The organism is Micrococcus sp. M4NT (assembly GCF_033790745.1).
In the GTDB taxonomy this organism is placed as follows: domain Bacteria; phylum Actinomycetota; class Actinomycetes; order Actinomycetales; family Micrococcaceae; genus Micrococcus.
The window spans coordinates 1-114,123 of the sequence record NZ_JAMYEH010000006.1 but is presented as its reverse complement, the minus strand read 5'-3'; the positions used below and the strand labels follow the sequence as shown (position 1 = coordinate 114,123).

The following is a 114,123-nucleotide window of genomic DNA, read 5'->3' as shown; positions in this document are numbered from 1 at the left end:
GAGCAGAGCGGGATGGAGGCGGAGGTGGTCGGCGTGACCGAGGCCGTCGCCTCGGGCTCGGGTGCCGGGCCGGTGCCCTCCCGCGCCGTCGAGGACCGCCTGCACGAGATCCAGACCGCGGGGCTGCCCGAGGAGCAGCGCGACACCTACTTCTCCGCCACGGTGACGGTGGAGGGCATGCCCGAGAACGAGGCGGCCGTGCAGGCGGCCCTCGCGGAGCAGGGCTACTCCGCCCAGACCCTCGAGGACCAGCTCGGCGTGATCCGAGGGATCATCGACGCGGTGACGTGGGTGCTCAACGGCTTCGCCCTGATCGCCCTGCTGGCGGCCAGCTTCGGCATCATCAACACCCTCCTCATGGCGGTGCAGGAGCGCACCCGGGAGATCGGTCTCATGAAGGCCCTCGGCATGACGGGCGGCCGGATCTTCGGGCTCTTCACCCTGGAGGCCGTGATGATCGGCCTGCTGGGGTCGCTGATCGGCATCGGGCTGGGCGTGGCCGTGGGCCTGACCGCGAACGCGCTGCTCACGCAGGGCGCCCTGAGCGGGGTCACCGGCTTGGTGCTGTACGCCGTCGAGCCGCTCTCCCTGCTGCTGATCGCCCTGCTGATCCTGGCGATCGCGTTCCTGGCCGGCACCCTTCCCGCCGCCCGGGCCGCCCGCAAGGACCCCATCGAGGCACTGCGCTACGAGTGAGCGGCCCCGCCCACGCCTGAGTCCACCATCCCCTGAGAGGAACCGACATGACGACCACCCCTCCCCAGAACCCGAGCCCCTACGGTGAGCCCGACCCGATCGACCGGCCCCAGTACTCCACTCCGGGCCAGTACCCCGCCGCAGGCCAGTACCCCGCGCCCAGCCAGGACCCCGCACCGGGCACGGCCCCCGGCTCGCGGTACGGCACCCAGCCGTACGCACCGATGGGCCAGGGCGGTGTCCTCCCCGAGCCTCGCCGGCACCGCACCCTGCTGACCCTCACCCTGGCGTCCGCGGCGCTGTGGCTGCTCGCGAACGTCCCCCCGCTCTTCGGACTCGACGACATGATGCGCGTGGTCCGCGAGTCCGTCTCGGCCGAGGGCGGCGTTCCGCCGGAGGACGTCGACAGGTTCGAGGCCTTCTTCCGGGCCTCGTTCATCGGCGGCGTCGTGGTGGCCCTGCTGATCGGCCTCGCCGTGTACGCCCTCGTGTACTTCGGCCTTCGGGCCGTGAAGAACTGGGCGCGGATCGTGGGCATCGTCGCCGCGATCCTGGGCACGCTCGGCGCCCTCGCCGGACTCCTCAGCTTCACCACGTTCCCCGGCCTCGCGGGCGTGATCGCGTCCCTGGCCAGCCTCGGCCTCCTGGTCGTGAACATCCTGTGGCTGGTGAACGCGTTCAGTGGCGAGGAGGCCGCCTACACCCGGCAGGGCCGCCCCGCCGGCGCCTGACCTCGGCGCTCGACCGTCGCGGACCCTCCACCCTCGCCCGCGCGTTCCGTGAGCGCATCCGGCTCCGCCGCGACGCACGGTGCTCAGCGGACCCCGGCCGACCGAAACGACTCCCGCACCGGAGGGGGAATCCCTGAACAGTCCCCCTCCTGTGCGGGAGTTGTCGCATCCGGGGGAGGATGGGGACATGCACGCGCACCCCTCTGACTCCTCGCCCGCGGGCGCCGACCCGGCGCCCGAGACGTCCCTCGACGCCGCCGCCGTCCACGACCGCGTGGTCCGCCGCCCGATCCGTCGCCTTCAGTTCCTGACGCTCGTGACGGGGGTGCTCAGCGCCGCCGCCACGGCGGGCGTGCTCGCCCTCCAGTCGGTCTCGGGCTACGCCCGCGCGGTGCTCGAGGCGCGTTCGTGGGGTGCGGTGGCGGTGACGGACGCCGACGTCGCCTCCTTCCTCACCCCGCCGGGGCTGCTGCCGGCCGCCGTCGTGGGGATCCTGGCGGTCACCGCGCTCCTGGTGTGGGGCGCGGCGCGCCTGATCGGCGCCACCCGCTGGGTCGGCACGGTGCTCGTGGGGATCGGCCTGCTCACCGCGGCCTTCTGGATGGTCGACGGCGGCCGCATGGTCGCCGCCGGAGGGGCGGGGCCTCTCGTGCTCGCGTCGGTGGTGGCCATGCTCATCGCGTGCGCGGCGTGGCTGTTCATCACGCATCTGCGCTCCACCCGCGACGCCTTCGACGGCTGAGCCGCGACGTCGTGGACGCAGAACGGCGGCCCGTCTCCCCGCGTGGGAAGACGGGCCGCCGTCGTCGTGGCGAGGCCCGGGAGCCCGGGCCTGAGCGGATCAGAAGGAGCGCGCCAGGATGGCGTTCTTGACCTCGGCGATCGCCTGGGTCACCTGGATGCCGCGCGGGCACGCGTCGGTGCAGTTGAAGGTCGTGCGGCAGCGCCACACGCCCTCCTTGTCGTTGAGGATCTCCAGGCGCATGTCGCCGGCGTCGTCGCGCGAGTCGAAGATGAACCGGTGCGCGTTCACGATGGCGGCCGGGCCGAAGTACTGGCCGTCCGTCCAGAACACGGGGCAGGACGAGGTGCACGCGGCGCACAGGATGCACTTGGTGGTGTCGTCGTAGATCGCCCGGTCGGCCTGGGACTGGTAGCGCTCCTGGGTGGGCTCGTGGCCCTTGGCCACGAGGAACGGCATGACCTCGCGGTAGGACTGGAAGAACGGCTCCATGTCCACGATCAGGTCCTTCTCCACCGGCAGGCCCTTGATGGGCTCCACCAGGATGGGCTTGGACAGGTCGAGGTCCTTCAGCAGGGTCTTGCAGGCCAGGCGGTTGCGGCCGTTGATGCGCATGGCATCGGAGCCGCACACGCCGTGGGCGCAGGAGCGACGGAAGGACAGCGTGCCGTCCAGGTCCCACTTCACCTTGTGCAGGGCGTCCAACACGCGGTCGGTGCCGTACATGGTCAGGCGCCACTCGTCCCAGTAGGACTCCTCGGAGGTGTCCGGCAGGAAGCGGCGGACCTTCAGGACAATGTCGAACGACTCGATCTCGCCGACGCCGCCCGAGGTCTTCTGCTCGGTCGGCTCGGCGACCTCGACGGTCTGCTCGGCCACGGGGGTCTCGGTCTCGTGTGCTGCGTGGCTCATCAGTACTTACGCTCCATCGGCTGGTAACGGGTCACGACGACGGGCTTCGTCTCGAAGCGGATGCCCTTGACGCCCTCCATCTCCGCGGTCTCGTCACGGTAGATCATGGTGTGCGCCATGAAGTTGGCGTCGTCGCGGTCGGGGTAGTCCTCGCGGTAGTGGCCGCCGCGGGACTCCTTGCGGCCCAGGGCCGCGAGGGTCATGGCCTCGGCGATGTCGAGCAGGTAGCCGAGCTCCATGCCCTCGAGCAGGTCGAGGTTGAAGCGCTGGCCCTTGTCCTGCACCGACACGTTCTCGTAGCGGCCGCGCAGCTCCTCGATCTTGGCCAGGGCGCGGCGGATGGAGTCCTCGTCGCGGAACACCTGCATGTCCGCGTCCATGGACTCCTGCAGCTCGGCGCGGATGTCCGCGACGCGCTCGCTGCCCGTGGCCGAGCGCAGGCTCTCGATGTGCTGGCGGGTCGGTGCCTCGCCGTTCTCCGGGAGCTCCACCCAGTCGGCGGTCGCCGCGTACTCGGCGGCGAAGATGCCGGCACGGCGGCCGAAGACGTTGATGTCCAGCAGCGAGTTGGTGCCCAGGCGGTTGGAGCCGTGCACGGACACGCAGGCCACCTCGCCGGCGGCGTACAGGCCCGGCACCACGGTGTCGTTGTCCTGCAGGACCTCGGCCTTGATGTTCGTGGGCATGCCGCCCATGAAGTAGTGGCATGTGGGGAACACCGGCACCGGCTCCGTGTAGGGCTCGACGCCCAGGTAGGTGCGGGCGAACTCGGTGATGTCCGGGAGCTTCTCGTCGATGTGAGCGGGCTCCAGGTGCGTCAGGTCGAGCAGCACGTAGTCCTTGTTCGGACCGGCGCCGCGGCCCTGGCGGACCTCCTCGGCCATGGAGCGCGCCACGATGTCGCGCGGCGCGAGGTCCTTGATGGTGGGGGCGTAGCGCTCCATGAAGCGCTCGCCGTCCGCGTTGCGCAGGATGCCGCCCTCGCCGCGGGCCGCCTCCGAGAGGAGGATGCCCAGGCCGGCCAGGCCGGTCGGGTGGAACTGCACGAACTCCATGTCCTCCAGCGGCAGGCCGGAGCGGTACGCGATGGCCATGCCGTCGCCCGTGAGGGTGTGGGCGTTGGAGGTGGTCTTGTACACCTTGCCGGCGCCGCCGGTGGCGAACACCACGGACTTGGCCTGGAAGGTGTGCAGCTCGCCGGTGGCCAGCTCGTAGGCCACGACGCCGGCCACGCGCTTCTGCGTGAACGGGGTGCCGTCGGCGCGGGTCGCGTCCTCGTCCACCATGAGCAGGTCGAGCACGTAGAACTCGTTGTAGAACTCCACGTTGTGCTTGACGCAGTTCTGGTAGAGCGTCTGGAGGATCATGTGGCCGGTGCGGTCCGCGGCGTAGCACGCGCGGCGCACGGGCGCCTTGCCGTGGTCACGGGTGTGGCCGCCGAAGCGGCGCTGGTCGATCTTGCCCTCGGGGGTGCGGTTGAAGGGCAGGCCCATCTTCTCCAGGTCGAGCACCGCGTCGATGGCCTCCTTGGCCATGACCTCGGCGGCGTCCTGGTCCACCAGGTAGTCGCCGCCCTTCACGGTGTCGAACGTGTGCCACTCCCAGTTGTCCTCCTCGACGTTGGCGAGGGCCGCGCACATACCGCCCTGGGCCGCGCCGGTGTGGGAGCGGGTGGGGTAGATCTTGGTGAGGACGGCCGTGCGGGCGCGCTGGCCGGACTCGATCGCGGCACGCATTCCCGCGCCGCCTGCGCCGACGATCACCACGTCGTACTTGTGTACCTGCATTCAGGTTTCTCTCTCTCGGTGTCTTGCGGGCGCGGTGGCCGGGGGGTCACGCCGCGCGAGCGGGGGAGGCGGATCCGGTGGGGATCAGCGGCAGATGGCGGGGGAGCGCTCCATGAGAGCGCCGGAGGCGTCCACCATGCAGGCGTCGAACGTGAAGATCACGAGGGTGCCCAGGATGATGATCGCGGCGGTGGCGATGTACAGGATCAGCGACAGCCAGAAGCGGACGCGGTCGCGCTCGGCGTAGTCGTTGATGATGGTGCGCATGCCGTTGGCGCCGTGCAGCATGGCCAGCCACAGGAGGGCCAGGTCCCAGAACTGCCACAGCGGGTGCGCCCACTTGCCGGCCACGAAGCCGAAGTCGATCCCGGAGATGCCGTCTCCCACCATGAGGTTGGTGAAGAGGTGCGTGAAGAGCAGGACCACGAGGATCACGCCGGACACGCGCATGAAGAGCCACGCGAGCATCTCGAAGTTGCCCTTGCCGCCCTTGGAGCGGGTGTACTTGGGGTCCAGCTTGCCCGAGCGGGGGGCCGCGAGGGGGGTCTCAGCGGTGGTGCTCATGATCAGTGACCTCCCAGAGCCAGGCCGAAGTGGCGGATGCAGAAGCCGAGGACCAGGACGGCCCAGACGGCCAGGACGATCCACAGCAGGGTCTTGTGGTGGCGCGTGCCGCCCTTCCAGAAGTCCACGGCGATGATGCGCAGGCCGTTGAGGGCGTGGAAGAGGATCGCGGCCACGAGGCCGGCCTCGCCGAGTGCGAAGTACCAGGTCTTGTATGCGCCGATGACGACGTCGTAGGCCTCGGGGGAGACCCGGACCATGGACGTGTCCAGGACGTGGACGAGCAGGTAGAAGAAGATGACGACGCCGGTGACGCGGTGGCCCACCCAGGACCACATGCCGCCGTGGCCCCGATACAGGGTTCCGCGGCCGCTCTGAGCCGGGGCCTGCGCAGTGGCGCTAGACACGGTTGATACCTCCAGGGGGAATGCACGATCCCTGGCCTGGGCAGGGTTCTGCCGGGGCGCGGGACGTGTGCGAGTGGATTCCTCCGACCAGGGTAGACCCTCGGGGGCCCGCCGCGCGTGCGGGCGCCGCCACTGTGACGCGTCCCGTCGGGCCCGCGGAGCCCGCCCCGGCGGCGCACCCCGCGGGCGCGCCCGGCGCCGCCGCGCCCGCGGGGCCGATTGGTGCCCCCTGGGGCGGTTTCGTACCCTGAGCCGGTGAGCACCGACCGAAACCCCGCCGCCGCGCCCTCGGACGCCGAGGCCCCCGCCCTGGCCCGCTTCCACGCCGTGATCCCCGCGGGAGGCGTGGGCACCCGCCTGTGGCCCCTCTCGCGGGCAGCGGCGCCGAAGTTCCTCCACGACCTCACCGGCTCGGGCCAGACCCTGATCCGCGCCACGTGGGACCGCCTCGCGCCGCTGGCCGCCGGGATGATGGTGGTGACCGGAGAGGCGCACCAGGACGCCGTGTGCCACCAGCTCCCGGCCCTGCAGGACGGAGACCTGGTGCTCGAGCCCTCGCCCAAGGACTCCGCCGCCGCGATCGGGCTTGCCGCGGCCATCCTCTCCCTGCGCGATCCGGACACGATCATGGGCTCCTTCGCCGCGGACCAGGTGATCGGCCCCGTGGAGGTGTTCCAGGACGCCGTGCGCCAGGCCGTGGCCACCGCCGCCACAGGGCGGATCGTCACCATCGGCATCACCCCCTCGCACGCCGCCACCGGCTTCGGCTACATCCGCCAGGGGCGCGCGCTGAAGGTGCCCGGCGCCCCGGACGCGCACGACGTCGCGGCCTTCGTGGAGAAGCCGGACCAGAAGGTGGCGGAGCGCTACGTGAAGTCCGGCCGCTACCTGTGGAACGCGGGCATGTTCGTGGCCCCGGTCGGCCTCATGCTCGAGCACCTCGAGGCGAACGAGCCGGAGCTGCACGCGGGACTCATGGAGATCGCCCACGCGTGGGCGACGGGCCGGCGTGACGAGGTCATGCAGCGGGTGTGGCCCACGCTCAAGAAGACCGCGATCGACTACGCGGTGGCCGAGCCTGCCGCCACGGCCGGTGACGTGGCCGTCATCCCCGGCTCCTTCACGTGGGACGACGTGGGCGACTTCGCCGCGATCGCCCGCCTGAACCCGGTGAAGGACGCCTCCGGCATCACCGTCATCGGGGACACCCCCCGGGTGTACTCGGACGACGCGTCCGGCGTGGTGGTCACGGACACGAAGCGCGTGATCGCGCTCATCGGCATCGAGGACGTCGTGATCGTGGACACCGAGGACGCCCTCCTGGTGACCACCACGGCCCACGCGCAGGACGTGAAGAAGGCCGTGGAGTCGCTCAAGGCCACCGGCGCCGACGACGTCCTCTGACGGCGGGCCCTGACGCGGGGCCCGGGGACGCCGGCGGTCACCGGGCGGGGACGTCCGCCCGCGCTGCGGGTAGGGTCCTGCCCCATGAGCACCTCCGACTCCGTCCTCCGCGACGCCCGCGCGCCCGCGGCCGTGCCGTCCGTGGCCGCGGTCGTCCGTGACCTCGAGGACGTGGCGGTGGCCGTGCGCCGCGAGCTGCACCGCCACCCCGAGCTCTCCTTCGAGGAGTACCGCACCACGGACCTGATCGTGGAGACGCTCGCGGACTACGGACTGAACCCCGTGCGCCTCGAGGGGACGGGCCTCTACATGGACGTCGGCGAGGGGCCGATCGTGCTGGCGCTGCGCGCGGACATCGACGCGCTGCCGGTGGAGGAGGAGACGGGGCTGCCCTACGTCTCGGTCAAGGACGGGGTGGCCCACGCGTGCGGCCACGACGTGCACACCGCCGTCATGCTCGGCACGGCCCTGTCCCTCGCCCGCATCCTGCGCGGCTCCACGCCCGACCCGCGGCTGCGCGCCGCCGCCGAGCGGGTGCGGGGCCGGGTGCGCATCATCTTCCAGCCCGCCGAGGAGCGCCTGCCCGGCGGCTCGCTCTCCGTGATCCGCCAGGGCGTGCTCGAGGGCGTGCCGCGCATCCTCGCGGCCCACTGCGACCCTCACGTCGACGTCGGCACGATCGGCACGCGCATCGGCGCCATCACCTCGGCCGCGGACACCATCCGCATCACGCTCACCGGACGCGGCGGCCACACCTCCCGCCCGCACCTGACCGAGGACATGGTGTTCGCGCTCTCGCAGATCGCGATCAACGTGCCCGCCGTGCTCTCGCGCCGCATCGACGTGCGCTCCGCCGTCTCCGTGGTGTGGGGCCAGATCGCCGCCGGCAGCGCGCCGAACGCGATCGACAACACCGGCTACCTCGCGGGCACCATGCGCTGCCTCGACGCGGACGTGTGGGAGGAGGCGGGCGAGCTCCTCGACGAGGTGGTCACGCAGGTGGCCGCCCCCTACGGCGTGGACGTGGGCCTCGAGCACATCCGCGGCGTGCCGCCCGTGCACAACGCGGAGGCGGAGACGGCCCTGATCGAGCACGCGGCGCGCCGCGAGCTCGGCCCCCGTGCCATCCAGCTCACCCCACAGTCCATGGGCGGCGAGGACTTCGCGTGGATGACGCAGACGGTGCCCGGCTCCATGCTGCGCCTGGGCACCCGCACCCCGGGCGGCATCACGTACGACCTGCACCGCGGCGACTACGTCCCGGATGAGCGGGCCATCGGCGTGGGCATGCGGGTCTTCGCGGCGGCCGCGCTCGAGGCGCTGACCGGGGGGGAGACCCTCTGACCTGGACCCCGCCCGAGGGTCCGGGGCACGGCGTGCGGACACTGAGAGAACATTGGGTAAACTCACGCGCATCGAGCGCGCGGGCGCTCGCCGTGCCCCGCACCGGCCCGTCCGCCGCCGCCGTCGCAGGCCTCCCCGGAGGTCCGCTCTCATCGCATCGCGCCTTCCGAAAGAGGACCCCATGGGCATCGTCTCCGCCTCGTCCGACCGCCGCCGTCTCCTGATCCCCGCCGCCGTGCTCGGCTCCAGCCTCCTGCTGGCCGGCTGCGGCGCCCCGCCGGAGGAGTCCTCCTCCTCCGCCGCCGGCTCGACCGGTGCCTCCGCCGAGGCCGCCGCCGGCTCGGACAACAAGGACTACAAGGCCTGCATCGTCTCGGACGAGGGCGGCTTCGACGACCGCTCCTTCAACCAGTCCTCCTACGAGGGCCTCAAGGCTGCCGAGGACCAGTACGGCATCGAGATCGCCGAGGCCGAGTCCAACGACGCGAGCCAGTTCAGCCCCAACCTGACCTCCATGGTCAACCAGGACTGCGACGCCGTCTTCGGTGTGGGCTTCATGCTGGGCAAGGCCATCCTGCCCGTGGCCGAGCAGAACCCCGACGCGCACTTCTACGGCGTGGACGTGACCGACGGCGACTTCACGGACAACGTGCAGAAGCTGACCTACGACACGGCGCAGGCCGCCTTCCTGGCCGGCTACCTCGCGGCCGCCACCACCGAGACCGGCACCGTGGCCACCTACGGCGGCGTGGAGCTGCCCACCGTGACCATCTTCATGGACGGCTTCGCCCGCGGCGTGGCGCACTACAACGAGGCCAAGGGCGAGGACGTGAAGGTCCTCGGCTGGAACCCCGATGCCAAGACCGGTTCCTTCATCGGCAACTTCTCCAACCAGGACGCCGGCAAGACCAACACGGCCAACTTCATCAACGAGGGCGCGGACATCGTCATGCCGGTGGCCGGCCCCGTGGGCCTGGGCACCCTGGACGCCGTGACCGAGGCCAACGACGGCGGCAAGGACGTCAAGGTGATCTGGGTGGACTCGGACGGCTACGAGTCCACCGAGGACGGCGAGGTCATCCTCTCCTCCGTGGTGAAGAACATGGGCCAGTCCGTCACCGACGTGATCGGTCAGGACCTCAAGGGCGAGTTCTCCTCGGACCCGTACGTGGGCACCCTGGAGAACGGGGGCGTCGAGCTGGCCCCGTTCCACGACTTCGAGGAGTCCGTCCCCCAGGAGCTCAAGGACGAGCTGAAGGCGCTCCAGGAGCAGATCGTCTCGGGCGAGCTGAAGGTCGGCTCGGAGTACTCCCCGGCGTCCTGACCGGCAGCCGCACCGGCCGCGGGGCCGGCCCGGACCCGTTCCGGGCCGGCCCCGCGCCGTGCGGGGCCCGTCCCCGGGCACTGACCAGCACGAGTGAGACCAGAATGACGGAAGGCCACCGATGAGGCTCGAACTGCGCGGGATCACCAAGCGCTTCGGCACCTTCGCCGCGAACGAGGACGTGAACCTGACCGTGGAGTCGGCGCGGGTGCACACCCTCCTCGGTGAGAACGGCGCAGGCAAGTCCACCCTGATGAACGTCCTGTTCGGCCTCTACGAGCCGACCGAGGGCGAGATCCTCCTGGACGGGGAGCCCGTCCGCTTCTCAGGGCCCGGCGAGGCCATGCGCGCCGGCATCGGCATGGTGCACCAGCACTTCATGCTGGTGCCCGTGTTCACGGTGGCGGAGAACGTGGCGCTCGGCGACGAGCACACCCGCGCTCTTGGGGTGCTGGACCTCGAGTCCACGCGCCGCCGCATCCGCGAGATCTCCGCCCAGTACGGGTTCGACGTGGACCCGGACGCCGTGGTCGAGGACCTGCCCGTGGGCGTGCAGCAGCGCGTGGAGATCATCAAGGCCCTGGTCCGCGACGCCCGCATCCTCATCCTCGACGAGCCCACCGCGGTGCTCACCCCGCAGGAGACCGACGAGCTGCTGGGCATCATCCGCCAGCTGCGCGCGGACGGCACGGCGATCGTGTTCATCTCCCACAAGCTGCGCGAGGTCAAGGCCGTCTCGGACGACATCACGGTGCTGCGCCGCGGCCGCGTGGTCGGCACCGCAGACCCCACGGCCGAGGCCTCCGAGCTGGCCGCGCTCATGGTGGGCCGCGACGTCGTCCTCGAGCGCCAGAAGACCCCCGCCACCCTGGGCGAGGAGACCTTCCGGTTGCGGGACCTCTCCGTGGTCTCACCCACCGGCCAGGTGCTGCTGGACTCCGTGTCCTTCGGCATCCGCCAGGGCGAGGTGCTCGCCGTGGCGGGCGTGCAGGGCAACGGCCAGACGGAGCTCACCGAGGCCATCATGGGCCTGGTCAAGGCCACCGGCTCCGTCACCCTGGACGGCGCGGAGCTGATCGGCCGCTCCACCCGGAGGATCATCCGCTCGGGTGTCGGCTTCGTGCCGGAGGACCGCTCCACGGACGGCCTCGTCGGCTCGTTCTCCGTGGCCGAGAACATGGTCCTGAACCGCTACGACGTGGCCCCGGCCGGCAACGCCCTGCAGATGCGCCCCTCCGCGGTGCGCCGGTTCGCCGAGACCCGCGTGGCCCGGTTCGACGTCCGCACCCAGGGCGTGGACCTGCCCGTCTCCTCGCTCTCGGGCGGCAACCAGCAGAAGGTCGTCATGGCCCGCGAGCTCGTGGACGGGCTGCGCCTGTTCATCGCCTCCCAGCCGACGCGCGGCGTGGACGTGGGCTCGATCGAGTTCCTCCACGACCGGATCATCGCCGAGCGTGACTCGGGCACCCCGGTGCTCATCGTCTCCACCGAGCTGGACGAGGTCCTCGAGCTCGCCGACCGGATCGCCGTGATGTACCACGGCCGGATCGTGGGCATCGTGCCCGGGGACACCTCGCGCGAGACGCTCGGCCTCATGATGGCCGGCCAGACCCCCGACGCCGTCGCCCCGGTCGCCACCGCACCCGCGGGCGCATCTACCGCCGCCCCCGCCCGCCCCACCTCGGAAGGAGAGCGCCCGTGAGCACCGCCGCACCGCTCAAGCCCGCGGCCGCGCCCGGCGCCGGCCGGCCCGCCCCCGCGGAGTCCGACTCCGCCCTGCGCCGGATCCTCTCCGGCAACGGCACCGTCACCGTCCTGGCAATCCTGCTGTCCCTGCTGGTCTCCGGCCTGCTGATCATCGCCGTGGACGAGGACGTCCAGGAGGCCCTCGGCTACTTCCTCGCCCGCCCGGGCGACCTGCTCGGCGCCGCCTGGACCGCGTTCTCGGAGGCCTTCGCGGCCCTGTTCCGCGGCGCGATCTTCAACTACGAGGCCTCCACGCTCCGCGGCATGCTCTACCCGCTGACGGAGACGCTGACGGTGGCCACGCCGCTGATCATCATCTCCCTGGGCATCGCGATCGCCTTCCGCGCGGGCCTGTTCAACATCGGCGGCCAGGGCCAGTTCGTCTTCGGCGCCATGTTCGCCACGTGGTTCGGCGTCCACCTGCAGCTGCCCTTCGGCGTGCACCTGCTCCTGGTGCTGATCATGGGCGCGCTCGGCGGCCTCCTGTGGGGCACCGTGGTGGGCGTGCTCAAGGCGCTCACCGGCGCCCACGAGGTGATCCTCACGATCATGCTCAACTACGTGGCCGTGAACCTGCTGGCCTACCTGCTCAACACCCCGGTGCTGCGCGCCCCCGGCAGCACGAACCCGATCTCGGAGTCGCTGCCGGCCACGGCCATGTTCCCGCGGATGTTCGGCGACGGCTTCCGCCTGCACTGGGGCTTCGTGGTGGCGCTGCTGGCCACCGCCTTCGCGTGGTGGCTCATGCAGCGCTCCACCCTCGGCTTCCGCCTGCGCGCCGTGGGCGCCAACCCGGACGCCGCCCGCACCGCGGGCATCTCCGTCAAGGGCTCCTACGTGGCCGCCATGGCGATCTCCGGAGCCCTGGCCGGCCTGGCGGGCATGACGCACGTCTCCGGCACCGAGGGCAGCCTGAACGGCTCCGTGGCCGGATCCTTCGGCTTCGACGCGATCACCGTGGCGCTGCTGGGCCGGTCCAACCCGGTGGGCGTGCTCTTCGCCGGCCTGCTGTTCGGCGCTCTGCGCGCGGGCGGCGTGACCATGCAGTCCGAGACCGGCGTGCCGATCGACATCGTGCTCGTGGTCCAGTCGTTCATCGTGCTGCTGATCGCCGCCCCGCCGCTGGTGCGCACGATCTTCCGCCTGCCCGCCCCGGGTGCGGCCCGCGCCCGCCGCACCGCCGACCCCGTGACCCAGCCGGCCGTCGCCGGCGCCGCCGTCACCGGGGCCTCGGGTCAGGCCGCCGTCCCCGCCGAGTCGGTACAGGAGGCCGCCGCCGGCGCCTCCGCCGCGCCGACCCCCGCCGCCCAGCGTTCATCCGAGAAGGAGGGGCAGGACCGATGAGCACCGCCGTCACCGCCCATGAGACGCCGACCGTCCGCCCCGAGGCGGCCGAGCCGGAGCAGGTCGTGGTCCGCCACTGGACCGTCCCGATCGTCCTGAGCCTGTTCGCGCTGCTCTCCCTCGGGCTGTTCGCCGTGGGCGCGCCGTCCGAGACCGCCACCTTCCGCATCTCCGCGCCCGGGGACGCCGTCGCCCTGCCGGACCTCTCCGCAGACCCCGTGCTGTGGGGCTGGCTGCTCACCGGCCTGCTGATCGCGCTGGCGGCCCTGAGCTGGCTGACCATGCGTCGCACCGGCCGTGTGCCGGGGTGGGTCGCGGGGCTGTTCGCCCTGGCCTTCGTCGCCGCGTTCCTGATCTGGGTGATCGGCTCGGCGGACAACAGCACCGTGTTCCTCACCGGCCTCGTGGCGGGCTCCTTCGCGCTCGCCGTGCCGCTGATCTTCGGTTCGATGGCCGGCATCCTGGCCGAACGCTCCGGCGTGGTGAACATCGCGATCGAGGGCCAGCTGCTCTCCGGCGCGTTCACCGCCGCCGTGGTGGGCTCGCTCACCGGGTCCGTGTGGGCGGGCCTGGCCGCCGCCGTCGTCTCCGGCGTGCTGGTCTCCTGGCTGCTGGCCGTGTTCTCCATCAAGTACCTGGTGAACCAGGTGATCGTCGGCGTGGTGCTCAACGTGCTCGTGGCCGGCCTGACCAACTTCCTGTTCTCCACGGTGCTCACCGGCAGCGCCGGGATGAACCGGCCGCCGCACTTCGAGAACATCCGCATCCCCGTCCTCGCGGACATCCCCGTCCTGGGCCCGATCCTCTTCAACCAGACGATCCTGGGCTACGGGATGTACGCGATCGTCGTGGTGCTGTGGTTCGCCCTGTTCCGCACCCGCTGGGGGCTACGCGTGCGCGCCGTGGGCGAGCACCCCAAGGCCGCGGACACCGTGGGCATCGACGTGAACCGCACCCGCTACCTCGCCGTCATGCTCGGCGGCGCGGTGGCCGGCATGGGCGGCGCGTTCTTCACCCTGGTGGCCTCGTCCTCGTTCTCGAAGGAGATGACGGCGGGCCAGGGCTTCATCGCCCTCGCCGCGGTGATCTTCGGCCGCTGGAACCCGATCGGCGCGTTCTTCGCGGCGCTGCTCTTCGGCTTCGCCACCAACATGCAGTACGTCCTGGCGATCCTGGGCACCCCGGTGCCCAGCCAGTTCATGGCGATGCTGCCGTACCTGGTCACGGTGTTCGCCGTGGCCGGCCTGGTGGGCCGTTCACGGGGACCGGCCGCCTCCGGCGTCCCGTACGTGAAGGAGTAGCCGTGGCGGACGGGCAGGAAACGACGACGGCGCACGCGGTGGACTGGGAGCGCCTGCGGGCGGCGGCGCTCGCCGCCACGGAGCACGCCTACGTGCCCTACTCGGGGTTCCGGGTGGGCGCCGCCGCCCTCACCGAGGACGGCCGGCTGGTCTCGGGCTGCAACATCGAGAACGCGTCCTACGGGCTGACGCTGTGCGCCGAGTGCGCGCTGCTGGGGGACCTGCGCATGAGCGGGGGCGGCCGGCTGGCCGCGTTCGTGTGCGTGGACGGCCACGGCGTGCTGACCATGCCCTGCGGACGCTGCCGGCAGCTGCTCTTCGAGTTCCGCGCCCCGGGCATGGTGCTGCTGACCGCGGCGGGGGAGCGCAGCATGGAGCAGGTGCTGCCGGACGCGTTCGGTCCCGCGGACCTGGAGCGGGCGGACCGTCCCTGACGGGAGGCGGATCGGCACGTGGGCTCGCTAGAGTCGGTGGCTGACCGCCCCCCACCTCTTGAGGAGAGCCCCATGACCGCGCAGCCGCAGGCCGAGCCGTTCGACGCCATCGAGGTCATCCACGCCAAGCGGGACGGCCACGCGCTGACCCGCGAGCAGATCGACTGGGTGGTGGACGCCTACACGCGTGACGTCGTGGCGGACGAGCAGATGTCCGCCCTCACCATGGCGATCTTCCTCAACGGCATGGAGCGTCGGGAGATCGCAGAGTGGACCGCCGCCATGATCGCGTCGGGCGAGCGCATGGACTTCGCGGGGCTCACCACGCCGGAGGGTCGCCCCCTGGCCACCACGGACAAGCACTCCACGGGCGGCGTGGGGGACAAGATCACGCTGCCGCTGGCCCCGCTCGTGGCCTCCTACGGCGTGGCCGTCCCGCAGCTCTCCGGCCGCGGCCTCGGCCACACGGGCGGCACGCTGGACAAGCTCGAGTCCATCCCCGGCTGGCGTGCGGACCTCTCCAACCAGGAGATGATGCGGCAGCTGAGCGAGGTGGGCGCCGTCATCTGTGCCGCCGGCGCCGGCCTGGCGCCCGCGGACAAGCGCCTCTATGCCCTGCGCGACGTCACCGGCACGGTGGAGGCCATCCCGCTGATCGCCTCCTCCATCATGTCCAAGAAGATCGCCGAGGGCACCGGCACGCTCGTGCTCGACGTGAAGTGCGGCTCCGGCGCCTTCATGAAGAACGATGAGGACGCTCGCGAGCTGGCCCGCACCATGGTGGACCTCGGCCGCGACGCCGGGGTGAACACCACCGCGCTGCTCACCGACATGTCCGTGCCGCTCGGCCTGACCGCGGGCAACGCCCTCGAGGTGCGTGAGTCGGTGGAGGTGCTCGCCGGCGGCGGCCCCGCCGACGTCGTGGAGCTGACCGTGGAGCTCGCCCGCGCGATGCTCGCCGGCGCGGGCGTCACCGGCGTGGACCCCGCGGAGAACCTCCGCAACGGCCGCGCGATGGACGTCTGGACCCGCATGATCGAGGCGCAGGGCGGAGACCCGCGCGCGCAGCTCCCGACGGCGGCGCACACGGAGGCCGTGACCGCGGAGACGGACGGCGTGCTCACCGAGCTCGACGCGATGGCCGTGGGCCTGGCGGCGTGGCGCCTCGGCGCGGGCCGCGAGCGTCAGGGCCAGCCGGTCCAGGCGGGCGCGGGCGTCGAGCTGCACGCCCGCCCGGGCGACCGCGTGGCGAAGGGCCAGACGCTCATGACCCTGCACACCGACACCCCGGAGCGCTTCGAGCGCGCGAAGGCGGCGCTCGCCGGCGGCTGGGCCGTGGCCGAGGCGGACGAGGCGGCTGCCGCCGCGCTGCGGGAGCGCTCGGTGATCCTGGACCGGATCGGCTGAGGACGTCCGTGCTGGCCTGGCTCGAGGACACCATCCGGGAGGCGGCGGCGCAGTGGTGGGTCCTCCCGCTCACCGCGGCGCTGTGCCTGCTGGACGGCGTCGTGCCGGTCTTCCCCTCCGAGTCCGTGATCGTGGCCCTCGCCTCGATCGTGCACGACGGCCATCCGTTCTCCCTCGGGGCCCTCTGGGCGGCCGGCTTCCTCGGGGCGTTCCTCGGTGACCTCGCCGCCTACCTGATCGGGCGCTCGGTCGGGGTGGAGCGCTGGCGCTGGATGCGCACCGCGCGGATCCAGGCGAGCGTGGCCGTCGCGCGTCATCACCTCACGGACCACGGGGCGCTCATGCTCTTCACCGCCCGGTTCATCCCGGGCGGCCGGGTGGCCGTGAACCTCACCGCGGGGGCGGTCCGGTACCCGTTCTGGCGGTTCGGCCTGTTGGACGTGTTCTCCACCATGGCGTGGTCCGCGTACTCCATCCTGATCGCGCGGCTGACGGCCGGCTGGCTGCACAACGCGGTGCTGCAGATCCTGCTCTCCGTGGCGGTCGCCGGGGCCGTGGGACTCCTGGTGGACCGGGCCGTGAAGGCCGTGCTGCGCCGCCGCCTCGCGCGGGATGCCGGGGGCCTCACCCCGCAGGAGCACGAGGCCCTGGGCTGACTCGCTCCCTGTCGTAGAGTGAGGCCGTGAACACCGCCACGCAGACCCCGGACTCCGCCGCCCCCTCGCCCCTGCAGATCGACCTGGCCGCGTTGCCCAAGGTCTGCCTGCACGACCACCTCGACGGCGGCCTGCGCGTGGCCACCGTGCTCGAGCTCGCCCGCGAGGCGGGCACGGACGTCCCGGCCGAGAACGAGGACGCCCTCGCCGCGTGGATCGCCTCCCACGCCAACGGGGAGTCCCTCGAGAAGTACCTCGAGGTGTTCGCCCTGACCACGTCCGTGATGCAGACCCGCGAGCAGCTGCGCCGCGTGGCCCGCGAGTTCGTGGAGGACCTCGTGGAGGACGGCGTGGTCTACGCGGAGATCCGCTGGGCCCCGGAGCAGCATCTGACCGCCGGCCTGAGCCTGGACGAGGCCGTCGAGGCCGTGCAGGCGGGCCTCGAGGAGGCCGTGGACGCCGCCGACGAGGCCGGCCACCTGATCCGCGTGGGCCAGCTCCTCACGGCCATGCGCCACGCCGACCGCGCCCAGGAGATCGCCGAGCTCGCCGTCCGCCACCGCGAGAAGGGCGTGGTGGGCTTCGACATCGCCGGCGCCGAGGCCGGCTTCCCGCCCTCCCGCTTCGCCGAGACCTTCACCTGGCTCGCCGAGCAGCACCTGCCCGTCACGGTGCACGCCGGCGAGGGCGACGGACTGGCCTCCGTCCAGGACGCGCTCGTGCACGGCCGCGCCCTGCGCCTGGGCCACGGCGTGCGGATCGCCGACGACATCTCGGTGGAGTACGGCGCCGTGGACGAGGACGGCGAGCGCCTGCCCGAGGACACCGGGATCGTGGACCTCGGCCCCACGGCCGCGTGGGTGCGCGACCGCCAGATCGCCCTCGAGGTCTGCCCCTCCTCGAACCTGCAGACCGGGGCGGTCGCCGCCGCCGAGGGCATCGTGGGCCACCCGATCGACCTGCTCATGCAGCTCGGCTTCCGCGTCACCGTGAACACGGACAACCGCCTGGTCTCGGACGTCTCCCTCACGGACGAGCTGTACCTGCTGGCCGAGACCTTCGCGTACTCCCTGGCCCAGCTGCTGGACCTGCAGCTCAACGCCGCCGAGGCCGCCTTCCTGCCCGTGGACGAGCGGGAGGACCTCGCCGAGATCCTCGTGGCCGGCTGGGGCGAGGCCATCTCCGGCGGCGCCTCCGACGCCGCGCTCGAGGAGCTCGCGTCGGACGACGACGCCGAGGACGCCTGATCCGCGCGGGCGGGGCCACCCATGAGTGAGGCGGTCGACCGTCTGGTCGGGGTGGTCGAGGCGCTGCGCGACCACTGCCCCTGGACGGCCGCGCTCACCCACGCCGACCTCACGGAGCACCTCGTGGAGGAGGCGTACGAGGCGGTCGCCGAGATCGAGTCCCGCGACGCCGCGTCCTGGGCGGACACGGCGGCGCGGCGCGCGGACGGCTCCTACGCGGCGCTGGCCGGGGAGATGGGCGACGTCCTCTTCCAGGTGGTCCTGCACGCGGCGGTCTCGCGTGCGCCGGGGGCGCCGACGGCGGCGGCCGGCTTCCGCCTCGACGACGCCGCGGACACGCTCGCGGCCAAGATGATCCGCCGCAACCCCCTCGTGCTCACCCCCGAGGGCGGCCTGCGTTCGGCCGAGGAGCGGGCCGCCGTGACGCCCGAGGCCGTCGAGCTGGCGTGGGAGCGGGTCAAGGCCGCCGAGCGCGCCGCTGCCGCCCGCGCCGCCTCGAGCCTCCGCGACGACGGGGAGAGCGGTGCGGGCGCGAGCAGTGCCGGCGACGCCGCCGTCTCCTTCGGCGACATCCCCGACCGGCTCCCCGCGCTGGCTGCCGCCGCGATGATCGCCGACCGTGCCGCCCGGCAGCCCGAGGACCCGCTCCGGAGGCACGCGCCGCTCGCCCCGGCCGAGCACGCGGGCGCCGACGTCGCCGACGTCGCTGGCTGGGCGGACGAGGCCGAACTCGGCCGCGAGCTGTTCGCCCTGGTGCGTCGTGCCCGCGCCGCCGGCCTGGACCCCGAGCGGGCCCTGCGCGCCCTCACCGTCCGCGTGCGCGCGGGGGAGTGGGACGCGCTCAGCGCCGCCCCCGACGCCGGCTGACCGAGCGCCCGTCACGCGGTCCTTGGCGCGGGGCACGCCGGTAGGCTGAGGACGTGCCCGCCGATGCGCACGCTTCGACTCGATTGAAGGAGACCCGTTCCATGGCCCTGATCGACGCCATCCACGCCCGCGAGATCCTCGACTCCCGCGGCAACCCCACCGTCGAGGTGGAGGTGCTGCTCACCGACGGCTCCCTCGGCCGCGCCGCCGTCCCCTCGGGCGCCTCGACGGGCGAGTTCGAGGCCGTCGAGCGCCGCGACGGGGACAAGGACCGCTACCTCGGCAAGGGCGTCCGGGACGCCGTCGCCGCCGTGGGCGAGCTCGCGGAGGAGCTCGAGGGCGAGTTCGCGGCGGACCAGCGCGCCGTGGACCGCCTCATGCTGGACATGGACGGCACGGAGAACAAGGGCAAGCTCGGCGCCAACGCGGTGCTCGGCGTCTCCATGGCCGTGGCCGTGGCCGCCGCGCAGTCCGCGGACCTGCCGCTCTACAAGTACCTGGGCGGCCCGAACGCCCACGTGCTGCCCGTGCCCATGATGAACATCCTCAACGGCGGCGCCCACGCGGATTCCAACGTGGACATCCAGGAGTTCATGATCGCCCCGATCGGTGCGCCCTCCTTCGCGGAGGCCCTGCGCTGGGGCGCCGAGGTCTACCACGAGCTCAAGAAGGTGCTCCAGGAGAAGGGACTGTCCACCGGCCTGGGCGACGAGGGCGGCTTCGCCCCCTCGCTGGAGTCCAACCGCGCCGCCCTGGACCTGATCGGCGAGGCCGTGGGCCGCGCCGGCTACACCCTCGGCACGGACATCGCCCTCGCGCTGGACGTGGCCTCCTCCGAGTTCTTCGAGAACGGCTCCTACACCTTCGAGGGCCAGCAGCGCTCCGCGGAGGACATGGCCGCCTACTACGGCGAGCTCGTGGACAACTACCCGATCGTCTCCATCGAGGACCCGCTCGACGAGGACGACTGGGAGGGCTGGAAGCACCTCACCGAGCAGCTCGGCGAGCGCGTGCAGCTCGTGGGCGACGACCTCTTCGTCACCAACGTGGAGCGCCTGCAGCGCGGCATCGACGAGCGCTCGGCCAACGCCCTGCTGGTGAAGGTCAACCAGATCGGCTCGCTCACCGAGACCTTCGACGCGATCGCCCTGGCTCAGCGCCACATGTTCCGCTGCATGATCTCGCACCGCTCGGGCGAGACCGAGGACACCTTCATCGCGGACCTCGCCGTGGCCACCAACGCCGGCCAGATCAAGACCGGCGCCCCGGCCCGCTCGGACCGCGTGGCCAAGTACAACCAGCTGCTGCGCATCGAGGAGGACCTGGGCGACGCCGCCGTGTACGCCGGCCGCTCCGCGTTCCCGCGCCACCAGGGCTGACCCGCTCCGCCCGCCGAGACGGCCGCGCCCCGCACCGGGGCGCGGCCGTCGCCGTCCCTCCTCCCAGGCGGGCCGACTACCCTGGAGGCGTCCCCGCGACCGCACCGCACCGGTCCCGCGATCCCCGAAGGAGGCCGCGCATGAGCCCTCGCCGCCCCCGCGTTCCCCGGGTGGACCCCGCGCTCGCGCCGCAGGATCCCGATGCCGCCGCACCCCGCGCGACGCCGGATCCGACCCCGGCCGCCGAGCCCACCCGGCAGGCCCGCCCCGAGCCCACCCGGCAGGCCCGCCCCGGGCCGGTCACGCTGCAGGTGGTGACCACCGGCCCCGCGGAGGAAGAGGCGGACGTCGAGGAGTCGGCGCCGTCCTCATCAGTCCCGGCCACGGCGGACGAGGCACCGCCGCGGGCACCGCGTCGCGCGGCGCAGGCCGGTGCGGTCAGCCAGGCCGCCCGTCGTCGTGCTCCGCTGCCCGAGCCGGTCCCCGCCCGCCAGATCACGGGCCGCTCCCTCCTCGTGGTGGCCGCGCTCCTCGTGGCCGCCGTGCTGCTGGCCCCCACCCTGCGCGTGTTCCTGAACCAGCAGCTGGAGATCTCCGCCACGCGAGCGGACATCGCCGAGCGCAAGGAGGAGCAGGCCCGGTACGAGGAGCGCATCCGCCGGTGGGACGACCCCGCCTACGTGGCGCAGCAGGCCCGGGACCGCCTGGACCTCGTGATGCCGGGAGAGACCCTCTACACCGTCTCCGGCCTGCCCGAGGAGGGCGCCGCGCCGGCGGAGGACGAGGATCAGCCCGCTCCCACCGACGCCGTGAACGCCCGCCTGCCGTGGGCCGAGGGCCTGTGGGACTCGGTGGTCCGCTCCGCCACGGAGTGACCGTCCGCCGCCCGGCCCGCCCCCGCCATCCACTCTCGAAGGACGCCATGACCGACACCTCCCGCCCCGCCGCCTCCGACGCCGCGTCCCGCGCCGTCACCGACGAGGACCGCGACACGCTCTCGCTGCAGCTCGGCCGCCCCGTGCGCGACGTGGTGGAGATCGGCGCGCGCTGCGTGTGCGGCAACCCGCTCGTGGCCACCACGGCCCCGCGGCTGTCCAACGGCATCCCATTCCCCACCACCTTCTACCTGACGCACCCCGTGCTGACCGCGGCGGTCTCGCGCCTCGAGGCGGACGGGGAGATGGCACGCATGAACGAGAGGCTCGCCACGGACCGTGAGCTCGCCGCCGCGCACCGCGCCGCGCACGAGGCCTACCTCGCCGAGCGGGCCCGCGTGGGCGCCGACGCCGGCACGGGCGAGGTCCCGGAGATCGACGGGATCTCGGCCGGCGGCATGCCGGAGCGCGTGAAGTGCCTGCACGTGCTCGTGGGCCACGCGCTCGCGGCGGGGCCCGGCGTGAACCGCCTGGGCGACGAGGCGCTCGCGCTCGTGGCCGAGTGGTGGACCCCGGACTCCTGCGCGTGCGAGGGCGCGTGGGACGCCGACGCCGCCGTGCCCACCCGCGACCTCTCCCGCCACGTGAAGCACCTGGAGCGCGTGGCGGAGCTGGAGCGGATCACCGTGGCCGGCGTCGACTGCGGGACCAACTCGATCCGCCTGCTCATCTCCCGTCCCGCGGAGGGCGCGGACGGCGCCGCCGCCCCGCTCGCCGACGTCGTGCGCGAGATGCGCGTGGTGCGCCTGGGGGAGGGTGTGGACGCGACCGGCGCGTTCGCCGAGGCCGCCCTCGAGCGCACGTTCGCCGCGGTGGACGAGTACGCCCGCCTGGTCCAGCGCCACCACGCCGGCCGTGTGCGCTTCGTGGCCACCTCCGCCAGCCGCGACGTCTCCAACCGGGCCGCGTTCGTGGCCGGGGTGGCCGAGCGCCTGGGGATGGAGCCCGAGGTGGTCTCGGGCGAGGAGGAGGCGCGGCTCTCCTTCTCCGGCGCGGTCTCCGCCGTGGACGTCGCGGGACTCGGCGCGGAGGACCTGATCCTCGTGGTGGACCTCGGCGGCGGCTCCACCGAGTTCGTGGTGGGCACCGCGGACGGCGCGGTGGTGGACGCCGTGAGCACGGACATGGGCTGCGTGCGCTTCACCGAGCGCTTCCTGCACTCGGACCCGCCGTCGGCGGACGAGGTGGCGGCGGCGCGGGCCGCCGTCGGGGAGATCCTCGACGACGTCGCCGCCCGCCTGCCGCTCGAGCGCGTCGCCCGCGTGGTCGGCGTGGCGGGGACCGTGACCACCGTGACCGCGGAGGCCCTCGGCCTCGAGGAGTACGACGCCGAGCGGATCCACGGCACGCACCTCCCCGTGGAGCGCTTCCGCGCGGCCGCCGAGGCCCTGCTGGCGGCCTCGAGGTCCCAGCGTGCCGAGCGCGGCTTCCTGCATCCGGGACGAACGGACGTGATCGGCGCCGGCTCCCTCATCTGGGCCCAGCTGCTCGAGCGCGTCGCAGCGGTCTCCGGCGTGGCGGAGGCGTGGGCGAGCGAGCACGACATCCTCGACGGGATCGTGCTGTCCCTGCGCTCCTGAAGGGGCCCCGAGGGGCTGAGCCGGCGGCCGGGCTGGGCGTAGGATGGGCACCATGTCACTCACCCCTGAGCTCTCTCCCCAGCCGCGCCTGCTGATCGTCGGCGGCGGCTATGCCGGCTTCCACATCGCCAAGGCCCTGCAGACGAAGGTGAAGGATCGGGGTGGCGTCGTCACCCTGGTGGACCCCCTGCCCTACATGCAGTACCAGCCCTTCCTGCCCGAGATCGTGGGCGGCCACATCGAGGGCCGCCACGCCGTGGTGGACCACCAGACCCACCTCAAGGACACCGAGGTCGTCCGCGGCACCGTCGTGAAGGTGGAGCACGCCCGCAAGGTCGCCACCGTGCGCGGCGAGGACGGCGCCGAGTTCGAGCTCCCCTACCAGGACGTCGTCATGACGGCCGGCGCCACCACGCGCGTCTTCCCGATCCCGGGCCTGGGCGAGAACGGCATCGGCCTGAAGACCGTGGAGGAGGCCGTCGCGCTGCGCAACCAGATCCTGGAGCGCCTCGACGCCGCGTCCCTGTCCACCGACGCCGAGGAGCGCCGACGGGCCCTGACCTTCGTGGTGGTCGGCGGCGGCTTCGCCGGCATCGAGACGGTGGCGGAGATGGAGAACGTCATCCGCACCGCCGTGGAGCGCAACGAGCGTCTCTCCCAGTCCGAGGTCCGCATCGTCCTCGTCGAGGCCATGGGCCGCATCATGCCCGAGGTCTCCGAGGACCAGGCCGAGAACGTGGTGAAGCACCTGCAGGACCGCGGCATCGAGGTCCTCCTGAACACCTCGCTGGGCGATGCGACCGGCCGCGTCATGACGCTGACCGACATGAAGAGCGAGGACAAGGCCGTCAAGGAGAAGTTCCCGGCGGACACCCTCGTGTGGACCGCGGGCGTGGCCGCCAACGGCGTGGCCAAGCAGACCGACTTCCCCGTGGAGCAGCGCGGCCGCATCGAGGTCACCCCCACCCTCCAGGTGAAGGACGGCGAGTCCGGCGTGCTCGAGGGCGCGTGGGGCTGCGGCGACGTGTGCGCCGTGCCCGACCTCACCGGCTCCGGCCCCGGCGGCTTCTGCGTGCCGAACGCCCAGCACGCCGTGCGCCAGGCCAAGCAGCTGGCCGCCAACTACATGGCCGTCCGCCACGGCGAGGGCGAGGTCGCGGAGTACGTGCACAAGTCCCTCGGCGCCGTCGCCGGCCTCGGCTTCCTCAAGGGCGTCGGCAACCCGATGGGCCTGAAGATCAACGGCGTGCCGGCCTGGCTCGCCCACCGCGGCTACCACATCTACGCCATGCCCACCCTGGAGCGCCGCTTCCGCATCGCCTCGGGCTGGATCGCCGAGACCCTCTTCGGCCGTGACACCACCTCCGTGAGCGGCCAGGACACCCCGTTCAACGCCTTCCGCGCGGCGGCCGGCGTCGAGCTGGAGCCCGTCCGCTTCGAGCAGCGCGAGCGGGACACGGCCCAGGCCGAGCCCGCGATCTGATCCTGCCGACCCGCGGCGGCCCCGTCCGAGGAATCGGGCGGGGCCGCTGCTCGTCCGCGGTGTGCGGGGCCCGCCCCGCCGCCGCCCCCGTGGCCCAACTGGCAGAGGCGGCCGACTTAAAATCGGTGTGTTGCGGGTTCGAGTCCCGCCGGGGGCACCAGGGGTGCCGCGCGCTCGGTGCGCCGGCAGGCCCGCCCAGCGCAGGCCCAGGAACTGCGCCCACCGTGAACAGCCGACGGGCGCATGCGGGGGATCGCCGTCGCCCGGAGACGTCCGTGGAGCATCCCGATAGACTGGAGCGGATCCTCCGGAGCATGCGCGGCGTCCCCCCGGCGTCCGCGTGACCGGGCCGACCATGACCCAAGGAGCACGCCGTGGCCAACCCGGTGATGAACTCACAGAACTTCCAGCAGCAGATGCATGCCGGCCAGCAGCAGCCGGGGTGGTACCAGGGCGGCACGCAGAGCGCCCAGGCCACCTACGGCCAGCCGCCGTCGCCCTACGGCCAGGCCCAGGCGTTCGGCGCCGGCCAGGCCGCCCAGCAGCACGCGCACCAGCAGAGCATGGAGGACGCGTTCCGCGGCCCCGCCGCCGGTGCCGAGCACACGGGCCGCATGACCTACAACGACATCATCGGCAAGACCGGCCTCATGCTGATCCTCGTGATCGTGGGCGCGGCGGTCGGCTGGGCCCTGCCCGCGCTCATGGCGATCGGCGCGATCGTGGGCCTCGTCCTCGGCCTGGTCAACTCGTTCAAGAAGAACCCCTCGCCGGCCCTGATCATGCTCTACGCGCTCGCCGAGGGCCTGTTCATCGGCGGCATCTCGCGGGTGTTCGAGAGCAGCTACCCGGGCATCGTGGTGCAGGCCGTGCTCGGCACGTTCTCCGTGTTCGCCGTGATGCTCGCGCTCTACACCTCGGGCAAGTTCCGCCCCACGCCGAAGATGACCAAGATCGTCATGGCCGCCATGCTCGGCTACCTCCTCTTCTCCCTGATCAACATGGTCCTGACCTGGACCGGCGTGCTCGAGGGCTTCGGCATGCGTGAGGGCCCCCTCGGCCTGCTGATCGGCGCCGTGGCCGTGCTCCTCGCCGCGTACTCCCTCACCATGGACTTCGAGATGGGTGCGGAGGGCGTGAAGGCCGGAGCTCCGCAGAAGTACTCCTGGACCGTGGCCTTCGGCCTGACGGTCACGCTCGTGTGGCTGTACGTGGAGATCCTTCGCCTCCTGGCGATCTTCCGCAACAACGACTGACCCGGCGCCGGGCGGCCTCCCGCCCCCCGCCGGCACCCGCAGGCCGCCCCGTCCCTCACCGGACGGGGTGGCCTGCGTGCTGAACGCGTAGATTGGGCCTGATCGCCCCGTCCCCTCACTGCTCAGGAGCTCGTGTGACCCCCTCTGAGACGCCTCCGGCCGCCTTCGGCGCGGCCGCGGCCGGCGGCACCCAGTACCGCCTCGAGCGGGTGGGCGCCGAGGCCGTCGTCGTCGGCCTGGCCGGCGCGCTGCGCACGTACCGCGTGCACGGGGTGGACCTCACGGAGCCCTACGGCGAGGACGTGATCCCGCCCGCCGGCAACGGCATCCAGATGAGCCCGTGGCCCAACCGCGTGGCCGCCGGCCGCTGGAGCCTGGGCGGGGTCGAGCAGCAGCTGGACATCACCGAGCCGGCCCGCGGCCACGCGATCCACGGGCTGCTGCGGAACACGCAGTTCGTGCCCGAGCAGGTCTCCGCGCACGAGGTGCGCCTGCGCGCGGAGGTCCACCCGCAGCACGGCTGGCCCTTCCGCCTCACGCACCGCGTCGCGTACGCGCTCGGCGACGACGGCGCCCTCACGGTCACCATGGAGCTGGAGAACCACGCGGCCGCCGCCGCGCCCGTCGCGTTCGGAGCGCACCCCTACCTGCGCGTCGGGGACGTGCCCACCCAGGACCTCACGCTCACCGTCCCCGCCGCGGCCTGGATCCGCACGGGAGAGGACCTGATCCCCGTGGAGACCCTGTCCGTGGAGGGCACGGACCGCGACTTCCGCGCCGGACGCGCCGTGGGCACGGCCGGCCTCGACGTCGGCCTCACGCAGCTGCGGGCCGACGACGACGGACGCCACCGCCAGACCCTCCGCGCCCCGGACGGCCGGTCCGTGACCCTGTGGACCGATCCGGCCTTCGCCTGGACCCACGTGTTCGTGACCGACCGGCTCCCGGGCCGGGAGACCGCCCTCGCCGTGGAGCCGCTCACGGCCCCCGCGGACGCCCTGAACTCAGGTGAGGGCCTGCACCGCCTCGCCCCCGGCGCCCGCTGGTCCGCCCAGTGGGGGCTCATCCCGTCCATCGCACCCGAGGAGACCGACGCATGAGCTCCACGCTCTCCGCGCAGACCAAGATCAACAAGGACGTGCCCTACGGGCTGACGGTGGCCGCGGCGTGGTCGTGGCGCATCGTGGCGATCATCGTGGGCCTCGCCGTCGTGTGGCACCTGGCGAGCTTCGTCAGCCTGATCATCATCCCGCTGCTCGTGGCCGCCCTGCTCGCCACGCTGCTCGCCCCGGTCTACGAGGCACTGCGCAAGGGCGGGGTCACCAAGGTCTTCGCGTCGCTCCTGTGCGTGCTGCTGCTGATCCTCGTGGTGGTCGGGCTCGCCGCGCTGGCGGGCCAGCAGGTCGTCCAGGGGTTCGCCGACCTGAGCGAGAGGCTCGGCCAGGCCGTGGACGGCGCCGTCGCCTGGCTGGGCACCATGGGCGTGAACACGCAGATCAGCTCGGAGAGCCTGGACAGCATGTGGCAGACGATCCGGGACCACTCGGGCGCGGTCATGGACAGCGCGCTGAGCTTCGGCACCACCGCGGCCAACATCGGCACCGGCGTCTTCATCGCCCTGTTCACCCTGATCTTCTTCCTCTACGACGGCGACCGCATCTGGCGCTTCCTGCTGCTCTTCGTGCCCAAGGCGCACCGCCACACCGCCGACCGCGCGGGCCGCTCCGGCTGGCGCTCCCTCGGCTCCTACGTGCGCGTGCAGATCCTGGTGGCCTTCATCGACGCCGTGGGCATCGGCCTGGGCGCGCTGCTCCTCGGGGTGCCGCTGCCCATTCCGCTCGCGGTGCTCGTCTTCCTGGCCTCCTTCATCCCCATGGTCGGCGCCGTGGTCAGCGGCGGCCTGGCCGTGCTCCTGGCCCTCATGGCCAACGGGCCGGTCAACGCGCTGCTCATGCTCGGCGTGGTCATCCTCGTGCAGCAGCTGGAGTCGAACGTCCTCCAGCCGCTCGTGATGGGCAAGGCGGTCGCGCTGCATCCGCTCGCCGTCTTCCTGGCCGTGGCCACCGGCTCCACCGTGATGGGCCTCGTGGGCGCCGTCTTCTCCGTGCCGCTGCTCGCGTTCGTGAACTCGTTCATCCGAGGGCTCAGCGTCGAGGAGCCGGAGTCCCTCACCTCCCGTTCCGACGCACACCTCGACCCGGCAGCGTCCGTGGACGCCGCGGGATCGCACAGGCACGTCCCCGACGACCACCAGGACCCCGCCCTGGCCTCCCAGGAGGAGGCCGCCACGCACACGGACCGCGCGTGAGCGCCGCACAGGGAGAAGGGGACGTCGGCCACGTGGCCGGATCCGACGTCGGGGTGCGCTGGGTGCGCCCCGCGCCGCGGGACCCCGCGGCCGATCCGGGCCGTGCCCTGCCCGTGACCCTGGCCGACGTCGAGCGGGCCCGGGAGGTGCTCGCCGACGTCGCCGAGGTGACCCCGCTGCAGCACGCGCGTCCGCTCAGCCGGGAGGCGGGCACCCCGGTGCACCTCAAATGCGAGAACCTGCAGCGCGCAGGATCGTTCAAGGTGCGCGGTGCATACGTGCGCATGGCCGCGCTCTCCCCCGAGGAGCGGGCGCGCGGCGTGGTGGCCGCCTCCGCCGGCAACCACGCGCAGGGCGTGGCCTCGGCGGCGGCGCGGCTCGGCATCCGTGCGCGGATCGTGATGCCGCGCGGCGTCGCCCTGCCGAAGCTGCAGGCCACGCGGGAGCACGGCGCCGAGGTCGTGCTGCACGGGTCCACCGTGGACGAGGCGCTCGCGGAGGCCCAGCGGCACGCCGACGAGACGGGCGCGGTGTTCATCCACCCGTTCGACAGCGCCGACGTGGTGGCCGGCCAGGGGACCGTGGGCCTCGAGATCCTGGATGCCCTGCCCGAGGTGGACACCGTCATCGTGGGCATCGGCGGCGGCGGGCTGATCTCCGGCGTCGCCGTCGCGGTGAAGGAGAGGGCCCGCCTCTCCGGGCGCGAGGTCCGCGTGGTGGGGGTGCAGGCGGCGGGCGCGGCGGCCTATCCGCCCTCGCTCGCCGAGGGCCGCGCGCAGGCCCTCGAGCACACCTCCACCATCGCGGACGGGATCGCGGTGGGCCGGCCCGGCGCCGTGCCGTTCGCGATCGTCTCCGCGCTCGTGGACGCAGTGGTCACCGTGACCGACGACGAGATCGCCGCGGCCCTCGTGCACCTGCTGGAGCGCTCCAAGCTCGTGGTGGAGCCGGCGGGCGCGGTGGGGGTGGCGGCGCTGCTCTCCGGGCGCGTCGCGGACCTGGGCTTCGAGCTCGGCACCACCGCGGTGGTGCTCTCCGGCGGGAACATCGACCCCATGCTGCTGCTGAAGTCCATCCAGTCCGGCCTCTCGGCCGCGGGCCGCTACATGACCGTGCGGATCCCGCTGCGGGACCGGCCGGGCGAGCTCGCGACGATCTCCCGGATCATCGCGGAGGAGGAGGCCAACGTGGTGCGCGTGGACCACACGCGCGTGGGCCCGCAGCTCTCCCTGGGCGGGGTGCACATCACGATCGACATGGAGACGCGCGGCCACGAGCACTCCCTCGCGGTGCTCGAGGCGCTGCGGTCCGCCGGCTACAGCCCTCGGCAGCACCTCTGAGAGGCGCCGCCCGGCGCGTCAGTCGGACGTGACCCCGGCCGCGGTGGCCGCGATCGCGCCGCCCCGCCCGGCCACCGCCGCCCGCACGGCCTGCACCAGCAGGTCGGAGCGGGTGAGGGCCTCGATGCGGCGGGTGAACTCGCGGCGGTCGTAGCGCTCGTGCGCGCCGGGCAGCAGGCGGCGGGCGAGGTTGAGGTGCTGGAGGATTCCGAGGAGCAGGACGTCCTCGGCGGTGGGATCGGCCTCGTCCAGCACGACGGCGGTGAGGTGGGACGTGAGGCCGTCCTTGACGGAGGTGGTCACCGGGACGTGGCGGGTGGTGAGGAAGGCCTTGTGCTCCTCGAGCTCCCCGGTCTCCACGAGGTGCGCCGCCACGGGCTTGAGCGCCGCCGGCCTGCCCTTGGCGACCACCGCGGACACCTTCTTGCCGGAGAGCGCGTCCACGCCCGGGAGCAGCCCGTCCAGCACGGGGTCGCCCGCCGTGCCGCCGGCCACCACCCACAGCCGGGCGGACGCCACGGGGGCGTCCTCCACCCGCACCATGCCGGCCTCGCGCAGGTCCGCGAGCGCGGCGGCGGACAGGGCGATCCCGTGGTGGGCAGGGGATTCGGAGCGGCCCTCGGCGCGGGTGAGGAGCAGGTGGGTCTTCTCTGCGGTGAGCATGGCCACAGCGTAGCAACGCCGGGGCACGCGCGACGGCGGCCGGAGATGTGCTCGAGCTCCTTGGACAGGCGATCGAACGCCTCCTGGGTCAGCCACGGGGCGTCGGACTGGTTCGTCGTCATGCTGGCCGCCTTTCTCGTCGTCATGGGGATGGGTGGGCGCGGTCGGCGCGGACGGGGGTCCGGGGCCGGCCTGCGCCCACATGCGAAGAACCCCGCCGTCCAGGTGACCGCGGGATCCTCCGGGAGGGATCCGCAGGCGCCTGCCTGACCGGCGGGGCGGGAAACTCGGGCCAGTCTACGTCAGCGGCGGGCGTCACACCAAGGTCCACGGGTGCGCGGCGGGAGGACGGTGATCGTCCGACGGCCGGCCGGGGGCGCGTCAGGGACTGGTCAGGGGCGCGTCAGACGGCGCGGCACGTGTCCACGACCCCGGTCACGCCCCGGCCGACCGTGCGGACGTCCACGGTGTAGGACCAGGTGGAGTCGGAGGGCCTCGTCCGCTCGTCGGCGGGGAGCGATGCGGGCCGCACGGTGCGGAAGCCCACCGGGGCGGCCTGGGCGTCCATCACCACGATGTCGCACTCGGCGGTGACGTCCTCCGGGACGCTCACCTGGAACGTGACGCGCGCGAGGGAGTCGTCCACGATCTCGTAGCCGATCTCCTTGGACTCGATCCGCCCCACCGAGACGTTCAGGCCGATCACGATCGCCAGGGCCACGGCGGAGAGGAACGCGACGACACCCAGGGCGATCCAGGCGCGGCGGCGGCCCGGGCGCGACTGGTCCGTCCCGTAGCGGTTGGCTAGGGTGGGCTCCTGCGCGTGAGCGGCGTGCGGGGTGGCGGAGGACATCGCCGCCCAGCCTATCCTGCACGGTCCGTGCGGCGCCGCTGAGCCGCTCCCCTGCACCCCCTCCGCCCCGTCGAAAGCGAGCCACCGACCGTGAACGCGCAGCCCTCCGCCACCACCGATCCGGCCGCGCGGGTGCCGGCCTCGCAGGGTCTGCGCCTCATGGCCGTGCACGCCCACCCGGACGACGAGTCCTCGAAGGGCGCGGCCATGATGGCCGCCTACGTGGAGGCCGGCGCCGAGGTGATGGTGGTGACCTGCACGGGCGGCGAGGCCGGCGACCTGCTGAACCCGCAGTACGAGGACGCCGTGCGCACGGACCGGGACATCGCCGCGGTGCGCCGGGACGAGATGGCCGAGGCCGTGGCCGCGCTCGGCATCCGGCACGAGTGGCTGGGCTTCCTCGACTCCGGCCTGCCCGAGGGCGACCCGCTGCCGGCCCTGCCGTCGAACTGCTTCGCCGTGACGCCGCTGCGCATCGCCGCCGCCCCGCTGGTGTCCCTCGTGCGGAGCTTCCGGCCGCACGTGCTGATCGCGTACGACGAGGAGGGCGGCTACCCGCACCCGGACCACATCCAGGCGCACCACGTGACGGTCGAGGCCTACCGCGCCGCCGGCGATCCGGCGGCGTACCCCGAGACCGGCCCCGCGTGGGAGGTCTCGAAGCTGTACTACGACCGCGCGTTCAACCCGGAGAAGTACCGCACGCTCCACGAGGCGTTCGTGGCGGCCGGGGACGAGTCCCCCTTCGGCCAGCGGATGTCCTTCTACGCACAGATGGAGGCCATGCGGGAGGTGCTGCGTCGTCGGGAGGCCGGGGAGGACGTCCCGGACCCGGAGCACGTGCCCGCGTGGGTGATGCCGGACCACCCCGTGACCACGCAGGTCCCCGTGGCCGACTACCTCGAGCACCGGGACGCCGCCCTGCGCGCGCACCGTACCCAGGTGGACCCGGACGGCCCGTTCTTCGCCGCCCCGAACGAGATGCTGCGGGCCGCGTGGCCGTGGGAGGACTATTGCCTCGTGGACTCCCGCGTGCCCACGCAGCTGCCGGAGGACGACGTCTTCGCCGGGCTGCGCTGAGCCGGCCGGCCGGCCGGTAGAGTGGGCGGTCGTGATCACCCTGTCTGGCCTGTCCCTCGCCCTCTCCGCCGCCGCGGTGGCCGCGAGCACGGCGCCCCTGCCGGCCGCGCCCGAGCCCACCCTGCGTCCCGGCCTCGAGGAGGCGGACGTGACCCCGGGCATCGAGGGGTTCCTGTTCACCGCCCTCATGGTGGCCATGGCCGTCATCGTGCTGCGGCTCATGGTCCGCTCCGTGCGCCGCGTGCAGCAGCGCTCCCCGCAGGCCGAGGCCATGCTCGTGGACCGGCACCAGCGGCACCTCCCGGAGGAGGTCCGGGAGGGCGGCGAGCACCTGGACGCCAACGCCGAGGACCGCCTCGAGCGCCTCCGCGCCAAGTACCCCGGCTACCTCGCCGAGCCCACCCCGGAGCCGAAGGCGCCGGACACCGGACGCCCCTGACCCGCGCGTCGTCCCCCAGGACGAGGGAGCCGCCGTCGCCGCTCAGCGCGCGGCCAGGACCACCATCATGATGGCCACGAAGTGGCACACGAACCCGCCCACCGTGAACACGTGAAAGAGCTCGTGGAAGCCGAACCACTCACGGTGGATCGTGGGCGCCTTCAGGGCGTAGAACACGGCCCCCACGATGTACGCCGCGCCGCCGGCGCACACGAGGACGGCGGCGGGCACGCTCGCGGCGAAGAAGTCGCCGATGAACAGCAGCGCCGCCAGGCCCAGGAGCACGTACACGGGCGTGTACAGCCAGCGCGGCGCGTCCGTCCACACGACGCGGAACGCGACGCCGGCCACCGCGCCCACCCACACGAGCGTGAGCAGCAGCCGGGCCGTGTCCGGCGGCAGCATCGCCAGCGCGAGCGGCGTGTACGTCCCGGAGATCACGAGCATGATGTTCGTGTGGTCCAGCCGCTTGAGCACGCGGGAGACCGTCTCGTTCCACTGGATGAGGTGGTAGGTGGCCGAGACGCCGAACAGCAGCAGCCCGGTGATCACGTAGACCACGCACGCGGCGCGCAGGTGCGGCGGCGCCAGGGCGATCAGCACGATGCCCGCCACGAGCACGAGCGGGGCCATCACCGCGTGCACCCAGCCGCGCAGCCGCGGCTTGTACAGGGGGTGCTCGGGGTCGCGGACCCGTTCGATCCGCCAGCGCGGGGGTCGGGGCCGGGTGGTGGCGTCCGTGCGGGGCGTCGCGTCGTCCATGCCCTCCATCTTCCTCCTCTGCCGGTGGTGCCGCCTCCAGGGACCTCCGAGGCGGACGCACGTATCCTGAGACCTCCGGAACCTGCCGCCCGGCCCCTCGGCCGGCCGTGAAAGCGAGGTGCGCCGTGCGCCAGCCCGACGTCTTCTACCGCCTGTACGAGCGGCGACTGGCCCGCGGCCTGGACGCGGAGCGCCTCCCGCACCACGTGGGCGTGCTCGTGGACGGCAACCGCCGCTGGGCCCGCGCGTTCGGCGCCACCACGCAGGAGGGGCATCAGGCCGGTGCGGAACGGATCCTGGACTTCATCGGGTGGTGCGACGACGTCGGGGTGCCCGTGGTGACCCTGTACATGCTCTCCACCGAGAACCTCAGCCGCCCCGAGGAGGAGCTCGCGCCCCTGCTGGAGATCATCATGGCCACCGCCGAGCGCCTCGCCGAGCCGACCGAGGGCCGGCGGCCCGTGCGCGTGCAGCCCGTGGGCGCCGTAGACCTGCTCCCGCCCGGCATGGCCCGGCGGCTGCGCGCCCTCGCGGAGCGCACGCAGGGGCACGACGGGGTGCACGTGAACGTGGCGGTGGGCTACGGGGGCCGGCTCGAGATCGTGGACGCGGTGCGCGAGCTGCTGCGCGAGGCCGACGCCGAGGGCCGCTCTGCCGCGGACGTGGCCGCCGAGCTGACGGTGGACAAGATCTCCTCGCGCCTCTACACCCGCGGCCAGCCGGACCCGGACCTGGTGATCCGCACGTCCGGGGAGCAGCGGCTCTCCGGCTTCCTCACGTGGCAGTCCGCGTATTCGGAGTTCTACTTCTGCGAGGCCATGTGGCCCGCGTTCCGCCGCGTGGACTTCCTGCGCGCCCTGCGCGACTACGGCTCGCGGCAGCGTCGCTTCGGCGCCTGAGGCGCGGCGCATCGGCCACGGTGCTGGGCACCGGACCGCTGTGCTGGGCACAGTACCGCTGTGCCGGTCACCGCACCGCTGTGCTGGGCGCAGTACTGCCAAGTAAGCGGCGACCTACTTGGCAGTACTGCGCCCAGCGGGCGGGGGTGCTGCCTCAGAACCAGCGCTGCTCCGGGGCGGAGGCGAGGGCGGCGTCGTCGCGGGAGGCACGCCGCTCCAGGGCGCGGGCGGCGCGGTCCCGGCGGCCCCACCACAGCGCCAGCAGCACCCCGACGACGGCGCCGGCCAGGTGCCCCGTCCAGGACAGGCCCGGCTGAGGCAGCAGGCCGAGGAGCGAGGAGCCCAGGTGGGTGACCGCCACGACCACGGAGACCACGACGGCCAGGGCGCGCCGGGCCACGATGCCGTAGACGAGCAGGAACGCGATGAGCGCGTAGACGATGCCCGAGGCGCCGATGTGCACTCCCGGCGTGCCGATGAGCCAGGTGAGCAGGCCCGAGCCGAGCCACGAGGCGGCCAGGAGCGCGACCGGGCGGCGGGAGACGAGCGCGGCCACCGGGCCGAGGACGATCAGCGCCGTGGTGTTGCCGATCAGGTGGCCCCAGCCGGCATGGAGGATCGGGGAGAAGAGCACGCCGTCCAGGCCCGCCAGGTGGCGCGGGATCAGCCCGGCGCCGGGGATGATCAGGCGGCCGCCCACGATCAGCACGAGCTGGGCGATCCACATGAGGACGATCAGCACGGCGGTGGGGGCGGCGGCGCGCAGCAGGCCGGCACTGGCGCGGTCGGCGCGGGAGGCGAGGCCGGCGCCGCGGGAGGACTCGGGGGATGCGAGGGGGCCGGGGGTGCTGCGCATGGGGGCTCCTGACGGAGGACGGGGCGGGCTGGGCCCCAGTCTAGGAAGCCGACCTGGCCGGTGCCCGGATTCTTCATCCAGGGTTCACCCTCGGCGTCGCCCGCGTTCCCCGCGCGGACCTAGCGTGAGCCGCAGGCGGGCGCCGCCCGCCCTTCACCCCGGCACAGGAGGCACGCAGCATGGAGCAGCAGGCGCAGACCGCGGAGACGGGCACCCGGAGCCCGCGGGGGGACAGGGCGAGCGTGGGGGAGCGCTCCTACGTGGTGGACACCTCGGTGCTCCTCTCGGATCCGCGGGCGCTGCTGCGCTTCGCCGAGCACGAGGTGATCCTGCCGCTCGTGGTGATCTCCGAGCTCGAGGCCAAGCGCGCCGATCCGGACCTGGGCTACTTCGCGCGCACTGCGCTGCGCATCCTCGACGACCTGCGCACGCGCCACGGCGCCCTGGACCGCGACGTCCCGCTCACGCCCGAGGGCGGGACCCTGCGGGTTGAGCTGAACCACGTCTCCACGGACGTCCTGCCGTTCGGCATCCGCGGGACGGACAACGACTCGCGCATCCTCGCCGTCGCGAAGGCCTTCGCGGACGAGGGGCGGGAGGTGACCGTGGTGTCCAAGGACCTGCCGATGCGCGTGAAGGCTGCGGCCATGGGCCTGTCCGCGGACGAGTACCGCCATGAGCTCGTGCGGGACTCGGGCTGGCGCGGCACCGTGGCCCTGCCGCTGGACGAGGAGCGGCTCGACACGCTGTACGAGGAGGGCGTGGTCTCCCTCGAGGGCGTGCCGCTCGCGGACCTGCGCGGCACGGGTGTGGAGGAGCGCCCGGGGCAGGAGCAGCCGGGCGCCGAGAGCCTCCCGGTGAACACGGGGCTGGTGCTCTCCTCGACGCGCGGCTCCGCACTCGCCCGCGTGGTCGACGGCGGCCGGGCGCGCCTGGTGCGCGGGGACAAGGACGTGTTCGGACTGCACGGCCGCTCGGCGGAGCAGCGCCTGGCCATCGACCTGCTGATGGACTCCAGCGTCGGTATCGTCTCGCTGGGTGGCCGCGCGGGCACGGGCAAGTCGGCCCTCGCGCTGTGCGCGGGCCTGGAGGCCGTCATGGAGCGCCGGGAGCACCGCAAGGTCGTGGTGTTCCGGCCGCTGTACGCCGTGGGCGGCCAGGAGCTCGGCTACCTGCCCGGCGGAGAGGGCGAGAAGATGGGCCCGTGGGCGCAGGCGGTGTTCGACACCCTCTCCGCGCTCGTCTCCCCGTCCGTGATCGATGAGGTGACGGACCGCGGGATGCTCGAGATCCTGCCGCTCACCCACATCCGCGGCCGTTCCCTGCACGACGCGTGGGTGATCGTGGACGAGGCGCAGTCATTGGAGCGCAACGTGCTGCTGACCGTGCTGAGCCGCATGGGCAGGAACTCCAAGGTGGTGCTCACCCACGACGTCGGCCAGCGGGACAACCTGCGCGTGGGCCGGCACGATGGGATCGCGGCCGTGGTGGAGACCCTGAAGGGGCACCCGCTGTTCGGGCACGTCACCCTCACCCGATCCGAGCGCTCGCCGATCGCGGCGCTGGTGACCGAGCTGCTCGAGGAGGAGCGCTGAGCGGGAGGCCGCGCCGGAGATGACAGAGGGGCCGCTGCACAAGGCAGCGGCCCCAACGGCGGGGGTGCTCGGCCCCGCGGAGGGGGGATTGGGGACCGAGGAAGCCCGCCACCATGGCCCCTCAAAAACGGGATCGGGGCCATGGAGTCTCAGGAATGATCCGACCCTGGGGCCTGACCATCACTGAACTGTAGCCCCACTCTTGCGGCGGACGCAACGTTGTGTTCCGTATGTGAGAGAGCTGACGGTGGGCCGGGAGAAGTGGGGCGCATCGGGATCCGCGGCCTGTGGATGAGCGGGCGCGCGCCAGGGAGACGGCCCTACGCTGGGCCGGGGAGGGGGGTGGTCCGCATGGGCTGGTGGGCGTGGGCGGTGGCTGCCGGGCACATCACGACGGCGGCGGTGTGGGTGCTGGCCGTCGCGTGGTTCGCGCTGTGCTGCGCGGTGCTCGTGCGGACGGACCTGCGGGAGCACCGGCTGCCGAATCGCTGGACCCTGCGGCTCGCGCTGGGCGGGCTCGTGGGGATGGCCGGGGGAGCGGCACTCGCGGGACGGTGGGACCTCGTGGCGGGCGGCATGCTCGGCGGGCTCGGCTACGCCGTGGCGATGTTCGTGCTGCATCTGCTCAGCGGAGGCGGCCTCGGCATGGGCGACGTGAAGCTCGCCGCGGGCCTGGGCCTCTACACGGGCGTGGCCGGCGGGCCGGCTGCCGTGGTGGCGGCCGGCGTCGGGGCGATCCTGCTGGGCGGGCTCACAGCGCTCGTGCTGGTGGCGCTGCGGCGGGCGAGCCGGTCCACTGCGCTGCCGTTCGGGCCGGCGATGGTGGTGGCGGCCGTCGGGGTGCTGGTGATGGTCCGCTGAGAGTCCTGACGACGTCCAGGGGGCGCGGCTCAGACTGGCGCCCGGGTCGTCGTTGTCAGCACCGTTCCGGGCGGGAGTCGAGGACGATCGGGGTGCGCCGGCAGTCGCCGGACGTCGTGGTCGGTCACGGTGGGTCCTTGAGAGACTCTTCGGCGCGGCCACCACAGATTCCAGAGTCGCCGACACCCCGACGCACAGCGAAGGCCACCTCCCGCTGGGAGATGGCCTTCGTCGTCGTGGGTCAGGGCAGCGGCGCTCAGCCGCCCGGGAGGATCACTCCGGGTGCGTCATGGACATGGTGTCCAGGGCCTTGTCGAGCTGCTCCTCGGTGACCTCTCCGCGCTCCACGTAGCCGAGGTCCACCACGGCCTCGCGCACGGTCATCTTGTTCTTCACCGAGTGCTTGGCGATCGCGGCGGCGGCCTCGTAGCCGATCACCTTGTTCAGCGGGGTGACGATGGACGGGGAGGCGCCGGCCAGGAAGGTGCAGCGCTCCTCGTTGGCCTCGAGGCCGTCGATCATCTTGTCCGCCATCACGCGGGCGGTGTTGGCCAGCAGGCGGATGGACTCGAGCAGGTTGGCGGCCATCACGGGGATGCCCACGTTCAGCTCGAACGCGCCGTTGGTGGAGGAGAGGGCGATCGTGGTGTCGTTGCCGATCACCTGGGCGCACACCATGATGGCGGCCTCGCAGATCACGGGGTTGACCTTGCCCGGCATGATCGAGGAGCCCGGCTGCAGGTCCGGGATCGCGATCTCGCCGAGGCCGGTGTTGGGGCCGGAGCCCATCCAGCGCAGGTCGTTGTTGATCTTCATGATCGAGTAGGCGATGTTGCGCAGCTGGCCGGAGGCCTCGATCAGGCCGTCGCGGTTGGCCTGCGCCTCGAAGTGGTCGCGGGCCTCGGTGATCGGCAGGCCGGTCTCCTCGGCGAGCAGCTCGATCACGCGGGCGGAGAAGCCCTTCGGGGTGTTGATGCCGGTGCCGACGGCGGTGCCGCCGAGGGGCACCTCGGCCACACGGGGCAGGGAGGCGTCGATGCGCTCGATGCCGTAGCGCACCTGGGCGGCGTAGCCGCCGAACTCCTGGCCCAGGGTCACCGGGGTCGCGTCCATGAGGTGGGTGCGGCCGGACTTCACGATGCCGGAGAACGCCTCGGCCTTCTTCTCCAGCGAGGCGGCCAGGTGGTCCAGGGCCGGCTTCAGGTCGTTGATCAGCGCGCCGGTCACGGCCACGTGCACGGAGGTGGGGAACACGTCGTTGGAGGACTGCGAGGCGTTCACGTGGTCGTTCGGGTGGACGGTCTCCTCGGAGCCGGCCGCCTGGAGCGACTGCGTGGCGAGGTTCGCGAGCACCTCGTTGGTGTTCATGTTCGAGGAGGTGCCGGAGCCGGTCTGGAACACGTCGATCGGGTACTGGTCGTCGTGCTCGCCGGCGATCACCTCGTCCGCGGCGGCCACGATCGCGTCCGCGCGCTCCTGGGAGATGATCCCGAGCTCGGCGTTCGCCTTCGCGGCGGCCTTCTTGATCTGGGCCAGCGCGTGGATGTGGGCGGGCTCGAGGGTCTTGCCGGAGATCGGGAAGTTCTCCACGGCGCGCTGCGTCTGGGCGCTGTAGAGCGCGTCGACCGGGACCTTCACCTCGCCCATGGTGTCGTGCTCGATGCGGAACTGCGGCTCACTGTTCTGTGCGGTCATGCCGCCATCCTAGTTCTCGGGCCCCACCGCGCACCGTCTTTCGCATTCGCTCGGGAAACCGTCGTCTCGCCGTCACGACGGCGACGGGGAGACGACGATCTCCCGAACGGAAGTGCCGGGGCTCAGACCTCGAGGTCGCCGAGCACGCGGCCGGGCTGCGCGGTGCCCTCGGCCAGCGAGTAGGTCAGGCCGACGACGGCGGCGCGCCCGTCCCGGACGGCGCGGTACAGGGAGCGCGAGCTCTCCACGAGGCGGTCGCAGGTCTGGTCCACGTGCTCCGCGACCGTGCCGTCCACGTCCGTCACGCCGGCGCGCTGCGCGGCGAACACGGACGGGGTGATGCGCTCCACGAGCGAGCGGATGAAGCCGGCCGGCATCGTCCCGGTCTCGTAGGCCTCGACGGCGGCGGTCACCGCGCCGCACGAGTCGTGGCCGAGCACCACCACGAGCGGGATGTCCAGGACGTCCACGGCGTACTCGAGCGTGCCGAGCACGGCGTCGTCGATGACCTGGCCCGCCGTGCGGATGACGAACACGTCGCCGAGGCCCACGTCGAAGATGATCTCCGCGGCGAGGCGGGAGTCGGAGCAGCCGAAGATCGCCGCGATGGGCTCCTGCCCGGCGGTCAGGTGGGAGCGGCGCTCGGCGTCCTGGTTGGGATGGCCGGGGTCGCCCTCCACGAACCGGCGGTTGCCCTCCTGCAGGAGGCGCCAGGCCTCGGCCGGGGTGTGCGGGCGCCGGGCCATCGGGGCCGCGGCGGCGGTGGGCTTCTGGGGGGTGGTCATCGGATCTCCTTTGCGACGGCGCGGGCCAGGTCTTCCAGGACCTCGCGTCCGCCGGTGGTGGTCAGCACCACGATGCTGCCGTCCACCTCGGCCACGAAGTGCTGCTCGGCGGACTCCTTGGGCTCCATGTGCTGCCACGTGATCCCGTCCACGTCCACGGACTCCTCGGCCGGGGCGGTGCCCACGCGGAGCGCGAGCCAGGTGGCGTCGGCGTCCGCGGTCTGCCGCAGCCCGGCGAACACGGTGTCCGTCACCACCCAGCCGACGTCCCACGTCTGCAGCCCGTCCATCGGCTGCAGTCGGGCGTAGTTGGCGTACCAGGGCTCCGGGACCTCGGGGGCCAGGGCCGGGAGGGCGCCGTCGTCGTGAGGGACCGTGGCGGCGGCCTCCGCCACGTCCACCCGGTCCCCGGGAGCGCGCGGCGCGGGGTTCGGGTTGAGCGCGACCACCACGAGCACGAGGGCGAGGGTGGCGAGCACCGACAGCAGCATGCCGATCCACGGCTGGTTGGCCCGCTGCGCCTGCTTGGCGGTCAGGACGGGGCGGGGCGCCGGCGCGGCCGGTGCGGTCTCGGGTGCGGGGGAGCTCACCCGAGGCATTCTGCCACTCCCGCCGTAGGATGACGGGGAGGGCAGAGCCGCCCACACGCCAGTCCGCAGCGACGGCGCACCGCGAGAAGGATCGGAGACACGATGACGAACGCGTCCTCGGAGAAGACCGGCTACGAGAACCATGTCCCGGACCGCAACCTGGCGATGGAGCTGGTGCGCGTGACGGAGGCGGCCGCCATCGCCGCGAGCCCGTGGGTGGGCTACGGCGACAAGAACAAGGCCGACGGTGCCGCCGTCGACGCCATGCGCTCCTTCATGGACACCGTGGCGATGGACGGCACCGTGGTGATCGGCGAGGGCGAGAAGGACGAGGCCCCGATGCTGTTCAACGGGGAGAGGGTCGGCGACGGCGCCGGCGCCCCCGTGGACGTGGCCGTGGACCCGATCGACGGCACCCGCCTCACCGCGATGGGCTACAACAACGCCCTCTCCGTGTTCGCCGTGGCCGAGCGCGGCACCATGTTCGACCCCTCCGCCGTGTTCTACATGGACAAGCTCGTGGTGGGCCCCGAGGCCGCCGACTTCGTGGACATGCGCCTGCCCGTGAAGCAGAACGTGAACCTCGTGGCCAAGGCCCTCGGCAAGCCCGTCTCCCAGGTGACCGTGTGCGTGCTGGACCGCCCGCGCCACGAGGGCCTCGTGAAGGAGATCCGCGCGGCCGGCGCCCGCGTGAAGTTCATCCTCGACGGCGACGTGGCCGGCGCGATCGCCGCGGCCCGCCCGGACACCGGCGTGGACATGATGATGGGCATCGGCGGCACCCCGGAGGGCATCGTCACCGCGTGCGCCATCAAGGCCACCGGCGGCGTGATCCAGGGCCGCCTGGCCCCCGTGGACGAGGCCGAGCGCCAGAAGGCCCTCGACGCCGGCCTGGACCTGGACGCCGTGCTCACCACGGACGAGCTCGTCACCTCGGACCACTGCTACTTCGCCGCCACCGGCATCACCGACGGCGACCTGCTGCGCGGCGTGCGCTTCGTGAACGGCCGCGTGCAGACCCAGTCGATCGTGATGCGCTCGAAGTCCGGCACCGTCCGCACCGTGGACGCCGAGCACGACGTCAAGAAGTGGGCCAAGTGGCTCGAGGAGCGTTGAGCCGCTGACCCCCACCCCCTGCCTTTTCCCTAGCGAAAGTGCTCAGTGGCGGGGCAGGCCCGCCGCGTGGACGGTCGCCGGGGCGCCGTCCGCGCTCGCGACGACGAGTGGGCCGCCCGCCGTCTCCGCGGCAGGCAGGAACACGGCCTCGCCCGGACCGAGCACGACCTCCTGCCCGGCGAGGGCGAGCCGGGCCCGCCCCCGGGTGACCACCGCGAGGCCCGGGCCGGAGAGCGTCAGCGCGCGGTCGCCGTCGTCGTCGAGGGTGGCCTGCAGCAGCTCGAACTCCTCGAACGGCGGCCGGTACGCCACCACGGAGTCCGCCACGCGCTCGGGCTCGGTGTAGGGCACGGGCAGCGCCTCGAACGCCACCACGCGCCGCAGCTCCGGGATGTCCACGTGCTTGACGGTCAGCCCCCCGCGCAGCACGTTGTCCGACGCCGCCATGACCTCCACGCCCAGCCCGTGCAGGTAGGCGTGCACGTTGCCGGCCGGCAGGTGCACCGCCTGGCCGGGGGCCAGGTCCACGCGGTTGAGCAGCACGGCCACGAGCACGCCCGGGTCGTCGGGGTGGTGCCGGGCCAGCTCCACGGCCGTGGCCAGCGCCGGATCCTGCAGGATCAGCTGCTCCGCGCCCTGCAGCGCCTCCACGGCCTGGGCCACGGCGCCGGGGGCGGACCACGCGGACTCGCCGTCGAGCAGCGCGCAGAACGTCCCCTCCAGATCGCCCGTGGCGAGCGCCTGGCTCATGCGGGCGGCGGCGACGGCGGCCACGGACGTCTGCCCGTCCGCGTACTCGGTGAGGGTCTGGGCGAGCCGCTCGAAGCTCAGGGAGGACTCCTCGGTGGGGCGGAAGCCGCACAGGGCGGAGAACTCCGTGAGGGCCACGAGCATCTCGGGCTTGTGGTTGTCGTCCTTGTAGTTGCGGTGCGGCGCGTCGCGCGGCACGTCCGCGGCCTCCTCGGCGGCGAACCCGGCGCGGGCCTGCTCGAGCGTGGGGTGGGCCTGGATGGAGAGCGGCTGCCCCGCCGCGAGCAGCTTCACGAGGTACGGCAGCCGCCCGCCGGGGGCCGCGGCTCCCAGCATGGCCTCGGGGTCCGCGGCCACGAGCTCGTCGAGGCCCACGCGCCGCCCGTCTCCCATCGGAACGCCGCACGGGGCGCCGGGGTGGGCGCCGAGCCACAGCTCCGCCTCCGGCTCACCGGTGGGCTCGCGGCCCTGCAGACCGGCCAGCAGGGTGGTGGAGCCCCACGCGTAGTCACGGATGATCGGCTCGAGGACATGCATGCCCTCCAGCTTAGGCGAGGGGCCTCGGGGCAGGCGGCTCAGGCCGGCGCGCACAGTCCGTTGGTCGAGGACACCAGGTTCAGCACGTCCTCCTGCCCGGCGTCCTCGGCCCGCATGAGGTCCTCGGCGGTGTAGGGCTGCCCGTCGGGCCGGGTGGGGGCCGCGGGCCAGGTCCTCGGGTCGTCCTTGTCCACGCCGTCCTCCTCCGCGGCGGCCTGGGACAGCACGGCGAGCAGCGGCAGCGGGCTCACGCCCGCCTCGCCCGTCCTGCCCGCCTCGCCCGTCCTGCCCGACGACGACGCGTTCTCCGACGACGCGTCCGAGGAGGAGCCCGTCCCGGCGAGCGCCTCGTCCACGCGGCGGTGGACCTCGTCGTAGTCGGGGTAGGTGGTGAAGTGGTCCTCGGCGGTGCCGAAGTCCGGGGGGCCGATGGTCAGGCGCTCCATCTCCTGGCCGCGGGAGCGCTCGGCCAGGTCCACGAACGTGCCGAGCTGGCTCTGCGGCAGGTTGGTGGTGACCACCTGCTGGCCCGCCTTCAGGATCTCCTCGAAGCGGGTGAGCACGGTGGCCGGGGTGAACTGCTGCAGCATGGCGGCCTGCATGCACTGCTGGCGACGGATGCGCGCGTAGTCCGAGGACCAGTGCCGCGAGCGTGCGAAGGCGAGAGCGTCCTCGCCGTTGAAGTGGTGCTCGCCCGGGGCCCACCACACGTTGCCCCACTCGCCGTCCGGGCGCTGTCCGCGGTGGGTGACGTACCCGCCGGAGACCACGTCCACGCCGCCCATGGCGTCGATCAGCTGGGCGAAGCCGCCCATGTCCATGAGTGCGTACCCGGTGATCTCCAGCCCGAGGATGCCGCCGGCGGCGTCCATCATGGCCTCCGCTCCGGGGTCGGCGGCCCCCGGGTAGAGGTCGGCGTGCTTCTTGGTGACGTCCATGTAGAGGGCGTTGAGGATGCAGTCGTCGCCGCAGGAGAAGCCGTCCGGGTACGCCTGCCACAGCGGCGAGTCCTGCGTGAAGGGCGCGTTCTGCAGGTTCCGGGGCAGGGAGAGCATCACCATCCGGCCGGTGCGCGCGTCCACGGAGGCCACGTGCATGGAGTCGGGCCGCAGCCCGGTGCGTCCCTCGCCGGCGTCGCCGCCCATCACGAGGATGTTGTAGCGGCCGTCGGCCTGGGCCACCGCCGGCCCGTCCCCGAACACCTGGCCGAGCGTGCTCCGGCCCGCGTTCATGGCCCAGCCGCCGTAGAGCAGCCCGCCGGTGGTGAGGAGCAGGGCGAGGATCGTGGACGCGGCGGTGAGGTTGCGCGCCCCGGGGGCGAGGAGGTTCACGCGGATCAGGCGGAAGGTGTCCACCCACAGCACGCCCCAGCCCACGGCCAGCGCGACCAGCAGTGCGGAGAGCGCCAGCAGCACGGTGTCCTGAGCCAGGAGGTTCAGCAGGACGCCGCGGGCCGTCAGCCACAGCACGAGCCCCACGATCAGCACCGCCCACACGGCCATGGTCACGCGCAGCGCGAGGCGGCCGAGCCGGCGGCTGCCCGCCACCACCTGCGCGCCGCCGGGAACGAGGGCGGTGAGCGCCAGCAGGATGGCCCCGCGGCGGGTGCGCTCGGTGGGCGTGGCGGCGCGGGGGTCGCGGACGGGGTCCCGCACGGGATCCAGGCGGTCGGCGGCGGCGATGCTGCCCATCAGCGCTCGGCGGCCATCCGGTCTCGCAGGCGGGAGCCCTTGGCCTGGGCCTGGGCGTTGAGGCCGGCGGCGTGCGCCACCAGGGCGTCCCGCAGGCGGGCGGCCTCCGCGCCCTCGCCCGCGGCGAGGATGCGGGCGGCCAGCAGGCCGGCGTTCGCGGCGCCGTCCACGGAGACGGTGGCCACGGGCACGCCGGAGGGCATCTGCACGATCGAGAGCAGCGAGTCCATCCCGTCCAGGCTCTTGAGCTTCACGGGCACGCCGATCACGGGCAGCGGGGTGACGGCGGCCAGCATGCCGGGCAGGTGCGCGGCGCCGCCGGCGCCGGCCACGATCACGCGGATGCCGCGCTCGTGGGCGCGCGCCCCGAACTCGACCATCTCGCGGGGCATGCGGTGCGCGGAGACCACGCCCACCTCGACGGGCACGCCCAGCTCGCGCAGGGCCTCGGCGGCCGCGCTCATCACGGGCCAGTCGGAGTCCGAGCCCATCACGACGGCGACGACGGGCGCCTCGTCCTGCAGCGGCTGGGTCAGGGGCGCGTCGGCCTGGGTCTCGGGTGCGCTCACGGGCGGGCCTCCGGGGTGTCGGACGCGGTGGCGTCGGGGGTGGTCGGGCGGGCGGACGACGACGGCGCCGCCTCCGCGCCGTCGCGCAGGATCGCCGCGGCGGACTCAGCCTCGGCGACGACGTCGGCGAGGGCCTCACCGGGCGCGGCGACCACGTTCACGTGGCCCACCTTGCGGCCCGGCGAGACGTCCTTGCCGTAGGTGTGGACCTTGGCCGCGGGGTGGGCCGCCATGGCCTCGGCGAAGCCGGCGTAGAGGTCCTCGCGCGCGCCGCCCAGGATGTTCTTCATCACCACGGTGCCGCGCGGGGCGGTCTCGCCCAGCGGCAGGCCGAGCACGGCGCGCACGTGCTGCTCGAACTGCCCGGTGACGGCGCCGTCCATGGACCAGTGCCCCGAGTTGTGGGGGCGCATCGCGAGCTCGTTCACCTGGAAGCCCGGGCCCACGCCGGGGGTCTCGAACAGCTCGACGGCCAGCATGCCGGTCACGCCGAGCTCCTCGGCGATCCGCGCGGCGGCGGCGCTCGCGGCCGCGGCCACGGCGGGGTCGAGGTCCGGCGCGGGGGCGATCACCAGGTCGCACACGCCGGCGGTCTGCACGGACTCCACCACGGGGTAGGCGGCGGCCTCGCCGGAGGGCGTGCGCGCCACCTGGACGGAGAGCTCGCGGGCGAAGGGCACGAGGGCCTCGGCCAGCAGGGGCGTGATGTCGGCCGCGAGCCACGTGCCCAGCGTGCCGTCCGCCGCGGACGCGCGGGCGTCGTCGGCGTCGTCCAGCGTGAGGACGCCCTTGCCGTCGTAGCCGCCGCGGGGGGTCTTCAGGATCATGGGCCAGCCGTGCTCGTCGCCGAACGCCACCACGTCCTCGAGCGTGTCCACCGCGGCCCACGCGGGGTTGGGCAGGCCCAGCCGCTCGACCGCCTCGCGCATCAGCAGCTTGTCCTGCGCGTACTGGAGCGCGTCCGGGCCGGGGTGCACGGCGACGTCGAGGGACTCCAGCGCGCGCAGGTGCTCGGTGGGCACGTGCTCGTGGTCGAAGGTGAGGACGTCCACGGTGGAGGCGAACGCGCGCAGCGTGGCCAGGTCCGTGTGGTCGCCCACCTCATGCGGGGCCACCTGGGCCGCAGAGGAGTCCTCCGCCTCCGCGAGGACGCGGAAGGGCACGCCCAGCTCCGCGGCCGGGGCCGCCATCATGCGCGCCAACTGGCCGCCGCCGATCACTCCGAGTCGAGGAAAAGTCACCTCGCCAGGGTAGTCCGGCGGTCTGGGAAGTCCGTCACTGATCTCTGTGAACCCGCCCACGCGCCCCGCCCGCCGCGCGTCGTCGCCCACACCCGGGGCTACAGTGTTCCCAGCCGTCCGGGGGGTCCGCTCTGCGCTCCCCCCTCTCGTCCCTTCCCCCATCCGAACGAGGTGCCCCCGCCCATGAACGATCTCTGGCAGCGCTTCACGGGGCTCGTCTCGATGCTCTGGCGCGAAGTCGCCAAGTTCGGCACCGTGGGCGCGCTGGCCTTCGTGATCGACTCCGCCGTGTTCTGGTGGCTCATGACCGGCCCCATGGAGGGCTCCAACGTCAAGGCGAAGATCTGGGCCGGCGTGGTGGCCACCCTCTTCAGCTGGGTGGCCAACCGCTACTGGACCTTCCGCCACAAGCGCCAGGCCAACGTGGTCCGCGAGCTCGTCATGTTCCTCGTGATGAACGCGATCGGCCTGGGCATCCAGGCCGGCTGCGTGTTCATCGCGCAGTACCTCATGGGCGTCACCGACCCCACGGGCCTGTTCATCGCCGGCAACGTGATCGGCCTCTTCTTCGGCACGACGTTCCGGTACTTCGCCTACCGATTCTGGGTGTTCAAGGACGAGCTGGACGCCGAGCCGGGCTACGAGGGGGACATCGCCCTCCTCACGGGCCAGCTGCCCGTGCTCCACCACCACGACCGGCACCCGGGCGAGCCCATGCCCCAGGACGACGCCGTCACCCCCGAACGCTGACCGCCCGACCCGCGTCCCACGCCTCCAGGGCGTGACGCACGGCGGCGAGGCTGAGGCGCGCCCGCCCCGCCCCCGTCGTGGCATCCCCCTTCTCCTCGACCTTCTCCCCGACGCCGTCGGCCCCCGCCGGCAGCATCCCCGGCGTCACGTGGTCCACGGGGCCGGGGAGCGCGTCCGGCTGCGCGCGGATCTCCGCCGCCACGTCCACGACGCCGGGCTCCAGGTCCGCGTCCCCGCCGAACTCGGGCTCGAGCCCGCGCGGCAGCGCGACGGCGAGCACCGCCGTCGCCGGGTCCGTCCAGTCCTGTGGCCGGTCGGTGAGCACCGCGGCGGGCGCGGGGGAGGGACCCGAGCTGGCGCCGCCGTCGTCGGGAGCCCCCGCCGAGAGCTCGGCGCCCGCACACAGCGCGCCGAGCGCGAGGGCGTGGGAGAGCCAGTGCTCGGGCAGGTCCACGTGCACGGCGTCACCGGGGGCGATGCCCTCGTCCGCCAGCAGGCCGGCCGCCTTCGCCGCCCAGTTCACCGTGACCGCGCCGGAGAGCTCGATGCGCTGGTCCACGGCGCCGTGCTCGTCCGCCGCGGGGGCGCCGGCCGGGGAGGGCTCCTGCACGATCGCGGGGCGCGGGGAGGAGGCGAGGCGGGCCACGAGCGGGCCGCCGGAACGGGGCGTGGAGAGGGAGACCATGGGGCCAGTGTGGCACCCGTCCCGCGGGGCGGATCGGCCTCGGCGGCTGCGAATCACACCCGTGTAACTCCCCGTGTAGGGTGTGCTCTGAACCACGCACGCAACGCCCCGGGAGGCCGTCATCATGGAGAGCACGCAGCGCGCCGAGGACGCATTCGCGGGGGAGTCGCGTCAGGCCGCCGCTCGCGCCCGCGCCGTGCCGAGCGACTGGTTCCTGGACCCCGCGGATCCGGCCGCCGGCTGGGCGCAGGAGGAGGGCCTGGAGGCGCAGGCCTCGGCCTTCCTCGCCGCCCACGACGTCGACGCCGCCCCGCGTGCCACCGTCACCGCCCTCTTCCCGCAGCAGGTGCCGCAGCAGCCCGCGCCCGCTGTGGCCCCGGCCGTCGGATCCCCGTGGGAGGCGCTGCCCGGCGTCGTGACGGAGCCCGTGGAGGGCGACCTCGCGTGGCAGGTGGACGCGCTGTGCGCGCAGACGGACCCCGAGGCGTTCTTCCCGGAGAAGGGCGGCTCCACGCGCGAGGCCAAGAAGGTGTGCGCCGCGTGCGACGTGCGCCGCCAGTGCCTGGACTACGCCATGGCGAACGACGAGCGCTTCGGTATCTGGGGTGGGCTCTCCGAGCGGGAGCGCCGCCGCCTGCGCCGTGAGCGCGGCTGAGTCCCAGGGCCGCCCTGCCCGCACTGCGGGCTAGGCCCGGCCCCAGCTCGGGTCCAGCACCTGAGGGTCCACGCCGAGGGCCTGCGCACACCGGCTCAGCGCCACCCCGTAGACCGCGCCGTCCAGGTCCCCCGGGTCCGCCGACTCCATGAGGGGACGCTCGAACAGGGTGAGCAGCACGCCGTCCGGGCCCTCGCGCTCCGCCCGCGCGAACAGCGACTCCTCGTCCTGCTCTGCGCCCGCGTGGAGCAGCCGCAGCCGTTCCTCCAGGCGGTCCGGGATGCGCTCGACGCGCACGGTCACGCGGGCCAGGCCCGGCGCCTCGAGGTCGCCCAGGCGCTCCACGGCCTTCTCGACGGCCGTCAGCAGCGCCTCGCTGCGGCCGCGCTCCGAGCGGGCCCCGAAGGGGCGCGGGTGTCGGAGCCCGCGGGCGCGGCGGTCGCGCAGGCCGGAGCGACGGCGCCGTCGTCGCCTGCCGGCCCCCGGGGAGCCGTCGTCCGCTCCGCTGCCCGCGCCCGTCCCGTCGCGTGGCGCGTCACCCGTTCCGCCGCCCGGCACGGGCGCGAGGGGGTCGAGAGGGTCCGGCGCGGTCATGCGGACACTGTAGGACACGAGGCCCGGGGCGGGCCCCGCGCCCGGGGCCGAGTAGGCTGGGTCGCCGTGGGAGCCATGCGACGCTGCAGCAAGACCGGATGCCAGGGGGACGCCCTGGCCACGCTGACGTACAACTACGCGGACTCCACGGTGGTGATCGGCCCGCTCTCGCGCCGCGCCGAGCCCCACACCTACGACCTCTGCGGCGAGCACGCCCGCCGCACCACCGCCCCCCGCGGGTGGGAGGTGCTGCGCCTCGCGCTGCCCGAGCGCTACGAGCCGGTCCCGCGGCAGGGCGCCGCCGGCGCCGTGCCCCCGGCCGAGGCGCCGCCCGCGCCGTCCGCCTGCGCCGCTCCGCCCGCGCCCGCCGCGCGCCCGGGCCTGCGCCTCGTCCGCGACGAGGGGCCCGAGAATCCGGTGCACTCCTGACACCTTCTGGCCGCCCCCGGGGGAGCTGACCGGTGACGGAGCCGCCGACGATTCTGTGGGCACCCGGCCCGCGGGGGCGCCCACGTCGGTAGGCTGACCGCATGACTGAGACCCCCGCCAGCCCCGCCGTGCCCCGCACCCCCGACGTCGACCCGGCCTACGCCAACCGCGCCACCGTCCCCGGCGCCACGTTCGACTTCACGGTCCGCGACCTGGGCCTGGCCGAGGCCGGCCGCCACCAGATCCGCCTCGCCGAGCACGAGATGCCGGGCCTGATGTCCCTGCGCGAGGAGTATGCCGAGTCCCAGCCGCTCGCCGGCGCGCGCATCGCCGGCTCGCTGCACATGACCGTGCAGACCGCCGTGCTGATCGAGACCCTCACCGCGCTCGGCGCCGAGGTCCGCTGGGCCTCCTGCAACATCTTCTCCACGCAGGACGAGGCCGCGGCCGCCGTCGTGGTGGGCTCCGGCACCCCCGAGGAGCCCGCGGGCGTGCCCGTGTTCGCGTGGAAGAACGAGTCCCTGACGGACTACTGGTGGACCGCCTCCCAGATCCTCACGTGGCCCGGCGCCGCCGAGGACCCGGAGAAGGGCCCCAACATGATCCTGGACGACGGCGGCGACGCCACCCTGCTCGTGCACAAGGGCGTGGAGTTCGAGGCCGCCGGCGCCGTGCCGTCCGCCACCGAGGACGACCCGGAGGAGTACCGCATCGTCCTCGAGACCCTGCGCCGCTCCCTCGAGGAGGACCCCCAGCAGTGGACCCGCACCGCGGAGACCCTGCGCGGCGTCTCCGAGGAGACCACCACGGGCGTGCTGCGCCTCTACCAGCTGGCGCAGGAGGGCACACTCCTCTTCCCGGCCATCAACGTGAACGACTCGGTCACGAAGTCCAAGTTCGACAACAAGTACGGCATCCGCCACTCGCTGCCGGACGGCATCATGCGCGCCACGGACGTGCTGATCGGCGGCAAGGTGGCCGTGGTGTGCGGCTACGGCGACGTCGGCAAGGGCGCCGCGGAGGCGCTGCGCGGCCAGGGGGCCCGCGTGATCGTCACGGAGATCGACCCGATCTGCGCGCTCCAGGCCGCGATGGACGGCTACCAGGTGGCCACCCTCGACGACGTCGTGGACCTCGGCGACATCTTCGTCACCACCACGGGCGGCAAGGACATCATCATGGCCGAGGACATGCTGCGCATGAAGGACAAGGCCATCGTGGGCAACGTCGGCCACTTCGACAATGAGATCGACATGGCCGGCCTGGGCCGCGTGCCGGGCGTGGTGAAGACCGAGATCAAGCCGCAGGTCCACGAGTGGACGTTCGAGGCCGGCACGGACGCCGAGCGCTCGATCATCGTCCTCTCCGAGGGCCGCCTGCTGAACCTCGGCAACGCCACCGGGCACCCGTCCTTCGTGATGTCCGCGTCCTTCACCAACCAGGTGATGGCGCAGATCGAGCTGTTCGGCGGCTCCACCGGCACCGGCGCCCTCACCGGTCAGCACTACGAGAAGCAGGTCTACACCCTGCCGAAGATCCTCGACGAGAAGGTGGCGCGCCTGCACCTGGACGCCCTCGGCGTCGGGCTCTCGGAGCTGACCAAGGCCCAGGCCGAGTACCTCGGCGTGGACGTGGCCGGGCCGTACAAGGCCGACCACTACCGCTACTGACCCCCTCGCGCCGCGGAGCCTCCGGGGTGCCCACCGCAGGACCGATCAAGGAGACACCCATGAGTTCATTCCCGGCGGGCCGCGGGCGCGAGGAGCGCTCCGGGTCCGGCAGTGCCGACTCCGGAGAGTTCGAGTCCGGCCTGGACTACGGCGCCTTCGCGGAGGATGAGCCGCAGACCGACCGCACGCAGGCGCTGCCGCGCACGGGCGCGGACGGCGGCGACCAGCACACCACCGCCCTGGACCCGGACGAGCTGGCCCGCCTGCGCGGCGCCGACGCCCCGTCCGGGGCAGCGGGGTCCTCGGCGGCGGCCCCGGCCGAGGACATCGTGGCCTCGCGGCCGGTGGCCAGCACCACGCCCCTGCACGTCGAGGAGCCGGCGCGCCGCACCGCGCCCATGGAGGCCGTGGCCCCCGCCGCGGCCGCCCCGGCGTGGCCGGGCGCTGCGGGCGCGCCGGCGGCGGGCGGCCGCCCGGCGGGCGCCGTGGCCGAGGGGCCGAGCCCCGAGGAGCGGGCGCGGCTGCCCAAGGGTGGCCCGCGCGTCGCGCAGACGCTGCTGGCCATCCTGGCGCCGCTCTGGCTGCTGCTGACCGCCGTGAAGCTCGTGGCGAGCCCGGCGTTCCTGTGGCTCGAGTACCACCGGCCCGGCTTCCCGGCGGACCGCTTCGGCTTCACCATGGACGACCGCATGCACTACGGATCCGCGGGCCTGGACTACCTGGGCAACCTGTCCGGCACCCGGTACCTCTCCAGCCTCACGCACGGCGGCGGCCCCCTCTTCACCGAGGCCGAGGTCTCCCACATGGCCGACGTCAAGACCGTGATGCTGTGGGCCACTGTGGCCCTCGTGGTCCTGACCGTGCTGTGCATCCTGCTGATCGTGCACCTGCTGCGGAACAACCCGGGCGGGGTGCGCCGCGCCCTCTTCGCGGCGGCCGCCTGGTTCCTCGTGGCCCTCATCGTGCTGGCCGTCCTGGCCGTCATCGGCTGGTCCTCGTTCTTCGCGGGCTTCCACTCGCTGTTCTTCGCGGACGGCAGCTGGACGTTCTCCGTGCAGGACGCGCTGATCCGCCTGTACCCGAGCCAGTTCTGGATCGACGCCGCCGTCGCGGTGGGCCTCATCAGCCTGCTGACCGCCCTGCTCACGCTCGTCTTCACCTGGCCAACGCGCCGCCGTCGCGAGCGCACCGCGGACCAGCGCAGTGCCTTCGAGTCCACGCGCCTGCGCTGGGCCCGCGAGGAGGACGCGCAGCTGCGGTGACGGGCCGCTGAGGCCCCCGCACGAACGCGCCCCGCCCCCCTGTGATGGGAGGCGGGGCGCGGTGCGTCCGGCGGGTGTGCGGGTCTCAGGAGGACGGGGACCCGTCCACGAACGGGTAGTCCGTGTAGCCGTGCGCCCCGCCCGTGTAGAACGTCGTCGGGTCCGGCTCGTTGAGGGGCAGCCCCTCGCGCCAGCGGCGCGCCAGGTCCGGGTTGGCGATCAGCTCGCGGCCCACGGCCACCGCGTCGGCCAGGCCGTCCTCCACGATCCGGCGGGCCTCCTCCAGGCCCGTGACCGCGCCGAAGCCGCTGTTGAGCACCAGGGGCCCGGAGAAGGACTCGCGCAGGTGCGCCGCGAGGTCACCGGCCACGTCCTGGTGGAGGACGGAGAGGTAGGCCAGGTCCAGGTCGGCGAGGCCGGCCAGGAGCGCCTCGTAGGTGGCCAGGACGCCCGCCCGGTCCTCCTCGAGGGTGCCCTGCACGTTGTGCTCGGGGGAGATGCGCAGGGCGGTGCGCTCGGCGCCGATGGCCTGGGCGACGGCGCGCACCACCTCCACGGTGAGGCGCGCCCGGTTCTCCGGGGAGCCGCCGTAGGCGTCCTCGCGGGTGTTGCTGGAGGGCGCCAGGAACTCGTGGAGCAGGTACCCGTTGGCGCCGTGGACCTCCACGCCGTCGAGCCCGGCCTCGACGGCCCGGCGGGCGGCGTCGGCGAATTCGGCCACCACGCGGGGCAGCTCCTCCGTGTCCAGGGCGCGGGGCACCGGCCCCTCCGTTTTGCCGCTGAAGCCGCGCACCGGCACCCCGGGGGCGATGGCGCTGGGGGCCTCCGGCTCCGCCCCGCGCAGCAGGTCCGGATGGCTCATGCGCCCGCCGTGCATGACCTGGACGAACACGTGCCCGCCGGCCTCGTGGACGGCCCGCGCCACGGCACGCCACCCCTCGGTCTGGGCGTCGTCGGCGAGGCCGGTCTGGCCGGGGAACGCCCGGCTGCGGAAGGAGGGGAAGGCGCCCTCGGTGACGAGCAGTCCGGCAGTGGCGCGCTGGGCGTAGTGCTCGGCGTGCAGCTCGGTGGGGACGCCGTCCTCGCCCGCCCTCTGGCGGGTCAGGGGGGCCATGACGATGCGGTTGTCCAGGCGCAGGGCGCCGACGTCCAGGGGGTCGAACAGGGAGGGCACGGTGGTTCCGATCGCTCGGGGAGATGGTCCTCCGCGCCAACCGGCCGCCGCCGGAGGTTATTCCGGAGGCAGGGCATTCCGGCGGCGGGGGTGCGGCGCCCTCCCTCAGCGGCGGTAGAGCGCCTCGATGTCCGCGGCGTAGTCGGCCATCACCTGGGAGCGCTTGAGCTTCTGGGACTGCGTCATGTGGCCGGAGGCCTCGGTCAGCTCATGGTCCAGGATGAGGAAGCGGCGGATGGACTCGGCGCGGGAGACGCCCGCGTTGACGGCGTCCACCTGCTCCTGGATCGCCGCCAGGACGGCGGGGTGCGTCGCGGCCTCCTCCAGGGTGAGGTCGAGCTCGCGGTCCATGCTCCAGCGCTTGAGCTCGTCCGGGTCCAGCGTCAGGAGGGCGCCGACGAAGGGGCGGTCGTCGCCGACCACCACGACGTGCCCCACGAGCCGGTGCTCGCGCAGCTTCTCCTCCATGGGCGCCGGATACATGTTCTTTCCGCCCGCGGTGACGATGATGTCCTTCTTGCGGCCGGTGATCCGCAGGAAGCCGTGCTCGTCGAGGGAGCCGAGGTCGCCGGTGCGGAAGAACCCGTCCTCCATGACCGCCGCGCTGGCCTCGGGCTGCTCGTGGTAGCCGTCGAACACCACCGGGCCGGAGAGCAGGATCTCCCCGTCCTCGGCGATGCGCACGGTCACGCCGGGCACGGGGAGGCCCACGGTGCCCACGCGCATGGCGGCGGGGATGTTCACGGTGGCGGGCGCCGTCGTCTCGGTGAGGCCGTAGCCCTCCACGATCGGCACGCCGACGCCGCGGAAGAAGTGCACCAGCTCGGGGGATAGGGCGGAGGCGCCCGAGACGCAGGAGGCGACCTCGCCGCCCAGCGCCTGACGGATCTTGCGGTAGACCAGGCGGTCGAAGAGGGCGTGGCGGGCGCGCAGCGCGCGGGAGGGGCCGGGGCCGCCGTCGTACGCGCGGGCCTCCTCGGCCTCGGAGAACGCGATGGCCGTCTTCTTCGCGGCGGCGTAGATCCGTCCGGTCCCGGCGCGCTCGGCATTGGCCGCGACGCCGGCCTCGAGCTTCTCGAACACGCGCGGCACGGCGAGCAGCCAGGTCGGGCGGTAGGAGGGCAGGTCCTGCATGAGCGTGGCGGGGGAGGGGGCGTGCGCCACCTGGATCCGCGCGTAGAGGCAGATGACCTGCACGGCGTGGGCCAGCACGTGCGCGAGCGGCAGGAACATCAGGGTTCGGGAGTGGAGGCCCGGCCCCCACTGGACGACGTCGCGCGCGAAGTGCAGCACGTTGATCGCGGCCGCCGCGAAGTTCCCATGGGTGATGATCGCGCCCTTGGGCGAGCCCGTGGTGCCGGAGGTGTAGACGATCGAGGCGGGGTCGGCGAGGGACGGGCGCGCGCGGGCGGCCTCGAGGTCCTCGGGGGCGACGGCGGCGCCGTCCTCCTCGAGGGCGGCCAGGCCCGCCTCGGTCAGGGGGAACAGGTCCAGCTCGACGTCGGCCGACGTCGCCGCGGCGCGGGCGAGGTCGCCGAGCGTGTCATCGGCGTGGGCCAGGACGCGGGTCCCGGAGTCGGCGAGGATGTGGCGGACCTGGCTCTCGGAGGAGGTCTCGTAGATCGGCACGGAGACCGCGCCGGCGAACCACACCGCCTGGTCGAGGACAGCCCACTCGTAGCTCGTGGGGGCGAAGATCGCGACCCGGTCGCCGGGGGCCACGCCGCGGGCGATCAGTCCCCGCGCGACGGCCCGGACGCGGTCCAGGAAGGCGCCGAAGCGGACGTCCGTCCAGCCGCCGGCGCCGTTGCGCAGGGCGTAGACGGGCGCCGTCGGGTCCTCGGAGCACGAGGCGAGGATGAGGTCGGTGAGGTTGCTCTCCGCGGGAGGCATCGCCACGAGCTCGGTGGCGGACTCGGTGAGCGGGCTGGAAGTGGTCACCCCCCGAGGGTAGCCATACCGGTGGTCGCCGTCAGTTCCATGTACCCACGTCAGGGCAGGCTATGTCAGGCCGGGGTCGCTCAGATCCAGCTGCTGAACCACATGCGCCAGCGCCACTGCGGGTAGGGGATGGTCTCGCCGATCCACACGGGCAGGAAGAACAGGGACACGGCGACGGCGAGCGCCACGTACGCGGCGACGATCGCCCCGCCCCAGCGCGGGCCGGGCCGATGGCCGGGGCGCAGCAACAGGGAGAGGACGAGCACGATCATCAGGATGAGGAAGGGCTCGTAGGCGATCGAGTAGAAGAAGAACATGGTGCGCTCGGGCCACAGGAACCACACGATCTGCCCGGCCACGTAGGCGCCCAGGAGGGCGCCGGCACGCCAGTCGCGGTACCGGACGAGCACGGCCAGGCAGACGAGCACGGCCGCCAGGCCGGTCCACCACACGAACGGGTTGGCGATGTCCGTGATGGCGGCGGCGCAGTCGCGTGCGGCGTCCGCGGGACAGCCGTCCTCCCCGGGCTTGCCGCCCTCGTAGTAGTAGCTGACGGGGCGCCCCATGAAGGGCCATGTGTACGGGCTGGCGCCGTAGTCGTGGGGGCTCGTCAGGCTCTCGTGGAACGCCGTGGACTCGAGGTGGTAGTGCACCAGCGAGCGCAGCGGTCCGGGCACCAGCGCCGACGGCCCCTGCGCCGGGTTCTCCTCCGCCCAGTGCCGGTGGTAGCCGCCGTCGGTCACGAACCAGCCGGTCCACGAGGCCAGGTACGTCAGCGCGCCGCCGCCCACGACGGCCGCGAACGCCAGGAATCCGTCCCGGCGCACGGCCGCGCTGATCCACTGGCGGATGCCTGCGGTCCGGCGGGCCTCCATGTCCCACAGCACCGTGAGCAGGCCGAACACGGCCATGAAGGCCAGCCCGGAGAGCTTCACGGCGCAGCCCGCGCCCAGCAGCAGCCCGGCCAGCAGGCGCCAGGGCCGCCAGCCCAGCCACGGGCCGGTGGCGAGGGGGTCGGGGTGGCCGCGCCCGACGTCGCGGGCGATGCGCGCGGCCAGCTGCCGCCGCCCGTGCACGCGGTCCGCCAGGAGTGCCGCGAAGGCGGCGATCACGAAGAAGGAGAGGAACATGTCCAGCAGGCCGATGCGGGACATCACGATGTGGTGGCCCTCCGTGGCCAGCAGCAGGCCGGCCACCGCGCCGAGGGAGACGGAGCGGAACAGGTGCTGGGCGATCAGCGTGGTGATCAGCACGGAGAGCGTGCCCGCCACCGCCGCGCTGAACCGCCATCCCACGCCGTTGTCCGCGCCGAAAGCCAGCATGCCCAGGCCGATCAGCCACTTGCCCAGCGGCGGGTGGACCACGTAGGCGGGGTCGGGGAGCGGCTCGGCCTCGCCGCGGGCGAAGGCGTCGTTCACGTCCTCCTCCCAGCGGCGCTCGTAGCCGGACTCCAGGAGGGAGTAGGCGTCCTTGGGGTAGTAGGTCTCGTCGAAGATCAGCTGGTCCGGGAAGCCCAGGTTGGTGAAGCGGACGACGGCGGCCAGCGCCGTGACCAGCAGCGGCACGATCCAGTGCCAGCGGGTCAGCGCCGCGTCGGGGACGCCCAGGCGCTCGCGGAGGGCGGGCGCGGAGAACGGCGCGCGACGGGCGGCATGCGCCCCCCGAGGGACGGCAGGGCCGGACGACGGGCGCGAGGCGAGGGCGGAGGCGGGCACGCGCCCATGCTACGGGGGCGGTGCGGCGGGGCGGGGGCCGAGGCTGACGCCTCGACTCAGGTCAAGACGGTGGGGAGGCGCTTGCGCACCGGGGCTGGCAGATGGGACGCCGCCCGCAGGATCTGCTCCTTGTGCGGACGAAGGCGGTACTTCACCGCGCCGACGGCGTCGCCCTTCCGCTCCCGCCACGTCCGCTGCCAGCCGCCGAACGGGCTGCGGACCCTCACGTGGTACTTGTCCAGCAACGCCTCCGGCACCAGTTCCTGACCCACGCCCCAGCGCTCGGCGAACCGGGCGATGCCCAGCTCCTTGTCCGGGTATCCCGTGAAGTGCATGACGAACGAATCGGCCAGGGACGTCTCGTAGTAATGGCCTCGCGAGTTGAGTTCGCGGTGCCCGACGATGCGGACGGAGTGCTCGTGACCGCGGGTGCGGATGACCCACCACATCTGGTCCTGGTCTCCGTTCGTGAAGAGCCCGTCGCGGTTGTCATCCCACCAGGCCCGCACCTCGGTGAGGTCCGCCGTGGCCGTCTCCTCCACGATCGCCCGCCCGACCTCGTCGTTGCGGATGAGCATGACGCCCGTGTTGATGCGGGACCAGAACCCATTGGGCTCGAGAGGGCCCTCGGCGATCACCAGGCTGATCCCGTCCCGCTCCGCGTCTGCGATGAGGTCCTGGATGTTCGTGGCCGCGAAGTCCGTGACGAAGGCGTCGTCGTCAAGCCAGACGAGCCAGTCGTACATCGGCAGCAGGCGGCGCAGGATGGAGACCTTGTAGTCGAACTTCGAGCGGATCTCCGGGTCGATGCCCGTCTCCAGTCGGAAGTCCATGCCGTGTTCGCGGGCGTAGATCGCGTGGTTGACGTAGGAGCGCAGGCGGATCTCATCGCCGCCGGAAGTCAGGCAGATGCGCGGGTGGTCATTCATGAGGGCGGCCTTCCGACGGCGATGACGTGGCGCCCGGCTCTGACGCCGGGTTGGGGCGAACCCCTACGATCGTGACACATGGCCCCCTCTGAACTCGGACGTCCCGCGCATCCGTCCGGTCGCATCGTCCTCGCCGCCACGCCCATCGGCAATCTCGGGGACGCCTCCGCGCGGCTGCGGGATCTGCTCGCCGAGGCGGACGTGATCGCCGCCGAGGACACGCGCACCGCGCGGCACCTCTGCCAGGCGCTCGGGGTGAGCGCCACGGGCCGCTTCCTGGCCCACCACGAGCACAACGAGGAGGCCTCCGCCCGGGGGCTGCTGGAGCAGGTGCGTGCCGGCGCCACCGTGGCCGTGGTGTCGGATGCCGGCATGCCGACGGTCTCCGACCCCGGCTACCGGCTCGTGGCCGCCGCCGTGGCCGAGGGCCTCGACGTCACGTGCGCCCCCGGCCCGAGCGCCGTGACCACGGCGCTGGCGCTGTCCGGCATGCCGACCGACCGGTTCGCCTTCGACGGCTTCCTGCCGCGCAAGGACGGCGACCGCCGCCGCCGCTTCGAGGAGATCCGCACCGACCCGCGCACGGTGGTGTACTTCGAGTCCCCCCAGCGCCTCACGGATGCACTCGCGGTGCTCGCCGAGACGCTCGGCGCGCAGCGTCCCGTGTGCGTCGCCCGCGAGCTCACCAAGCTCCACGAGGAGGTCGTCCGCGGCACCGCCGAGGAGGTCCTCGCGTGGGCGCGAGAGCGGGCCGCGGGGGAGGGGATTCGCGGGGAGATCGTGCTCGTGGTGGGACCCGCGTCGGCCACGGAAGGAGCCGAGGAGGTCAGCGAGGCGGACGCCGTCGCCGAGGTCGGCGTGCTGGTGGCCTCGGGCACCCGCCTCAAGGAGGCCGTGGCCGCCGTCGCCGGGGCCCACGGACTGCGCAACAGAGACCTGTACCAGGCTGTCCTGGCCGACCGCGCTGGCTAGGATCGGGGGCGAGGGCACCGCCTGCCGCGCGCGCCGGAATAGGGCGAGCCGCCCCGCGGTTGACCTGCCCGTGTGCGGGAGCCGTCGGCTCCCCGCGACCGAGTCTGAAAGAGGTGCACCCATGACCGTGACCGCCGAGCGCGAGAAGGCCCTGCTGGAGTCCGTCCCCACGGGCCTGCTGATCGACGGGGAGTGGCGCGACGCCTCCTCCGGCAAGACCTTCGACGTGAAGGATCCGGCCACCGGCAAGGTCATCGCGAGCCTGCAGGACGCGAACTCCGACGACGCCATGGCCGCCTTCGACGCCGCGTGCGCCGCGCAGGCCGACTGGGCCCGCACCCCGGCCCGCGAGCGCGCGGACATCCTCCGCCGGGCCTACGACATGATCAACGAGCGCGCCGAGGACTTCGCGCTGCTCATGACCCTCGAGATGGGCAAGCCGCTGGCCGAGGCCCGCGGTGAGGTCGTCTACGGCAACGGGTTCCTCCGCTGGTTCTCCGAGGAGGCCGTCCGCCACTACGGGCGCACCCTCACCATGCCGGAGGGCACCCTGAAGATGCAGGTGCACCACAAGCCGGTCGGCCCGTGCCTGCTCATCACCCCCTGGAACTTCCCGCTGGCCATGGCCACGCGCAAGGTCGGCCCCGCCGTCGCCGCCGGCTGCACCATGGTCATCAAGGCCGCCAAGCTGACCCCGCTCACCACCCAGCTCTTCGCCCAGGTGATGATGGAGGCCGGCCTGCCCAAGGGCGTCCTCAACGTGGTCTCCGGCTCCTCCGCTTCGGCCATCTCCGGCCCGATCATGCAGGACCCGCGCCTGCGCAAGGTGTCCTTCACCGGCTCCACCCCGGTGGGCGTGCGCCTGATGAAGGACGCCGCGGACAACGTGCTGCGCACCTCCATGGAGCTCGGCGGCAACGCCCCGCTCATCGTCTTCGAGGACGCGGACGTCGACGCCGCCGTCGAGGGCGCCTTCGCCGCCAAGATGCGCAACATGGGCGAGGCCTGCACCGCGGCCAACCGCTTCCTCGTGCACGAGGACGTCGCCGAGGAGTTCACGCAGAAGTTCGTCGCCAAGCTGGAGGCCCTCAAGCCCCTGCGCGGCACCGATCCGGAGTCCACTCTCGGCCCGATCATCTCCGAGGACGCCCGCGAGGACATCCACGCGCTCGTCAGCGAGGCCGTCGAGGCCGGTGCCGAGGTGCTCACCGGCGGTCAGAAGATCGAGGGCGACGGCTACTTCTACGCGCCCACCGCGCTGAAGGTCCAGAAGGGCAACCCGATCCTGAAGCAGGAGATCTTCGGCCCCGTGGCCCCGATCGTCACCTTCTCCACGGAGCAGGAGGCCATCGAGATGGCCAACGACACCGAGTACGGCCTGGCCTCCTACCTGTTCACCCGCGACTACACCCGCATGTACCGCGTGGCCGAACAGATCGAGTTCGGCCTCATGGGCTACAACGTGGGCGTCATCTCCAACCCGGCCGCGCCGTTCGGCGGCGTGAAGCAGTCGGGCCTGGGCCGCGAGGGCGGCGCCGAGGGCATCGAGGAGTACACCTCGGTGCAGTACATCGGCATCGCCGACCCCTACGCGGACGCGCCGGCCCCGGCCGCTCCGCAGGACGGCGCGGTCAACGCCGACTGACCTCTCGCCGAGCGCATGACGCGGCCCGCCGCCCCCGGAATGCACGGGGCGGCGGGCCGCCGTGCCGTTCACGGACGCCGGGCGTCCTCCGAGGGTGGAAGCCGTGAAGAACCTCGCCCGCCGTGCCGCGCTCGCCGCGGCGGTGCCGGCCGTGACCGCCCTCGACGCCTGGCGCTGCCGGGGCCGGGACACCGCCGACCTCGCCTCCGACGTCACCGTCTGCGTCAAGACGTTCGAGCGGCCGGCCGTCATGGCCCGCTTCGTGCGCAGCACCCGGCGGATCTTCTCCGGGCTGCCCGTGGTGGCCAAGGCCCCGCAGGTGTACCTGGCGCGCACGGCGTCCCTCCGGAAGGTGGGGTGGGACGAGGACCTCCGCATGGTCGACCACCGGGACTTCTTCTCTCGGGCCAGCGGCACGCTCGTGTTCGTCACGGCGCCGTTCCCCGCGTACCACTCCCGTACCCCGTGGAACCGCTTCTTCACGGAGCATCGGAACGACGTCGAGGGAGACTTCTCACTGCTGCACCGCAAGTGGAGCGATCGCGCCGCGGCGGGGGCCCCGGTGCGTCCGCGGCCGGCGCCGGTCGGCTCGTTGACGTCCGACCTCTGAGCCGTGCCGTCACGGCCGTGAACCTACAGTGGTGGGCATGACCGACCCGCATGCCACTCGATCGACTGCCCCGCCCTCCGACAACGCGGATCACGAGGCCGGCGTTCCGGTGGCCTATCGGCCGCCCTCGATCTCGGACTCCGTGGCAGCGGACGACGCAGGGGCCGGACCCCGCCGCGACGCGCGGGAGGAGAAGTCGGGACGCCGGCGCCGTCTCGAGTACCCGCCCGCCCCGGAGCCGTTGCCGGTGGCCGTGGTGGACAACCACACGCATCTGGACTTCCGGGACGGCCTGGTCCGCGTGGACGTGCATCAGGCCATGGATGTCGCGGAGGCCGTCGGTGTGGTCGGTGCGGTGCAGGTGGGGTGCGACGTCGAGTCGGCCCGCTTCACGGTGGAGGCGATCGAGGCCGAGCCGCGGCTGCTGGGTGCCGTGGCCATCCACCCGAACGACGCCGCCCGGCACGCCGAGCGCGGCGACCTGGACGCGGCGCTCGCGGTGATCGAAGAGCTGGCCCGGCACCCCCGGGTGCGCGCGGTGGGGGAGACGGGACTCGACTACTTCCGCACGCAGGACGACGCGGGCCAGGCCGCTCAGCACGAGGCCTTCCGCTGGCACATCCGCCTGGCGCGCGCCCTCGGCAAGGCGCTGCAGATCCACGACCGGGACGCGCACGACGACGTCGTCCGGATCCTGCTCGAGGAGGAGGCCGACGGCGGCCTGCCGCCCCACGTCGTGTTCCACTGCTTCTCCGGGGGACCCGAACTGGCGCGGACGTGCATCGAGCACGGGTGGCACATGAGCTTCGCCGGGCCCGTCACGTTCAAGGCCAACGACGCGCTGCGCGATGCGCTGCGCCTCGCCCCGCCGGAGCTGTTGCTGGTGGAGACCGACGCTCCCTTCCTCACCCCGCACCCGCACCGCGGCCGACCCAACGCGCCCTACCTGATCCCACTGACCCTGCGGGGCATGGCGGCAACGCGGGGCGAGGACGTGGCCGACCTGGGACGGGCCGTGATGGCCAACACCACTCGGGTCTACGGCGAGTTCTAATCCAGGTACTCCGCCTACGATGGACCGCGTGCTGACCCGATTCTTGAAGAGGCGACTCCCGGACGGGACGCAGTACCTCGTCGACCGGGGCATGCGCATCCGCCTGGTGTTCGTCGTCCTGGGCTCCATCGTCGTCGCGCTCCTGGAGATGGCGGCTCTCGCGTCGGTCCTCCCGCTCGTCGACCTCCTGACGGCCGGTCGGCTCTCCACCCCCGTCGTCGCTGACGTGTTCACCGCGTGGGGCGTGGACACGGTCGGGGAGCAGGCGCTGGCTCTCTCGGGGATCATCGTCACGGCCTTCTTCACCAAGGCCGTGCTCGTCCTCGCCTTCCGCTGGTGGACCATGGGATTCACCAACCGGAACCTGATCGAGACGTCGTCGAAGCTCCTCGCCTACTACCTGCGGGCGGACTACGGGCTCCACCTCACCCGCACGGTCGGCACCCTGGTCAGCAACGTGACCTCCACATCGGGCATGGCCTACACCGGGGTCATCAACGGTGGGGTCACACTCCTCACGGACGTGGTGACACTGGTCGCGGTGGCGATCGTGGTGGGCGTCGCCATGCCCATGACCGCACTCGGCATGGCCGTCTACTTCATGGTGGTGGCCCTCGTCTTGAAGTACTTCATCCGACGCCCTGCCTCGCGGCTCGGCTGGACTCTGGTGGTGACGGGGGAGGCCTCGAACACGGCGGCGCTGCAGGGTCTCGAGAACTACAAGGACGTGAAGATCCGGGGCAACGACTCGGCGTTCCTCAACGCGTACCGCGACGCACGGACGGAGAACGCCGCAGCCATCCGCCTCAAGATGATCCTCACGATGATGCCGCGCTACGTCCTCGAGGTGGCCTTCGTCGCGGCCATCGCGGCCCTGGTGGCGATCTCCTTCGCCAGTGGCCGCGGTGACCAGGCCTTCGGATCCCTGGCCCTGCTGGCGATGGCCGGCTTCCGGGTTCTCCCCTCCATGGCCTCCATCATGGCCACGAGCAATGAGATCAGGACGTCCTGGCCTGCCTTCGAGCGCACGGTCGCCGAGCTCAAGGACGCACAGCCGGTGCTGGACGCGGCGCGCCGACCGTATGACCGTCTCGACTTCACGCGCTCCTTGGAGGTACGGGACGCGAGTTTCACCTACCCCGGCAAGGACGAGCCGGTCCTGAAGGACATCGACCTCACCATCCCCTTCGGCTCCTCCTACGCCTTCGTGGGCGGCAGCGGCGCCGGCAAGACCACGCTCATCGACCTGCTGATCGGCTTCCACCACGCGCAGGCCGGCGGCGTGTACGTGGACGGGCAGAAACTCGAGGCGAACCCGCGCGGCTGGTGGGACAACGTGGGGTTCGTCCCGCAGTCCGTCACCGTGGTCAACGGCACCGTGCTGCACAACGTCCTGCTGGACACCGAGGCCGCCGAGACCGTGGACCGCTCCGAGGTGGAGCGCGTCCTCCGCGACGCCCAGCTCGGCGAGTGGCTGGACGCCCTGCCCGACGGCCTGGACACCGTCATCGGCGAGGGCGCCGTCGGCGTCTCCGGCGGCCAGCGCCAGCGCCTCGGCATCGCCCGCGCGCTGTACCGGCGCCCGCGGCTCCTCGTGCTGGACGAGGCGACGTCGGCGCTCGACAACCTCACGGAGCGCCGCGTGACGGACGTGATCCAGGCCCTCAGCGGGAGGATCACCGTGCTGGTGGTGGCCCACCGGCTCTCCACCGTGAAGCACTGCGATCAGATCGTCCTCATGGACCAGGGCCGCATCGCCGGCCAGGGGACCTTCCAGGGACTCCAGGAGACCAGCCCGGAGTTCCGCGAGCTCGTCGAGCTCGGCGACCTGTCCACGTGAGCCGGAGGCGCCCGCCCCTATCGCGTCCCGCTCCGCCGATAGACTCCCACGCATGACCCAGCACCCCGAGGCGCCCGCGCCGGCCCCGCTCCTCAGCGCAGCGGACGTGCGGCGCATCGCCGCGGAGCTGGACCTGCGCCCCACCAAGCAGTGGGGCCAGAACTTCGTGATCGATCCCAACACCATCCGGCGCATCGTGCAGGCGGCCGGAGTCGGCCCGGAGGAGCACGTGCTGGAGATCGGGCCCGGTCTCGGCTCCCTCACGCTGGGCCTGCTGGACGCCGCGTCCGCGGTCACCGCGGTGGAGATCGACCCGGTGACCGCCGCGCGGCTGCCCCGCACGGTGGCCGACTACCGGCCGGAGGCGGCGGACGCCCTCGCGGTGCTGCACGCGGACGCCATGACCCTCTCCCCGCACGAGCTGGACGCGGTCCGGCCCGCGGCCGCCGGCACGGGCCCCACGGCCCTCGTGGCCAACCTCCCGTACAACGTCGCCGTGCCCGTGCTGCTGCACGCGCTCGCGGTCCTGCCAGGGCTGCGTCACGGACTCGTGATGGTGCAGGACGAGGTCGCGGACCGCCTCGCCGCCCCACCCGGCTCCCGGGTCTACGGCGTCCCCTCCGCCAAGGCCGCCTGGTACGCGGACGTCCGCAAGGCCGGCGTGATCGGCACGCAGGTGTTCTGGCCCGCCCCGCGCATCCACTCCGGCCTCGTCGCCTTCACACGCCGCGAGCCCCCGGTCTCGGACGTCGACCGCCAGGACGTGTTCGCCGCGGTGGACGCCGCGTTCTCCCAGCGCCGCAAGACCCTGCGGGCCGCCCTCGCGAGCTGGGCCGGCACGCCGGCGCTCGCGGAGGAGGCGCTCCGCGCCGCCGGCGTGGACCCCCGCGCGCGGGGCGAGCAGCTGGACATCGCCGCCTTCGCGCGCATCGCGCGGCACCGCCCTGCGGCAGGGGAGGCCCGCCCGTGAGCCAGGACCCCACCGCCCGCCATGTCACGGCCACCGCCCCCGGCAAGGTCAACCTGTCCCTGCGGGTCGGCCCGCCCGGCCTCGACGGCTACCACCCGGTGGCCACTGTGTACCTCGCCGTCAGCCTGCGGGAGACCGTCACGGCCATCGTCCGCCCGGACGCCCGGATCACGGTCGCCCCGTCGCAGCGCCAGGTGAGCCTCGTGGACACCGCGGACGTGCCGTGGGACGAGCGCAACCTCGCCCATCGGGCGGCCGTCCACCTCCGGGAGACCCTCGGCCTTGAGCCGGACACCCACGGCGTGGACCTCGAGGTCGCCAAGCAGGTGCCCGTGGCCGGAGGCATGGGCGGCGGCTCCGCGGACGCGGCCGCCGCACTCCTCGCGTGCGCCGCCCTGTGGGAGACGGGCCTGACCCGCAGCCAGCTCGCCGAGATCGCGGCCCCCCTCGGCGCGGACGTGCCGTTCGCCGTCATGGGCGGCGCCGCCGTCGGGCTGGGCACTGGAGCGGACCTCACCCCCGTGGCCGCGCGCCGCCCCGTGCACCTCGTGCTCGTGCCGGCCGACGCCGGACTCTCCACTCCCGTGGTGTTCCGCACCCTGGACGAGCTGCGCCGGGACGGCGTCCTGACGGATGCCGCCGGGGCACCGGAGGTCAACCAGGACGTGCTGCGCGCGCTCACCGCCGCGGACCCGCTCGACCTCGCTACCGCGATGGACAACGACCTCCAGACCCCGGCGGTCGCCCTGTTCCCGGACCTCTCGGACATGCTCGACCTGGGCCTGGACGAGGGGGCCCTGGGCGGCATGGTCTCCGGCTCCGGGCCCACCCTGCTCTTCGTGACGCACACGGAGCAGGACGCCCTGCGCCTGGCCACGGCCATCCAGGAGCGCACCGGCGTGGACGCCCTGCCCGTGCGCGGCCCCGTCCCCGGGTCCCACGTGCTCTGACGCTCCGCGCGCCACTGCCCTCGCCCCCCGCACCCGCCTCTCCCCGCCTCCTTCCGGAAGGACCTCCACCCCATGGCCCACCTGCTCGGCGCCGAGAACATCGGCATCGCCTTCGGCACCCGCACCATCCTCGAGGGGCTCTCCCTGGGGGTGGACGAGGGCGACCGCATCGGCCTGGTGGGCCGCAACGGCGACGGCAAGTCCACCCTCCTGCGCATCCTCGCCGGCCTGCAGACGCCGGACTCCGGACGCGTCACCCGGCGTGGAGGGGTGCGCGTGGGCGTGCTGGACCAGCAGGACCGCCTGGACCCGGAGGACACGGTGCGCCACGCTGTCGTCGGGGACGTGGACGACCACGTGTGGGCCTCGGACCCCACGATCCGGGACGTCCTCGGCGGCCTCCTCACGGGCCTGGACCTCGAGCAGAGGGTCGAGGGCCTCTCCGGCGGCCAGCGCCGCCGCGTCGCGCTCGCTCGGCTCCTCGCCGGGGACGACGACGTGCTCTTCCTCGACGAGCCCACCAACCACCTCGACGTGGAGGGCGTGGCCTGGCTCGCCCAGCACCTGAACTCCCGCTGGCGGCCCACCGACGGCGGCCTCGTGATCGTGACCCACGACCGCTGGTTCCTCGACGCCGTGTGCACGCGCACGTGGGAGGTCCACGACGCCACCGTGGACCCCTTCGACGGCGGCTACGCGGCCTGGGTGCTCGCGCGCGCGGAGCGCGCCCGCCAGAGCGCCGTGGTGGAGCAGAAGCGCCAGCAGCTCATGAAGAAGGAGCTGGCCTGGCTGCGCCGCGGCGCCCCGGCCCGCACCGCCAAGCCCAAGTTCCGCATCGAGGCCGCCAACGCGATCATCGCGGACATGCCGGAGCCGCGGGACTCCGTCTCCCTCGCCAAGACCGCCACGGCACGCCTGGGCAAGGACGTGCTGGACCTCGAGGACGTGAGCCTGACCCTGGGGGACAAGCGGATCCTCGAGGACGTCACCCTGCGCCTCGCCCCCGGCGAGCGCCTCGGGATCGTGGGCGTCAACGGCGCGGGCAAGTCCACGCTCCTGCGCCTCCTCGACGGCCGGCTGGCCCCGGACTCCGGGAAGATCAAGCGCGGCAAGACCGTGGTCACCGCCACTCTCACGCAGGACGTGAAGGAGCTGGACGAGGTCTCCCACCTGCGCGTGGCCGAGGTGATGGCACGCGAGGGAACCACATTCCAGGTGGGCGGCAAGGACGTCTCCGCGGGGCAGCTGCTGGAGCAGCTCGGGTTCGGTCCCACCCGTCAGTGGACCCGCGTGGACGAGCTCTCCGGCGGCGAGCGGCGCCGTCTGCAGCTGCTGCGCCTGCTCGTGGGGGAGCCCAACGTCCTCATGCTGGACGAGCCCACCAACGACCTGGACACGGACACCCTGGCCGCCGTGGAGGACGTCCTGGACGGCTGGCCCGGCACGCTCGTCGTCGTCTCGCACGACCGCTACCTCCTCGAGCGCGTCACCGACCACCAGATCGCCCTGCTGGGGGACGGGAAGGTGCGCGGCCTGCCCGGCGGCGTGGAGCAGTACCTCGAGCTGCGCGCCGCCATGGAGGACGGCGCCGCGGCCCCGCCGGGCTCCGGCGCGCCGTCGCGGGGGCGGAACAACGCCGTCGGCACGTGCGCAGGGATGGGAAACCCGAGGTCGGCTGCCGCCTCCGGCGGCTCCGAGGCGGAGCGCCGCCAGGCGCGCAAGGACATGGCCCGGATCGAGCGGCAGATGGACCGGCTGCGCGAGAAGCGCGCCCGGCTGGACGCCCGCATGGCCGAACTCGGCCAGGCCCAGGAGTTCGACGGGCTGTCCGCCGTCTCCGCCGAGGTGCGCGACGTGGACGCTCAGCTCGAGGTCCTCGAGGAGGAGTGGCTGTCCGCCGCAGAACTCGAGGGCTGAGCCGAGCGGGTGCTGCACAACTGCAGCACAGGATCCGCTGCGCGGAGGGGAGCGCTCCGTCTATGATTCTTCAGGAACCTGCGTCATACGGCGAAACACGGAGTGAGGAGTCGAGACAGGTGCCTGACACCAACGCAGCGCCGCCGGCCCCCTCGGGGCTGTCGGCCGGCGCCACGGTCCGACGCCGCGTCCTCGGGGCCCCGTGGGAGCAGGGGCTGCCGCGACTCGTGCTCCTCGTGGACGTGCTGGCCGTGGTGCTGGCCACGTTCCTCTCCGCCGAACTGCGCTTCGGCGCCGCCGGTCTCGAGCCGATCCCCGGCCTGGACGCCGTGAACTACGGGATCATCAGCGTGGTCCTGAGCGTCCTGTGGGTGCTCACGCTGGGGGTGGAGGGCGCCCGGGACATCCGCATCCTCAGCGTCGGCGCGGAGGAGTACAAACGGGTCCTGCGCGCCACGCTCCACCTCTTCGGCGTGGTGGCCATCGTGGCCTTCGCCGCGGGACTCGAGGTGGCCCGCGGCTACATCGCCCTCGCCCTTCCCCTGGGCGTCCTGCTCCTGCTGATCGGCAGGTTCGTGGTGCGCGGCTGGGTGGCCCGCCGGCGCCAGGCGGGCGCGTTCCGCCGTCGCCTGCTGCTGGTGGGCGGCCCGCGGGCCGTCCAGCACGTGTTCGACGCGCTCGACTCGGAGGCCGGTGCCGGCTACGCGCCCGTGGCCGCGCTGCTGCCCGGCTACAAGCCGCGCGCGGCGGGATGGCTGCCCGTTCCCGTCCGCACGGACGTGGAGGGCGTGGCCGAGGTTGTCGCCCAGGTGGAGGCCCTGGAGGTCGACGCGGTGGTGATCACCTCGGGCCACCCCTTCGTGCCGAGCGACGTCCGGCAGCTGGGCTGGGAGCTGCAGGAGCGCGGGGTCTCCCTCATCATGGCCCCGGCCCTGCTGGACGTGGCCGGGCCCCGGCTGCACACGCAGCCGCTGGCCGGCCTGCCGCTGATCCACCTCTCCACCCCTCGCCTGGCGCCAGGCAAGGCATTCACCAAGCGGGCCTTCGACCTGGTGGCCGCGTGCCTGGGCCTCGTCGTCATCTCCCCGCTGCTGCTGGCCGTCGCCATCGCCGTGAAGGCCACCGACGGCGGCCCCGTCCTCTTCCGTCAGGAGCGCATCGGCCTGGGGGGCGTCCCGTTCACCATGCTCAAGTTCCGTTCCATGGTGGCGGACGCGGAGGAGGTCAAGGCGCAGCTGGAGTCCGACTCCGGCGAGGGCAACGTGCTGTTCAAGATGAAGGAGGATCCGCGCATCACGAAGGTGGGCAAGGTCATCCGGCGCACGAGCATCGACGAGCTGCCCCAGCTGGTGAACGTGCTGAAGGGGGACATGTCCCTCGTGGGTCCCCGGCCGCACTTGGCGCACGAGGTGGAGCAGTACGAGGAGCACGTGCACCGCCGCTTCCTGGTGCAGCCCGGCATCACGGGCCTGTGGCAGGTCTCCGGGCGCTCGGACCTCTCGTGGGAGGACGCCGTGCGCCTGGACCTGTACTACGTGGAGAACTGGTCCATCCTGGGGGACATGGTGATCCTCGCCCGCACCGCCCGTGCGGTGGTGGCCGCCGAGGGCGCCTACTGAGCCTGTGGAAGAATGAGCCGTCGTCGCGCCCGGCGTGGGCCGTGACGCTCCGCCCTGGTGTAATGGCAGCACGCCGGCCTTTGGAGCCGTGCAGTCTAGGTTCGAATCCTAGGGGCGGAACGCCCGCTCCCTGACCGGGAGCGCGGCACGCCCCGCTTCCCCGAGCATCAGGAGCCCCGCGCATGACGCAGCCTGCCGTCCGTCCCTCCGCCGTGATCGTGCTGGCCGCCGGCCAGGGCACCCGCATGAAGTCGGCCACGCCGAAGATCATGCACGCCATCGGCGGCCGCTCGCTCGTGGGCCACGCGCTCGCCGCCGCGCAGTCGCTGCAGCCGGAGCACCTCGTGGCCGTGGTGCGCCACGAGCGGGACCGCGTGGCCGAGCACATCGAGGGCGTCGCGCAGGACCTGGGCATCTCCGGCCTGGCGATCGCGGACCAGGACGAGGTGCCGGGCACCGGCCGTGCCGTCGAGCTCGGCCTCGCCGCCCTGCCGGAGGACCTCGCGGGCACCGTGGTGGTCACATACGGCGACGTCCCGCTGCTCACCCTGGAGACCCTCGCGGACCTCGTGGCCACCCACGAGGCGGACGGCAACGCCGTCACCGTGCTCACCGCCACCCTCGAGGACGCCACCGGCTACGGGCGCATCGTCCGCGACGCGGAGGGCCTCGTGGAGCGCATCATGGAGCACAAGGACGCCCTGGCCCACGCCGCGTCCACCGGCGACTCCTCCTTCGTGGAGATCGCCGAGGTCAACTCCGGCATCTACGCCTTCGACGCCGCCCTGCTGCGCCGCACCCTCCCGCTGCTCTCCACGGAGAACGTGCAGGGCGAGAAGTACCTCACCGACGTGCTGGGCATGGCTCGCGCCGAGGGCGGCCGCGTGGCCTCCGTGGGCACGGAGGACGTGTGGGAGGTGGAGGGGGCCAACGACCGCCGCCAGCTCTCCGACCTCGGCCGCCAGCTCAACGACCGCGTGCTGCGCCGCTGGATGAAGGAGGGCGTCACCGTCGTGGACCCGTCCTCCACCTGGGTGGACGTCACCGTCACGCTCGCCTCGGACGTCACCCTCAAGCCCGGCACGCAGCTCCACGGCACCACCACGGTGGCCACCGGAGCGGTCGTCGGCCCGGACTCCACGCTCACCGACACCCGCGTGGGGGAGTGCGCCACCGTCAAGCGCACCGACGCCACCGAAGCCGTGATCGGTGACGACGCCTCCGTGGGCCCGTTCACCTACCTGCGCCCGGGCACGGTGCTGGGCGAGGAGGGCAAGATCGGCGCGTTCTACGAGACCAAGAAGGTCACCGTGGGCCGCGGCGCCAAGCTCTCCCACCTCGGCTACGCGGGGGACGCGGAGATCGGCGAGTACACCAACATCGGCTGCGGCAACATCACCGCCAACTACGACGGCGTGAACAAGCACCGCACCGTGATCGGCGCCCACGTGCGCACCGGCTCCAACACCGTGTTCACCGCACCGGTGACCGTGGGCGACGGCGCCTACACCGGCGCCGGCGCCGTGGTGCGCGAGGACGTGCCCGCCGGAGCGCTGGCCCTGAACGCGGTGAGCCAGCGGACCATCGAGGGCTGGGTCACCTCCCGCCGGCCCGGCACCTCCTCGGCGCAGGCCGCCGAGGCCGCCGGAACGGGGACCGACGCGGATCAGCGCGGCGGCGCGGGCGCCTGAGCGGGCGCTCGGCCTGGGCGCACACGCCTAGGATGGGAGGCAGGATCAGCGCGGGGGGCGCCTGGCAGGCACAAGCAGCGAGCAGTGGCCGCGGATCCGCGGCCACGGAGAGCAGGGACGTCATGAGTGAACTGAGCCGGAGCGAGGACAAGCGGCTGGTGCTGGCCACGGGGCGGGCACACCCCGAGCTCGCGCAGGAGATCGCCGATGCCCTGGGCACCGAGCTGCTGCCCATGAGCGCGTACGACTTCGCCAACGGGGAGATCTACGTCCGCTCGGGCGAGTCGGTGCGCGGCAAGGACGTCTTCGTCATCCAGTCCCACCCGGCGCCGCTGAACAACCACCTCATGGAGCAGCTCATCATGCTGGACTCCATGAAGCGCGCCTCGGCCCGCCGCATCAACGTGGTCTCCCCGTTCTACCCCTACGCCCGCCAGGACAAGAAGGGCCGCGGGCGCGAGCCCATCTCGGCCCGCCTGGTGGCGGACCTCTACAAGACCGCCGGTGCCTCGCGCATCATGAGCGTGGACCTGCACACCGCGCAGATCCAGGGCTTCTTCGACGGCCCGGTGGACCATCTCTTCGCCATCCCGCTGCTCGCGGACTACATCCGCGGCCAGGTGGAGGGGGAGAAGGTCACCGTGGTCTCCCCGGACACCGGCCGCGTGCGCGTGGCCGAGCAGTGGGCGGACCGCCTGGGTGGCGTGCCGCTCGCGTTCGTGCACAAGAGCCGCGACCTCACCACGCCGAACAAGGCCGAGTCCAAGACCGTGGTGGGCGACGTCGAGGGACGCGTGTGCGTGCTGATCGACGACATGATCGACACGGGCGGCACGATCGCCGGCGCTGTGCGCATCCTCAAGGACGCCGGCGCGAAGGACGTCATCATCGCCGCCACGCACGCCGTGTTCTCGGACCCGGCCGCGCAGCGCCTCGGCGACTCCGGGGCCCGTGAGATCGTGGTGACCAACACCCTGCCGATCCCGCCGGAGAAGCGCTTCGAGAAGCTCACCGTGCTCTCGATCGCCCCGCTGATCGCCCGCGCCATCCGCGAGGTGTTCGAGGACGGCTCCGTGACCAGCCTGTTCGACGGCGACGCCTGAGCATGACGGGTACCACGGCCGCCGCTGAGCCGAAGCACGCCCGCCTGCCCGGATGGCTGGCGGTGCTGCTGAACGTGGCCGTCGCGATCATCGTGGTGGCGGTGGTCCAGGCGTTCTGGGTGAAGGTCTACTCCGTGCCGTCGGGCTCGATGGAGAACACCCTGGAGATCGGGGACCGCATGCTGGTGAACCGGACCGCCTACCCGGACGGCATGGCGGAGCAGCAGGACGTGGTGGTGTTCAACGCCAACGAGGAATGGGCCCAGCCGATGCCCGAGGACGGCCCGCTCGAGGCCGTGGTGCGTGGATTCGGCGATCTCACGGGCATCGGCCGCTCCCACGAGCAGGCGCTCGTGAAGCGCGTCATCGGTGAGGCCGGGCAGACGGTCTCCTGCTGCACCTCGGCCGGCCAGGTGGTGGTGGACGGCGCGCCCCAGGACGAGCCGTACGTGTACGAGGACCTGCCGTTCGTGCCCGGCCGGCTCGACTGCGAGTCCGACGTGGTCTCGTCGCGGTGCTTCGGCCCCGTGACCGTCCCCGCGGACTCCATGCTCGTGATGGGCGACCACCGCTCGAACTCCGCCGACTCCGTGATCGCCTGCCGGGGCACCGTGGGGGAGCAGACCGACGGCTGCGCCCGCTTCGTGCGGCGTGACGACATCGTGGGGAAGGTGTTCACCACGGTGTGGCCGCCCTCGAACTGGGGCGGGCACTGAGCCGTCCGTGGACACGACGGCGGGCCGTCACCCTCGAGGGGTGGCGGCCCGCGGCGCGCTGTGGGCAGAGGGTCATTCGGCGCGGAGGAGTCCTTGCTCGGAGAGCTGGGCCACCGCTGCCTCCACTCTGTCGGCGGCGTCCGGGGGCACGGGCCCGTTGCTGCTCAGCCGGTCGAGGATCTCCTCCGGCGTGAGGGGCTCCGTCAAGAGGAACCAGATCGCCGGTCCGAGCCCTGCGAGCATCACGAGCTCGGTGTCGTGCAGCAGCACGAGGGTGTGGTCGGCGGTGAGGATGCCGTCGTCGGCTCCGCGGCGGCGGATGCGCCGGGGGTCCGTGCTGGGCTCGCCCGCCTCCGTCGGGGAGGTCGGGGACGTCGGCTCGCTCGAAGGAGCCAGCTCGTCGTCCTCCAGCGGATCCCATGACCGGTCGAGCCGGACCGGAGCATCGGCGAGGAGCCGGTCCAGCACCGGGCGGAGTCCCTCCGCCTCGGTGTAGACCAGGCGGTGGGCGCCGCCCACGCGGTCCAGGACGCCGCACAGCGTCACGAGGCCGCGGGGCAGCTGCGAGAGGGAGGACGTCTGCGGCACCAGCAGCTGCAGCGCCTCCAGCAGGGGGAGGGGCTCCGCCCGGGCGGGCACGGCCTCCGTCGCATCGCGCACGCGGTCCAGCACGGCCACGCGCCGCACCGTGCCCGGCACGGTCGGCCCCAGACCGAGTCCGTCCGGTCCCACTTGGTGCTTCGGACGCACGCCGGCGTCCCCCAGCAGGGAGAGCGGCTTGGCGTACGGGGTCACCCCCAGGTCTGCGGGATCCACGATGGCCGTCTCGTCCGTGAGGTAGGCGAAGTGGGGGCCGAGGCGTCGTGTCGCGGTGGTCTTCCCCGTGCCGGAGGCGGCGGCCAGCACGACGGCGGCGCCCGTCTCCGGGACGGCGAGGCAGGCGCCGTGGAACATCAGGTGGGTGCCGCGGCAGGAGCCGATCGCCGCGGACGTGGCCGCGTACACGATCGACTCGTGGAAGACGTCCCAGTCCTGACCCTCGGCCCGTTCGAGGTCGGCGGCGGCCGGGGTGGGGATCGGGGTGGGGCTGCACCGGGACCAGTCACGGCACAGCGTCTCGCTGGCGGTCTCGTCGAGGCCGCTCACCGTCAGGGTGTCCAGGCCTGCCGTCAGGCGCAGGGAGCGGGGCGTCCCGGCATCAGAGGTGGGCATCGAGGTCTCCCATTCGGCAGCGGGGCGAAGGTCACGGCGAGCGACCGCCTCCCTCCGGCACGGGCCCGAGAGGCGAGTCCAGTCTACGGAGTGCCTGCGGGGCCCGGGGCCGGCGCCCGCCGACGCCCCGCCGCCTATACTGGAGCCGCAGCGTGCACCCTTCGCGCCGCTGAGTCTGCCTGCCGGAGGACCCCATGCCTGAGATCGTCCCCGAACCGTCCGTCACGGTGGTGATCCCGCACTACGGGGACCCGGCTCCCACGGCGGCACTGGCTGCCTCCCTCCTGGAGGCCCGGTCCACCTGCCTGGCCGGCGTCGTCGTCGCCGATGACGCCTCGCCCGTGCCCTACCCGGACAGCGACGACGCACGCCTCACCGTGGTGCGTCGTCCCGCCAACGGAGGCTTCGGCGCGAACGTGAACACCGGTCTGGCCGAGGTCCGCACGGAGTACGCCCTCGTGCTCAACTCGGACGCGCTCATCACAGGTGAGCAGATCGACGCGCTCGTGGCCGCGGCGGCACCGTTCCAGCCGGCCGTGGTGAGCCCGCAGGTGGTCAACGAGGACGGCACCCCGCAGTGGTCCGGGCGCCACTTCCCCACGGTCCTGCACCAGACCGTCGAGTGGCTGACCCCGCTGGCCCGCTTCCGTCACCTGGACGTGCTCCACGAGGCCGTAGGCCATGACGTGCACGCGGCTGAGGCCACCGAGCCCGTGCCCGTGGACTGGGTGATGGGCGCCGTGATGCTGCTGCCGATGGCCGAGGTCCGCGCGGTGGGGGGCTTCGACGAGGCCTACTTCATGAACTCCGAGGAGGTGGACCTCCAGCAGCGGCTCCGCCGGCGGGGGATCCCCTCGATCGTGATTCCCACCATCCACGTCACGCATGGCCTGCACGGCTCCTCGGATCCGCTGCGGCGTCGCGCGTGGCTCGTGGACTCGCGGTTCCGCTATGCCCGCAAGTTCGGCCGTCCGCGCGCGCTCAGGGCCGCGCTCACCGCGGCCACGGGTGCCAACCTCGCCGTCAACGCCCTTCGGCAGGCCCGGGGCACGGACGTGGACGCGCGCCGTGTGGCGAAGGACGAGCTGCGCCTGATCTGGCGGGGGACCCGCCGATGACCGCCCGCACCTACACCGTCCCCGCGCCCCTGGGCTCCACTCCCGCCCGCTCCGGCGTGCCCGCCGGGCGCCGCACCGAGCGCCTGTTCCTCGTCTCGCCCGCCTTCCACGGCTATCACCGCTCCATCGCCCGCGCGTGGGCGCAGCAGGGCTTCGACGTCACGGTGCACTGCTACGACGCGTACGCCACCCCCGCCATGAAGCTGCGCAACAAGGCCCTCCTGGAGCTGCCGCAGAGGGTCGGCATGGACCGCACGGCCGCCCGCGTCGCGTGGGACACCCAGCGGGCGGTCGCCGCCCTGCGCGAGGCCAGGCCCGACCGCGTGCTCGTCATCAAGGGCGACTCCCTCGGCGAGCAGTTCTGGGACGAAGTCCGAGCGCTCGGCGTGCCCCGCATGCTGTGGCTCTACGACGACCTCCACCGTCACGACTACTCCCTGGACTTCCTGCGCACCGTGGGTCCCGTGCTGAGCTATGCCCGCTCCGAGGCGGACGAGCTCACGGCCGACGGCGTGGACGCCCACTATCTGCCCAACGGCTTCGACCCGGACCTGGACGTGCCCCCCCTCGAACGGAGGGACGAGCTCGTGTTCGTGGGTTCGCGCTACCCCAACCGTGTGGAGCTGCTCACCCGCCTGGCCGCCGCGGGCGTCCCCGTGCGCGCCTACGGCCGGCAGTGGAGCCACCACCCCGTGGACCGCCTGCGGACGTGGGAGCTGCGCCGCCCGGCCCTGCCCGCCGAGCGGGACATCCCTCTCAACGAGGCCTACGCCGTGCAGGCCGCCGCCGCCGGCGCCATCAACGTCCACGGCCTGCAGGCCGGCCATGCGATGCGCACCTTCGAGGTGCCCGGCATGGGTGGGCTCCAACTGGTGGACCGGGCGGACGTGGCGGAGTTCTACGAGCCCGGCGCGGAGGTCCTCGTGTTCGAGAGCCCCGAGCACCTCGTGGAGCTGGGCTCCCGCGCGGTGCGCGAGCCCGCGTGGGGCGAGCGCATCCGCGCCGCCGGCCGCCGCCGCTCCCACGCGGAGCACACCTTCGCGCACCGCGCCGCCGCCGCGCAGGACTGGTGGACCTGATGGCCGGCGGCGCTGACGCCCCCCTGTTCTGGAGGCCCGAGGACCTGCCCCGGTGGCAGCGGTGGCAACGGGCCCAGTGGCCGGCCTCGCGGCGCGCTGCGGACGCCGCGCGCTCTGCCATCCGTGCCGCCCGGGGCACCGCGGCCGGCGCCGAGAGCCCGATGCTGATGCTCCCCGAGGGGGAGGTTCACTCGCTCCTGGCGCTGGAGTCCTTCGGCCCCACGCAGCTCGCCGCGCTGGCCGCGCCCGTCGCGGCCCTGCCGCCGGAGGCTGCCGCCGGCGTCGGATGGGTCCTCCCCGGGGAGGCCACCGCGGAGCAGATCGCGGCGTTGCCGGGGGCACGGACCCCGGGCGTGCGCCTGACGCCGATCCCTGCGGCCGCTGGGCCGTTGCTGCTGCCCCGCCTCGCAGGGCTGCGCCGCGTGCTGGTGGCGGGGGAGTACCTGCCCTCTGGCCGCGCGGCCGTGCGCTGGGCCCGCGAGCGCGGCGCCGAGGTGGCGGTGGTGCAGCACGGACTGCTCGCCGTCTCCACCCCGCCGGTGCCTCGCGAGAGCACGCTCTACGCCTTCACCTCCGAGGACGCCGCGTGGTGGACGCAGGGCCGCGCCGACGTGCGCGTCCGCGCGGTCGGGTCCGCCCTCCTGGAGGACGCCCGTCGGACTGCGGCGCACCGGCCCGCCGGCCCCGACGCCGCGGGCCCCGGCGTCTTCCTCGGCCAGCTGCACGGCGCCGAGCTGCCCCGTGCTGACTTCGCCCGGGCGGCGGAGGACTACATCCGCGTCACCGGTGCCGTGTACCGCCCGCATCCGGCCGAGAAGGACCGACTCTCCCGTGCGCAGCACGCCCGCTGGGAGGCGCAGGGCATCACGGCGGACCGCTCCGACGTCCCGCTCACGCAGACCACGGGCCCCGTGGTCTCGGTCTTCTCCACGGGCGTGCTGGAGGCGGCGCAGTCGGGCCGGCCCGCGTGGGTCACGCACCCCGACCCGCCGGCGTGGCTCGAGGGGTTCTGGGAGCGCTACGGCATGCGCCGCTGGAGACCGGGCCACCGGCCCGATCCCACGCCGCCGCTGGCTTCGCCCACGCCCGATCCCGCCGCTGCCATCGCGGCCGACCTCTGGAGGAGCGCCTCATGAGCATCCTGTGCGTCATCCCCGTGCGCGGCGGCTCCCGCGGCCTGCCGGGCAAGAACGTCCGCCTGCTCGGCGGCCACCCGCTCGTGGCGTGGACCATTCAGTCCGCGCTCGAGGCGGAGGCGGACCTGCATGTGGTGGTCTCCACGGACTCCGAGGAGATCGCCGAGGTGGCCACGCGCTACGGCGCGGACGTGCCCGGCCTGCGCCCTGCGGAGCTCGCGCAGGATGAGACGCCCACCGAACCCGTGATCGAGCACCACCTGGCCATGGAGCGCACCGCCGGCGTCGAGCCCGAGGCCGTGATGCTGCTGCAGGCCACCAGCCCGCTGCGCCTGCCCGGCACGCTGGACCGCGCCGTCGCGCAGTTCCGCGCCACCGGCGTGGACTCCCTCGTCGGCGTCGTGCCGGTCTCCCCGTTCGTGTGGCGCCATGCACCGGACCCGGCGGCGGACCCCATCCCGGACTTCGACGTCACGCACCGCAAGCGCCGTCAGGACATGACGCGCACGGACCTGCGCTTCCGGGAGAACGGCTCGCTCTACGTGACGCGCCCCTGGGTCTACGACCGGCTGCACAACCGGCTCGGCGGCCGGATCGGCCTGCTGGAGCTCGACGACCTCGAGGGCGTGGACATCGACACCGAGTTGGACTTCGCCCTGGCCGAGCAGCAGATGGACCAGTACCTGGCGGTCCACAAGGTGCTCCGGCACCGCCCCGACCTCGGTGCCGCGCGCACCGCCGAGACCCCCACCACCGGCCCGAACCGCACCCCCGGAGGCGCGCAGTGATCATCGAACGCAGGCTCACCCCCTACCTCGTCTTCCCCGAGGACTCGCTCCTGGTCGCCCTGCAGAAGATGACCGACAACCGCGAGCGCACCGTGTTCGTGGTGGACTCCCACGGCTTCCTCGTCGGCTCCCTGACGGACGGGGATGTGCGCCGCTGGCTCGTGGCGCATCCGGAGGCGTCGCTGGATGTGGCCGCGGCCGACGTCGCCCATCGCGACCCGGCGACGGCGCCCCTGGGCGCCACCCCGGCCGAGATGCGCGAGGCCCTGCCCGCCGGGGCGCTGCACCTGCCGCTGCTGGACGAGCGCGGCCGCCTGACGGCCCTGGCGATCAACCGGGAGGCGGAGCTGCGGATCGGCGGGCACCGGATCGGGGAGGGCCACCCGGCGTTCCTGATCGCCGAGATCGGCAACAACCATCAGGGTGATGTGGACCTGGCCCGCCGTCTCGTGGACCTGGCCGTCGAGGCGGGTGCGGACGCGGTGAAGTTCCAGCTGCGGGACATGGACGCCCTGTACCGGCAGTCCGGTGCGGCCACCGCCGGTGAGGACCTGGGCGCGCAGCGCACCCTGGACGAGCTGGCCAAGTTCTCGCTCTCCGCCGAGGACATGGTGCGGGTGTTCGACCACGTCCGGGAGGCCGGCGTCGCCCTGATGTGCACCCCGTGGGACGCCCCGTCCATGCGGGTGCTGCGCGAGTACCCGGTGGACGGCGTGAAGATCGCCTCGGCGGACCTGACGAACCACGGGCTGCTGCGGGACGCGGCCGCCTCCGACCTGCCGATGGTGCTCTCCACCGGCATGTCCCGGGAGGAGGAGATCCGCGAGTCGGCGGCCCTCGTGCGCTCCTTCGGCGTCCCCTTCGCGATGCTGCACGCCCAGTCCACGTACCCCGCCCCCTACAAGGACGTGAACCTGGCCTACCTGGACCGGCTCGCGGAGATCGCGCAGACGCCGGTGGGCTACTCGGGCCACGAGCGCGGCTTCCACGTGGCCCTGGCGGCGGTGGCCCGGGGCGCTGCGATCATCGAGAAGCACTTCACCGTGGACCGCGGGCTCGAGGGCAACGACCACAAGGTCTCCCTGCTGCCGGAGGAGTTCGCGCAGATGGTCCGGCAGACGCGGGAGATCGAGGAGTCGATCGGCGTCGGGACCGAGCGCGTGGTCTCCACGGGCGAGGCGATGAACCGCATCAACCTGGCCAAGTCCCTGGTGGCGGCCCGCCCGCTGCAGGCCGGCGCCACGATCACCGCCGACGACGTGACCGTGAAGTCCCCGGGCCGTGGCCTGCAGCCCAACCAGCTGCCGCGTCTGCTGGGCCGCACCGTGCACCGCGAGATGGCCGAGGGCGACTTCTTCTTCGCCGGCGACCTCACGGACACGGTGCCCACCGGGCGCCAGTTCCAGTTCCGGCGCCCCTGGGGCCTGCCGGTGCGGTACCACGACGTCGAGGCGCTGACGAAGGACTGCACCCCGGACTTCCTGGAGTTCCACTTCTCCTACAAGGACCTCGAGATCGACATCGACTCGGTGTTCCGTGAGCCCATGCCGGGAGGCTTCACCACCCACCTGCCGGACATCTTCTCCGGCGACTTCCTCGTGGACCTGGCCAGCGACGACGACGCCGTGTGGGAGCGCTCGATCGCCGAGGTGCAGCGCACGATCGACATCACCCGGGACCTGAAGCGCTGGTTCCCGCACGAGGAGGAGCCCATCATGGTCATCACCATGGGCGGGTTCACCCTGGACCGGCACATCCGCCCGGAGGAGCGGCTGCCGAAGTACGAGCGCATCGCCGAGGCCGTGAAGCGCCTGGACACCTCCGGCATCCGGATCGCCGCGCAGACGCTGCCGCCGTTCCCGTGGCTGATGGGCGGTCAGCAGTACCACAACGTCTTCATGGACCCGGACGACACCGTGGCGTTCGTGGAGGCCACGGGGGTGCCCCTGTGCCTGGACATCTCCCACTCCAAGCTCTCGTCCACGTTCCTGGGGATCCCCTTCTCGGAGATGGTGGAGAAGCTGGCCCCGCACACCATCCACCTGCACCTCGTGGACGCCACCGGTGTGGACGGGGAGGGACCGCAGATCGGGGAGGGCGACGTCGACTGGCCCGTGCTGTGCGAGCAGCTGGACCGCCTGGCCCCCGGGGTGAGCTTCATCCCGGAGATCTGGCAGGGCCACATCAACAACGGCGAGGGCTTCTGGACGGCCCTGGACCGCCTGGAGCAGTGGCTGTGATCCCGACGGCGGCGACGGCCACCCCGGCCCCGCTGACGCTCTGGGTGGTGCCGGTCGCCGACCTCGGCGGCGTGGCCCGGCACGTCCTCGACGTCGCACGCGTCGGCCTGCCCGGCCTGCGTCTGGCGGTGCTCTGCCCCGAGGGGCCGCTCGCCGAGCGCCTGCGCGAGCAGGGTGCGGCGGTGTTCACCGGGGACGTCGGTCCCGACGCCGGCCTGGCCGCCTCGGTGCGGACGCTGCGGCGCACGGTGCGCACCCTGCGCCCGGCCGCGGTCCACACGCACCTGGCCTACGCCGACCTCGCGGCGTTCACCGCGCTCGGCCCGGGGCGGGCCCGGCGGCGGGCCGGTGCGCCGGCGCTGCTCAGCACCGAGCATGGGATCGCCCCGGACGACGGGCTGTACAACCGCGCCGCGGCGGCCCGGGTGAAGAACGCCGCACACCGCGCCCGGCTGCGCGGCACGGACCTCGTGATCGCGGTGGCGCAGTCCACCGCGGACGTGCTCCGGCGCAAGTGGGGTGCGGGGGCGCCCCTCACCGTGGTGCGCAACGGGGTGGATGTGTCCGCGGTGCGCGCCGCGGCCGCGGGGCAGCGGCGCACACCGGGGGAGGGGCTGCGGGTCCTCTCCCTGTCCCGGCTGGCCCCCGAGAAGAACCTGGACCGGCTGATCGCGGCACTGCCCGCCTTGCTTGACCGGGACCCCGGGACGCGGTTGACGCTGGCCGGCTCGGGTCCCCTGGAGGGGCAGCTGCGCGCCCAGGCCGAGGCGCTCGGTGTCGCGGATGCGGTGGACCTGCCCGGCTTCGTGGAGCCGTGGGGGGCCATGGCCGAGCACGACGTGCTGGTGCAGCTCTCCGCGTGGGAGAACCTCAGCTACACCCTGCTCGACGCTGCGGCCGCGGGCCTGCCCGCCGTCGCCACGGACGTGGGCGGCAACGGGGAGATCCTGCCCCCCGAGCGCCTGGTCCACGAGACCACTCCGGCGGCCATCGCCGACGCCGTCATGCGTGCCGCCGCGGAGGGACCGGGCGAGGTGCGCGTGGGCGACGTGGAGACCATGGCCCGCGCCACCGCCGAGGCGACCCTCGAGGTGCTCGGGCGCCGGGTGGGGAAGGTGGGTACCCGATGACCGCAGCGAGCCCGAACGAGCCGGGGGCGGCCTCCGTGGCCCCGGCCGAGAAGCGCGTTCCAGGGCCCCGGTTCCGGGAGCTGGACGGTCTTCGGGGGATCGCGGCGCTGGCCGTGGTGTTCTCGCACTTCGGCGGGACGCACAATTTCCACTACCGCGACGATCCCCCGGCTTTTCATGACTTCGTCTGGGGTGGCACGGGGGTCCAGCTGTTTTTCATGATCAGCGGTTTCGTGATCCTCATGACCGCGCGCCGTGCCTCGCGTCCCAGCGATTTCGTCATCTCCCGAGTGGCGCGGCTGTACCCGCCGTACTGGCTCTCGCTTGCATTCGCCGTCGTGATCCTCGCCCTCGTTCAGGTGCCGGGGTACTCGCTGAGTCCGGGGCAGATCTTCGTCAATCTCACGATGGTGCAACGATGGTTGCTCGTCGACGATGTGGTCGACGTGTACTGGACGCTGGCGGTCGAGATGCAGTTCTACGCACTTGTCTTGACCCTCCTCATCCTCAGCCGTTGCCGGTTGTCGGACCGTCTCGTCCTGTGGGCATGTCTGGGTTGGTCTGTGTTGTCCTGGACGGTGGTGGCCGTGACTTCACAAGCCGCAGCGCCACGCCCAGCGGGGGACCCCACGTGGGTCAAACTCGTCAACAACATCACTGTTGCCGAGTACGCACCGATGTTCGTCCTGGGCATGGTGGTGTTCCTGGCACGGGAGACGGGTCGCCACCGAAAAGCGGTGGCCGCAGCCTTTGCATCGGCTGTCGTGAGTCCGTTCGTCTTGCGCGACATGACCCTTGGGTTCTGGGTGCTGGCAGCAGCAACCTTGTTCACTGTAGCGGCCCTCCGACGAAAGACCTGGCTCCTCACAACGCCGCCCTTCCAGTTCTACGGCCGGATCAGCTACTCCCTGTACATCATCCACGTCATTCCCGGCTATCTGGTCATCCATGCTCTATGGCCGTACGTGGGCCGGAACATGGCCATGCTCTTGGCCCTGGCCGTGGTCTCCGTGCTCGCCTGGGCCCTACAGAAGTACGGCGAGGAGCGCCTCGGCCGCGCGGCCAAGCGGGGGCTGACCCGCGTCCGCTCCGTCGTGGACGCACGGACCGGCCATCCCCGATCCCTGGGGTCGGCCCGATGACCGGACGCATCTGGATCCTGGCGAACCAGGGCAAGGTGGGCGGCGGCGAGGTGATGCTGCACCACCTCGCCACGGCCTTGCGCGAGCTGGGGCGGGACGTGGGCGTCGTGGCCCCGGCCCACCCGGCCGAGACTGCCGATCGCCTCGCCGCGGACGGCTTCGACGTGGTCCGCGTGGGTGGGCCCGGACGCCTGGGGTACATGCGGGCGTTGCGGGCCTGGGACCGTGGCCGCGGCGACGACGACGTCGCCTGGTGCAACGGGCTGCTGCCGGCCACGGCCCTGGCTGGCCGGCCGCGCCGGATCGTGCACCTGCACCAGGTGCCCGAGAAGCCGCTTCTGCGCGTGTTCTCCGCCCTGGCGCGTCCCGGCGCGCTCGCGGTCCTCGCGCCCTCCCGATTCGCGGCGGACCGCATCCGCGGGGCCCGCGTGCTCCACAACTGGGTTCCGGGTCCGACGACGCCGCAGACAGGGCGGACCCGCGGTGCCGATGAGCCGCTGACCGTGGGCTTCCTCGGCCGACTGTCCGAGGACAAGGGCATCGTCACCCTGCTGGAGGCCGCCGCGCTGCTGCGGAAGACCGACCCGGGTGCTTTCGTGTTCCGCGTCGCGGGGGAGAGTCGGTTCGTGGCGGATGACGAGGCCGAGCGGCTTGCCACCGCCCTGAAGGCGGCGGGTGAGGACGTCCAGGTGCTCGGCTGGCAGGACACCGCCGAGTTCCTGGCTTCCGTGGACGTGCTGGCCGTTCCGTCTCATGTGGCGGAGTCATTCGGCCTCGTGGCGGCCGAGGCGATGGCCTCTGGGGTGCCCGTGGCGGTGTCGGAGGCGGGCGCACTACCGGAGGTCGTGGGCCCGGTCCATCCGTACGTGTTCCCCCAGGGTGACGCCCCGGCGCTGGCGTCGACCCTGGCCGCCGCCCGAAGGTCGGACCTCAGCACTGTCGCCGACACACAGCGGCGCCGCTGGGAGTCGCTGTTCTCACCCGAGGCCGGCCGCGCCGCCGTCGCCGAGCTCCTGGATGACTTGTCCCTATGACACCTGCGGAGGACTCATGACCGAGACGCCCCTGGCCCCCGAGGCCAGCGTGATCGTCCCCAGCCGGGGCGGCGCTCAGCGGTTGCCGCGCCTGATCGGCGCGCTCGCCGCGCAGGAGGACGCCCCGCCGTTCGAGGCCCACGTGGTCGTGGACGGGGATGTGGACGGGTCCGAAGGGATGCTCGCGCAGTTGGCCGCGGAGCATCCGGGCCTGGACCTGAGCTGGACCGTCTTCGGCGAGAACCGCGGACGGGTCGCCGCGCTGAATGCAGGTGCCGACGCGACGTCCGGCCGCATCCTCATCCGGGCCGACGACGACCTGGAGCCCGGGCCCCACTACATCCGCGACCACGTGGCCGCGCACGCGGGCGGGTCCGGCGGAGCGATCGGGCTTTACTTGAACGTCCTGGAGCCCACCCCGTATCAGCGCGCCTACGGTGACGCCCAGGACGTCCTGCACCGCGAGCACGCGTATGCGCTGCCAACGGACCGGCAGTGGCGGCACTGGGCGGGCAACGTGTCCGTTCCGCGTGCCCTGCACGAGCAGATCGGAGGCTACGACTCGGACTACCGACAGTACGGGTGGGAGGACATCGACTACGGGTACCGGCTTCACGCGGCAGGCTACCCGGTGGTGATTCGCCCCGAGCTGGAGACGCGGCACCACGCTGCCGCCGTGACGACGCACTCGAAGGCGGTGCGGGCCCTGCACGGCACGGCCGCGCGGAACCTGTTCGTGAGCAAGCACGGGGCGGCACCGCTCGGCACCATCGGTGCTCCGCGAGGCGCGTGGGGTGCTGCCGTGCGCCTGGTGGCGTTGAGCACCACCGAGGCCACGCTCACGCGCTCCAGTGCGTTGATCGACGCCGTCGCGGACCACCTGCCCCGGGGGCTCGCCCGTCGACTCATCGCCCTCCAGGTGGAGGGTGCCGCCGAAGCCGGACGGGCTCATCCCCACCGCGCGCAACGGGCCATCTGAGGAGACACGATGTCGGAACAGACCCCCGCAAAGATCGCCATCGCCCACGACTACCTCACCCAGAAGGGCGGGGCGGAACGGGTGGTGCTCGCCATGCACCGGATGTGGCCGGACGCGCCCATCTACACGACGTTCTACGACCCCGAGGGGACCTTCCCGGAGTTCAAGGACGCACGCATCATCACCTCGCCCCTGAACCGGGTCGGGTTGCTGCGGAAGGACCCACGGAGGGCACTGCCGCTCCTGCCCCTGGCCTCCTCGTTGATGCGCGTGAAGGAGCCGGTCGCCGTCGTCTCGACCTCCGGCTGGGCGCACGGATTCCGCTACGACGGCGCCACGCTCGTCTACTGCCACACCCCGGCGCGCTGGGTCTACCTGCTGGACGACTACCTGGGCGAGGGCGGTCGGAACAGCATCAAGGGCCGGATCGCCCGCGTGTTGCGCCCGGGTCTGCACAGGTGGGACCGCGCGGCCATCCGGCGTCGATCACGCTATGTGGCCAACTCCACGGTAGTGAAGAAGAGGATCGAAGACGTCTACGGGCTCGAGGGCGTGGACCTCGTGTTCCCGCCGCACTCCGTGAGCACGGATGGCCCGCAGGAGCCGATCCCCGGAGCCGAGCGATTGGCGGAGGACGGCTTCCTGCTGTCGGTCGCGCGGCTCATGCCGTACAAGCACGTGGACGTGGCGATCGAAGCAGCGGCCCGTGCGGGGCGGCCGCTCGTGGTGATCGGCAAGGGCCCCGAGGAGGCCCGACTGCGGGCGATGGCGGGGGAGGACGTGGTGTTCGGCCAGGACCTCACCGACGCGCAGCTGCGCTGGGCGTACGCACATGCGACGGCACTGATCGCCGCGAGCCACGAGGACTTCGGCATCACCCCGCTCGAGGCGAGCGCGTGGGGCGTGCCCACCGTGGCGCTACGGGCCGGCGGTTACCTGGACACCATCGTGGAAGGCGTCAACGGGGTGTTCGTGGAGGAGCCGACGGTGGATGCGGTGGCCGGAGGGGTGGAACGTCTGCTGGCTCATGACTGGGACCGGGCGGCGATGCAGGCGCACGCCGAGCAGTTTTCCGAAGTGGAGTTCAGCCAACGAATTCGCAATGCGCTCACGAATCTGCCGCGAATTGCGGGACAGCGATGAGCATCCCTCGGCGTCTGGTGTAATGGCCACATGCGAGCCAACGATCCCGGGGTGACACTCACCGTAGCCGTCACATACCCGGGGGACCCGACTGACCCCCAGTCTTGGTCTGGCACTCCGGCGGGTCTCATCCGGGGCCTCGAGGCGGCGGGAGTCCGGGTGGTGCCGGTGGACCTGACCCCGCCGTCCGCTGCCGCTCGAGTCTGGACTCGGGTGACGGCACAACGGCTTCGCCCGACGGCCGACGAGTTGCTGACGCTTGGCCGTGAGAGTGCTGCCTACGCCCGCCTGGTGGAGCTGACTGCACTGTACCGCGTTCCCCGCCATGTGGACGCCGTCCTCCAGATCGGCACGGGCTACCGAGTTCACCACCGACGACTCGCCACTTTCGAGGATATGACGATCGCCCAGGCGGTCGAGCACGCGTGGGGCCCGTTTCCTGACCTGCCGCCAGCTCTCGTCGACGGACGACGGCGCCTGCAGCAGAGCGTCTACGAGAAGGCGGGCATCTGTTTCGCGGCTACATCCTGGGTCGCTGACTCCATCAGTGACGACTACGGAATTCCTCGCGAGTGGATCACGGTGACGGGGCTGGGCGTCAATCGAGAGGGGCAGCCTTCCACGGACAAGGATTGGAGTTCGCCGCGGTTCCTCTTCGTCGGCCACGACTGGGAACGTAAACGCGGCGACGCCGTGGTCAAGGCCTTTGCGCAGGTGCGCGACCTGTACCCCGACGCCCTCCTCCACCTGGTCGGCGCGGGTGTCCCCAACATCGATGCTGACGGGGTCGTGGTGCACGGGCTCCTGCCCATCTCAGAGCCGGCGGCGCAACAGCGACTGGGACGCCTCTTCGCCGAAGCCACGTGTCTCGTCGTGCCCAGCCGACTCGAGCCCGCAGGCATCGTGTACGCGGAGGCCGGCCGCATGGGCATTCCCTCCATCGGGACCACTGTGGGCGGGGCCTCAGACATGATCGGCGACGGTGGGATCGTCGTGGATCCGTCAGACCCAGGGGGGGTCAGTGAAGCCATGCTGCGTCTGGCGGACCCGGCTGTGGCCAAGGAGGCGGGGCGCCGCGCATCACAGCACGCAGCGCGCCTGACCTGGGAAGCGGTCGGCGCGAGAGTCCGCGACCGCTTGGTCCGCGCCGTCGTCAGCGGCAGGGGTCCAGGCGCTCGATGACCACACGGTCCTGTCCGAAGAACAGGTACTTCGTGTAGGTGATCGTCCGAACGGGTTCCGTGGCTGCCACGGGGTCTCCCATGGACACGACGGCGCACTGACGCGAGTCGGAGAAGAGTGCAGCCCACCCGCCGACGACGTCTGATCGAGCCGGATCTTCTGCTACGCCCACGTTCGAGTGCAGCCCTACCCAGGCGAATCCGGCGTCCACGTCCTGCGGCGCCAGCCCCTCCGCCACGAGCTCCTCCGCCGCCTGCCACACGACGCCCGTGCTCGACCACGTATGAAGAGTCACCAGGGCAGTGGAGGCCACGACGATGAGGGCGGCCGTCGCGGCGGCGGCCCTCTGGGCCGCCCGGGTCCGTGTGGCCCGAAGCACCAGCACACTCAGGGGCACGATGAGCGGGTAGAGATACCGCTCGAACATCGCCTGGCCCGAGAACGTCTGCACTGTGATGCCCGCGAGGTAGATCAGCAAGAACGAGGCCATGAGCAGGACGACGGGTTGACCAGCCGGTCGCCATGGACGGCCTGGGCGACGACGTGCACGCGCCACGACATCGCCACACAGGGCCGCCACCGTGGTGCCGGCGAGGATCGCCAGCCCTGCGGCGCACCAGAGAAGCCAGCCCGGCACCGTGTCACGTGCGCCGTGGGACATGGCCATGTAGGCGCCGTCGGCGGCCAGGTAATTTCCCAGCAGGGCGCCCCGCCCGAGGAGGAATACTAGCCCTGCCGTAGTGAGGGCACCTGCCGTGCCGAAAGACCAGGCCGCGGCGGAGCGCGGCTTTGAGGCGCCGAGTAGGACCGCCGGAGAACACACGAACATCAAGGTCATGACCCCCATTGCGAGGGCCCGCACCGCGCCTCCAACTGTGGGATCGACCATGGGCGGATCGTCACCTGGCTGTGACCGGCGCCAGACCTCGAAGGCGGCGATAGCGACCAGCGTGACGAGGGAGGCGACGAAAATGACGCGCCGTCTGTCCCGTCGAACGAGCCAGGCGGTCACCGCGACCGCCGCCACTGCTGCCAGGCCCTGCTCTCGAACCGTGGTCGCCCACAGCCCAAACGCCATGCTCCCGATGAGGTTGAGGACGCCGCCGCCGTCGAGGTAGCGGGCACCGAAGTACAGACCACCCGCAATGCCCGCCATCATCGGGACATCAGTCATGTAGGACGTCGACAGCAGTGCAAAGCCTGGAGCTACTCCGACCAACGCCGCGACCAGCAACGAGCGGCCCCTCGGCAGAACCCGTCGCGCCGTGCCGTAAGAGAAGCCGATCATGGCGGCTCCGCAGAGCATCACGAACACATGCTGGCCGACGACGCTGGACGCAAGCGAACCTAGGGGCACCATCATCCCGACCATCGAGGCCCGGTTGAATCCGACGAGATGCACCCGGCCGGTCTCGGCAAACGAAGCGGCGATCCGTGAATGAGCCCACGAGTCGTTGTGAGGAATCCAGAGCGCACCGGCGGTGCCTGCAACAATCGCGGGGAGGACCACAAGGGCCACGATCAGGGCCGTCACGATGACGGCGTCGGTGTGATGTCCTCGTGCGCGCACGACGGTTTCCATGCTCATCTTGCGGTGTTGAGCAGGTCGAGCAGATAGCGGCCGTAGCCGGATTTCACCAGTGGCTGGGCTCGTTCCTGAAGCTGCTCATCTGTAAGGAGCCCCTGGCGCCACGCCACTTCCTCAGGAGAACCGACCTTGAGTCCCTGGCGGGACTCGACCGTGCGAATGAAGTTGGACGCGTCGTTGAGGTCGTGGAAGGTGCCGGTGTCGAGCCACGCCGTCCCGCGGGGGAGGACTTCGACGTTCAGGGCGCCGCGCGCGAGGTAGGTGCGGTTCACGTCCGTGATCTCCAGCTCGCCGCGGGCTGAGGGCTTCAAACTCCTGGCAATCTCGACAACGTCGTTGTCGTAGAAGTAGAGCCCCGGGACGGCGTAGTTCGACTTGGGGTGGGCCGGCTTCTCCTCGAGGGATACGGCCTTCCCCTCGGTGTCGAACTCCACAACGCCGTAGGCCGTCGGGTCGGCGACCCAGTAACCGAACACGGTGGCTCCGTCGACCTGGGTGTGACGGCGCAGCTGCTGGCCCATGCCGGGGCCGTAGAAGATGTTGTCGCCGAGCACAAGGGCGACGTGGTCGGTTCCGATGTGCTCCTCGCCGAGGATGAACGCCTGGGCAAGGCCGTCTGGGGAAGGCTGCTGCACATAGGTCAGAGAGACGCCGAACTGGGAACCGTCGCCGAGGAGGCGCTGGAACTGCTCCGCGTCGTGTGGGGTGGTGATGACAAGGATGTCGCTGATGCCCGCGAGGATGAGGGTGGACAGCGGGTAGTAGATCATCGGCTTGTCGTAGACGGGGACGAGCTGCTTCGAGATGCCGTGGGTAATGGGATGCAGCCGGGAGCCCGTGCCGCCGGCGAGGATGATGCCCTTCATGCTGTGATGCTATCGGGAGCAGAGGGTCCTGTCTGAGGGGTACGCACGGTGGGTGTACAGGATCCCCTCAGTGTGAGCAGAAGCCGGATATGATCACCCTGTGCAGCAAGTCGTCAGAGATGCCATCGCACGCGGTGTGGCTCCGATCCGCCGGCGTCAGCCGTACGTGATCTGGGGAAATGAACCCATGAACGGTGGGAATTTTCTCTTCCTGTGGGTGACCGCGTGGGCTCGTCAACGGTCCACCGGGGTGAGTTGGCTTGTGAGGTACAAGCCCAAAATGGAACCGTGGCTCCAGGAATTCCCGCGACTTCGCGAACTGACGGTGACGGAGGACAAGGTTTCCTTCTTCCAGTCACGGACCGTGGAATGGGGTCACGAGATCAATGTGGATTTCCTCTACCCGGACCTGAAGCAGTTCTGCCGGGACATGCTCCTCCAGGGGTCGGCCTTCAGCGATCGCTGGGGCACCGTCACGCCGGGGGCCACGGTGGTGAACGTGCGGCGCGGCGACTACTACAGCAACCCAGAATTCCGGCGTCATTACGGATTCGACGTTCGTGAATTCGTGCGGGTGGCGATCGAAGAAATCGACTCCCCGGGAGGGGCGCCGGTGGTCTTTGTCTCCGACGATCCCGACTGGTGCGTGACCCATCTGTCGGACCTGTTTGCGGGCGGCGATGTCCGGGTGATGCCTTCGCCACATGACATGTTCCAAGACCTGGCCCAGGTCTCGAGCGCGGATAACCTGATCCTGGCTAATTCTACATTTTCATACTGGGGCGGTTACCTCGCCTCCTCTCGACCCCCCGGGCAGCGACCGCGCAGGGTCGTAGCGCCGCTGTTTTTTGGACGCCACTATCCGTACTCTGAGTCCGCACTCCTCTTGCCGGAATGGCTCGCCGTGCCCGGGGACCGGTACGGGGAAGGAAGCGCCTGATGCCCCTCGGTCTCAATGTGCCGTCTACACCGGGCCCTCGGCTCGGATACGTGCTACCCGGTCCGATCCTCTCTTCCGGTGGCCTGGTTGCCATGGAGGCGCGCGGATTCTCGGGCCTGACTGAGCTGGCTCGCAGTTGGCCAGGACGGGTCATCGTCCTCGCGCCTGCGGTGAATGACATCCCCGAACCGCTCCCACTGGCCTACGTGACCGCAGACGTCGACAGCCTGGGTTTCGACATCGTCAAAGCTCAGCCCGTCCCGGCTGAGATCGATTCCCTGGGCCTGGACCTGACGCTGGGTCTCCTGGCACCCCATTGGAGAGGGATGACCGAAGCCCGTACGCCCGCAGTACTGACGGCCGAGGTGGACTACGGCATCCGTCTCGGCATCCACCGTGCGACGTCCTCCGGAATCCCGCTCGCTCGTGCAGCGGTCGGACTCCTTCGTGTCGAGGCCGGGTTACGCAGACAGGCTCGGAAAGCGAGATCTCTTCAGTGCAACGGACCTGCTGCCTTCCGGGCCTATGGTAAGCAGTCAGCCACCCCGCTGGCCTTCATGGACCATCGAATCTACGCCGCAGACGTCGCAGCCGCGCGTGCCGTTCGGGCATGGGACGGCGAGGGTCCTCTTCGCATGGCCTTCTCCGGTCGACTGGACCCGATCAAGGGCCCTGAGTACGCTCTTGAAGTCGCCCATCGGGCACGCCGGGCGGGTCTGCCGGTGGAGATGGCCTTTCTGGGGACCGGGCCAATGCGCGAGACACTGCAGGACCGCGCGGAAGGCTGGGTCCAGTTCCGTGGATTCCGCGACTACCGCACCGAGTGGCTGAACGACGTACGGGACACCGTCGACCTCATGCTGCTGCCCCACCTCCAGGGCGACCCGTCCTGTACCTACTTCGAGTCCCTGGGATCAGGTGCACCGGTGCTCGGCTACGCGAACGCCACGCTGAGCCCGCTCGTGCGGCGCCATGGTGTGGGCTGGGCGGTGCCGAGGGGAGACATCGACGGCATGGTGGAGATTCTGCGATCTCTCATCGATGACCCCGAGGCACTCCTTCGTGCACGGCAGGCAGGTCTCGACCTCGTAGCGACAAACGATTTCGAAACGACGACCCAGCGTCGCGCCGACCACCTGCTCCAACACATCGGCCCCGCTCCGCTCTAAGCGGGCCCTGTCCACCCTGGGGCCTGCCTTGGAGAGGCTCGTGCCCCCTCAGCTGGCCACTCGCTGCCCGATCATTCGAGCAAGGTGGGCGGCCGCGTGGGCCGGCGTCGCTGCGCCGCGCCAGCTGCCCTGAAACATTGCCAGCACCTCGCGCAATGGCATGCCGATGCGTGCGGCCCGTTTTGTCAGCTCCCACTGATGTGATTGCGCAAGCTCCCTGGCCTCCTCCGATGTGCCGTGCTCCGCATTGCGCAAGGCCGCGAACATGGACCGGACAAAACGGGGACTGTCATGCGCGAACCCCACTGTGCCCAGAGAGGTTGTCAGGCGCCTGACGGCAACAAGGGGCTCCTCCGTGTAGGCGAAGCGATATCGCGCCGCCAGACGGGTGAGGAGCTCGAAGTCCTCGTAGAAGAGGTCCTCGGCGTAGCCGCCCTTCTCTCGAAGAACAGCTGTGCGCATAAAGAACGACGCTGCCGGGATCCAGTTGGACTCGATGAGACAGGCAAGGGTGTCCTCGCTGCGCCGTGGCTCGTCTGGCCACGGGAACTCGATGCGCGAGGACGGGTGGAGCACCGAGGAGTTCTCGTCGATCACCACGGCGTCGCTGTAGGCAAGAACGACATCATCTGGAGCGGTCCGCAGAAGATCCTCGTGTATCGCGATCCGATCCTCGCGCATGGTGTCGTCACCCGCGATGTAGGTGACGAATTCGGTGTCCACCTTGGCCAGCAGCCGGTTAAGGGTCGGGTTCAGGCCCATGTTGATGGCATTGGGATGGAATTCGAACGACGACGGGGCGTCAGCGAGCCAGCGCCGGATCACCTCGGCAGTGCCGTCTCCTGGCGATGCGTCATCGGCGACGAGGACCCGAACCGGGGGAACGGTCTGACGTCGAATGCTCTCCAGGGTCTCGATGACGTAGGGAGCGTGGTTGTAGGCGACCACCAAAACGGTCGTGCCCGGGTTGTGTGGGCGCTCCGAGGAGCCCAGTCCCAGACCAATTCGCGGCTTGGTCTGCCGCCGGAGAACTCGATGGCGCGTCCACCCGTCGCAGAGTCCCCAAGCCGTCGCTAAGCGATCGACCGCGCCAGGCCAGTCGCGTGCCTTCAGCCCAGTGGCCATAGCGACCGTAGCCGCGCCCGCGCGGGCCAGTTCTGCGGTCGGTGCGGAGCCAAATTCGGGCACCGCATGCCAAGCGTCCCGCGCCGAAGCGGCCTCCGCAAGTGAACGTCCCGCCTGGGCCTGCGTGCGGACGCGGTCACGCCATGCGGAGGGCCGGGCGTAAATGATGCTCATGGCTCCGCAGTCCGTGATCGGCACGCCGGCGCGGTCGAGGCGGAAGGCTAGGTCGTTGTCCTCGCCGCCGCGGACGAGGGCCGCATCGAACCCCCCAACAGCTAGGAGGACGTCCCGTCGGGCGGCGAAGTTCCCGCCCATGAGGGCGGGCCCCATCGACCCCCGCCCTGCAGGACGTGGGGGGACTGGCACGGTCTCTGCCACCAGCATCTCGAGTTTCTCTGCGAGTGACTTGCCGGCGAGCTGTATGTCCTCCTTGACCACCACTCCACCGGTCACGACGGGGAAGTCGGCGAGGAACTCGTGAGCGAGCCGGCACCAGTCGGGGTGGACGACGTCGTCGTCGTCGCAGAACGCGAGTCTGTCGGCCGACGCCTCGCTGATGCCACGGTTTCGGGCGAAGGCCGCACCGCGATGTTCCTCGGCGTCGACCACGCGGACGGTCACGCCATCAGGCAGGGGCCGGAGAGCGGCGACATAGGATCGCAGCCACGCATTTCCTCCGTTGTCGCACAGCAGGATTTCCCTTGGCGGCGCATCGGTTTGAAACAGCAGAGCCGTGATCTGGTCCTTCAGGGGCTGTCCGCTGCGGTGGCAGGGAATGATGATTGACAGCCGCGGTGACTCCAACATGGCCCTCCATCGTCGACTGGGTGTGTCCTGAGACCTCTTGCCAGACTAGTGGGATCTTCTGGGCCTGAGGCGTCGTCCGGCCCGCACGGACCGGCATCGCCCGGGCAGGCGGCGATGGGTGAGCTGAAGCGCTCCCGATAGTGTGACCCCATGCGCATCCTCGTCACCGGCGGCGCCGGGTTCATCGGCTCGAACTTCGTCCACCACGTCGTCCGCGAGACCGGGCACGACGTCGTCGTCCTGGACAAGCTCACCTACGCCGGCAACCGGGAGAACCTCGCCGGCCTGCCCGAGGGCCGCGTCCGCCTCGAGGTGGGGGACATCTGCGACGCGGCCCTGGTGGACCGCCTGGTCGCCGAGTCGGACGCCGTCGTGCACTACGCGGCGGAGTCGCACAACGACAATTCGCTGAACGATCCCTCCCCGTTCATCCAGACGAACATCGTCGGAACCTTCGTCCTCCTGGAAGCGGTCCGCAAGCACGGCAAGCGGTTCCACCACGTGTCCACGGACGAGGTCTACGGCGACCTCGAGCTCGACGACCCGGCGAAGTTCACGGAGACCACCCCGTACAACCCCTCCAGCCCCTACTCGGCCTCGAAGGCCGGCTCGGACCACCTGGTGCGCGCGTGGGTGCGCTCCTTCGGCGTGCAGGCCACGCTGAGCAACTGCTCCAACAACTACGGCCCCTACCAGCACATCGAGAAGTTCATCCCGCGCCAGATCACCAACCTGATCGACGGCGTCCGCCCCCGCCTCTACGGCCAGGGCGTCAACGTCCGGGACTGGATCCACACGGAGGACCACTCCTCGGCCGTGCTGCGCATCCTTGAGCGCGGCGAGATCGGCCGCACGTACCTGATCGGCTCGGACGGGGAGAGGAACAACAAGGAGATCGTGGAGATCCTCCTCGAGCTCTTCGACCGCCCCGCGGACGACTACGACCTCGTCGCCGACCGCCCCGGCCACGACCTGCGCTACGCGATCGACAACACCGCCCTGCGCACCGAGCTCGGCTGGGAGCCGCAGTTCACGGACATCCGCGCCGGCCTGGCGGACACGGTCCGCTGGTACCGCGAGAACGAGGCCTGGTGGCGCCCGGCCAAGGACGCCGTCGAGGCCACGTACCGCGCCCAGGGCCAGTGAGGGGGAACCGCTGATGCGCATCACCGAGACCGCCATCCCCGGCCTGCTCGTCCTCGACCTCGACGTCCACGGGGACAACCGCGGCTGGTTCAAGGAGAACTGGCAGCGGGAGAAGATCCGCGCCCTCGCCGCCGAGCACCCCCGCCTGGCCTCGCTCGCCCCGGTGCAGAACAACATCTCCTTCAACGACGCCGTCGGCACCACCCGCGGCATCCACGCCGAACCCTGGGACAAGTACGTGGCCGTCGCCCACGGCCGGATCTTCGGCGCCTGGGTGGACCTGCGCGAAGGGCCGTCCTTCGGCGCCGTCGCCACCGTGGAGCTCGGCCCGGAGAAGGCCGTCTTCGTGCCGCGCGGGGTGGGCAACTCCTACCAGACGCTCGAGCCGGACACCGCCTACACCTACCTGGTGAATGACCACTGGTCCGCCGACGCGCAAGGCCGGTACACGTTCCTCAACCTCGCGGACCCGACGGCGGCCATCGCCTGGCCCATCCCGCTCGAGGACGCCGAGCTCTCGGACAAGGACCGCGCCCACCCGATGCTCGGGGACGTCACCCCCATGCCGCCCGCCCCGATCCTCGTGCTCGGCGCCGGCGGGCAGCTCGGCCGCGCGCTCGTCGCCCGGGCCGAGGCCGCCGGCATCCCGGTCGAGGCGCACGATCGCGCCACGTGGGACCTAGCCGACCCTGCCGCCTGGCCGCGCGAGCACTTCCGCGGCCTCCACGCCGTCGTCAACGCCTCCGCCATGACGGCCGTGGATGCCGCCGAGACCCCCGAGGGCCGCGCCCAGGCGTGGGCCGTCAACGCGACCGCCGTGGCAGAGCTCGCCCGCCGCTGCGCCGACGCCGGGGTGCCCCTGGCGCACGTCTCCACGGACTACGTGTTCGACGGCTCCCTGCCCGTGGGGCAGGAGCACCCCGTGGACCACCCGCTCGCCCCCCTCGGTGTGTACGGCCAGTCCAAGGCCGCCGGCGAGGCCGCCGCGCGCGTGCTTCCGCGCCACTGGATCGTGCGCACCTCCTGGGTGATCGGGGAGGGCAAGAACTTCGTGGCCACCATGGCGGCGCTCGCGGAGAAGGGGGTGAATCCGTCCGTGGTGGACGACCAGCACGGCCGGCTCACCTTCGCGGCGGACCTCGCCGATGCACTGCTGCACCTGGTCACCACCGAGGCGCCCACCGGCACCTATCACATGACCAACAGCGGTGACGTGGTCACCTGGCACGAGGTCGCCCGCTGGGTGTTCGAGGAGACCGGCCACGACGCCGGCCGCGTCTCCGGCACCACCACGGCGGAGTACACGGCCGGCAAGGAGGGCATCGCCCCCCGCCCGGCCAACAGCGCGATGGACCTCGGCCCGCTGACCGCCGTCGGCTACACGGCCCCGGACCAGCGCGAGCGCCTGCGCGAGCACCTGGCCGCACGCGGCTGAGTCCACCCCGGCCGGAAACCCCGCAGCGCGGCGGACCGAATCACCTCGGCGAAGGTCCTCGCACCGATGATCGGTGCGAGGCCCTTCGCGTCGGAGTGGGGGCGCTGTCAGCTGTTGCGGCGCCGGCCGGGGGTCTTCTCAGCGCGCCGGCTGAGATCCGCCTCCTTGGCGGCCCGCTTGGACTCCGCGCGGGAGGGGCGGGCGTCGTTGCCCTTCAGGTAGGCGTCGTGCGACGTGTGGTAGTCGCCGTATCCGTAGCCATAGCCGTACCCTCCCCGCTTGGAGGAGGTCACGCCGTTCAGCACGGTCCCGAGCACCGTGGCGTCCACGCCGGTGAGGAGCTCGGTGGCGGCCTCCAGGTGGTCCTTGCGGGTCTGGCCGGCGCGCACCACGAGCACGGTGCCGTCCACGGCGGTGGACAGGAGCGCGGCGTCGGTGACGGGCAGCATAGGCGGGCTGTCCACCACCACGAAGTAGTCCTGGGAGGCCAGCTGGAGCAGGGTGCGCATGCGCTCGGAGCCGACGAGCTCGGAGGGGTTCGGAGGCGTCCGGCCGGCGGGCAGGAGGGTGAGGTTCTCGATGCCCGTGTCGGCCAGTGCCTCGTCCGCGGGAACCTGGCCGGCGAGCACCTCGGAGAGGCCGACGTCGCCCGGCACCTGGAAGAGGTCGTGCTGACGGGGGCGGCGCAGGTCGGCGTCGATCAGCAGCACGCGCTCACCGGCGAGGGCGAGGGCGCGGGCCAGGTTGGAGGCGACGGTGGACTTGCCCTCGGAGGGGTTGGCGCTGGTGAAGGCCACCACGCGGGGCGGGTGGTCCACCGAGACGAACTTGAGGTTGGTGCGCAGCTGGCGGATCGCCTCGCCGGCGCGGGGGTCGAGGTCCACGGCGGACTCGCCCTTCTTCGCCAGGGTGATGTTCTCGGGGATCGAGCCGATGACGCCGACGCCCGTGATCTCTCGCACGTCGTTCCGGGTGCGGACCTTGACGTCCAGCATGCGGCGCAGCAGCGCCCACAGCAGGCCGAGGACCAGGCCGGCCAGGGCACCCGTGAGGACGTTCTTCGAGGTGTCCGGGCTGATGGGGGTGCTGGGGACCTTGGCGTCCGAGAGCGGGATGACCTCCACCGGGCTGTTCCGGTCCACCTCCGCGGCCACGTCCGCCGTCGCCTTGAGGGCGGAGTTGGCCAGGGTGGCCGCCATCTGAGGGTCGGTGGAGGTGGCCGTCACCTTGATGAGGTTGGAGTCCGGCACCATCGCGGCGGTGAGCGAGCCGCTCACGTCCTGCCCCGTCTCCTCCCGCACGCGGTCCAGCACGGCGGCGCTGTTGGTGAGCGCGAGGTAGGACGCGCCGCGGGACTCGCCCGGCATGCCGCCCATGATCACGCTGTTCTCCGTGTTGCTGGGCGCCAGGAAGCCCGTGGACTCCGAGGCGTAGAGGCGCGGCTGCAGGGCCGAGTAGCCGAAGGCGAGCGCTGCCCCCAGCAGGGCGGTCAGCGCGAGGAGGAGCAGGTTCGCCCGCAGGAGGCGGAGGAAGTCGACGACCGTCACGGGTACCTCGTTCGGGGCATGGCAGTAGGCGGGGCGGGTGGTGCCCCAGTGCGCCCACGGTATCAACAGAACGCGAGCGGCTCGGGCCGCGTGGCCGGTGCTCCTTCTGTGGCGTCCGACCGTGCCCAGTACGCTGAGGGGCGTCAGCCCGCCGCCGTCAGAAAGAAAGGGTGCCGACGCATGGTCGCGACCCCTCCGCCGTCAGCCTCCGTGACGAATCTCACCCTGACCAGCGGCGACGGATCCCGGGCGGCCGCGGGTGTCTCGCGGTCTGGCCGCCCGAGGCGCCTCCCGGGCCTGGCCCCGGCTCCGCAGGCGGCGTGGACGGCCTCGGCCTGGAACCCGCTGGTCTCCAGCGCGTCCCCCCGCCTCCTGGACGTGATGCTCGGAGCCGGCCTCATGATGGAGGCGGTGCCCGGATGGACCGTCGGAATCCCCTTCCCCGAGATGTGCGCCATCCTCCTGCTGGCGGTGGCGGCCTTCCGTCCGCCGCGGCGCGACCTCTCCCGGTTCGGGCTCGTAGCGGTGGCGGCGGCAGCGCTCCTCGTCTATCTCGTCGTCGTCACCCTCATGAACGACCTCGACCCGCTGCGGCGCGGCGTGCGCATCATGGTCCTGATGCTGTTCATCGTGGCCATCGCTGAGGAGCGCCTCGACGTACGGGGGCTGCTGCAGGGCATGGCCATGGGCGGGCTGATCAACGTGCCGCTCTTCTACGCCGGCCTCGTCTCCCGGGACTACGGCTCCTACCTGACGGGCTTCCTGGGGGACAAGAACGTCGCCGGGCTGTTCTATGCGCTCATCGGGCCGCTCCTCGTCTCGACCGTCCAGCGGACGTGGGTGAAGGCCGCCATCCTGGCCGCGGCGTTCGGGCTCACGTTCCTCACCGGCTCCCGGACGTCGCTCGCGGCGCTCGCGTGCGCCACCCTGTGGATCCTCCTGACGCCGTACCTCGGCCGGGTGATGCGGCTGGGCCTGCTGTGGGGCATGGCCCAGCTGGTGACCTTCGCCGAGGAGAACCTCGCCACCCTCTCCGTGTTCGGGGACCGCACGGGAACGGACTGGTTCCGCGAGCAGATCCATGCGGCGGCGCAGGCCAAGACCGCCGCGGCCCCGTGGTACGGCTCAGGGCTCAGCACCGCCGTCGTCGACCTGGAGCAGGGGCAGTTCTTCTACCACAACTCCTACTGGGCGCTGATCACGGAGGGCGGCTGGGTCTTCCTCCTGGCCGTGGTGGGGGCCTATGTCCTGGTGTGTCTGCGCCCGTTCACGCAGACACGACGCACGCCGTCGCGGGTGGCTCTGGAGGCCGCAGCGGTCGTCATCCTCGTGACCTCGCTCCAGCTCGGCGAGGTCTTCATCACGATCTACGGAGCTCTCGCCCTGGGGATGGGCCTGCTCCTGGCCGCCCACGAGGCGGAGACGGCGCAGACGGGGACCTCGTCCCGCACCGCCCGCATCGTGGAGCAGGCCCGGCGGGACCGGCTGCGCGGCCTCGCGTGAGCGCGTCTCCAGCTCGCCCGCTCGGGTCGCCCGCTCGGGTCGCCCGCTCGGGTCGCCCGCCGTCGTCCGCTCCAGCCCCGGCTCTCCCACCGCCGGTGGTATCCTGATCCGGTTGCCCAGGCGAGGGAGCGCTGCTCCGTGATCGACGAGGCCGCCGCGCCGTCCCGGTGAGCTCCGCTCCCGACGGCCCGGCACCCTTCCTGGCCACATCCGCGCCCCGCACCCGGGGCGGGGACAAGAACACCAGAGGAGGACACCATGTCTGACAAGATCAAGATCAAGGTCACCCGCCGCACCGACTTCGGCAAGGGGGCCGCCCGCCAGGCCCGCCGCGCCGGCCAGATCCCCGCGGTCGTGTACGGCCACGGCGCCGATCCCATCCACCTGCTGCTGCCGGCCCGCGAGACCACGCTGGCCGTCCGCAACCCCAACGCCCTGCTCACCGTGGTGAGCGAGGCCGGCGAGGAGCACATGGTGCTCCCCAAGGACATCCAGCGCCACGCCCTGAAGGACACCGTGGAGCACCTGGACCTCATCGAGGTCCGCCGCGGCGAGAAGGTCGTCGTGGACGTCACCGTGCACGTGGAGGGCGAGGTCGCCCAGGGCAACGAGTACGTGCTCGACTACCCCACCGTGCCGGTCGAGGCCGAGGCCACCCACCTGCCCGAGTCCGTCTCGATCTCCGTCGAGGGCCGCGAGGCCGGCGAGCACGTGTACGCCACCGACGTGCAGGTCCCCGCCGGCTCCGTGCTGCAGCTCGACGACGAGATCGTCATCGCGACCGTCTCCGAGGTCGTCGAGCAGGACCTGGGCGACGAGTCCGTCCAGGAGGAGCAGGCCGCCGAGGGCGGGGAGTCGGCCGAGGGTGCCGAGGGCGAGTCCGAGGGCGGCGAGCCCGCCGAGGGCGACGCCGAGAAGTCCGAGGACTGATCCGCCGTGACGGGCACGCACCTGATCATGGGCCTCGGCAACCCAGGGCCCGAGTACGAGCGCACCCGTCACAACATCGGCCACATGGTGGCGGGTGAGCTCGCCTCCCGCATGGGAAGCGGGTTCACCCGCCACAAGGCCGGCGCCGCGGTGGCCACGGGCCGGCTCGGCATCGGTGGGCCCCGCGTGGTGCTGGCGATGTCCACCGGGTACATGAACACCTCCGGCGGCCCCACGTCCGCCCTCCTGAAGTTCTACGGCCTGGAGCCGGCGGACCTCGTGGTGGTGCACGACGAGCTGGACATCCCCTTCGACACGCTGCGCCTGAAGCGCGGCGGGGGAGAGGGCGGCCACAACGGCCTGAAGTCCATCACCAGGTCGATCGGCACGCCGGACTACTTCCGCGTCCGCGCCGGCATCGGCCGTCCGCCCGGCCGCATGGACGTGGCCGACTTCGTGCTGCGTCCCTTCACCTCCGAGGAGCAGAAGGCGCTGCCCTTCCACGTGGACCGCGCCGCGGACGCCGTCGAGAAGCTCCTGGCCGACGGGCTGGAGGCCGCCCAGCAGTCGTTCCACTGAGCCGGCGCTCAGCCCTCCGAGGGGGACAGCGCCCGGGTGAGCGCACGGGCGATCTCCTCGATGGCGGGGTCCATGACGTCGGCCATCTCGGCGTAGGCCGAGTCGGGGAGCCCGTACGGATCCCGGATGTCCAGTGCGCCGGCACCCGCGCGCACCCGTGCGCGCTCGCGCCCCGCGCGGGCCACCAGGTCTGGGAGCTCGATCCCCGCGATGTCCTCGCTCACCTCCGCGCCGGCCTGCGCCCTCTTCCGGATCGAGCGCAGGATCGCGGCGAACTCCAGCACGGTGAAGGTGCGGTGGGCGGCCCGGGGCGCGTCCTGCAGCACGGCGGGGCGGTGCCGCTGGGACGCCACGAGCACCAGGTCGGCGTGCTGCACCGCGGGCGCCACGAGCGGCGCGGGACGGTGCTCCGCCAAGCCGGGCACACCCCGCTGCTCCGCGATCTCCAGGAGGGGCGGGGGCACCGTGAGGGCCCGGTCGGGAGCCGTGCCCAGGCTGGCCACCTCGACCCGGCCGGGCACCCGCGCGTCGAGCTCGGCCTGGAGCGCGTGTGCCCCATAGGCCGAGCGGCAGATGTTCCCCGTGCACACGAGGAGCACGGCGCCCGGGGCCGCGCCCGCCGAATGCCGCGCGGAGCGGCGGGGGGCAGGCGCGGGCCCGGGCCGGGTGAGGCGGAAGGGGGGAAGGGGCATCAGGCCTGGGAGGGCTGACCGCCGCGCTCGATCCACGCGGTGATCGCGCGGGCCTGGCGGTCCACCACCTTGCCCACCATGGGCTCGGCCTTGGCGGCCAGCTTGGAGCCCACCAGCGGGATCTTGCACACCAGGGTGCCGTCCACGGCGAACTGGCTGCCCTCGCCGGCGGCGGCCAGGCGCAGGGTGCCGTCCGCGGTCGCCTTGGCGGCGGGGACGGTGATGGTGGTGGTGCCGGTGCGGGAGCCGTCCGCGGCGGGGGCGCCCCAGCGCTCCACCTGCTCCACCTGCAGCGAGCCGCCGATGACCTTGCGGGCCATGTCCGGCAGGCGGTCCGCGGGCGCGGAGCGCACCGTGGTGACGGTCATCTCGCCCTCGGGGGACCCGGTCACGGAGAAGGAGACCAGCGCGCCGCCGAAGGACTCCACCACGGAGCGGTGGAAGTCCTCGGAGACGAGGGCCTCGGCCACGGCGGCCGGGGGGTGCGGAATGGACTGCTGAGCGGAAAAGGCCACGGTCTCTCCTGTGGGTTCGGCCGCCGGGAGGGCGGCGTGCGTCGACGCCTCAGCCTATATGCTGGCAGTCGCGTTCCGGGCGGTGCGAGGCACGCTCATCGGCGCCTCCGGGGCCCGTGGACGCCCGTTCCGCACACGCTCTCCCCCTCCTCGAAGAAGGTGCGCCCGAATGCCGGCACTGTGGGCCCTGGCCGTGATCATGCTCTGCAGCGGGGTGGCCACGCTGCGCTCCCGGGAGGACGTGGGGGAGACCTTCCGGCGCCTCAAGGTGCCGCGTCCCTTCGACGCCCCGGCGCTCGCCCGCGCCTTCCCGTACCTGGAGCTCCTCCTGGCCGTGGGGCTCGTGCAGCCCTTCACCGTGCTGCGCCCGTTCGTGGGCGTGGCCGCCGTCGCGCTGTTCGTGGTGTTCCTCCTCCTGGTGCTGCGCGCCAAGGGCGACGGCGTCTCGTGCGGCTGCTTCGGCGAGGCCTCGGCCGCGCCGATCTCCGGGACCACCGTGGCCCGCAACATCCTCTTCCTCGCGCTCGCCGTCATGGCCCTGGCAGAGGGCGTGCTCACCCTCGTGCGGCTCGGCGGCACCGTGAACTGGCTCCCGCTGGACGCCTTCGGCCCCGCCGCGTGGGCCTGGGCCCTCGTCGTGGTCCTGCTGCTCGCCGCCGCCGCGCTCCTGGTGGGCCGGGAGTCCGTGCCCTCGGCCGATGACGGCGCGCACCCGGACAGCGTGCACCCGGCCGGTGCCGGCCTCGACGGCGCCCACCCGGCCGACGCCGGCCTCGGCGGCGCCCACCCGGACGACGCCGACCCGGACGACGCCGACCTCGACGACCCGCCGCGCCTGCCCTTCGGCGACGCCGTCGTGATCCAGGACGGCCACTACGTGGGCCTGCACCAGCTCGTCTCCCAGCACGCGGTGGTGGCGCTGCGCCTCTCCACGGGCTGCGGATCGTGCTCCTCCGTGATCGCCCGCCTGCCCGAGTTCCAGGGCGCCCTCGGCCCCGTGCAGCTGCGCGTGCTCATGCCCCAGCACTCTCCCGAGGCGCTGACCCCCGCGAGCCTCGGCGCCATCCCCCCGGAGCTCGTCCTCGGGGACCCGGGCGGCATGGCCGCCTCCGCCGTCGGCCTGACCCGCTTCCCCATGGCCGTGCTGCTGGGCACGGACCACCTCACCGCAGGCGGCCCCGTGGGCGGGGCGCAGGACGTGCTCGACTTCCTCGAGGAGATCAGGGACATCATGACCACCGAGCTGCCCGCCCTCGACGCCGCCGAGGCCACCGCGTGAGCGCGGCCGCCCCCGTCCTCGCCGGACTCCTGCCGCTGCTGGGCGGCGAGCGCGCGTTCGAGGCCGCCGTCGCCTCCGCCGCCCGCCCCCTGGACGCGCGCGGCACGGAGCTGGAGATCGGCCTGCCCGACGGCGCCCGCGCCCCGCTCTTCGCCCTCCTCGCCGACGCGCTGGGCACGGCTCACGCCGCCGACGCGGCCGTGCTGGTGGTCACCGCCACCACGCGCGAGGCCGAGGACCTCATGGCCGACCTCGCCGCGTGGATGCCCGCGGGCTCCGCCGCCCTGTTCCCCTCCTGGGAGACCCTGCCGCACGAGCGGCTCTCCCCGCGCTCGGACACCGTGGGCGCCCGGCTGGCCGTCCTGCGCCGCCTGGCCCACCCGGAGGCGGAGGGGCAGTCGCCGCTGCGCGTCGTCGTCGCCCCCGTGCGCGCCGTGCTCCAGCCGCTCGTGGCCGGCCTCGGGGACCTGGCCCCTGTGAGCCTGCGCGTGGGGCAGGAGGCGGACTTCGAGGAGACCGTGGCCGCGCTCGCGGACGCCGCCTACGCCCGCGTGGACATGGTGTCCCGGCGCGGGGAGTTCGCGGTGCGCGGCGGGCTGATCGACGTGTTCCCGCCGACGGCGGACCACCCGCTGCGCGTGGAGTTCTTCGGGGACGAGGTGGAGCAGATGCGCTTCTTCTCCGTGGCCGACCAGCGCTCCCTCCAGGACACGTCCGGCGACGGCACCGGCCACCCCACCGAGCTGCACGCCCCGCCGTGCCGCGAGCTGCTGATCACGGACCACGTGCGCGCCAAGGCCCGCGAGCTGCAGGTGCGCCTGCCAGGGGCGGCGGACATGCTCGAGCGGATCGCCGAGGGCGTGGCCGTGGAGGGCATGGAGTCCCTCTCCCCGCTGCTGGCCGAGGCCATGACCTCCGTGCCGGCCCAGCTGCCGGAGGGCTCGCTCACCGTGCTCGTGGAGCCCGAGCGCATCCGCGGACGTGCGGACGACCTGCTGGCCACCAATGAGGAGTTCCTCCACGCCGCGTGGGCCGGCGCCGCCCAGGGCGCGGCCGCTCCCGTGGACCTGGCCGAGCTCGACCAGTCCGCCGCCGGCGGCTTCCTCTCCGTGGCCGAGCTGCGCGAGGAGTCGCTGACCCGGCGCCAGGGGTTCTGGTCCACCACCGCCCTCTCCTCGGACGAGGAGCTGCTGCCGGACGCCGCCACCCTGCGCTCCTCACTCGGCGTGCCGAAGACCTTCGCGGGGGACATGGCCGCCATGGTGGCCCACACGCGCACGCGCCTCGCCGAGGGCTGGCATGCCGTGCTGCTCACGGACGGCCCGGGCTCGGCCCGCCGGGTCGCCGAGCTGCACGCCGACGCCGGGCTCACCGCGTCGGTGGTGACCGGTCCCGTGCCCGCCGTGCCCGCGGCGGGCCAGGTCACGGTGGCCGCGGCCGCCGTCGGGACGGGCTTCACGGTGCCCGAGGCCAAGCTGGCCCTGATCACCGAGCAGGACCTGTTCGGCCGCCACCGCACGCAGGGCACGCGCGCCGCGGGCGCGCCGCTGGCCCGCAAGCGGCGCAACGCCGTGGACCCGCTGACCCTGCAGCCCGGCGACCACGTGGTGCACTCCCAGCACGGGATCGCCCGCTTCGTGGAGCTGCAGCGCCGCAAGGTGACCGGCGGGCCGCGCACCGCGCCGGGGTCCGAGGAGTCCTACCGCGAGTACCTGGTGCTGGAGTACGCCTCCTCCAAGCGGGGTGCTCCGGGGGACCGGCTGTTCGTGCCCACGGACCAGCTGGACCTCATCACCGCCTACGTGGGCGGCGAGGCGCCGGCGCTGTCCAAGATGGGCGGCTCGGACTGGGCGCAGACGAAGTCCAAGGCCAAGCGGGCCACCAAGGAGATCGCGGGCGAGCTGATCCGCCTCTACTCGGCGCGCATGGCCTCACGCGGGCACGCCTTCGGCCCGGACACCCCGTGGCAGGGCGAGCTGGAGGAGGCGTTCCCGTTCATCGAGACGCCGGACCAGCTGACCACCATCGAGGAGGTCAAGAAGGACATGGAGGCCGAGGTGCCCATGGACCGCCTGGTCTCCGGCGACGTCGGCTTCGGCAAGACCGAGGTGGCCGTGCGCGCCGCGTTCAAGGCGGTGCAGGACGGCAAGCAGGTGGCCGTGCTGGTGCCCACCACGCTGCTGGCCCGCCAGCACCACGAGACGTTCACGGACCGCTTCGCCGGCTTCCCCGTGCAGGTGGCCGCGCTCTCCCGCTTCCAGACCGCCAAGGAGTCCAAGGAGGTGCTGGCCGGGCTGGCCTCCGGTGAGGTGGACGTGGTGATCGGCACGCACCGCCTGCTCTCGGACCAGGTGCAGTTCAAGGACCTGGGCCTCGTGATCGTGGACGAGGAGCAGCGCTTCGGCGTGGAGCACAAGGAGGCGCTCAAGAAGATGCGCACCAATGTGGACGTGCTGGCCATGTCCGCCACGCCCATCCCGCGCACCCTCGAGATGTCCCTGACGGGCATCCGCGAGACCTCCACGCTGGCCACCGCCCCGGAGGAGCGGCACCCCGTGCTCACCTCCGTGGGCCCGTACACGGACCAGCAGGTCACCGCGGCCATCCGCCGCGAGCTCATGCGCGAGGGCCAGGTGTTCTACGTGCACAACCGCGTCACCACGATCGACAAGGTGGCCAAGCGGATCGCGGACCTCGTGCCAGAGGCGCGGATCGCCGTCGCCCACGGCAAGATGACCGAGTCCCGCCTCGAGCAGATCATGGTGGACTTCTGGGAGCGGAAGTTCGACGTGCTCGTCTCCACCACCATCATCGAGACCGGCCTGGACATCGCCAACGCCAACACCCTGATCGTGGAGGACGCGCACCGCTACGGCCTGAGCCAGCTGCACCAGCTGCGCGGCCGTGTGGGCCGCGGGCGCGAGCGCGCCTACGCCTACTTCCTCTACGACCCGCAGAAGCCCCTCGGCGAGGTGGCCCTCGAGCGGCTCAAGGCCGTGGCCCTGCACAACGAGCTCGGCGCCGGCATGCAGCTGGCCATGAAGGACCTCGAGATCCGCGGCGCCGGCAACCTGCTGGGCGGCGAGCAGTCCGGGCACATCGCCGGCGTGGGGTTCGACCTCTACCTGCGCATGGTGGGCGAGGCCGTGGCCGACTTCAAGGGCGAGGAGGACACCACTCCCGCCGAGGTGAAGGTGGAGCTGCCCGTCAACGCGCACCTGCCGCACGACTACGTGCCGGGGGAGCGGCTGCGCCTCGAGATGTACCGGGCGCTGGCCAAGGCCAACGACGACGCCGCGATCGACGCCGTGGTGGAGGAGATGAAGGACCGCTACGGCGAGCCGCCGGAGCCCGCCCAGGCCCTCGTGGCGGTGGCCCGGTTCCGCAACCGGGCCCGGGCCGCGGGCGTCACCGAGGTGATGCTGCTGGGGCAGAACGTGAAGTTCGGCCCCGCTGCGGACCTGCCGGAGTCCCGCCGGCTGCGCCTGGCCCGCATGTACAAGGGCGCCCAGGTGAAGCCAGGGATCAACGCCGTGCTCATCCCGCGGCCCAAGACCAAGCCGGTCATGGGCCAGGACCTCGTGGACGCCCCGCTCCTGGAGTGGGCGGACCAGGTGGTCAGCGCGGTGTTCGCGCCGGAGGGCGCCGCGGGCTGAGGCGCGGCGGGACGGGGCGGCCCCGGGCTCAGGCCCGGGCGACCACGCCGTGCTGCTCGAGCAGGGCGAGGAAGGCGGAGACGTCCGCGGCGATCGACTCGGGGGCCATGCCGGCGGCGCGGGCGACCTCGGCCACGAGGTCCTCCTCCGTCCACGGGGTGAGCGGGGGAGCGGCGATGTCCTCCGCTGGGGTGCGGCCCTCGACGAGGACCTCCCACACGAGCGAACCCGTGGCGCTGAGGCGCAGCGGGATGCCCTCGGCCATGCCCATCACGACGGCGTCGTCGTCCGCCGAGCGCGTCCACGCGGTGTCTGGGTCCACGCGCCACGTGGCGGGGGCGGCGGCGGCGGTCGCGGTGTCAGCGGGTCGGAGCTGCTCAGCGGCCACGGGACACGGCCTTCGCTCGGATCCATCCGGCCAGGGTGCCCATGCGGTGGGCCTGCTCGCGGAGGATGTCCGCGCGCGTCGGCGGGCGACCGAGCCGCATCTGGAGGTGGGGCCGGTTCACGGGGAGGGTGTGCAGCACGAGCGCGGCCCGCTCGCGGGTGGACTCGGCCGCGCGCCAGCGCGTGGTGAACAGCTGCATGCCGCTCTCCTGAGAACGGAGCGCGGTGAAGAGGGTGAGGTCGTGCTCGTCCATGCCGACGGCGTCCTCGTCCGTGGCCACGTGCCACGCGGCCGTCGCACCGAGGACCTCGGCCTGCTCGCGCACCTCCGTCCATTCGGGATCGCTGAGGGTCTCGCGGAGGTGGGCGACGTCGGCGACGCCGCGGTAGGGGTCCCGCGCACCGTGCACCAGCACGATGAGGCGCTGGTGGCGCAGGCTCGGGACGGGCACGGCCCTGCCGGCGATGACGCGCGTGCGGTGTTCGGCCCAGAGCTGTTCGAACGTCCGCTCGTCCGAGGATCCCAGCCCGGGGAAGAGCCGGTGGACGTCCACGTAGCCGAGGTGGTCGTGCCACAGGGTGGCGGCGTGCTCGAAGATCGAGCCCTCCGAGAACGCGGCGACCGTGTTCCAGCCCTGGTCCGTCAGCAGGTCCAGGACGTGCTCCGCCTCCGACGGGTGGACCAGGAGGTCCACGTCTGAGCTGGAGCGAGCCTCGCGGTAGACGCCGGGATCCATGGCGTAGCCCTTCACGTGAAGCCCGCGGACCTCGTTCTGCTCGAGGATGTGCGCGATGCGCGCGTGCGCCAGGTGGACGCGCGCGCGAAGCTCGAGGGGCGGCACGGCATCGACCTGGGAGGAAGGGGAGACGCCGGTCATGGATCTCAGACTAGTGGAGCGAGTGGGGAGCGGTGGTGCCCGAATGTTGCCGATTCGTTACCGTGTTTTCCACCTGGTCGCTAGTGGCATCCGTGGTATGCGTCTAGACTCCTGAATGGAGCTCCACAGCTGAAACACATGTCTCGGCGGTGTAGGGCTCTCTACGGCTGGACGTCCTCGACGGCGTTCCGGCCCTCTAGACCTCGACCCGACCTGAGTGGAGCTCCACATGAACACCCCCTCTTCCATCTCCCGCCGCAAGGTGACCACTGGCATCGCCTGGTCCGTCCCCGCCGTGGCCGCCGTGGCCGCCGCCCCCTTCGCTGCCGCGTCGCCGGTCATCTGCCCCAAGGTCTCGGGTGTCGGCGGCGCCATCAAGTTCCCGGGCAACAGCAAGATCGAAGGCCTCAAGCATGCCTACGGCTTCGACGTCACCCTCACCAACGACACCTCCGAGACCATCGTGATCTCCGGCGGTTCCACCTACATCGAGTTCAAGAAGTTCGGCAACAAGTCCGGTGCCCCCCTGCTCTACACCGCCGATCCGTGCAAGGGTGGCGTGCCGATCGAGTCCGGCAGCGACCTGCTGACGCTCGAGCCCGGTGAGAAGCTTACGTTGTTCTTCGTCGTGACCAACACCGGCAACTCCGCGAACGACTCCGGTTGCATCTACGCCACCTTCAACGTCTCTCTCGTCGGTGGCCAGCCGGTCGACACCGATTACTGCGAGGTCATCGTCGTTCCCAAGGTGTGCTTCAACGACACCCCGCCGCAGGGCTGCTGATTCCAGCACTCTCGATGGAGGGCCCCGCCACCCGGCGGGGCCCTCTCGCGTCGCCCCACGGATGTGCAGTGCGCGCTGGACTGGGGCGCAGACGGCGGTGCCGGTTCCCCTCGATGGGGAACCGGCGCCACCCACAAGGCCCAGGTCCAAGTCAGTCGACGGCGTGCGATCCCGCCGCGGGAGCCTCCGGATGCGGGGGAGCCGGCTGGACGGACGCATCGCGTGCCACCCGGGCGGCCCGGCGGCCTGAGCGGGCGAGCCGGGACTGACGCGGCGCCTGGTAGTACGAGTCGTACGAGTCACCATGCGCGGAGTAGCCGCCGCCGTAGTAGTCCAAGCCGACGCCGGAGGTGGGCGTGCCGTTGAGCACCACGCCGAGCACGCGGGCGTTCACCCCGCCCAGCATGTCCCTGGCCACCTGGAGGTGGTCCTTGCGCGTCTTGCCGTGGCGGACCACCAGCACCGTGCCGTCCACGGCGGCGGCCAGCAGGGTGGAGTCGGTCACGGGGAGCACCGGCGGGGCGTCCACGAGAACCATGTGCGTCTCGGCCAGCGCCGCAAGGAGCTGGCGCATGCGCTCCGAGCCGAGCTGCTCGGAGGGGTTCGGGGGCGTGCGACCGGCCGGCAGGAGCAGGAGGCCGTCGTCGCCCACGGGATGCAGCACGTCCTGGAGCTCCACGTCCCCGTTGAGGACCTCGGAGAGGCCCACGCGGCCCTCCACGCCGAACTGGCTGGCCTGGCGGGGGCGGCGCAGGTCGGCGTCGATGAGGATGACCGGCTGGCCGGCCGCGGCGATGGCCAGGGCCAGGTTGCCGACGACGGTGGACTTGCCCTCACTGGGGTTCGAGCTGGTGAAGGCGATGGTGCGCGGCGGGTCGTCCACCGCGGCGAAGCGCAGGTTGGTGCGCAGCTGGCGGATGGTCTCGGCCACGCGGGGAGAGGGCTCCCCGATGCGGGAGGTGCGCTCGGCCTTCAAGGTCTTGTCCTGCGGGATTGCGCCCAGCAGGCCGGCGCCCGCGCCCACCTGAGCGTCCGTGGTGGTGCGCACGTTCACGTCCAGCATCCGGCGCAGGAAGGCGATCGCCAGGCCGATGAGCCCACCGATGGCCAGCCCGTACAGGATGTTGCGGAGATGGTTGGGGCTGGAAGGCACGGTGGGTGTGAGGGCGTCCTCCATGGCCGTGACCTCCACGTTGGAGGTCGGATCCAGGTTGTTGGCCACCTCGGCCGTCGCCACGAGGGCCGTGTTGGCCAGGTTGGCCGCGTTCGTGGCGTCCGGTGCCGTCGCGGACACGGTGATCAGGTTCGAGCCGGCCACCACCTCGGCGCTGAGGCGGGCCCCGCGCGTGTCCAGGCCCTCTGTCTGCGCGATGCGATCGCGCACCGTGCGGCTGTTGATGAGCGGGATGTAGGACTGCGCCCGGGTCTGGGCCGTCTCCGTGCCGGAGATGCTGGCCTCGCCCTGCACGGTGACGAACCCCGTGGAGGTGGCGGTGTACAGCGTGGGCTGAAGGAGGGAGTACACGAGCCCGGCGAGGGCGCCCACGGTGAGGCACACCAGGAGCACCAGACGGTTCGCGCGCAGGACCTTGAAGAAGTCGAGGATGTTCATGGTGCCCCTGATCGGAGGGATGACGGCTCAGCTCACTCTAACAAGGAGGACAGGTGGGCCACCTCCGCCACTAGGCTGGGCCGTGCGGCGCGGGCCGCCGGCTCGCGAGGGCCGGGCACGGACGAGGAGGGCACGGATGGCGGTGCAGCACCACAGCGCGGGGCCGCTGGAGACGGACCCCCGCCTCGCGGCGGTCTACGCGGCCCGGGCTGAGCAGGCCCGGCGCACTGCGCGGGGCACGTCGGCGTGGACCAGGGAGGACGAGGAGCACGCGCTCGAGCGGGTCCCGCTGCGGATCCCCGAGCTGCTCCTGGGTGCACTGCTGGCCATGGAGGTGTTCGCCATCCCCGTGGGTGGCACGAGCGTTCCCCTCAGCGAGCTCGCCATGATGCTGCTTCTGCTGCTCGCCCTGTGCCGCCGAGCCACGCGGGACGCCTCCGACCTGGGCGTCGTCGCCCTCGCCGCGGGTGCGGTGGCCCTCTTCCTCGCGGTCGTCTCGGTGTCCGTCGGCATCGAGGATCTCGCGTGGATGCGCCGCCTCGTGCGCATCAGTGCCCTGGCCGCCCTGGTGGGGTGCTTCGCCGCGCGGCGCCTGGACCTGCGCTCGGTGCTGTGGGGCCTTCTGGCGGCGATGGCCGTCAACGTCCCGCTGTTCTACGCGGGCGTGGTGCCCGCACCGTACGGCAGCTACCTCACCGGCTTCCTGGGGGACAAGAACGTGGCCGGCCTCTACTACGCGGCCATGCCGGTGCTGGCCGTGGCCTTCGTCCGGTCCCCGCAGCGCCGCGTGATGGTGCTGGCGGCTGCCGCGCCGTGCGTCTTCCTCACGGGCTCGCGCACCTCGATGGCGGGGTTTGCCTGCGCGGTGCTCTGGATGTGGCTCACCCCGCGTCTGGGGCCGGTCTTCCGAATCCTGATCCTGGCCGCCATGGGCTGGGCCGTGACCTTCGCCGAGGAGAACCTCGCCCAGCTGAGCGTCTTCGGCGACCGCACCGGCACGGACCGACTGCGCTCCTGGATCCAGGACGCCACGGCGGTGAAGGCGGCGGAGACCCCGTGGTTCGGCCGGGGCCTGACCGAGGCCTACGTGACCATCGACGATTCCACGTGGCACTACCACAACTCCTACGCGGGTCTCTTCACCGAGGGCGGCTACGTGCTGGTGATCGCCGTGCTCGCGGCCTACCTGTACTTCGGCCTGCGGGTCTTCACCACGCGCCTCCGCACGCCCTCCCGCGTGGCGGTGGAGGCCGCCACCGCGGTCATCTTCGTCACCGCCGCCCAGCTCGGCGAGGTCTTCCTGACCATCCCGGGCATGCTCATCCTGGCCACCGGTGCGAGCCTGGCTCTGCAGGAGAAGGACGCGCCGCTCGAGACCGAGGTCACCGAGCGGCAGCGGGCGAAGGTGCTCCACGACGCCCGCGCCCGCTGGGGCTGACGGCGGCGGCCGACTGACGCCGGCCAGGCCTCAGCCCCGCTCGCCCCGCCTCGCCTGGCTCAGGGCGCCCGACTCAGCTCTGCGTGCCCGCCTCAGCTCCGCGTGCCCGCGCCGCCCACAGCGCGGGCCACGGCGCGGGCCACGGCCTGCGCGATCGCCTCGAGCGCCGGGTCGAGCGCGTCCGCCATCGCCGCGTAGCCGGTCACCGGCCCGCGGAAGGGATCCGGGAGGTCCAGCGGCTCGCCCGTCAGGGCGTCCCGCCGCGCGGCCCAGGCCGTGGTCAGGGCAGGCAGGCCGCCCGCGTCCGGGAGGTCCGTCCCGGCGGCCAGTCGCCCCGCCTCCAGCAGCGTGTACGCCCGCCGCACGGCTCCCGGCTCCTCGCGCAGCACGGCGTCCAGGTGGGCCTCCGTGGCTGTCAGCACGAGGTCCTGCCCCGCCAGCACCCGCGCGGTCAGCTGCCGAGGCCGGTGGCTCAGGAGCGCGTCCATCACCCCGCTGCTCGGCGCCAGGTGAAGGATCTCGTCCGGCACGGCCAGCGCCTGGTTCGGCCCCGTGCCCGCACTCCTCACCTCGGCGCGGCCGGAGCCCAGCAGCTCGTCGAGCCGCGCCTGGAGCACGTGCTGCGCGTAGGCCGAGCGGCAGATGTTGCCCGTGCACACCGTCAGGATGCGCACGGGGGCGGCACCGGTCGCACCGGCCGCGTCGTCGTCGGAACGGTGCGCATCGCCGTCGGGCGTCGGCGCGCCGAAGGGGGAGCGGATGGGCGGTCGGGTGGTCCAGCTCATGGGGTGATCCTTTCGGGGCGAGCCTCCCCGCGGCCAGGGGCGGGCGGATCAGACGCCGAAGGGCGTCCTCCGCGGCACTGCGGTGGACGCCCTTCGGCGGTGTGAGGCGGGGGTGCCGCCCTCAGGGACGGGGTCAGTGACCGCGCGACGCGCCCGCGGCGGTCGAGCCGGCGGAGCCGTGCGTCGTGGTGGTGCCCACGGTGTGCGTGGCGACGGCCGGGGCGCCGTGGATGGCCTGCGTGTGCAGGGTGTCGCCGCGGCCCAGGATGCCCTGCGGGATGAGGAAGGCGATCGTGGCCAGCGCGAGGGCGATCAGGCCCGCGAGCCACGCGTTGTCCAGGCTCCAGAAGCCCATCGCGTACAGCGAGCCGAGGAACAGGCCGAAGGAGAGCAGGAAGAGGAGCACGGAGCTGCCGACGCCGCCCGCGTTCGAGTGGTCGATGGCCTTGCCGTTGCGGATCACGTCATAGCTCCTTCAGCTGCTGGTCTGTCCCCGGAGTCGCCCGGGGGGTTCAGTCGTCCCCCAGGATAGCAAGTGCGGAGCTCGCGCCGATGCGGGTGGCGCCCGCCGCGATCATGGTCAGCGCGTCGGTGCGCGAGCGCACCCCGCCGGACGCCTTCACGCCCATGTCCGGGCCCACCGTGCGTCGCATGAGCGCCACGTACTCGGCGGTGGCGCCGGCCGTGGAGAAGCCCGTGGAGGTCTTGACGAAGTCCGCACCGGCCTCGGCGGCGGCCTCGCACGCGAGCACGATCTGCTCGTCGGTGAGCAGGGCGGTCTCCACGATCACCTTGAGGAGCGCGCCGCCCTCACCCGCGGGGCCCATGGCGTGCGCGGCGTCGGCCACGGCGCGGATGTCCTGCACCAGGCGCTCGCGGTCACCGGCGCGGGCGGCGGCGACGTCGATCACCATGTCCACCTCGTCCGCCCCGTCCTTGATGGCCTGCGTGGCCTCGAACGCCTTGGCCGCCGACGACGTGGCGCCCAGCGGGAAGCCGATGACGGTGCAGGTCAGCACGTCGGAGCCCTCGAGCGCGGCGTGCACGCGGGGCACCCACACCGGGTTCACGCACACGCTCTTGACGCCGGCCTCGCGGGCCTCGGCGACGAGGCGGTCGATGTCCTCGGCGGACGTCTCAGGCTTGAGGGCGGTGGCGTCGATGTACTGGGCCAGCTCGGCGGTGGACAGCTGCGGGAGCGCGGTGTCGGTC

At 72.5% G+C, this 114,123-nt stretch carries 101 protein-coding genes and 2 tRNA genes (1 of these 103 only partly in view); 69 read left to right on the top strand and 34 right to left on the bottom strand.

Annotation, left to right across the window (positions count from 1 at the left end):
* From NJC10_RS05665 to NJC10_RS05655, 3 genes are all read left to right on the top strand, one after another.
* Positions 1-696, top strand: partial view of an ABC transporter permease gene (locus NJC10_RS05665; protein WP_319075139.1) — the 3' portion only. Its footprint begins 588 nt before the window's first position; 696 of the gene's 1,284 nt are visible here — the last part of the coding sequence; the start codon falls outside the window, past its left edge; it ends in the stop codon at positions 694-696.
* A gap of 47 nt (positions 697-743) precedes the next feature.
* Entirely contained in the window at positions 744-1,427 is a 684-nt protein-coding gene (locus tag NJC10_RS05660; RefSeq protein ID WP_248115404.1) for a hypothetical protein, read from the top strand.
* 187 nt (positions 1,428-1,614) lie between these two features.
* Complete coding sequence (locus NJC10_RS05655) at positions 1,615-2,169, top strand: hypothetical protein (protein ID WP_319075136.1); 555 nt, start codon at positions 1,615-1,617, stop codon at positions 2,167-2,169.
* Positions 2,170-2,268: 99 nt separating this feature from the next.
* Here the strand turns inward: NJC10_RS05655 and NJC10_RS05650 are convergent, their stop codons facing one another.
* The 4 genes from NJC10_RS05650 to sdhC form a co-directional block, all read right to left on the bottom strand.
* A complete protein-coding gene (locus NJC10_RS05650; RefSeq protein ID WP_248115406.1) occupies positions 2,269-3,081 on the bottom strand; it encodes a succinate dehydrogenase iron-sulfur subunit in 813 nt (270 codons plus the stop codon).
* Positions 3,081-4,868 carry a succinate dehydrogenase flavoprotein subunit gene (gene sdhA / locus NJC10_RS05645; protein WP_248115407.1) on the bottom strand — a complete coding sequence of 596 codons (1,788 nt, stop codon included), beginning with the start codon at positions 4,866-4,868 and terminating at the stop codon, positions 3,081-3,083. The genes NJC10_RS05650 and sdhA overlap by 1 nt, the downstream gene beginning before the upstream one ends.
* Before the next feature lie 84 nt (positions 4,869-4,952).
* The gene (locus tag NJC10_RS05640; protein WP_319075134.1) at positions 4,953-5,432 is read right to left on the bottom strand and encodes a succinate dehydrogenase hydrophobic membrane anchor subunit; all 480 of its coding nucleotides are present in this window, start codon (positions 5,430-5,432) and stop codon (positions 4,953-4,955) included.
* A 2-nt stretch (positions 5,433-5,434) separates the two neighbouring features.
* On the bottom strand, positions 5,435-5,839 hold the full coding sequence (gene sdhC / locus NJC10_RS05635) for a succinate dehydrogenase, cytochrome b556 subunit (protein WP_298714032.1): 405 nt from the start codon (positions 5,837-5,839) through the stop codon (positions 5,435-5,437).
* 255 nt (positions 5,840-6,094) lie between these two features.
* On the opposite strand from sdhC, the gene NJC10_RS05630 reads away from it, so the two are divergent.
* From NJC10_RS05630 to ilvA, 20 genes are all read left to right on the top strand, one after another.
* Positions 6,095-7,243 (top strand): mannose-1-phosphate guanylyltransferase, encoded by a 1,149-nt coding sequence (locus tag NJC10_RS05630; RefSeq protein WP_319075133.1) that lies wholly within the window; start codon positions 6,095-6,097, stop codon positions 7,241-7,243.
* Positions 7,244-7,327: 84 nt separating this feature from the next.
* Entirely contained in the window at positions 7,328-8,587 is a 1,260-nt protein-coding gene (locus tag NJC10_RS05625) for an amidohydrolase (protein ID WP_319075131.1), read from the top strand.
* Positions 8,588-8,768: 181 nt separating this feature from the next.
* Positions 8,769-9,911 (top strand): BMP family lipoprotein, encoded by a 1,143-nt coding sequence (locus tag NJC10_RS05620; protein WP_319075129.1) that lies wholly within the window; start codon positions 8,769-8,771, stop codon positions 9,909-9,911.
* Between the two features lie 121 nt (positions 9,912-10,032).
* Complete coding sequence (locus NJC10_RS05615; RefSeq protein ID WP_319075128.1) at positions 10,033-11,613, top strand: ABC transporter ATP-binding protein; 1,581 nt, start codon at positions 10,033-10,035, stop codon at positions 11,611-11,613.
* On the top strand, positions 11,610-13,001 hold the full coding sequence (locus NJC10_RS05610) for an ABC transporter permease (protein WP_298985608.1): 1,392 nt from the start codon (positions 11,610-11,612) through the stop codon (positions 12,999-13,001). Before NJC10_RS05615 ends, NJC10_RS05610 begins: the two co-directional genes overlap by 4 nt.
* Positions 12,998-14,302: an ABC transporter permease gene (locus NJC10_RS05605; protein WP_319075127.1), complete on the top strand. Its 1,305-nt coding sequence runs from the start codon at positions 12,998-13,000 to the stop codon at positions 14,300-14,302. Before NJC10_RS05610 ends, NJC10_RS05605 begins: the two co-directional genes overlap by 4 nt.
* A gap of 2 nt (positions 14,303-14,304) precedes the next feature.
* Complete coding sequence (locus NJC10_RS05600) at positions 14,305-14,736, top strand: cytidine deaminase (protein WP_319075126.1); 432 nt, start codon at positions 14,305-14,307, stop codon at positions 14,734-14,736.
* 72 nt (positions 14,737-14,808) lie between these two features.
* Positions 14,809-16,143: a thymidine phosphorylase gene (locus NJC10_RS05595; RefSeq protein ID WP_319075125.1), complete on the top strand. Its 1,335-nt coding sequence runs from the start codon at positions 14,809-14,811 to the stop codon at positions 16,141-16,143.
* A gap of 8 nt (positions 16,144-16,151) precedes the next feature.
* On the top strand, positions 16,152-16,799 hold the full coding sequence (locus tag NJC10_RS05590; RefSeq protein ID WP_248115417.1) for a DedA family protein: 648 nt from the start codon (positions 16,152-16,154) through the stop codon (positions 16,797-16,799).
* Between the two features lie 26 nt (positions 16,800-16,825).
* Positions 16,826-18,046, top strand: coding sequence for an adenosine deaminase (locus tag NJC10_RS05585; RefSeq protein ID WP_319075124.1), 1,221 nt, complete (start codon positions 16,826-16,828; stop codon positions 18,044-18,046).
* 21 nt (positions 18,047-18,067) lie between these two features.
* Positions 18,068-18,913 carry a MazG nucleotide pyrophosphohydrolase domain-containing protein gene (locus tag NJC10_RS05580; protein WP_319075121.1) on the top strand — a complete coding sequence of 282 codons (846 nt, stop codon included), beginning with the start codon at positions 18,068-18,070 and terminating at the stop codon, positions 18,911-18,913.
* 101 nt (positions 18,914-19,014) lie between these two features.
* Positions 19,015-20,292: a phosphopyruvate hydratase gene (eno, locus tag NJC10_RS05575; protein ID WP_248115420.1), complete on the top strand. Its 1,278-nt coding sequence runs from the start codon at positions 19,015-19,017 to the stop codon at positions 20,290-20,292.
* A 140-nt stretch (positions 20,293-20,432) separates the two neighbouring features.
* Positions 20,433-21,167: an FtsB family cell division protein gene (locus NJC10_RS05570; protein WP_319075118.1), complete on the top strand. Its 735-nt coding sequence runs from the start codon at positions 20,433-20,435 to the stop codon at positions 21,165-21,167.
* A gap of 47 nt (positions 21,168-21,214) precedes the next feature.
* Complete coding sequence (locus NJC10_RS05565) at positions 21,215-22,807, top strand: DUF501 domain-containing protein (RefSeq protein ID WP_319075117.1); 1,593 nt, start codon at positions 21,215-21,217, stop codon at positions 22,805-22,807.
* Between the two features lie 52 nt (positions 22,808-22,859).
* Positions 22,860-24,290 (top strand): NAD(P)/FAD-dependent oxidoreductase, encoded by a 1,431-nt coding sequence (locus tag NJC10_RS05560; RefSeq protein ID WP_298714073.1) that lies wholly within the window; start codon positions 22,860-22,862, stop codon positions 24,288-24,290.
* Positions 24,291-24,373: 83 nt separating this feature from the next.
* Positions 24,374-24,450: transfer RNA gene (locus NJC10_RS05555), tRNA-Leu, on the top strand.
* Between the two features lie 214 nt (positions 24,451-24,664).
* Positions 24,665-25,546 (top strand): Bax inhibitor-1/YccA family protein, encoded by an 882-nt coding sequence (locus NJC10_RS05550; protein ID WP_319075114.1) that lies wholly within the window; start codon positions 24,665-24,667, stop codon positions 25,544-25,546.
* 134 nt (positions 25,547-25,680) lie between these two features.
* Positions 25,681-26,646, top strand: coding sequence for an aldose 1-epimerase family protein (locus NJC10_RS05545; protein ID WP_319075112.1), 966 nt, complete (start codon positions 25,681-25,683; stop codon positions 26,644-26,646).
* On the top strand, positions 26,643-27,854 hold the full coding sequence (locus NJC10_RS05540; RefSeq protein ID WP_319075110.1) for an AI-2E family transporter: 1,212 nt from the start codon (positions 26,643-26,645) through the stop codon (positions 27,852-27,854). Before NJC10_RS05545 ends, NJC10_RS05540 begins: the two co-directional genes overlap by 4 nt.
* 53 nt (positions 27,855-27,907) lie before the next feature.
* Complete coding sequence (gene ilvA / locus NJC10_RS05535) at positions 27,908-29,194, top strand: threonine ammonia-lyase (protein ID WP_413466401.1); 1,287 nt, start codon at positions 27,908-27,910, stop codon at positions 29,192-29,194.
* Between the two features lie 18 nt (positions 29,195-29,212).
* Here the strand turns inward: ilvA and NJC10_RS05530 are convergent, their stop codons facing one another.
* Positions 29,213-29,857 (bottom strand): GPP34 family phosphoprotein, encoded by a 645-nt coding sequence (locus NJC10_RS05530; protein ID WP_319075108.1) that lies wholly within the window; start codon positions 29,855-29,857, stop codon positions 29,213-29,215.
* Between the two features lie 403 nt (positions 29,858-30,260).
* On the bottom strand, positions 30,261-30,710 hold the full coding sequence (locus tag NJC10_RS05520; RefSeq protein ID WP_319075106.1) for a DUF4307 domain-containing protein: 450 nt from the start codon (positions 30,708-30,710) through the stop codon (positions 30,261-30,263).
* A gap of 159 nt (positions 30,711-30,869) precedes the next feature.
* On the opposite strand from NJC10_RS05520, the gene mca reads away from it, so the two are divergent.
* Together mca and NJC10_RS05510 are read left to right on the top strand one after the other, a co-directional pair.
* Positions 30,870-31,790 carry a mycothiol conjugate amidase Mca gene (gene mca, locus NJC10_RS05515; RefSeq protein WP_319075199.1) on the top strand — a complete coding sequence of 307 codons (921 nt, stop codon included), beginning with the start codon at positions 30,870-30,872 and terminating at the stop codon, positions 31,788-31,790.
* Positions 31,791-31,821: 31 nt separating this feature from the next.
* Positions 31,822-32,229, top strand: coding sequence for a hypothetical protein (locus NJC10_RS05510; protein WP_319075104.1), 408 nt, complete (start codon positions 31,822-31,824; stop codon positions 32,227-32,229).
* 42 nt (positions 32,230-32,271) lie between these two features.
* Here NJC10_RS05510 and trhA read toward each other — a convergent pair whose 3' ends face one another.
* The gene (gene trhA, locus NJC10_RS05505) at positions 32,272-32,991 is read right to left on the bottom strand and encodes a PAQR family membrane homeostasis protein TrhA (RefSeq protein ID WP_248115430.1); all 720 of its coding nucleotides are present in this window, start codon (positions 32,989-32,991) and stop codon (positions 32,272-32,274) included.
* Between the two features lie 125 nt (positions 32,992-33,116).
* On the opposite strand from trhA, the gene NJC10_RS05500 reads away from it, so the two are divergent.
* Positions 33,117-33,890: an isoprenyl transferase gene (locus NJC10_RS05500; RefSeq protein ID WP_319075102.1), complete on the top strand. Its 774-nt coding sequence runs from the start codon at positions 33,117-33,119 to the stop codon at positions 33,888-33,890.
* 154 nt (positions 33,891-34,044) lie between these two features.
* Here the strand turns inward: NJC10_RS05500 and NJC10_RS05495 are convergent, their stop codons facing one another.
* Positions 34,045-34,746, bottom strand: a complete 702-nt coding sequence (locus NJC10_RS05495) for a rhomboid family intramembrane serine protease (protein WP_248115432.1) — start codon at positions 34,744-34,746, stop codon at positions 34,045-34,047.
* A 179-nt stretch (positions 34,747-34,925) separates the two neighbouring features.
* On the opposite strand from NJC10_RS05495, the gene NJC10_RS05490 reads away from it, so the two are divergent.
* Both NJC10_RS05490 and NJC10_RS05485 read left to right on the top strand, forming a co-directional pair.
* Entirely contained in the window at positions 34,926-36,341 is a 1,416-nt protein-coding gene (locus NJC10_RS05490) for a PhoH family protein (protein ID WP_319075101.1), read from the top strand.
* Positions 36,342-36,692: 351 nt separating this feature from the next.
* Positions 36,693-37,202: a prepilin peptidase gene (locus tag NJC10_RS05485; RefSeq protein ID WP_319075100.1), complete on the top strand. Its 510-nt coding sequence runs from the start codon at positions 36,693-36,695 to the stop codon at positions 37,200-37,202.
* A gap of 273 nt (positions 37,203-37,475) precedes the next feature.
* Here the strand turns inward: NJC10_RS05485 and NJC10_RS05480 are convergent, their stop codons facing one another.
* The 3 genes from NJC10_RS05480 to NJC10_RS05470 form a co-directional block, all read right to left on the bottom strand.
* A complete protein-coding gene (locus NJC10_RS05480) occupies positions 37,476-38,897 on the bottom strand; it encodes a class II fumarate hydratase (protein ID WP_248115435.1) in 1,422 nt (473 codons plus the stop codon).
* 122 nt (positions 38,898-39,019) lie between these two features.
* Positions 39,020-39,682, bottom strand: a complete 663-nt coding sequence (locus tag NJC10_RS05475; protein ID WP_413466398.1) for a carbonic anhydrase — start codon at positions 39,680-39,682, stop codon at positions 39,020-39,022.
* On the bottom strand, positions 39,679-40,281 hold the full coding sequence (locus NJC10_RS05470; protein WP_319075096.1) for a DUF4245 domain-containing protein: 603 nt from the start codon (positions 40,279-40,281) through the stop codon (positions 39,679-39,681). Before NJC10_RS05470 ends, NJC10_RS05475 begins: the two co-directional genes overlap by 4 nt.
* A gap of 93 nt (positions 40,282-40,374) precedes the next feature.
* Between NJC10_RS05470 and glpX the strand changes: the two genes are divergently transcribed.
* Positions 40,375-41,388: a class II fructose-bisphosphatase gene (gene glpX, locus NJC10_RS05465; protein ID WP_248115437.1), complete on the top strand. Its 1,014-nt coding sequence runs from the start codon at positions 40,375-40,377 to the stop codon at positions 41,386-41,388.
* A 42-nt stretch (positions 41,389-41,430) separates the two neighbouring features.
* Here the strand turns inward: glpX and manA are convergent, their stop codons facing one another.
* The 4 genes from manA to NJC10_RS05445 form a co-directional block, all read right to left on the bottom strand.
* Positions 41,431-42,675, bottom strand: coding sequence for a mannose-6-phosphate isomerase, class I (gene manA / locus NJC10_RS05460; RefSeq protein ID WP_248115438.1), 1,245 nt, complete (start codon positions 42,673-42,675; stop codon positions 41,431-41,433).
* Between the two features lie 38 nt (positions 42,676-42,713).
* A complete protein-coding gene (locus tag NJC10_RS05455; protein ID WP_319075093.1) occupies positions 42,714-44,366 on the bottom strand; it encodes an LCP family protein in 1,653 nt (550 codons plus the stop codon).
* Positions 44,366-44,857, bottom strand: coding sequence for a 5-(carboxyamino)imidazole ribonucleotide mutase (gene purE / locus NJC10_RS05450; protein ID WP_319075197.1), 492 nt, complete (start codon positions 44,855-44,857; stop codon positions 44,366-44,368). The genes NJC10_RS05455 and purE overlap by 1 nt, the downstream gene beginning before the upstream one ends.
* A gap of 74 nt (positions 44,858-44,931) precedes the next feature.
* A complete protein-coding gene (locus NJC10_RS05445; protein WP_319075091.1) occupies positions 44,932-46,176 on the bottom strand; it encodes a 5-(carboxyamino)imidazole ribonucleotide synthase in 1,245 nt (414 codons plus the stop codon).
* Positions 46,177-46,359: 183 nt separating this feature from the next.
* Between NJC10_RS05445 and NJC10_RS05440 the strand changes: the two genes are divergently transcribed.
* The gene (locus tag NJC10_RS05440; protein ID WP_319075090.1) at positions 46,360-46,926 is read left to right on the top strand and encodes a GtrA family protein; all 567 of its coding nucleotides are present in this window, start codon (positions 46,360-46,362) and stop codon (positions 46,924-46,926) included.
* Here the strand turns inward: NJC10_RS05440 and NJC10_RS05435 are convergent.
* Positions 46,910-47,611, bottom strand: a complete 702-nt coding sequence (locus tag NJC10_RS05435) for a TIGR03089 family protein (RefSeq protein WP_319075088.1) — start codon at positions 47,609-47,611, stop codon at positions 46,910-46,912. The genes NJC10_RS05440 and NJC10_RS05435 overlap by 17 nt on opposite strands.
* Positions 47,612-47,735: 124 nt before the next feature.
* Here NJC10_RS05435 and NJC10_RS05430 point away from each other — a divergent pair, with 124 nt between their 5' ends.
* A complete protein-coding gene (locus tag NJC10_RS05430; protein WP_319075086.1) occupies positions 47,736-48,266 on the top strand; it encodes a WhiB family transcriptional regulator in 531 nt (176 codons plus the stop codon).
* Positions 48,267-48,296: 30 nt separating this feature from the next.
* Here NJC10_RS05430 and NJC10_RS05425 read toward each other — a convergent pair whose 3' ends face one another.
* Complete coding sequence (locus NJC10_RS05425; RefSeq protein WP_319075084.1) at positions 48,297-48,860, bottom strand: hypothetical protein; 564 nt, start codon at positions 48,858-48,860, stop codon at positions 48,297-48,299.
* A gap of 75 nt (positions 48,861-48,935) precedes the next feature.
* Here NJC10_RS05425 and NJC10_RS05420 point away from each other — a divergent pair, with 75 nt between their 5' ends.
* From NJC10_RS05420 to NJC10_RS05410, 3 genes are all read left to right on the top strand, one after another.
* Positions 48,936-49,289 carry a DUF3499 family protein gene (locus tag NJC10_RS05420; RefSeq protein WP_319075196.1) on the top strand — a complete coding sequence of 118 codons (354 nt, stop codon included), beginning with the start codon at positions 48,936-48,938 and terminating at the stop codon, positions 49,287-49,289.
* A 101-nt stretch (positions 49,290-49,390) separates the two neighbouring features.
* A complete protein-coding gene (ahcY, locus tag NJC10_RS05415; RefSeq protein ID WP_319075082.1) occupies positions 49,391-50,959 on the top strand; it encodes an adenosylhomocysteinase in 1,569 nt (522 codons plus the stop codon).
* 59 nt (positions 50,960-51,018) lie between these two features.
* Positions 51,019-52,221 carry a TIGR01906 family membrane protein gene (locus tag NJC10_RS05410; protein WP_319075080.1) on the top strand — a complete coding sequence of 401 codons (1,203 nt, stop codon included), beginning with the start codon at positions 51,019-51,021 and terminating at the stop codon, positions 52,219-52,221.
* A gap of 85 nt (positions 52,222-52,306) precedes the next feature.
* Here NJC10_RS05410 and NJC10_RS05405 read toward each other — a convergent pair whose 3' ends face one another.
* From NJC10_RS05405 to NJC10_RS05390, 4 genes are all read right to left on the bottom strand, one after another.
* Positions 52,307-53,395 carry an alkene reductase gene (locus NJC10_RS05405; protein ID WP_319075078.1) on the bottom strand — a complete coding sequence of 363 codons (1,089 nt, stop codon included), beginning with the start codon at positions 53,393-53,395 and terminating at the stop codon, positions 52,307-52,309.
* A gap of 105 nt (positions 53,396-53,500) precedes the next feature.
* Complete coding sequence (locus tag NJC10_RS05400) at positions 53,501-55,336, bottom strand: long-chain fatty acid--CoA ligase (protein ID WP_319075076.1); 1,836 nt, start codon at positions 55,334-55,336, stop codon at positions 53,501-53,503.
* An 80-nt stretch (positions 55,337-55,416) separates the two neighbouring features.
* Positions 55,417-57,051, bottom strand: coding sequence for a dolichyl-phosphate-mannose--protein mannosyltransferase (locus NJC10_RS05395; protein ID WP_319075075.1), 1,635 nt, complete (start codon positions 57,049-57,051; stop codon positions 55,417-55,419).
* Positions 57,052-57,107: 56 nt separating this feature from the next.
* Positions 57,108-57,980, bottom strand: coding sequence for a hypothetical protein (locus NJC10_RS05390; RefSeq protein WP_319075073.1), 873 nt, complete (start codon positions 57,978-57,980; stop codon positions 57,108-57,110).
* Between the two features lie 78 nt (positions 57,981-58,058).
* On the opposite strand from NJC10_RS05390, the gene rsmI reads away from it, so the two are divergent.
* From rsmI to lepB, 13 genes are all read left to right on the top strand, one after another.
* Positions 58,059-58,952, top strand: coding sequence for a 16S rRNA (cytidine(1402)-2'-O)-methyltransferase (rsmI, locus tag NJC10_RS05385; protein WP_319075071.1), 894 nt, complete (start codon positions 58,059-58,061; stop codon positions 58,950-58,952).
* A 121-nt stretch (positions 58,953-59,073) separates the two neighbouring features.
* Positions 59,074-60,597, top strand: a complete 1,524-nt coding sequence (locus tag NJC10_RS05380) for an NAD-dependent succinate-semialdehyde dehydrogenase (RefSeq protein WP_319075069.1) — start codon at positions 59,074-59,076, stop codon at positions 60,595-60,597.
* Between the two features lie 103 nt (positions 60,598-60,700).
* Positions 60,701-61,207 carry a hypothetical protein gene (locus NJC10_RS05375; RefSeq protein WP_319075068.1) on the top strand — a complete coding sequence of 169 codons (507 nt, stop codon included), beginning with the start codon at positions 60,701-60,703 and terminating at the stop codon, positions 61,205-61,207.
* Positions 61,208-61,337: 130 nt separating this feature from the next.
* Positions 61,338-62,261 (top strand): TatD family hydrolase, encoded by a 924-nt coding sequence (locus NJC10_RS05370; RefSeq protein ID WP_413466400.1) that lies wholly within the window; start codon positions 61,338-61,340, stop codon positions 62,259-62,261.
* A 28-nt stretch (positions 62,262-62,289) separates the two neighbouring features.
* Positions 62,290-64,101, top strand: a complete 1,812-nt coding sequence (locus NJC10_RS05365; RefSeq protein ID WP_319075066.1) for an ABC transporter ATP-binding protein — start codon at positions 62,290-62,292, stop codon at positions 64,099-64,101.
* Between the two features lie 52 nt (positions 64,102-64,153).
* Positions 64,154-65,071: a 16S rRNA (adenine(1518)-N(6)/adenine(1519)-N(6))-dimethyltransferase RsmA gene (gene rsmA, locus NJC10_RS05360; protein ID WP_298714140.1), complete on the top strand. Its 918-nt coding sequence runs from the start codon at positions 64,154-64,156 to the stop codon at positions 65,069-65,071.
* The gene (locus NJC10_RS05355; protein WP_319075064.1) at positions 65,068-66,021 is read left to right on the top strand and encodes a 4-(cytidine 5'-diphospho)-2-C-methyl-D-erythritol kinase; all 954 of its coding nucleotides are present in this window, start codon (positions 65,068-65,070) and stop codon (positions 66,019-66,021) included. Before rsmA ends, NJC10_RS05355 begins: the two co-directional genes overlap by 4 nt.
* A 72-nt stretch (positions 66,022-66,093) precedes the next feature.
* Positions 66,094-67,938 (top strand): ABC-F family ATP-binding cassette domain-containing protein, encoded by a 1,845-nt coding sequence (locus NJC10_RS05350; RefSeq protein WP_319075063.1) that lies wholly within the window; start codon positions 66,094-66,096, stop codon positions 67,936-67,938.
* Positions 67,939-68,057: 119 nt separating this feature from the next.
* Entirely contained in the window at positions 68,058-69,557 is a 1,500-nt protein-coding gene (locus tag NJC10_RS05345; protein WP_319075062.1) for a sugar transferase, read from the top strand.
* A gap of 48 nt (positions 69,558-69,605) precedes the next feature.
* Positions 69,606-69,677: transfer RNA gene (locus NJC10_RS05340), tRNA-Gln, on the top strand.
* 62 nt (positions 69,678-69,739) lie between these two features.
* Positions 69,740-71,248, top strand: a complete 1,509-nt coding sequence (gene glmU / locus NJC10_RS05335; protein WP_319075060.1) for a bifunctional UDP-N-acetylglucosamine diphosphorylase/glucosamine-1-phosphate N-acetyltransferase GlmU — start codon at positions 69,740-69,742, stop codon at positions 71,246-71,248.
* Positions 71,249-71,370: 122 nt separating this feature from the next.
* Positions 71,371-72,351 (top strand): ribose-phosphate diphosphokinase, encoded by a 981-nt coding sequence (locus tag NJC10_RS05330; RefSeq protein ID WP_248115460.1) that lies wholly within the window; start codon positions 71,371-71,373, stop codon positions 72,349-72,351.
* Between the two features lie 2 nt (positions 72,352-72,353).
* On the top strand, positions 72,354-73,067 hold the full coding sequence (lepB, locus tag NJC10_RS05325; RefSeq protein ID WP_319075059.1) for a signal peptidase I: 714 nt from the start codon (positions 72,354-72,356) through the stop codon (positions 73,065-73,067).
* 72 nt (positions 73,068-73,139) lie between these two features.
* Here lepB and NJC10_RS05320 read toward each other — a convergent pair whose 3' ends face one another.
* Positions 73,140-74,279 (bottom strand): PqqD family protein, encoded by a 1,140-nt coding sequence (locus NJC10_RS05320; RefSeq protein WP_319075058.1) that lies wholly within the window; start codon positions 74,277-74,279, stop codon positions 73,140-73,142.
* A 194-nt stretch (positions 74,280-74,473) separates the two neighbouring features.
* Here NJC10_RS05320 and NJC10_RS05315 point away from each other — a divergent pair, with 194 nt between their 5' ends.
* From NJC10_RS05315 to NJC10_RS05265, 11 genes are all read left to right on the top strand, one after another.
* On the top strand, positions 74,474-75,397 hold the full coding sequence (locus NJC10_RS05315) for a glycosyltransferase family 2 protein (protein WP_319075056.1): 924 nt from the start codon (positions 74,474-74,476) through the stop codon (positions 75,395-75,397).
* The gene (locus NJC10_RS05310) at positions 75,394-76,476 is read left to right on the top strand and encodes a glycosyltransferase (RefSeq protein ID WP_319075055.1); all 1,083 of its coding nucleotides are present in this window, start codon (positions 75,394-75,396) and stop codon (positions 76,474-76,476) included. Before NJC10_RS05315 ends, NJC10_RS05310 begins: the two co-directional genes overlap by 4 nt.
* Complete coding sequence (locus NJC10_RS05305; protein WP_319075053.1) at positions 76,476-77,612, top strand: RNA-binding protein; 1,137 nt, start codon at positions 76,476-76,478, stop codon at positions 77,610-77,612. Before NJC10_RS05310 ends, NJC10_RS05305 begins: the two co-directional genes overlap by 1 nt.
* Complete coding sequence (locus tag NJC10_RS05300; protein WP_319075052.1) at positions 77,609-78,400, top strand: acylneuraminate cytidylyltransferase family protein; 792 nt, start codon at positions 77,609-77,611, stop codon at positions 78,398-78,400. The genes NJC10_RS05305 and NJC10_RS05300 overlap by 4 nt, the downstream gene beginning before the upstream one ends.
* Positions 78,397-80,640, top strand: coding sequence for an N-acetylneuraminate synthase family protein (locus tag NJC10_RS05295; RefSeq protein ID WP_319075051.1), 2,244 nt, complete (start codon positions 78,397-78,399; stop codon positions 80,638-80,640). Before NJC10_RS05300 ends, NJC10_RS05295 begins: the two co-directional genes overlap by 4 nt.
* The gene (locus NJC10_RS05290; protein ID WP_319075050.1) at positions 80,631-81,770 is read left to right on the top strand and encodes a glycosyltransferase; all 1,140 of its coding nucleotides are present in this window, start codon (positions 80,631-80,633) and stop codon (positions 81,768-81,770) included. The genes NJC10_RS05295 and NJC10_RS05290 overlap by 10 nt, the downstream gene beginning before the upstream one ends.
* On the top strand, positions 81,767-82,912 hold the full coding sequence (locus NJC10_RS05285) for an acyltransferase (RefSeq protein WP_319075049.1): 1,146 nt from the start codon (positions 81,767-81,769) through the stop codon (positions 82,910-82,912). The genes NJC10_RS05290 and NJC10_RS05285 overlap by 4 nt, the downstream gene beginning before the upstream one ends.
* The gene (locus tag NJC10_RS05280; protein WP_319075048.1) at positions 82,909-83,946 is read left to right on the top strand and encodes a glycosyltransferase; all 1,038 of its coding nucleotides are present in this window, start codon (positions 82,909-82,911) and stop codon (positions 83,944-83,946) included. The genes NJC10_RS05285 and NJC10_RS05280 overlap by 4 nt, the downstream gene beginning before the upstream one ends.
* A 16-nt stretch (positions 83,947-83,962) precedes the next feature.
* Positions 83,963-84,925 (top strand): glycosyltransferase family A protein, encoded by a 963-nt coding sequence (locus NJC10_RS05275; RefSeq protein WP_319075046.1) that lies wholly within the window; start codon positions 83,963-83,965, stop codon positions 84,923-84,925.
* A gap of 9 nt (positions 84,926-84,934) precedes the next feature.
* Positions 84,935-86,068, top strand: coding sequence for a glycosyltransferase (locus NJC10_RS05270; protein ID WP_319075044.1), 1,134 nt, complete (start codon positions 84,935-84,937; stop codon positions 86,066-86,068).
* Between the two features lie 291 nt (positions 86,069-86,359).
* A complete protein-coding gene (locus NJC10_RS05265; protein WP_159832909.1) occupies positions 86,360-87,250 on the top strand; it encodes a glycosyltransferase family 4 protein in 891 nt (296 codons plus the stop codon).
* Here the strand turns inward: NJC10_RS05265 and NJC10_RS05260 are convergent.
* Positions 87,222-88,832 (bottom strand): glycosyltransferase family 39 protein, encoded by a 1,611-nt coding sequence (locus NJC10_RS05260; protein WP_036317381.1) that lies wholly within the window; start codon positions 88,830-88,832, stop codon positions 87,222-87,224. The genes NJC10_RS05265 and NJC10_RS05260 overlap by 29 nt on opposite strands.
* A gap of 2 nt (positions 88,833-88,834) precedes the next feature.
* Positions 88,835-89,704: a glucose-1-phosphate thymidylyltransferase RfbA gene (gene rfbA, locus NJC10_RS05255; protein ID WP_319075040.1), complete on the bottom strand. Its 870-nt coding sequence runs from the start codon at positions 89,702-89,704 to the stop codon at positions 88,835-88,837.
* Between the two features lie 280 nt (positions 89,705-89,984).
* Here rfbA and NJC10_RS05250 point away from each other — a divergent pair, with 280 nt between their 5' ends.
* Both NJC10_RS05250 and NJC10_RS05245 read left to right on the top strand, forming a co-directional pair.
* On the top strand, positions 89,985-90,644 hold the full coding sequence (locus NJC10_RS05250) for an alpha-1,2-fucosyltransferase (RefSeq protein WP_063189840.1): 660 nt from the start codon (positions 89,985-89,987) through the stop codon (positions 90,642-90,644).
* Positions 90,644-91,813 carry a glycosyltransferase gene (locus tag NJC10_RS05245; protein WP_144081957.1) on the top strand — a complete coding sequence of 390 codons (1,170 nt, stop codon included), beginning with the start codon at positions 90,644-90,646 and terminating at the stop codon, positions 91,811-91,813. Before NJC10_RS05250 ends, NJC10_RS05245 begins: the two co-directional genes overlap by 1 nt.
* Before the next feature lie 48 nt (positions 91,814-91,861).
* Here the strand turns inward: NJC10_RS05245 and NJC10_RS05240 are convergent, their stop codons facing one another.
* The gene (locus NJC10_RS05240) at positions 91,862-93,745 is read right to left on the bottom strand and encodes a glycosyltransferase family A protein (protein ID WP_319075038.1); all 1,884 of its coding nucleotides are present in this window, start codon (positions 93,743-93,745) and stop codon (positions 91,862-91,864) included.
* A 150-nt stretch (positions 93,746-93,895) separates the two neighbouring features.
* Between NJC10_RS05240 and rfbB the strand changes: the two genes are divergently transcribed.
* Positions 93,896-94,891 (top strand): dTDP-glucose 4,6-dehydratase, encoded by a 996-nt coding sequence (gene rfbB / locus NJC10_RS05235; RefSeq protein ID WP_319075037.1) that lies wholly within the window; start codon positions 93,896-93,898, stop codon positions 94,889-94,891.
* A gap of 13 nt (positions 94,892-94,904) precedes the next feature.
* On the top strand, positions 94,905-96,326 hold the full coding sequence (locus NJC10_RS05230; protein WP_319075035.1) for a sugar nucleotide-binding protein: 1,422 nt from the start codon (positions 94,905-94,907) through the stop codon (positions 96,324-96,326).
* 107 nt (positions 96,327-96,433) lie between these two features.
* Here NJC10_RS05230 and NJC10_RS05225 read toward each other — a convergent pair whose 3' ends face one another.
* Positions 96,434-97,873 (bottom strand): polysaccharide biosynthesis tyrosine autokinase, encoded by a 1,440-nt coding sequence (locus NJC10_RS05225; RefSeq protein ID WP_319075033.1) that lies wholly within the window; start codon positions 97,871-97,873, stop codon positions 96,434-96,436.
* Positions 97,874-98,254: 381 nt separating this feature from the next.
* On the opposite strand from NJC10_RS05225, the gene NJC10_RS05220 reads away from it, so the two are divergent.
* The 3 genes from NJC10_RS05220 to pth all read left to right on the top strand — a co-directional run bounded on the left by NJC10_RS05220 (position 98,255) and on the right by pth (position 100,885).
* Positions 98,255-99,376, top strand: coding sequence for a hypothetical protein (locus NJC10_RS05220; protein WP_319075195.1), 1,122 nt, complete (start codon positions 98,255-98,257; stop codon positions 99,374-99,376).
* 258 nt (positions 99,377-99,634) lie between these two features.
* Positions 99,635-100,306, top strand: coding sequence for a 50S ribosomal protein L25/general stress protein Ctc (locus NJC10_RS05215; protein WP_298714218.1), 672 nt, complete (start codon positions 99,635-99,637; stop codon positions 100,304-100,306).
* Between the two features lie 6 nt (positions 100,307-100,312).
* Positions 100,313-100,885, top strand: coding sequence for an aminoacyl-tRNA hydrolase (gene pth, locus NJC10_RS05210; RefSeq protein ID WP_319075031.1), 573 nt, complete (start codon positions 100,313-100,315; stop codon positions 100,883-100,885).
* An 8-nt stretch (positions 100,886-100,893) separates the two neighbouring features.
* Here the strand turns inward: pth and NJC10_RS05205 are convergent, their stop codons facing one another.
* Entirely contained in the window at positions 100,894-101,577 is a 684-nt protein-coding gene (locus NJC10_RS05205) for a phosphotyrosine protein phosphatase (RefSeq protein WP_319075029.1), read from the bottom strand.
* Positions 101,577-102,092, bottom strand: coding sequence for a DUF2505 domain-containing protein (locus NJC10_RS05200; protein ID WP_298714226.1), 516 nt, complete (start codon positions 102,090-102,092; stop codon positions 101,577-101,579). Before NJC10_RS05200 ends, NJC10_RS05205 begins: the two co-directional genes overlap by 1 nt.
* A 169-nt stretch (positions 102,093-102,261) precedes the next feature.
* Between NJC10_RS05200 and NJC10_RS05195 the strand changes: the two genes are divergently transcribed.
* A complete protein-coding gene (locus NJC10_RS05195) occupies positions 102,262-103,371 on the top strand; it encodes a MauE/DoxX family redox-associated membrane protein (protein ID WP_319075027.1) in 1,110 nt (369 codons plus the stop codon).
* Entirely contained in the window at positions 103,368-107,027 is a 3,660-nt protein-coding gene (gene mfd, locus NJC10_RS05190) for a transcription-repair coupling factor (RefSeq protein WP_319075026.1), read from the top strand. Before NJC10_RS05195 ends, mfd begins: the two co-directional genes overlap by 4 nt.
* A gap of 28 nt (positions 107,028-107,055) precedes the next feature.
* Here mfd and NJC10_RS05185 read toward each other — a convergent pair whose 3' ends face one another.
* Positions 107,056-107,415 carry a PqqD family protein gene (locus NJC10_RS05185; protein ID WP_319075024.1) on the bottom strand — a complete coding sequence of 120 codons (360 nt, stop codon included), beginning with the start codon at positions 107,413-107,415 and terminating at the stop codon, positions 107,056-107,058.
* Positions 107,405-108,292: a nucleotidyltransferase family protein gene (locus NJC10_RS05180; RefSeq protein ID WP_319075022.1), complete on the bottom strand. Its 888-nt coding sequence runs from the start codon at positions 108,290-108,292 to the stop codon at positions 107,405-107,407. Before NJC10_RS05180 ends, NJC10_RS05185 begins: the two co-directional genes overlap by 11 nt.
* A 229-nt stretch (positions 108,293-108,521) precedes the next feature.
* On the opposite strand from NJC10_RS05180, the gene NJC10_RS05175 reads away from it, so the two are divergent.
* Entirely contained in the window at positions 108,522-109,076 is a 555-nt protein-coding gene (locus tag NJC10_RS05175) for a hypothetical protein (protein ID WP_319075020.1), read from the top strand.
* 151 nt (positions 109,077-109,227) lie between these two features.
* Here the strand turns inward: NJC10_RS05175 and NJC10_RS05170 are convergent, their stop codons facing one another.
* Positions 109,228-110,688: a polysaccharide biosynthesis tyrosine autokinase gene (locus NJC10_RS05170; RefSeq protein ID WP_319075018.1), complete on the bottom strand. Its 1,461-nt coding sequence runs from the start codon at positions 110,686-110,688 to the stop codon at positions 109,228-109,230.
* A 136-nt stretch (positions 110,689-110,824) separates the two neighbouring features.
* Between NJC10_RS05170 and NJC10_RS05165 the strand changes: the two genes are divergently transcribed.
* Positions 110,825-112,126: an O-antigen ligase family protein gene (locus NJC10_RS05165; protein ID WP_319075016.1), complete on the top strand. Its 1,302-nt coding sequence runs from the start codon at positions 110,825-110,827 to the stop codon at positions 112,124-112,126.
* A 92-nt stretch (positions 112,127-112,218) separates the two neighbouring features.
* Here NJC10_RS05165 and NJC10_RS05160 read toward each other — a convergent pair whose 3' ends face one another.
* From NJC10_RS05160 to deoC, 3 genes are all read right to left on the bottom strand, one after another.
* Positions 112,219-112,911 carry a phosphotyrosine protein phosphatase gene (locus tag NJC10_RS05160; RefSeq protein WP_319075014.1) on the bottom strand — a complete coding sequence of 231 codons (693 nt, stop codon included), beginning with the start codon at positions 112,909-112,911 and terminating at the stop codon, positions 112,219-112,221.
* A gap of 133 nt (positions 112,912-113,044) precedes the next feature.
* Positions 113,045-113,374, bottom strand: coding sequence for a hypothetical protein (locus tag NJC10_RS05155; protein WP_319075012.1), 330 nt, complete (start codon positions 113,372-113,374; stop codon positions 113,045-113,047).
* A gap of 49 nt (positions 113,375-113,423) precedes the next feature.
* Positions 113,424-114,101, bottom strand: a complete 678-nt coding sequence (deoC, locus tag NJC10_RS05150; RefSeq protein WP_319075194.1) for a deoxyribose-phosphate aldolase — start codon at positions 114,099-114,101, stop codon at positions 113,424-113,426.
* Positions 114,102-114,123 lie beyond the last annotated feature (22 nt).

Excerpts from the sequence above, each read along its gene's own strand:
- NJC10_RS05660 (WP_248115404.1), top strand. The coding sequence starts at position 744 with ATGACGACCACCCCTCCCCAGAACCCGAGCCCCTACGGTGAGCCCGAC.
- NJC10_RS05655 (WP_319075136.1), top strand. The coding sequence starts at position 1,615 with ATGCACGCGCACCCCTCTGACTCCTCGCCCGCGGGCGCCGACCCGGCG.
- NJC10_RS05650 (WP_248115406.1), bottom strand. The coding sequence starts at position 3,081 with ATGAGCCACGCAGCACACGAGACCGAGACCCCCGTGGCCGAGCAGACC.
- sdhA (WP_248115407.1), bottom strand. The coding sequence starts at position 4,868 with ATGCAGGTACACAAGTACGACGTGGTGATCGTCGGCGCAGGCGGCGCG.
- NJC10_RS05640 (WP_319075134.1), bottom strand. The coding sequence starts at position 5,432 with ATGAGCACCACCGCTGAGACCCCCCTCGCGGCCCCCCGCTCGGGCAAG.
- NJC10_RS05625 (WP_319075131.1), top strand. The coding sequence starts at position 7,328 with ATGAGCACCTCCGACTCCGTCCTCCGCGACGCCCGCGCGCCCGCGGCC.
- NJC10_RS05620 (WP_319075129.1), top strand. The coding sequence starts at position 8,769 with ATGGGCATCGTCTCCGCCTCGTCCGACCGCCGCCGTCTCCTGATCCCC.
- NJC10_RS05615 (WP_319075128.1), top strand. The coding sequence starts at position 10,033 with ATGAGGCTCGAACTGCGCGGGATCACCAAGCGCTTCGGCACCTTCGCC.
- NJC10_RS05605 (WP_319075127.1), top strand. The coding sequence starts at position 12,998 with ATGAGCACCGCCGTCACCGCCCATGAGACGCCGACCGTCCGCCCCGAG.
- NJC10_RS05595 (WP_319075125.1), top strand. The coding sequence starts at position 14,809 with ATGACCGCGCAGCCGCAGGCCGAGCCGTTCGACGCCATCGAGGTCATC.
- NJC10_RS05580 (WP_319075121.1), top strand. The coding sequence starts at position 18,068 with ATGAGTGAGGCGGTCGACCGTCTGGTCGGGGTGGTCGAGGCGCTGCGC.
- eno (WP_248115420.1), top strand. The coding sequence starts at position 19,015 with ATGGCCCTGATCGACGCCATCCACGCCCGCGAGATCCTCGACTCCCGC.
- NJC10_RS05570 (WP_319075118.1), top strand. The coding sequence starts at position 20,433 with ATGAGCCCTCGCCGCCCCCGCGTTCCCCGGGTGGACCCCGCGCTCGCG.
- NJC10_RS05565 (WP_319075117.1), top strand. The coding sequence starts at position 21,215 with ATGACCGACACCTCCCGCCCCGCCGCCTCCGACGCCGCGTCCCGCGCC.
- NJC10_RS05560 (WP_298714073.1), top strand. The coding sequence starts at position 22,860 with ATGTCACTCACCCCTGAGCTCTCTCCCCAGCCGCGCCTGCTGATCGTC.
- NJC10_RS05540 (WP_319075110.1), top strand. The coding sequence starts at position 26,643 with ATGAGCTCCACGCTCTCCGCGCAGACCAAGATCAACAAGGACGTGCCC.
- NJC10_RS05530 (WP_319075108.1), bottom strand. The coding sequence starts at position 29,857 with ATGCTCACCGCAGAGAAGACCCACCTGCTCCTCACCCGCGCCGAGGGC.
- NJC10_RS05520 (WP_319075106.1), bottom strand. The coding sequence starts at position 30,710 with ATGTCCTCCGCCACCCCGCACGCCGCTCACGCGCAGGAGCCCACCCTA.
- mca (WP_319075199.1), top strand. The coding sequence starts at position 30,870 with ATGGCCGTGCACGCCCACCCGGACGACGAGTCCTCGAAGGGCGCGGCC.
- trhA (WP_248115430.1), bottom strand. The coding sequence starts at position 32,991 with ATGGACGACGCGACGCCCCGCACGGACGCCACCACCCGGCCCCGACCC.
- NJC10_RS05495 (WP_248115432.1), bottom strand. The coding sequence starts at position 34,746 with ATGCGCAGCACCCCCGGCCCCCTCGCATCCCCCGAGTCCTCCCGCGGC.
- NJC10_RS05490 (WP_319075101.1), top strand. The coding sequence starts at position 34,926 with ATGGAGCAGCAGGCGCAGACCGCGGAGACGGGCACCCGGAGCCCGCGG.
- NJC10_RS05485 (WP_319075100.1), top strand. The coding sequence starts at position 36,693 with ATGGGCTGGTGGGCGTGGGCGGTGGCTGCCGGGCACATCACGACGGCG.
- NJC10_RS05480 (WP_248115435.1), bottom strand. The coding sequence starts at position 38,897 with ATGACCGCACAGAACAGTGAGCCGCAGTTCCGCATCGAGCACGACACC.
- NJC10_RS05475 (WP_413466398.1), bottom strand. The coding sequence starts at position 39,682 with ATGACCACCCCCCAGAAGCCCACCGCCGCCGCGGCCCCGATGGCCCGG.
- NJC10_RS05470 (WP_319075096.1), bottom strand. The coding sequence starts at position 40,281 with ATGCCTCGGGTGAGCTCCCCCGCACCCGAGACCGCACCGGCCGCGCCG.
- glpX (WP_248115437.1), top strand. The coding sequence starts at position 40,375 with ATGACGAACGCGTCCTCGGAGAAGACCGGCTACGAGAACCATGTCCCG.
- manA (WP_248115438.1), bottom strand. The coding sequence starts at position 42,675 with ATGCATGTCCTCGAGCCGATCATCCGTGACTACGCGTGGGGCTCCACC.
- NJC10_RS05455 (WP_319075093.1), bottom strand. The coding sequence starts at position 44,366 with ATGGGCAGCATCGCCGCCGCCGACCGCCTGGATCCCGTGCGGGACCCC.
- purE (WP_319075197.1), bottom strand. The coding sequence starts at position 44,857 with ATGGGCTCGGACTCCGACTGGCCCGTGATGAGCGCGGCCGCCGAGGCC.
- NJC10_RS05440 (WP_319075090.1), top strand. The coding sequence starts at position 46,360 with ATGAACGATCTCTGGCAGCGCTTCACGGGGCTCGTCTCGATGCTCTGG.
- NJC10_RS05435 (WP_319075088.1), bottom strand. The coding sequence starts at position 47,611 with ATGGTCTCCCTCTCCACGCCCCGTTCCGGCGGCCCGCTCGTGGCCCGC.
- NJC10_RS05430 (WP_319075086.1), top strand. The coding sequence starts at position 47,736 with ATGGAGAGCACGCAGCGCGCCGAGGACGCATTCGCGGGGGAGTCGCGT.
- NJC10_RS05425 (WP_319075084.1), bottom strand. The coding sequence starts at position 48,860 with ATGACCGCGCCGGACCCTCTCGACCCCCTCGCGCCCGTGCCGGGCGGC.
- NJC10_RS05420 (WP_319075196.1), top strand. The coding sequence starts at position 48,936 with ATGCGACGCTGCAGCAAGACCGGATGCCAGGGGGACGCCCTGGCCACG.
- ahcY (WP_319075082.1), top strand. The coding sequence starts at position 49,391 with ATGACTGAGACCCCCGCCAGCCCCGCCGTGCCCCGCACCCCCGACGTC.
- NJC10_RS05410 (WP_319075080.1), top strand. The coding sequence starts at position 51,019 with ATGAGTTCATTCCCGGCGGGCCGCGGGCGCGAGGAGCGCTCCGGGTCC.
- NJC10_RS05390 (WP_319075073.1), bottom strand. The coding sequence starts at position 57,980 with ATGAATGACCACCCGCGCATCTGCCTGACTTCCGGCGGCGATGAGATC.
- rsmI (WP_319075071.1), top strand. The coding sequence starts at position 58,059 with ATGGCCCCCTCTGAACTCGGACGTCCCGCGCATCCGTCCGGTCGCATC.
- NJC10_RS05380 (WP_319075069.1), top strand. The coding sequence starts at position 59,074 with ATGACCGTGACCGCCGAGCGCGAGAAGGCCCTGCTGGAGTCCGTCCCC.
- rsmA (WP_298714140.1), top strand. The coding sequence starts at position 64,154 with ATGACCCAGCACCCCGAGGCGCCCGCGCCGGCCCCGCTCCTCAGCGCA.
- NJC10_RS05350 (WP_319075063.1), top strand. The coding sequence starts at position 66,094 with ATGGCCCACCTGCTCGGCGCCGAGAACATCGGCATCGCCTTCGGCACC.
- glmU (WP_319075060.1), top strand. The coding sequence starts at position 69,740 with ATGACGCAGCCTGCCGTCCGTCCCTCCGCCGTGATCGTGCTGGCCGCC.
- NJC10_RS05330 (WP_248115460.1), top strand. The coding sequence starts at position 71,371 with ATGAGTGAACTGAGCCGGAGCGAGGACAAGCGGCTGGTGCTGGCCACG.
- lepB (WP_319075059.1), top strand. The coding sequence starts at position 72,354 with ATGACGGGTACCACGGCCGCCGCTGAGCCGAAGCACGCCCGCCTGCCC.
- NJC10_RS05320 (WP_319075058.1), bottom strand. The coding sequence starts at position 74,279 with ATGCCCACCTCTGATGCCGGGACGCCCCGCTCCCTGCGCCTGACGGCA.
- NJC10_RS05315 (WP_319075056.1), top strand. The coding sequence starts at position 74,474 with ATGCCTGAGATCGTCCCCGAACCGTCCGTCACGGTGGTGATCCCGCAC.
- NJC10_RS05310 (WP_319075055.1), top strand. The coding sequence starts at position 75,394 with ATGACCGCCCGCACCTACACCGTCCCCGCGCCCCTGGGCTCCACTCCC.
- NJC10_RS05305 (WP_319075053.1), top strand. The coding sequence starts at position 76,476 with ATGGCCGGCGGCGCTGACGCCCCCCTGTTCTGGAGGCCCGAGGACCTG.
- NJC10_RS05300 (WP_319075052.1), top strand. The coding sequence starts at position 77,609 with ATGAGCATCCTGTGCGTCATCCCCGTGCGCGGCGGCTCCCGCGGCCTG.
- NJC10_RS05285 (WP_319075049.1), top strand. The coding sequence starts at position 81,767 with ATGACCGCAGCGAGCCCGAACGAGCCGGGGGCGGCCTCCGTGGCCCCG.
- NJC10_RS05280 (WP_319075048.1), top strand. The coding sequence starts at position 82,909 with ATGACCGGACGCATCTGGATCCTGGCGAACCAGGGCAAGGTGGGCGGC.
- NJC10_RS05275 (WP_319075046.1), top strand. The coding sequence starts at position 83,963 with ATGACCGAGACGCCCCTGGCCCCCGAGGCCAGCGTGATCGTCCCCAGC.
- NJC10_RS05270 (WP_319075044.1), top strand. The coding sequence starts at position 84,935 with ATGTCGGAACAGACCCCCGCAAAGATCGCCATCGCCCACGACTACCTC.
- NJC10_RS05260 (WP_036317381.1), bottom strand. The coding sequence starts at position 88,832 with ATGGAAACCGTCGTGCGCGCACGAGGACATCACACCGACGCCGTCATC.
- rfbA (WP_319075040.1), bottom strand. The coding sequence starts at position 89,704 with ATGAAGGGCATCATCCTCGCCGGCGGCACGGGCTCCCGGCTGCATCCC.
- NJC10_RS05250 (WP_063189840.1), top strand. The coding sequence starts at position 89,985 with ATGGAACCGTGGCTCCAGGAATTCCCGCGACTTCGCGAACTGACGGTG.
- NJC10_RS05245 (WP_144081957.1), top strand. The coding sequence starts at position 90,644 with ATGCCCCTCGGTCTCAATGTGCCGTCTACACCGGGCCCTCGGCTCGGA.
- NJC10_RS05240 (WP_319075038.1), bottom strand. The coding sequence starts at position 93,745 with ATGTTGGAGTCACCGCGGCTGTCAATCATCATTCCCTGCCACCGCAGC.
- rfbB (WP_319075037.1), top strand. The coding sequence starts at position 93,896 with ATGCGCATCCTCGTCACCGGCGGCGCCGGGTTCATCGGCTCGAACTTC.
- NJC10_RS05230 (WP_319075035.1), top strand. The coding sequence starts at position 94,905 with ATGCGCATCACCGAGACCGCCATCCCCGGCCTGCTCGTCCTCGACCTC.
- NJC10_RS05220 (WP_319075195.1), top strand. The coding sequence starts at position 98,255 with ATGCTCGGAGCCGGCCTCATGATGGAGGCGGTGCCCGGATGGACCGTC.
- NJC10_RS05215 (WP_298714218.1), top strand. The coding sequence starts at position 99,635 with ATGTCTGACAAGATCAAGATCAAGGTCACCCGCCGCACCGACTTCGGC.
- NJC10_RS05205 (WP_319075029.1), bottom strand. The coding sequence starts at position 101,577 with ATGCCCCTTCCCCCCTTCCGCCTCACCCGGCCCGGGCCCGCGCCTGCC.
- NJC10_RS05195 (WP_319075027.1), top strand. The coding sequence starts at position 102,262 with ATGCCGGCACTGTGGGCCCTGGCCGTGATCATGCTCTGCAGCGGGGTG.
- NJC10_RS05180 (WP_319075022.1), bottom strand. The coding sequence starts at position 108,292 with ATGACCGGCGTCTCCCCTTCCTCCCAGGTCGATGCCGTGCCGCCCCTC.
- NJC10_RS05175 (WP_319075020.1), top strand. The coding sequence starts at position 108,522 with ATGAACACCCCCTCTTCCATCTCCCGCCGCAAGGTGACCACTGGCATC.
- NJC10_RS05170 (WP_319075018.1), bottom strand. The coding sequence starts at position 110,688 with ATGAACATCCTCGACTTCTTCAAGGTCCTGCGCGCGAACCGTCTGGTG.
- NJC10_RS05165 (WP_319075016.1), top strand. The coding sequence starts at position 110,825 with ATGGCGGTGCAGCACCACAGCGCGGGGCCGCTGGAGACGGACCCCCGC.
- NJC10_RS05160 (WP_319075014.1), bottom strand. The coding sequence starts at position 112,911 with ATGAGCTGGACCACCCGACCGCCCATCCGCTCCCCCTTCGGCGCGCCG.